Source organism: Nostoc paludosum FACHB-159, from assembly GCF_014698835.1.
In the GTDB taxonomy this organism is placed as follows: Bacteria; Cyanobacteriota; Cyanobacteriia; order Cyanobacteriales; family Nostocaceae; genus Nostoc; species Nostoc paludosum.
Genome location: NZ_JACJTU010000035.1, coordinates 1 through 82527 on the forward strand (window position 1 = coordinate 1; position 82527 = coordinate 82527).

At 41.7% G+C, this 82527-nt stretch carries 58 protein-coding genes; 30 read left to right on the top strand and 28 right to left on the bottom strand.

Translation table 11 applies throughout. The features are described 5' to 3' along the window. The coding region (locus tag H6H03_RS40590) for a hypothetical protein (protein ID WP_242058012.1) at positions 1 to 268 on the top strand (268 nt) is incomplete at its 5' end. Here H6H03_RS40590 and H6H03_RS27340 read toward each other — a convergent pair. The 3 genes from H6H03_RS27340 to H6H03_RS27350 all read right to left on the bottom strand — a co-directional run bounded on the left by H6H03_RS27340 (position 236) and on the right by H6H03_RS27350 (position 3324). Next, entirely contained in the window at positions 236 to 1177 is a 942-nt protein-coding gene (locus tag H6H03_RS27340; RefSeq protein WP_190958201.1) for a tetratricopeptide repeat protein, read from the bottom strand. The genes H6H03_RS40590 and H6H03_RS27340 overlap by 33 nt on opposite strands. A 659-nt stretch (positions 1178 to 1836) precedes the next feature. Beyond that, entirely contained in the window at positions 1837 to 2226 is a 390-nt protein-coding gene (locus H6H03_RS27345; RefSeq protein ID WP_190958202.1) for a hypothetical protein, read from the bottom strand. 573 nt (positions 2227 to 2799) lie between these two features. Continuing rightward, positions 2800 to 3324 (bottom strand): DUF2085 domain-containing protein, encoded by a 525-nt coding sequence (locus tag H6H03_RS27350; protein ID WP_190958203.1) that lies wholly within the window; start codon positions 3322 to 3324, stop codon positions 2800 to 2802. A 514-nt stretch (positions 3325 to 3838) separates the two neighbouring features. On the opposite strand from H6H03_RS27350, the gene H6H03_RS27355 reads away from it, so the two are divergent. The 4 genes from H6H03_RS27355 (at position 3839) to H6H03_RS27370 (ending at position 13663) form a co-directional block, all read left to right on the top strand. Beyond that, positions 3839 to 9184 (top strand): translocation/assembly module TamB domain-containing protein, encoded by a 5346-nt coding sequence (locus H6H03_RS27355; protein WP_190958204.1) that lies wholly within the window; start codon positions 3839 to 3841, stop codon positions 9182 to 9184. A gap of 48 nt (positions 9185 to 9232) precedes the next feature. Further along, entirely contained in the window at positions 9233 to 9523 is a 291-nt protein-coding gene (locus H6H03_RS27360; RefSeq protein WP_313931933.1) for an HNH endonuclease, read from the top strand. A gap of 452 nt (positions 9524 to 9975) precedes the next feature. Continuing rightward, complete coding sequence (locus H6H03_RS27365; RefSeq protein ID WP_190958205.1) at positions 9976 to 11850, top strand: iron uptake porin; 1875 nt, start codon at positions 9976 to 9978, stop codon at positions 11848 to 11850. Positions 11851 to 11986: 136 nt separating this feature from the next. Beyond that, positions 11987 to 13663, top strand: coding sequence for a CocE/NonD family hydrolase (locus tag H6H03_RS27370; protein ID WP_190958206.1), 1677 nt, complete (start codon positions 11987 to 11989; stop codon positions 13661 to 13663). Positions 13664 to 13695: 32 nt separating this feature from the next. Here the strand turns inward: H6H03_RS27370 and H6H03_RS27375 are convergent, their stop codons facing one another. Continuing rightward, positions 13696 to 14604, bottom strand: a complete 909-nt coding sequence (locus H6H03_RS27375; protein WP_190958207.1) for an ATP adenylyltransferase family protein — start codon at positions 14602 to 14604, stop codon at positions 13696 to 13698. A gap of 374 nt (positions 14605 to 14978) precedes the next feature. Here H6H03_RS27375 and H6H03_RS27380 point away from each other — a divergent pair, with 374 nt between their 5' ends. Further along, positions 14979 to 16241 (top strand): HhoA/HhoB/HtrA family serine endopeptidase, encoded by a 1263-nt coding sequence (locus H6H03_RS27380; RefSeq protein WP_190958208.1) that lies wholly within the window; start codon positions 14979 to 14981, stop codon positions 16239 to 16241. 466 nt (positions 16242 to 16707) lie between these two features. Then, positions 16708 to 16953, top strand: a complete 246-nt coding sequence (locus H6H03_RS27385; protein ID WP_190958209.1) for a hypothetical protein — start codon at positions 16708 to 16710, stop codon at positions 16951 to 16953. Here the strand turns inward: H6H03_RS27385 and aroF are convergent. From aroF to rpsO, 3 genes are all read right to left on the bottom strand, one after another. Further along, entirely contained in the window at positions 16894 to 17952 is a 1059-nt protein-coding gene (aroF, locus tag H6H03_RS27390; RefSeq protein ID WP_190958210.1) for a 3-deoxy-7-phosphoheptulonate synthase, read from the bottom strand. The genes H6H03_RS27385 and aroF overlap by 60 nt on opposite strands. 359 nt (positions 17953 to 18311) lie before the next feature. Continuing rightward, entirely contained in the window at positions 18312 to 18782 is a 471-nt protein-coding gene (locus tag H6H03_RS27395) for a PAM68 family protein (RefSeq protein ID WP_190958211.1), read from the bottom strand. A 12-nt stretch (positions 18783 to 18794) separates the two neighbouring features. Continuing rightward, positions 18795 to 19064, bottom strand: a complete 270-nt coding sequence (rpsO, locus tag H6H03_RS27400) for a 30S ribosomal protein S15 (RefSeq protein WP_096537345.1) — start codon at positions 19062 to 19064, stop codon at positions 18795 to 18797. A gap of 528 nt (positions 19065 to 19592) precedes the next feature. Here rpsO and H6H03_RS27405 point away from each other — a divergent pair. Together H6H03_RS27405 and H6H03_RS27410 are read left to right on the top strand one after the other, a co-directional pair. Next, positions 19593 to 21011 carry an AAA-like domain-containing protein gene (locus H6H03_RS27405; RefSeq protein WP_190958212.1) on the top strand — a complete coding sequence of 473 codons (1419 nt, stop codon included), beginning with the start codon at positions 19593 to 19595 and terminating at the stop codon, positions 21009 to 21011. Between the two features lie 553 nt (positions 21012 to 21564). Further along, positions 21565 to 25218, top strand: coding sequence for an AAA-like domain-containing protein (locus H6H03_RS27410; RefSeq protein WP_190958213.1), 3654 nt, complete (start codon positions 21565 to 21567; stop codon positions 25216 to 25218). A 308-nt stretch (positions 25219 to 25526) separates the two neighbouring features. On the opposite strand, the gene hetR is transcribed toward H6H03_RS27410, so the two are convergent. Next, positions 25527 to 26426, bottom strand: coding sequence for a heterocyst differentiation master regulator HetR (gene hetR, locus H6H03_RS27415; RefSeq protein ID WP_096534886.1), 900 nt, complete (start codon positions 26424 to 26426; stop codon positions 25527 to 25529). A 1435-nt stretch (positions 26427 to 27861) separates the two neighbouring features. On the opposite strand from hetR, the gene H6H03_RS27420 reads away from it, so the two are divergent. After that, positions 27862 to 28026 carry a hypothetical protein gene (locus H6H03_RS27420; RefSeq protein WP_190958214.1) on the top strand — a complete coding sequence of 55 codons (165 nt, stop codon included), beginning with the start codon at positions 27862 to 27864 and terminating at the stop codon, positions 28024 to 28026. A 335-nt stretch (positions 28027 to 28361) separates the two neighbouring features. After that, positions 28362 to 28601 carry a hypothetical protein gene (locus H6H03_RS27425; protein WP_190958215.1) on the top strand — a complete coding sequence of 80 codons (240 nt, stop codon included), beginning with the start codon at positions 28362 to 28364 and terminating at the stop codon, positions 28599 to 28601. A gap of 9 nt (positions 28602 to 28610) precedes the next feature. Here the strand turns inward: H6H03_RS27425 and H6H03_RS27430 are convergent, their stop codons facing one another. From H6H03_RS27430 to H6H03_RS27440, 3 genes are all read right to left on the bottom strand, one after another. After that, a complete protein-coding gene (locus H6H03_RS27430; RefSeq protein WP_190958216.1) occupies positions 28611 to 31079 on the bottom strand; it encodes a DMT family transporter in 2469 nt (822 codons plus the stop codon). A gap of 684 nt (positions 31080 to 31763) precedes the next feature. Beyond that, on the bottom strand, positions 31764 to 33065 hold the full coding sequence (locus H6H03_RS27435) for an inorganic phosphate transporter (RefSeq protein ID WP_190958217.1): 1302 nt from the start codon (positions 33063 to 33065) through the stop codon (positions 31764 to 31766). A gap of 534 nt (positions 33066 to 33599) precedes the next feature. Beyond that, positions 33600 to 34646 (bottom strand): zinc-dependent dehydrogenase, encoded by a 1047-nt coding sequence (locus H6H03_RS27440; RefSeq protein ID WP_190958253.1) that lies wholly within the window; start codon positions 34644 to 34646, stop codon positions 33600 to 33602. A gap of 192 nt (positions 34647 to 34838) precedes the next feature. Between H6H03_RS27440 and H6H03_RS27445 the strand changes: the two genes are divergently transcribed. Beyond that, the gene (locus H6H03_RS27445; protein ID WP_190958218.1) at positions 34839 to 36356 is read left to right on the top strand and encodes a serine/threonine-protein kinase; all 1518 of its coding nucleotides are present in this window, start codon (positions 34839 to 34841) and stop codon (positions 36354 to 36356) included. Positions 36357 to 36582: 226 nt separating this feature from the next. On the opposite strand, the gene H6H03_RS27450 is transcribed toward H6H03_RS27445, so the two are convergent. Both H6H03_RS27450 and H6H03_RS27455 read right to left on the bottom strand, forming a co-directional pair. Further along, on the bottom strand, positions 36583 to 38016 hold the full coding sequence (locus tag H6H03_RS27450) for an efflux RND transporter periplasmic adaptor subunit (RefSeq protein WP_190958219.1): 1434 nt from the start codon (positions 38014 to 38016) through the stop codon (positions 36583 to 36585). Positions 38017 to 38118: 102 nt separating this feature from the next. Next, positions 38119 to 41352 (bottom strand): efflux RND transporter permease subunit, encoded by a 3234-nt coding sequence (locus H6H03_RS27455; RefSeq protein WP_190958220.1) that lies wholly within the window; start codon positions 41350 to 41352, stop codon positions 38119 to 38121. A 642-nt stretch (positions 41353 to 41994) separates the two neighbouring features. Here H6H03_RS27455 and H6H03_RS27460 point away from each other — a divergent pair. The 3 genes from H6H03_RS27460 to H6H03_RS27470 all read left to right on the top strand — a co-directional run bounded on the left by H6H03_RS27460 (position 41995) and on the right by H6H03_RS27470 (position 45164). Next, positions 41995 to 43764, top strand: coding sequence for an FAD-dependent oxidoreductase (locus tag H6H03_RS27460; protein WP_190958221.1), 1770 nt, complete (start codon positions 41995 to 41997; stop codon positions 43762 to 43764). A gap of 107 nt (positions 43765 to 43871) precedes the next feature. After that, positions 43872 to 44258 carry a heterocyst-inhibiting protein PatX gene (patX, locus tag H6H03_RS27465; RefSeq protein WP_190958254.1) on the top strand — a complete coding sequence of 129 codons (387 nt, stop codon included), beginning with the start codon at positions 43872 to 43874 and terminating at the stop codon, positions 44256 to 44258. Between the two features lie 456 nt (positions 44259 to 44714). Further along, complete coding sequence (locus tag H6H03_RS27470) at positions 44715 to 45164, top strand: hypothetical protein (protein WP_190958222.1); 450 nt, start codon at positions 44715 to 44717, stop codon at positions 45162 to 45164. A 324-nt stretch (positions 45165 to 45488) separates the two neighbouring features. Here the strand turns inward: H6H03_RS27470 and H6H03_RS27475 are convergent, their stop codons facing one another. Beyond that, positions 45489 to 46388: a ferritin-like domain-containing protein gene (locus tag H6H03_RS27475; protein ID WP_190958223.1), complete on the bottom strand. Its 900-nt coding sequence runs from the start codon at positions 46386 to 46388 to the stop codon at positions 45489 to 45491. Positions 46389 to 46760: 372 nt separating this feature from the next. Here H6H03_RS27475 and H6H03_RS27480 point away from each other — a divergent pair, with 372 nt between their 5' ends. Then, a complete protein-coding gene (locus H6H03_RS27480; RefSeq protein WP_073638537.1) occupies positions 46761 to 46961 on the top strand; it encodes a hypothetical protein in 201 nt (66 codons plus the stop codon). 309 nt (positions 46962 to 47270) lie between these two features. On the opposite strand, the gene glnA is transcribed toward H6H03_RS27480, so the two are convergent. Beyond that, positions 47271 to 48695, bottom strand: a complete 1425-nt coding sequence (glnA, locus tag H6H03_RS27485) for a type I glutamate--ammonia ligase (protein WP_190958224.1) — start codon at positions 48693 to 48695, stop codon at positions 47271 to 47273. A gap of 357 nt (positions 48696 to 49052) precedes the next feature. On the opposite strand from glnA, the gene apcB reads away from it, so the two are divergent. The 3 genes from apcB (at position 49053) to H6H03_RS27500 (ending at position 50482) form a co-directional block, all read left to right on the top strand. Beyond that, entirely contained in the window at positions 49053 to 49562 is a 510-nt protein-coding gene (gene apcB, locus H6H03_RS27490) for an allophycocyanin subunit beta (RefSeq protein ID WP_190958225.1), read from the top strand. A 177-nt stretch (positions 49563 to 49739) separates the two neighbouring features. Beyond that, on the top strand, positions 49740 to 50159 hold the full coding sequence (locus H6H03_RS27495; protein ID WP_190958226.1) for a XisH family protein: 420 nt from the start codon (positions 49740 to 49742) through the stop codon (positions 50157 to 50159). Then, a complete protein-coding gene (locus H6H03_RS27500; protein ID WP_190958227.1) occupies positions 50147 to 50482 on the top strand; it encodes a XisI protein in 336 nt (111 codons plus the stop codon). Before H6H03_RS27495 ends, H6H03_RS27500 begins: the two co-directional genes overlap by 13 nt. Positions 50483 to 50687: 205 nt before the next feature. On the opposite strand, the gene H6H03_RS27505 is transcribed toward H6H03_RS27500, so the two are convergent. Further along, positions 50688 to 50921, bottom strand: coding sequence for a Nif11-like leader peptide family natural product precursor (locus H6H03_RS27505; protein ID WP_190958228.1), 234 nt, complete (start codon positions 50919 to 50921; stop codon positions 50688 to 50690). Between the two features lie 404 nt (positions 50922 to 51325). Here H6H03_RS27505 and H6H03_RS27510 point away from each other — a divergent pair, with 404 nt between their 5' ends. Both H6H03_RS27510 and H6H03_RS27515 read left to right on the top strand, forming a co-directional pair. Next, the gene (locus H6H03_RS27510; RefSeq protein WP_190958229.1) at positions 51326 to 51760 is read left to right on the top strand and encodes a DUF29 family protein; all 435 of its coding nucleotides are present in this window, start codon (positions 51326 to 51328) and stop codon (positions 51758 to 51760) included. After that, positions 51761 to 52579, top strand: a complete 819-nt coding sequence (locus H6H03_RS27515; protein ID WP_190958230.1) for a TlyA family RNA methyltransferase — start codon at positions 51761 to 51763, stop codon at positions 52577 to 52579. It begins immediately after the preceding gene. A gap of 153 nt (positions 52580 to 52732) precedes the next feature. On the opposite strand, the gene H6H03_RS27520 is transcribed toward H6H03_RS27515, so the two are convergent. Then, complete coding sequence (locus H6H03_RS27520; protein WP_190958231.1) at positions 52733 to 52993, bottom strand: Calvin cycle protein CP12; 261 nt, start codon at positions 52991 to 52993, stop codon at positions 52733 to 52735. A 334-nt stretch (positions 52994 to 53327) separates the two neighbouring features. Next, the gene (locus H6H03_RS27525; protein WP_190958232.1) at positions 53328 to 54683 is read right to left on the bottom strand and encodes a GTP-binding protein; all 1356 of its coding nucleotides are present in this window, start codon (positions 54681 to 54683) and stop codon (positions 53328 to 53330) included. Between the two features lie 409 nt (positions 54684 to 55092). Between H6H03_RS27525 and H6H03_RS27530 the strand changes: the two genes are divergently transcribed. Beyond that, positions 55093 to 60993, top strand: coding sequence for a trifunctional serine/threonine-protein kinase/ATP-binding protein/sensor histidine kinase (locus tag H6H03_RS27530; protein ID WP_190958233.1), 5901 nt, complete (start codon positions 55093 to 55095; stop codon positions 60991 to 60993). Positions 60994 to 61092: 99 nt separating this feature from the next. On the opposite strand, the gene H6H03_RS27535 is transcribed toward H6H03_RS27530, so the two are convergent. Beyond that, positions 61093 to 61278, bottom strand: a complete 186-nt coding sequence (locus H6H03_RS27535; protein WP_190958234.1) for a hypothetical protein — start codon at positions 61276 to 61278, stop codon at positions 61093 to 61095. Positions 61279 to 62052: 774 nt separating this feature from the next. On the opposite strand from H6H03_RS27535, the gene H6H03_RS27540 reads away from it, so the two are divergent. Continuing rightward, on the top strand, positions 62053 to 64392 hold the full coding sequence (locus H6H03_RS27540; RefSeq protein WP_190958235.1) for a beta strand repeat-containing protein: 2340 nt from the start codon (positions 62053 to 62055) through the stop codon (positions 64390 to 64392). A 101-nt stretch (positions 64393 to 64493) separates the two neighbouring features. Here H6H03_RS27540 and H6H03_RS27545 read toward each other — a convergent pair whose 3' ends face one another. The 3 genes from H6H03_RS27545 to H6H03_RS27555 form a co-directional block, all read right to left on the bottom strand. After that, positions 64494 to 65231, bottom strand: coding sequence for a hypothetical protein (locus tag H6H03_RS27545; protein WP_190958236.1), 738 nt, complete (start codon positions 65229 to 65231; stop codon positions 64494 to 64496). Positions 65232 to 65426: 195 nt separating this feature from the next. Next, entirely contained in the window at positions 65427 to 65759 is a 333-nt protein-coding gene (locus H6H03_RS27550) for a hypothetical protein (protein WP_190958237.1), read from the bottom strand. Positions 65760 to 65929: 170 nt separating this feature from the next. Beyond that, positions 65930 to 66949: a metal ABC transporter substrate-binding protein gene (locus H6H03_RS27555; protein WP_190958238.1), complete on the bottom strand. Its 1020-nt coding sequence runs from the start codon at positions 66947 to 66949 to the stop codon at positions 65930 to 65932. A gap of 89 nt (positions 66950 to 67038) precedes the next feature. Here H6H03_RS27555 and H6H03_RS27560 point away from each other — a divergent pair, with 89 nt between their 5' ends. Both H6H03_RS27560 and H6H03_RS27565 read left to right on the top strand, forming a co-directional pair. Continuing rightward, positions 67039 to 67866, top strand: coding sequence for a metal ABC transporter ATP-binding protein (locus H6H03_RS27560; RefSeq protein WP_190958239.1), 828 nt, complete (start codon positions 67039 to 67041; stop codon positions 67864 to 67866). Between the two features lie 142 nt (positions 67867 to 68008). Continuing rightward, the gene (locus tag H6H03_RS27565; RefSeq protein WP_190958240.1) at positions 68009 to 68854 is read left to right on the top strand and encodes a metal ABC transporter permease; all 846 of its coding nucleotides are present in this window, start codon (positions 68009 to 68011) and stop codon (positions 68852 to 68854) included. 7 nt (positions 68855 to 68861) lie between these two features. Here the strand turns inward: H6H03_RS27565 and H6H03_RS27570 are convergent, their stop codons facing one another. Beyond that, a complete protein-coding gene (locus H6H03_RS27570; protein ID WP_190958241.1) occupies positions 68862 to 69299 on the bottom strand; it encodes a hypothetical protein in 438 nt (145 codons plus the stop codon). Between the two features lie 580 nt (positions 69300 to 69879). Here H6H03_RS27570 and H6H03_RS27575 point away from each other — a divergent pair. From H6H03_RS27575 to H6H03_RS27585, 3 genes are all read left to right on the top strand, one after another. After that, positions 69880 to 70101 (top strand): hypothetical protein, encoded by a 222-nt coding sequence (locus H6H03_RS27575; RefSeq protein WP_190958242.1) that lies wholly within the window; start codon positions 69880 to 69882, stop codon positions 70099 to 70101. A gap of 378 nt (positions 70102 to 70479) precedes the next feature. Beyond that, positions 70480 to 71760 carry an acetyltransferase gene (locus H6H03_RS27580; RefSeq protein WP_190958243.1) on the top strand — a complete coding sequence of 427 codons (1281 nt, stop codon included), beginning with the start codon at positions 70480 to 70482 and terminating at the stop codon, positions 71758 to 71760. A gap of 21 nt (positions 71761 to 71781) precedes the next feature. After that, positions 71782 to 72318: a hypothetical protein gene (locus tag H6H03_RS27585; protein ID WP_190958244.1), complete on the top strand. Its 537-nt coding sequence runs from the start codon at positions 71782 to 71784 to the stop codon at positions 72316 to 72318. A gap of 77 nt (positions 72319 to 72395) precedes the next feature. Here the strand turns inward: H6H03_RS27585 and H6H03_RS27590 are convergent, their stop codons facing one another. Beyond that, the gene (locus H6H03_RS27590; RefSeq protein ID WP_190958245.1) at positions 72396 to 74084 is read right to left on the bottom strand and encodes a peroxidase family protein; all 1689 of its coding nucleotides are present in this window, start codon (positions 74082 to 74084) and stop codon (positions 72396 to 72398) included. A 732-nt stretch (positions 74085 to 74816) separates the two neighbouring features. After that, positions 74817 to 74975 (bottom strand): hypothetical protein, encoded by a 159-nt coding sequence (locus H6H03_RS27595; RefSeq protein ID WP_190958246.1) that lies wholly within the window; start codon positions 74973 to 74975, stop codon positions 74817 to 74819. A gap of 282 nt (positions 74976 to 75257) precedes the next feature. Between H6H03_RS27595 and H6H03_RS27600 the strand changes: the two genes are divergently transcribed. Beyond that, positions 75258 to 76043 (top strand): HAD family hydrolase, encoded by a 786-nt coding sequence (locus H6H03_RS27600; RefSeq protein ID WP_190958247.1) that lies wholly within the window; start codon positions 75258 to 75260, stop codon positions 76041 to 76043. A gap of 408 nt (positions 76044 to 76451) precedes the next feature. Continuing rightward, on the top strand, positions 76452 to 77627 hold the full coding sequence (locus H6H03_RS27605; protein WP_190958248.1) for a DNA double-strand break repair nuclease NurA: 1176 nt from the start codon (positions 76452 to 76454) through the stop codon (positions 77625 to 77627). A gap of 43 nt (positions 77628 to 77670) precedes the next feature. On the opposite strand, the gene H6H03_RS27610 is transcribed toward H6H03_RS27605, so the two are convergent. From H6H03_RS27610 to H6H03_RS27620, 3 genes are all read right to left on the bottom strand, one after another. Beyond that, positions 77671 to 79887 carry a chemotaxis protein CheW gene (locus H6H03_RS27610; RefSeq protein WP_190958249.1) on the bottom strand — a complete coding sequence of 739 codons (2217 nt, stop codon included), beginning with the start codon at positions 79885 to 79887 and terminating at the stop codon, positions 77671 to 77673. Positions 79888 to 80129: 242 nt separating this feature from the next. Further along, positions 80130 to 81395, bottom strand: a complete 1266-nt coding sequence (locus H6H03_RS27615) for a GAF domain-containing protein (RefSeq protein WP_190958250.1) — start codon at positions 81393 to 81395, stop codon at positions 80130 to 80132. Positions 81396 to 81424: 29 nt separating this feature from the next. Beyond that, positions 81425 to 82527: chemotaxis protein CheW (locus H6H03_RS27620; protein ID WP_242065749.1), on the bottom strand; the 1103-nt coding region annotated here is incomplete at its 5' end.

Below are 82527 nucleotides of genomic sequence, written 5' to 3' on the forward strand. Positions count from 1 at the left end.
GGGAGGTGTGGGAGGTGTGGGAGGTGTGGGAGGTGTGGGAGGTGTGGGAAGAGACGGGGGCATAAATTCTCTTTCTCCCCACACTCCCCCATCTCCCCACACTCCCCACACTCCCCACACTCCCCCATCTCCCCACACTCCCCACACTCCCCCATCTCCCCACACTCCCCACACTCCCCCATCTCCCCACACTCCCCACACTCCCCACACTTCCCCATCTCCCCACACTCCCCAATCACCAGTCCCCAATCACCAAAGCAATTTGTGATATCGATGAGAGTTGCTGTTGTAAATTTTTCAGTAAAGCTAAAGTTAGTTTATAGGTTGTAGTGTCTCCCTGTTGGGCAAAGTATTCTAGCGCCTTTTGTAAGTCTGCAATTGCCGCTGGTTCGCGGCCAAGCTGATGGTAAGCTATACCCCGATTCAGGTAAGCTTGGGCGTTGGTTGGCTTAAGTTTGAGCGATTCAGTAAAATCCCTAACAGCACAAGAGCGATCGCCACTTCTGCTACAAGCACAACCCCGATTATAATAAGCTCTGTAATCATTGGCATTGAGAGCAATTGCCTTTGAAAAGTCGAGCATAGCTGCTTTTAAATCCAATAACTCAAAATGAGCGATTCCGCGATCGTTATAGATATCTGCTTTGAGTACACTAGATATTTGGGGAATATTAGTTAATGCCAGTTCGTAATCTGATATTGCTTGTTGGTGATTACCCAACATAGCATGGGCTACTCCTCGGTTATAGTAAACTCTAAAATCATCAGGTTTGAGTGCGATCGCTTTATTGTAATCTGCGATCGCAGCTTGATAATCCCCTTGTCTGTAGTATGCTAATCCCCGGTTCAGGTGTGCTTCTACATTGTTAGGAGTCAAATTCAGAGCTTGATTGCAATCGGCGATCGCATTTTGATAATCTTTTAATTTTAAATACACAAGACAGCGATGATTGTAAGCCGCAGCAAAATCATTTTTGACCTTAATTGCCTCCGTAAGATTTTCAATAGCTTCTGCATAATTGCCATGCTGTATTTTTTCAATTCCTAACTTGAAAAAATCTCCGGCTGTAATTTCAGTAACGGTAGCGGGTAGCGAGTACCCAGGTGAAGCGATAAAAATACAGACGAGTGCCAAGGCAATACCAAAATTGAGCATGAATCGGTAAAAGCGACTCATAATGATATCTCGCATTGCTAAGAGGATAAAACTAGTAGGTAATATCAAGTTCGTGTGAATACTTGTAATTAGGTTTAATGTACGCAGAGTTTCCAATTATAAGTAATTAAGCGAACTTTATGAGGATGTTTTAAAACCTTTAGATCCTCGGAAATGCTGCTTAAAAATGAAGATTTTCATCAATTATCCGCTTTAACAAGGGCTAATCGCTCCTTATCAATTCCTATTTTCTTACTCTTGGCTGGTGGCGTCAAAAGACAGTCTGTCAAACTGCGGTCTTTTAAATTTTATCAACTTCAATCGAACAAGATAGTTAGGGAAAAGAGAAAAACTTATTTTACGATCATTCACTTTTCCCAATATGAAAAATCAAGTTAACTCATACTAAGTTGCCTTTAAACAGAATATTCTTACTCCTTACTCTCACCGTAAGTTAATATAGGAGTCCGATTTGATTATTGAAAAAATCTAAGTATCTGTAGGGTGCGTTATTGCGAAGCATAACGCACCATTCTTAAGGATTTGGTGCGTTAGCCTTTGGCGTAACGCAACGCCAGTCCGCTCAAGCCGGGAAACCCGCCCATGCGGCTGGCTCCCCTACGTATATTTCAAAAATCAAATATGAGTTCTATATCTTTGATTGCAACTTAGTATAAATTCTAAGGAAGACTATTCCGCAGACGACGCAAACAATTTATCGATGCCGCACAATCACAACCAAACAAAGCTACCGCCGCATCGCTTTCTGCATCTGTCACTCCAAGCAAAGCCTTTTCAAGATTCTCATCAGTGACATCAATCTCTGCTACACCCTTTTGCAAATGAGATAAATCTTTAGTACCAGCGCAGAAAAATTGGCCAAGTTTTGGATGTCTGACACAAGCTTTCTGATCTTCTGCGGATACTGGTGTAGTAGCGGCGTCAGGACGGTCTACTGGTTGGGGATTTATTGGTTCATTAGCGGTGGTGACTTTACTGGTCATTAACATTGAAGCTAAAGACATGAAAGCTGCCGTTTTGGTAGTTAAATTTATTAACAGTTTGTTCATGCAATTTTCCTACAACTAGGTTGGCAATTTAGGTTAATTTTCTCTAAGGCTTAGTAAGGGAATGATGTTTTCCAAGAACCTGGATATTGAAGCAATTTACCTGTAATATACACCATCAAATAAATTGTGACTTTAGACTCACAGATTCTTGAAAAACAAACGGCAAAAAATCAAAGTAAAAGTTTTGAGTTTTTTACCTTGTATCTTTTACATTTATTTATTCCCCAAACAGGAGATTTTTTATTAGAGAGATAGCAATCGATTATACTGCTATTTTCAGAAGCCATCACCCAGTAGCGAACACCACATTCAAGCTCATTCTGGAAGGCAAAGCTAAGGTTAAAGAGCAATGGCAAAGGTTTATCCGCTTGTACTAGTACAATCACGCACTAAACTGTAGAGCAAAAATTACGTAGGCGTAGCCCGTCGTAGACATCGCTTGCATTTCACCTAAGTAATTATACTCAAAATCATAAATGAGAAACAAGCGATCTCAGTAGACATTTCCAGAAATTAATTCTGCCTTACCTGAAACCCCTGTAGAGACGTAGCAATGCTACGTCTCTCCTATGTCTAGTTAGTTTTAGCAGTCTGCCATCCGTGTAAAATCGGCATGGTAAACAACCCCCACGCCAAACCCGTAATCAACCCAAAGGGCGTAACGACGTAATTATTGAAACTCCAAAAACCAAAAACCTCTGCTGCCAATTCCAATGGATAAGCCATCATTAGAACGCTAGCTAAGGCAGCGCCACTCCAGCCATACTGACTTAACCAGTAAAAACCTTTACCATTTGTAACCCCATACAACAGGCGAGTAATTAGCAAACCAGTGACAGTACCGTAGCAACGCATACATACAGCCATAATATACGGAGGTGCTAAATCTAAGCCCATTGTCGGTTGCGGACATACACAATCGCCCATAAAGTAAATGATATTGGCAATTTTGCCAAGCAAAGACACCCCAGACGCAGCCAAAAAAGGAGCAGTTACAGGGCCGACAACCATCCCCGCTAGCATAATGTCAGCAATCAAACTGACCCAATTAAGATTTTTGGCAGATTCTAATTGCCTTGCGGAAACGATTCTTTGCATAAACCTTATTTTGTGTTGTTTTTTTGTCTTTGTTTAATATATTCACATATCTATAGCAATCCGGTTTGATGTAGTAGCGTGACAAGACTAAAAGGTTGCAATAAATTTTCTTGTGGTGTGGCCATCTTGCCCGCACTGGACGGGCGAGACGCCCATTCCACAAGAGTTTATTAATGCACTATTTTAGCCTTGACACGCTAGTAGGGTGCGTTACGCCAAAGGCTAACGCACCAGTTAACGATTTAGGTGCGTTAGGCTACGCCATAACACACCCTACAGATACTTAAAAAGAAGAATTTAGAGATATATAGAACGTTTTGCTATCGAGAAGAGGACTTTTAAAACATCCTCTGACGCTGATTTACTACATAATGCTTTAAAAGCCAAAATGTCAACACTCATCAGAATGAATTATTAATTCTATCTAGAGAAAGTTTTAAGAAATTATTAAAAACATTATGGTATTGTCGGGTAATAAATTTTTTATTACTCTATAGCGGTACTACTCAGGAAAATGACTCGTTCTCCAAATCCAGGAAATGATCGCGAACCAAGAAATCCTCGTCTAAATCTCCTGCTTTTAAAACGTGCCAGTTTGGTTTTAGGCATCATTTTACTTGGAGGAATTGCAGCTGGTGTTTGGTGGACTAGAAACTATGTATATGAAGATCTAGCACCTTTAGTACAGCAAAATCTTGAGCAATTACTTGGGCGTCCAATTAAATTAGGCAGAGTTGAACGTTTTTCACTTTCTAGTTTGAGATTTGCTTCGCTGTCGATACCAGCAACTCCTACCGATCCAGACGAATTGACAGCAAAAGCTGTAGATGTGCAGTTTTCGCCTTTACAAGTTATTTTAACTAGAAAATTACCATTAAATGTCACATTAGTCCAGCCCAATGTCTACATCCAACAGGATCGAGATGGTCGCTGGGTGACGGCACAAGTGAAGAGTGGAGAAGGTGCAGGCCCCATTCAAACTGAGTTGCAAACACTCCAGATTGTTGATGGAAATGTAGAGTTATCGCCAGCCTCTGCACCAAATAAACCTAAAGGTTCTGTAGTTATAAATCAATTCGGTGGTGTTGCAAAGTTTTTACCACGAAACCAAGGCGTTGGTTATGAAATAAATGGTCAACTCACTAGAGGCGGTGCTGTTAAAATCTCTGGTGAAACACAATTTAAAACCGAACAAACTAATCTTAAAGTTGTAGCACAAACTTTACAAGCATCTGATGTCAGTCGTTTAATTGAGTTACCAATTGTTTTGCAAGCTGGGCAAATAGATGCTGATTTAGGAGTTACAATTCCATCAAATGTTTCGCAAATAGCTATTACTGGTACGGCTATTTCTAATCAAGTTACTGCTCAAATTGAAAATCTTCCGCAAAAGTTTGTTAATGCCAATGGCAGATTAATATTTCAAGGTCAAAATATCGCCTTAAATAATTTAACTACAAACTTTGGCAAAGTCCCCATAATCGCAAATGGAGCAGTTAATACTCAAACAGGTTTTAATCTTTCAGCCCAGATAAAACCAGTCAGTGCGAGAAATATCTTAGACACGCTGAAAATAAATTCGCCGGTGGTGGCTATCGGTGAAGTGCAAGCAAATATCAAGTTGCAGGGGCCACTCCAGCAGCCTGTTCTTAGCGGTATTGCTAGCAACACCAAGCCAGTTCAAGTTGACCGCGTTCAATTCAAAAGTGTCAACACTGATTTTAAGTTAAGTGTATCTAAAAAGACATCTACCATCGCCGTCTCAAATCTGAAATTAGTCCCCGCAGCAGGTGGTGAAATTACTGGAAGCGGTCAAGCTACACTTAACGATCGCGTAAAATTTAATATTATAGCTGACGGTGTTTCCGGAGATGTACTGGCACGCAGCTACGGCTTCACTCCCCCAATTAATGTTGGCAATGTCTCAGCAAGGGCAGAAATTACTGGCTCACTGGGCAAACAACCCTTAGCACTGAATGTTTCCAGTCTGCAAATACAGCCACCAGCTGGGGGGCAAATCCTGGGTAATGGTCAAATTCAGCTGACACCACAAGGCAACGTCTTGTTTAACATTCAAGCCCAAAATATACCAGGAGATGTCCTCGCCAATACAAACAATACCTCATCTGCCATCAAAATTGGTACGGTCTCAGCAAATGCCAGAGTTAGCGGCACTCTTGGGAATCTGCGGACAGTGGTGCAACTGCAAGCGCCTACTGCCACCTATCCTACTACGGGACGAGTTGCGATCGCTCAACAAGGGCAGAATATCCTATTCCCAAGTGCTGTTTTTAACGTCGCAGGTGGTAGAATCATTGGCACAGGACGAGTTGCCCAACAACGCTGGCAAGCTTTTGTCAACGCTCAAAGCTTGCAATTAAATCGTTTCCAGCAAATACCACCGCAGTTTCAGGGAGTTCTCAGCAATGCAGCGTTGAATTTATCAGGAAGCACTGCTTCTTTTCAACCCTCAACCATTCAAGCCACAGGACGAGCAAACTTGAATGTGGCGGGAGGTACGCTTAACGTCAGGGATATTAACCTGAATGCCGGTCGTTGGCAAGCAGTTGCTAATGCTTCCCAAATTCAACTAGGTCGTTTCTCACCACAACTGCGAGGACGACTGAGTAGTAACGTCAAGTTGACGGGTACAACAAACTCCTTCCAGCTTGCAGATATTCGCGCAGCAGGACAAATTCGGGCTTCACAATTAGCACAGTTAGGGCAACCGCTGACAGCACAATTTCAGTGGAATGGACAGCAAATTATAGTTGAACGGGCAACCACACCAGGAGTTAGTGCTCGTGGTGCGATCGCTGTACAATTACCTCAAACGGGTACACCCCAAATTGCTGGCATTAATTTGAATGTCCAAGCCCAGAATTTCAACCTCAAAAATACAGGCGCTTTTGTTCCCGGAGATTTAACATTAGCAGGGTTATTAGATTTTAATGGACAAATTACAGGCACTCCTAACACTCCTCAGGCTACTGGTAGTATCCGGCTGCGGAATTTTAATGTCAGTAACTTGGCATTCGACCCAGTTTTAACTGGAAATGTGAATTTTCAAGGCGGACAGGGAGCAAGCTTGCAACTTGCTGGCACGCAAGACAGGATAGCTTTAAACCTGGGTGCAGATTATCGCCCAACGTCGTTTTTAGTCAAGCGGGATGCGGCGGTAACCACAGGGACAAGACAGGGAGATAACTTGATTATCAATGCCCAACAGTTTCCCATAGCGCTGGTTGGCGGCTTTTTACCGGATAATAGATTGAAACCTCTAGCAGGGCAATTATCTGGAAATTTAGTTGTTAATCTTAATAATTATGCCGTGAGTGGAGACGTAGCGATCGCTAACCCACGTGTTGCCAGAGCCTCAGCAGACGAATTTCGCGGTAATATCAACTATGCCGATGGTGCTGCTAGCTTAACTAACGGTTTATTGCGGTTAGGAAGCGGCAATATAGCCTTAAGTGGCAATTTACAAACTGGAAATGACCCGAAATTTCAAGTACAAGCTAACGTAAACCAAATTCAAGTCCAGCAACTCTTACAAGCTTTTAATATCTACGACTTTCAAGACCTTGGTAGCGGGTTAGAGTCTCCGACCTTAGCGGGAGCAGAAGCACTTAACACCACACCCGTTAGTTTACCAAATGCAGATTTAAAAACCCAGTTAGAATATTTCTCCAAGATAGAAACATCGGTAGCACAACAACAACAAACAGATACCCAACAACCAGCACCTTTACCGACCCTTGCACAATTAACAGGTGCATTGAATGGGGGAATTTCAGCTAGTGGTTCCTTAAAATCTGGACTCAATGCCGCCTTTAATATCCAAGGTGATAATTGGCAATGGGGTCAATACTCCATTAATCAAGTTATAGCTAGAGGCAATTTTGCAGATGGTGTAGTCACACTTTCACCATTGAGTGTGGGAATAAATCAAGGATTAATCGCTTTTTCTGGACAGTTGGGAACCGAAAAATTAGCTGGAAATTTGAATATAGCAAGTTTACCTTTATCACTTTTACAGCCGTTTATCGAAAAATATCCTATAGATATTACTGGTCAACTTAATGCTACGGCTAATTTGCAAGGCAGTTTAAAAGATCCTACAGTTAATGGCTCGGCATCGTTGGCTAATGCCACTTTAAATCAGCAACCCATACAAACAGGACAGCTAAAATTTAACTATGACAATGCCCGCGTAAATTTTGATAGTACCTTGCTGTTGACCGGAACACAACCCATTGCAATTACAGGTAGCATACCGGCTCCTTTACCTTTTGTGGCAGTAAAACCGGATAATAATCAAATCAATCTTAACGCCAAGGTGAATAATGAAGGCTTGGCACTGTTAAATGTATTTACCAACAATCAAGTTAGCTGGGTAAATGGTGAAGGTGAAGTGGATGTCAAAGTTCAAGGTACTTTAAGCCAGCCAATTATCAATGGAACTGCCAGAATTAATAATGCTACTTTTACCGCTCAAGCTTTATCCGATCCTCTAACAAATGTTACAGGAACAGTACTATTTAATGGCGATACGCTCAATGTCGAAAAAATTCAAGGCAATTATAATCAAGGGCTAGTAGCTGCATCAGGAATTCTGCCAATTTTTACTCCCCAGCAAGGTGCATCTAATCCTCTGACTGTATCGATAGAAAAACAACTTAATTTTAAAGTTCCGGCATTATATGAAGGCGATGTTAGTGGTAGCGCCGTCATTCGGGGAACAGCACTAAATCCGATAATTGGTGGAGAAATTGAACTGAGTAATGGTCAAGTTATTATCGGAAAATCCGCCACAGAAACTTCAAAACCAGCAACTACATCAGAAACTACTACTATTACTCTCGATACACCAGAAACTAATACTAATACAACTACATCAGAGCCTACTTCTACTGCTTCCAATACACCAGAAACTACCACTACTCCCCCAACTAGACCCAACTTACCTGTAGAGTTTGCAGATTTACGGTTGCTTTTGGGTAACGATGTTCGAGTTACCACTGAGCCTTTACTTAGCTTTGTACCGGGGGGAGCAGCGTTGACTCAACCCATACTCAGCTTTGACGCTGAAGGCGACTTGACCATCAATGGTACCTTAGCCAAGCCCCTCCCTCAAGGACTCATCCGTTTAACAGGAGGACGCCTGAGCTTATTTACAACTGAGTTTACCTTGGCGCGGGGTTACGAACATACTGCGCGATTTACTCCCAGTCAAGGGCTTGACCCTACCTTAGATGTGCGATTGGTGGCAATTGTACCTGAAGCATCGGCAACGAGCAATCGAATTTTGGAATCACCTTTGTCTGCGGAAATCAGTGATGCTTCTGTGAATAACTTTGGAACATTACGTACCGTTCGCGTGCAAGCAAGGGCGACAGGGCCAGCCAGTGAATTAGGAGAAAATCTCGAATTAACGAGCGAACCCGGACGGAGTAGAGGAGAAATCGTGGCTTTGCTGGGTGGTTCGATTTTGAATTCTTTGAGTCAACCAGGAGATTTAGGCCAAGGATTGACTAATTTCGCCAGTTCTACTATTTTAGGTAGTCTGCAAGGAACTATAACTGCGATCGGACAAGCTGTTGGTTTTAATGAGTTTCGCATATTTCCGACCCCTACCACCAATGAAGAATCAAGAAGATCTTCGGTTCTTGATTTGTCAGCGGAAGGTGTTTTTAATGTGAATCGGAATTTCTCTGTTTCTTTATCGCGGGCTTTTTCTACCAACGAGTCTTTCCGTTACAATGTGCTTTACCGCCTCAATGATGAAATTCTGGTACGCGGCTCAACTAATTTGGATAATGACAGTCAATTCTTAGTAGAGTATGAAAATCGATTTTAAAAGAATTCAGAAATTAGAATAAGTTAGATAACATTCTAGCAAAATAAGGTGTCTAAGATTCAACAACAGCAATGCGAACTTTGTCAAAGAGAGATGGAAAATTTAACTATCCATCACTTAGTTCCACGGCAAAATACCAAACGCAAAAAACAAGACCCAGGCCCAACAATAAATATCTGTTCTGCGTGCCATCGTCAGATTCATGCTTTATTCGACAATAAACTGCTTGCCAAAGAACTCAACACAATAGACAAGCTCAGCAATGAGCCGCAAATGCAAAAATTTTTGGCTTGGGTAAAAAAGCAAGACCCAGGTAAGCGAGTTTCAGTCCATCGCTAAACAATAAAGTGCGAGTGGGTGAGGAAGTTTCAAGAATAATTACTAATTGGTAATACCCGCTGCATCAGCAAGCCAGCTATGTAATTCGTAATTAAAAGGGTTGAATTCACCGCTAAATTTTTTGAAAATTAGCGGTCTAGAATTAGTTGGGATCTAAATCCCCTACCTTATTAATTACGAATTATTTTCAATACGATTACCATTGATATTACTCAATATTAATTATAAGATTTATCTATAGTAATTTTTGTAATTTTCTCTCTGAAATAGTATTTACTATTATTTAATGCTTGCGATAAACATTTATGTATCGATAAGTCATATCAGCGAAGTAAATTCCTGATATTTAAAGTTCAAAATATTAGTTTTCTAAAAAACTTTAAATTTACTTATCAATCATGTTAAAATATCGCAATTAAATTTTTCACATTTCATATATTTTGGGAGATTTCATGAGGAAATATCTACTAGCCTCTGCTGGTGGAGCAGGTTTTTTGTGGATAATTGGCGGATTATTACCTGCACAAGCCCTTACTAAATTAAATATTTCGGACGAAAATGCACTAATCGATCGCCATCCGGTCAGCTACAATCAAACTGATTATTTTGTAGCTCAAGAATTGAATCCAAAAGATTTATCCTCAATCAATCAAGAACAAAAAAATGAAAATTTAGGGTTAGATAATACTGCTAACTCTTTGCCAGAAATCACACCAAAACCAGCAAATTCATCTCCATCATCAGAGAAACTTGCACAAGTAACATCTGTAACACAATTATCTGATGTACAACCCACTGATTGGGCTTTTCAAGCACTACAATCTGTGGTGGAGCGCTATGGTTGTATCGCCGGTTATCCCAATCTTACCTATCGCGGCAATCGGGCACTGACTCGCTACGAATTTGCAGCTGGCTTAAATGCTTGCCTAGATAGAGTCAACGAGCTAATTGCTACAGCAACCGGTGATTTGGTCAATAAAGAAGATTTAGCGACCTTGCAAAAATTACAAGAACAATTTGCTGCGGAATTGACAACATTGCGCGGTCGTGTAGATGCAGTAGAAGCGCGGACAGCAGAAATAGAAGCAAATCAGTTTTCTACTACTACTAAACTCAATGGTGAGGCTATTATTGCTGCTATTGGTGCTACCGGTGGCGCTCCTGATACGGACGATCCGAATATCATCCTAGTTAATAGAGTGCGGTTAAATCTGACCACTAGCTTTACAGGTAAAGATTTATTAATTACTGGTTTGCAAGCTTACAACTTTTTAGGCGGAACAGATGGTAGTGGTAGCCTGCAACAAAGTTTAGGATTAGCTTCGCCTTTACTGAGTTCTAGTAGCGCTCGTACCAGTTTTGAACCGCAATTTCCTGGGGTTAACGTCAATACTTTGTCCACCTTCGGGGCAAATAGCGTACAGCTTTACAAATTGCTGTATATTTTTCCCGTTGCTAAAAAATTAACCTTATTTGCGGGAACTGCGGCGGAAACATCAGATGCTTTTCCAGCAATTACACCTTTTTATGGTGAGGGACAAGAATCAATTTCTCGTTTTGCTGGTTTAAATCCTGTGTTACGTGTCTCTGGTGGAACTTCTGGTTCTGGTTTAGCATCGGCGGCAGGATTTATTTATACTGTTTCCCCAAACCTAGATTTCAGAGCTTTATATGGTAGCGTCAATGCTAACCTTCCTCAAAAATCTGCAAATGAAGCATTACCAGGGGTTTCCACTACACCATTAGGAGGAGGTTTTTTCAGTGGTAGTAGTGTTATAGCCGCACAGTTAACCTTCAAGCCCACCCGTGACCTTGATATTGGTCTGAACTATGCTAACAGCTACCACGAAATCAATATTTTAGGTACAGGATTAATTAGCAGTGACATCGGTGCTTTAGGTGGTGTAGCAGCTGGCACACCAGTGAAGCTCAACTCTGTTGGGGGTACTTTGACATGGCGATTTTCTCCCAAGATAGCCTTATCTGGCTACGGTGCAGCACTGTTTGTTGATGATTCTTCTGGAGATGTTGATGCTTCCACTACCTTTACAAGTTGGATGGTGGGAGTCCACTTCAGTGACTTATTCAAATCAGGAAACAATGCGGGAATTATTTTTGGTCAACCGCTTTACCGTAGTGATGCTAGTGGTGCGGCTGTACTTGGTTCAAACCGAGCTACCCCTTATCATTTAGAAGGGTATTATCGCGTCAAGCTCAGTGATAACATTAGCATTACCCCTGGTGCATTTGTTCTGTTTAACCCAGAGGGTGACAGCAGAAACGAAACAACAACGGTAGGTGTCCTGCGGACTACTTTTACGTTTTAAGGAAGTAGGGAGATAACAATTCAAAATTAAAAATTCAAAACTTGTACTGAGCTTGTCGAAGTATTCAAAATTAAAGACATTTTGAGTCGGGGATTTAAACCCCGACTCCGGTTGTAAGTCCGAAATTATCAGATTCATGCTGAAAATTCTCCCCAAACAAACAGCCTCCATGCACACCCGCGACGGTGTTCGCCTGGATGCAGACATCTATCGCCCAGATGCTGATGGTGAATTTCCGGTATTATTAATGCGACAACCCTATGGTAGAGCGATCGCGTCTACTGTTGTCTATGCCCACCCTACTTGGTATGCTGCCCACGGCTACATCGTCGTTATTCAAGATGTCCGAGGACGCGGTACTTCTGAAGGCGAATTTCAATTATTTGCTCACGAAATTTTAGATGGCGAAGATACAGTAAATTGGGCAGCAAATTTACCTGGTAGTAATGGCAAAGTTGGCATGTATGGGTTTTCCTATCAAGGAATGACTCAGCTATGTGCCGCAGTTAATCAACCAAGCGCCCTCCTAACAATTTGCCCTGCCATGATTGGCTATGATTTATATACCGATTGGGCTTATGAAGGAGGCGCATTTTGTTTACAAACTAACCTCGCTTGGGCAATTCAATTAGCTACAGAAACCGCCCGTTTGCGAGGAAATAAAACAGTTTATCAAGCTTTATTTGCCGCTTCTCGTAATTTACCTTTAACTAATCCAGAAATTCTCCAACAACTTGCCCCACATTCCTTTTATCATGAGTGGCTAGCACATTCTCAACCAGATGAATATTGGGAAAAACTTTCACCCAAACACCACTTGCAAGCTGTTGATTTGCCCATGTTCCATATCGGAGGATGGTTTGATACTTATCTACGGGGCACTCTACATTTATATAAAGATATGGCAGCCCGTAGCACTAAACCCCAACATTTGTTAGTCGGGGCTTGGGCGCATTTACCTTGGGGTCGTAAAGTCGGGGAAATTGACTTTGGCGCTAAAGCCGCCAGTCCCGTAGATAAAATGCAAATTCGCTGGTTTGACCAATTTCTCAAAGGTGAAAATACAGGTTTATTGCACGAATCCCCCGTTTGCCTATTTGAAATGGGAACCAATATTTGGCGCACTTTCCCCAAATTTCCCACACCAATACACAAATCCTACTTCTTGTCAACAACCGGACTTGCCAGCATCCGCGAAGACTCCGGAACCCTAACCCCCAACCCCCAGTCCCCAGTCCCCAATACCTTCGATGTATTAGTCCACGACCCTTGGCGCCCAGTTCCGGCCTTAGGCGGTCATGCCGGAATTCCTGCGGGTGTATTTGAGCGATCGCATCTTGATTGCCGTTCCGATGTCTTAACTTACACCAGCGAACCACTAGGAGAAGATTTACATTTAGCAGGGGATGTGGCGGTGGAAATCTACTGTACTGCCGACCAACCGAGTTATGATTTGTCTGCTGTCCTATCAGAAGTACATCCCGATGGACGAGTGTATAATTTGACCCAAGGCTATGTACATTGTCGAGATGTTAACGCCTCTACAAAAATTCAGCTACAAGCGACTTGTGCGCGAATTGCCAAAGGAAACGCCCTGCGTCTGAGTTTAAGCGCAGCGTGTTTTCCAGCCTACGCAATGAATTCTGGAAACGGTACAATTACCAGCAGCGACAGTTTACCAGAAGCTCAGATTATCACGTTAACTGTGAATTGTGGAGGCCAGTTTAATTCTCATCTTTTATTACCTGTAGTCTCAGAGGGGGATGAGAGAGACGTGGGGACGCGGGGACGCAAAGACGCGGAGAACAACTAATGCCCCATGCCCTATGCCCTATGCCCTATGCCCTATGCCCTATGCCCTATGACACCAACACTCTTCAAAATATTCATCGGCCCTTGGTCTTTGAGGAGTTGCATTTCTTCAGCATTCTTTACTAGCAAGGCACCGGCGAATCCTAATGAATTCACCGAGATGGTGTGGAAATGTTCTTGCGATCGCGGTACAATCATCATCCATTCTCGTGTCATCAGCAAATTGTAAGCACCCAATTGCGTTGTATTTAAACCTACAGCCTCTAACAAGGTACGATAAACTGCCAATGTTGCTTCACCCCCAGTGAATGGAGACTCCACCCACTGAGGATTTAAGGGTGCGAAGGCATGTAAAAAAGGAAGTTTTGGTAAAGTTGCGGTAGAGTTTTGAAATTGTGCCTCCCTTAACAGAGGTTCAATAGGTATCTGCAATCCTGAAGGTGCAAGTGGTAGCGGGACTAATTGCAAGTGTTTATGTCGCTGACTAGCACCTGCGAGTTTGCCACTGTTGTAGAATCCTAAACCGTCAAAATCAGCTAGACATGCCCACATGGCAGTAAAATCTTCCAAAGTGAGTAGACTTTCCTGTTCTTCAAAGGCACGGGTGATAATTAGTAGATGATAATCAACAACATTGAATTTATTTAAAATACATACATGAGTATCAGAAATATCCGCCACAAATAAATCTTCTTCATAAGGTAAGAAAGGATTAAATTCTTGACCGGAAGTAGCAGATTGTTTTTCCTGTTTTTCTTTGGCTGCTTTTTTACGATTTAAATTAGACAAAATCCGCACTAAAAAACGCACGTCATCTTGTTCCACAAACTCAAATTCCGTCGGTATTGATAGCAGCGCCCCACATTTCAAAGCATGTTCAGTCCGTTCTTTGACACTTGTCCATAAAGTACCAGGCTGAAGTAATATTTTTCCTTGTCCCATTTTTATTCCTTCAAGTATGGTTAGATATTATATAAGAATTCAGAATTCAAAGTTAAGAAGACTTTGACACCAGAATCAGGGTCTATAAGATTTTCTCTAGGCACAAGGGGTAGGATATGTAGCTTAAGTTGTTGAGTAGCGATATCAAAAAACAATAATATTTAAAATCCAAAATTTCAAATTTACGTCGCGAATTCTGAATATACCCATGACTAAAGTCATGAGTTTCAATGGTGCACAGTTGCCATTATGGCTGCGGAGTTACTTAGTAGTAAAAAACTAAACCTTTCACAATAACGTAATACCTCTGCAACAAAACTGTCATAAATAATATCTACATTAGTAATACATATTCGATATGCTTCCAAACAGCAATGCAAAACCAATCTCGTGATGGAGAACACCCATCAAATAGCATTTTATCCCACACTGCTGACGCCAAATACCATAATCCAGCACCCTGGAAAAAGGCTGCGGCCTCTCTATCGCTGGTGCTACTGGGATCGGGTATGACATTGGCAGGTGGCTATCTGGCTGGACATCAAGAGCAAGTGTCTGAGACTGCATCTAATTTGGCAGTCGGTCGAGTCAATGCTGCTCCTCCATTACCAGCCACCACAGATCCGAATTTTGTGACACAGGTGGTGCAAAAGGTAGGGCCAGCAGTAGTACGAATCAACTCCTCCCGAACCGTAAAAACCCAGTTACCAGATGAATTCAACGATCCGTTTTTTCAGCGCTTTTTTGGTTCCCAACTACCACAATCACAAGAAAGGGTAGAACGGGGTACTGGTTCAGGTTTTGTCATCAGTGCTGATGGTCGTATTCTCACGAACGCCCACGTGGTAGATGGGGCGGATACTGTGACGGTGACACTCAAGGATGGGCGCACCTTGCAAGGTAAGGTGCTAGGAAAAGATGAGTTAACCGATGTGGCTGTGGTCAAGATTCAAGCGGATAATCTACCGACAGTAGCTTTGGGTAACTCAGACCAACTGCAACCAGGAGAATGGGCGATCGCGATCGGTAATCCCCTTGGCCTGGATAATACAGTAACAACCGGAATCATCAGCGCTACTGGACGCAGTAGCAATCTAATCGGCGCTCCCGATAAGCGAGTAGAGTATATTCAAACTGATGCTGCAATTAATCCCGGTAACTCTGGCGGCCCTCTGCTCAATTACCGTGGTGAAGTAATTGGCATGAATACAGCCATTATCCAAGGTGCCCAAGGATTAGGCTTTGCCATTCCCATCAACACAGCACAACGTATTTCTAGTCAATTAATAGCTACAGGTAAAGTTCAACATCCTTATTTAGGAATTCAGATGGTGGGGTTAACGCCTCAGTTAAAACAAAGTATTAACTCAGATCCTAATAGTGGTTTGAGTGTCAATGAAGATAAAGGTGTATTAGTTGTAAAAGTTATGCCGAATTCCCCAGCCGCTAAAGCTGGAATACGCGCTGGTGATGTCATCCAAAAGCTAGGCGGTCAATCAGTTACAGATGCTAGCAGCGTCCAAAAGGCCGTCGAAAATAGCCAAGTCGGTGGAGATTTACGCCTAGAGTTACGCCGCAATGGGCAAAATCTTAACCTAGCTGTGCAGCCTGGTGCCTTCCCTAGTGAAGTACAATAACAGTTTTTGAGTCAAGGTGAAATTTTAAGGATGGGTGTTGCACCCGTCCTTTTTTTTTCAGGCGATGAAGGTGGGTAATAAGTAGAAGGCAGGGGGGCAGGAGGAAAAAGCTAATTTACAATTATCTGAATTCTGAATTATGAATTTTTACAACTAAAGAATCATTTTTAAATTTTTTCTTTATGACATTAGTCACGTTTTAATTAATTACCTTTTTCACTGGTGTATATTTCTCTTCAATTTTAGTATTTACTTGTCCAAGAGATTAAAAAAACAGAATTCAGAAGTCAGGATACAGAATTTTCTTGCTTGTATTCTGGTGTAGCTTGGCGATAAATAAATAGGTTGAAATCCCCACTAAATTTTAAATTTGGTTTAAATTTGGTGGTCTGAAATTATCCAAAAGTCTAAGCTTAGGCTTCCTCACCACAGACAGCAGTTACTTTAAATGGGGTAAGCAGGAAGTGTGGGAGGTGTGGGAGGTGTGGGAGGTGTGGGAGGTGTGGGAGGTGTGGGAGGATGGGGAAGAAATCTTTCCCCCCTCTCTCCCCACACTCCCCACACTCCCCTCTCTCCCCCATCTCCCCCATCTCCCCACACTCCCCACACTTCCCCATCTCCCCAATCACCAGCCCCCAGTCCCCAGTCCCTCTTAAACCAGAGCTACTGCTGGTTGCTGCCAGCGTCCTACTGCCTTACCAATTACCGCTAATTCTTGCATCAATTTATCAAAACGGTCTGGTGTCAGAGATTGGGGGCCATCAGATAAAGCTTTGGCAGGGTTGGGGTGAACCTCAATCATAAGAGAATCAGTACCAGCTGCGATCGCTGCCATTGCCATTGAAGGTACAAACTCAGACCAGCCTACGCCGTGGCTTGGGTCAATCATGATTGGTAGGTGAGTTAACTTACGCAACACTGGCACTACTGATAAATCCAGTGTATTTCGTGTATACTGACGGTCAAAGGTACGTATTCCTCTTTCACACAAAATCACATTGGAATTGCCAGCTGCCAAAATATACTCGGCTGCCATTAACCAATCTTCAATTGTAGCCGCCATTCCCCGCTTCAATAGGACTGGTTTTGGCTGCGCTCCCACTTTTTTGAGCAAGGAGAAATTCTGCATATTCCTTGCCCCTACCTGAATCACATCTGCAATTTCAGCAATTCTATCCAGGTCAACGGCATCCATGACTTCTGTAATAATACCTAGTCCGCTGACTTCCCGCGCCTTTGCCAATAATTCCAAAGCACTGTCGCCGTGTCCTTGGAAAGCGTAAGGTGAAGTCCGGGGTTTGTATGCACCTCCCCGCAAAAACTTTGCTCCTGCGGCTTTGACGCGGCGTGCCGTCTCTACAATCATTTCTTCGTTTTCTACGGAGCAGGGGCCGGCTACCACTATTAAAGGGTGGTGTTCGCCAAATACCACTGTTTCATTCGGTAGATTAACCACCACTTCTGAAGCTTCACCGTGGCGAAACTGGCGACTAGCACGTTTGTAAGGCTGCTCTACCCGTAACACCTGCTCAATCCAAGGACTAAGTTCTTGAATTTGTAGCGGATCTAAGCTGGCAGTTTCACCTACTAGACCAATAACTACTTTGTGTTTACCAACAATTTTTTCTGGAGTTAACCCCCAACTACTTAGTTCCTCATCAATGCGGTTTATTTCCGCCTCTGGGGAACCACTTTTCATTACTATAATCATGTCAATGTTCCTGATTTACTGAGTAAATTCTTCTGTAAATGGACGTAGTTTTATTGTTACGTATTTGCCTAATTAGGAATAGTTCAAACTAAGTTTATTTACAAAATAAATGGACAGAATATACTAGTCAGTAAAATTACTATTATATTAATTAATATTTAGTATAAATTATCTATAGTATTTAAATTGTGAAGCAGAATTCAGGAGTCAGAATTTATACTAAGTTGCGTTCTAACAGAATATTTTTACTAAAGCTGTTGGCGCATCTCTACAACAGGCTACTGACAATTTTTTTGTAAGGGAGTGGCAGTTTCCAATCCCCCACTTCTGGTTCTGAATTCTGAATTCTGAATTCTTCTTCAAGAGTTTTTTTGCCGAGTTTCTCGCCAAACTGCCACCATTCGTCCCCAATTAGTGCCGAATTCACCCAAACCCAGCAGACTTCCGGCTGTTTCTTCATCCCAAGAGGCAGAGAGAACGCCATAAGTTATCCCTAAAACGCCCAAACCAAATAATCCCATGTTTACCAATAACACGGCAATGGGAGCTAGTTTGATGTTGGCGTAGGTGGCAAGCAGATAGCTCGCAATCAAGGTGCTAATGCCCAAAGCTGTTGGTACACCACAAAACACAGCTACCCGTCGAACCATCCGCTGGCTGACTACTTTCGGAATCGCCATTTCTTCTTTGGTGTAAGGCGGCTTCCTATCAGGTTGGTTGCTGGATTTTTGTGGCGTTGCTGCTGGTTTAGCTTGAGCTTTTACGGGTTTTTGGCGCTTTTTGTTTGGTTCAAAAGGCAAGCGATTGCGTTCTGATTCTTCAGCAGACATAAGCGATCGCCTCTAACCCCGAATACCGAGACGAGCAATCAAAGCTAGATACTTTTCCCGATTTTCCTTTTGGATATAAGCTAGAAGACGCTTGCGTTGACCAATTAGCTTCAACAGTCCCCGCCGGGAAGAATGGTCTTTTTTATTTGCCTGGAGATGTTCGCTGAGGCGGTTGATCCGCTCAGTTAGCATGGCAACTTGAACATCGGCTGAACCAGTGTCGGTTTCGTGAACTTGGTAGTTGGAAATTATTTCTTGTTTCCGCAGTTGCGTCAGAGCCATGATCTAATTTTTAGTTTTTCAATAAATGTATGCAGCAGTCTCCCATAATATCACAGCCATTAAGGGGATGTAGAGTCATCTAGGTTGAAAATAGCGTTAACTGTTGACTGATGACTGGGAAAAAATATTTTCATGCCTTGGTTGTGGAATTTTTTGGCGATTGACCGAAGAACAAAAAAATACAATCCCCTGAATTTATTTATACATATCCTTCAGTGCCTGTAAATTAAGTGGTGTTTTAAACTACTTCACGGGTTATCTAATACAAACGTATCTTAAGTAACAGTTTCATCAATGGAGCGGATGGTTGATTAGGGGAGTATAAATAAATTCAAGTTTCTAATTGAGGTTTTAGCTTTTTGGTACTAGTTTTCAAGCACAAAGCCACTTCTGTTTATTTGTACCCACTTAGTTGAAAGCTAAAAAAAAGCTTAAAACATTTCAGTAACACTTAAATAAGCGATTGAAAAAATGAGAAAATTAGGGGATAGTTAAAAAGTTAACAAAAACAGGTTAATAACTAGCGACATGAAACCACAAAAAAGCACGCGCAGCCGGGGTGTTGTGCTGAGTTCTGTCGGGTTAAAGCGTTTACAGGCAGCGATTTTGGCTATGGAGGTAGCAGAAAATTATGGCCAGCGTTTGACTCTAGAGAAGTTGGGCGAACGCATGAATATCTCCACAAAAACACTGAGCAGATTGTTATCCCTGGATACGGGTGTAGACCAAAAGACTTTAAAACTCTGTTTTAGCGCTTTTAATTTAGAATTAAACCCACAAGATTATACAATTCTCAACGAAGCAGATAAGGTTCAAGCTTCGCAATTAATTTCATTGAATTTACATAAACAAAAAACAGATTTATATCAAAGTTTAGTTCTTGATTCTTTTGTTAACGAACAAGCTGACCAATTTGAAAGTTTTTGGCCATATCCAGATGGGCCTGTACCCCTCGATTCACCTCTGTATATTGAACGTCCGCCTCTTGAAGAATTAGTTTATCGGGAGATAATTCAACCAGGCTGCGTGATTCGGATTAAAGCACCCAGACAGATGGGTAAGAGTTCTCTGGTGCTGCGGTTGTTAGCCTTTGCACAAAAGCAAGGGTATCGAACAGCGAATTGGAATTGCTACCAGATCGATTCTGAGTCTTTGACTAATTTAAACAAGTTGTTGCGCGGTTTTTGCTGGCATATTGCTAGAGAATTAGGCATAGATCCCAACTTGAATGAAATGTGGGATGAAGAAATTGGCTGTAAGTTGAGTTCCAGTTTTTATTTGCAAAGCTATTTGCTCAAGCAAATTACCAGTCCAGTAGTTTTAGTTTTAAATGAAGTTGACCGCTTTTTTGAATATCCTCACATTGCTCAAGAATTTTTTGCATTATTGCGTTCGTGGTGTGAGGAAGCACAACAAAATCCAAATTGGCAGAAGTTGAAATTGGTAGTGGTTTATTCTACAGAAGAGTATGCCACCCTAAATATTAACCGCTCTCCCTTCAACATTGGATTACCTATCCGGCTTGGAGAATTTACTCAACAACAGATAGAAGATTTAGCTAGGCGACACGGTTTAAATTGGAATTCTAGCAAAGAATCCAGCCAACTGATGTCATTTGTAGGCGGTCATCCAGCATTAATTCGGATTTCGCTATATTTTCTTTGCTCCCAAGAAATGACTCTCCAAGAAATGATGGAAGAAGCGATCGCCAATGGTGGCATTTACCGCTATCATTTATGGCGACTGTGGTTGCAACTACAAGAAAAACCCACTTTAGCAAAGACTTATGGTCAATTGATAAAATCGCAGCGAAGTACTTATGTGAATCCCATTGAGACCTATAAACTTGATAGTTTAGGTTTGATTCGCTTTGAAGGCGATCGCATTATACCAAGTTGCGAACTCTACCGCGCTTATTTTGGCAAACAGCTATCAACAATTGTTTAAAACCGAAATGGCTGGAAATTCAGAATAACTTTTTGAATTACTTTTAATTTGCTTTATTTAAGGAATTTTCCTCGAATAATTGTCGATATCATCTGACTTTTTTGAGCAAATTCCAAGGACAGTTAAGACACTTAAGCAGACAGTTAATTTTAAGTTTAAATAAATATCAGACAGTTAAGACAGTTAAGACAGTTAAACAAAAAATCAGCGGATTAGATACTTGTAAAGGTGATACAATTCAATTTGAATAAAAGCTGTAAACTTTAACATGTTTACTTCTAAGAAAGTATCTAAGTAGGTCGGTGTTGAAAATTGTCGTTATGACAAGGCAGAAGGCAGAAGGCAGAAGGCAGAAGGGAAGAGCTTTTTGGGCATCTTTACTTTTCGTTACATATTTTGGTTTTTTTACCCTGTTCTACTTATATCAATCCCAAATCATTGGTGATAAACAAGATACCCGATTTATTTAAGAAGTCGGGTATCTTGGATTTGTAACAATGGCAAATCAAATTGAATTGCTAGTTAATCTCTATTTTTGTAGTCGCATTTTGATATGAGATACCAAGTAGGGGGCAGTCTTCGTAGTGACGATCCCACATATGTCATCCGTCAGGCAGACGAGAAACTTTATACCAGCTTGAAAGCTGGCGATTTCTGTTACGTCTTAAACTGTCGGCAGATGGGCAAATCGTCTTTACTACAGCGCACAAGTTATCGCCTCAGACAAGAAGGTTATAGCTGTGTTTACTTGGATATGACTCGCTTGGGTAGTGAAGATACTACACCGGAACAATGGTACAAAGGTGTGACGATCAGCTTGTTCTACAGCTTAAATCTGGGAGAACAGGTGAATTTTAAAGAATGGTGGAACACGCAATCAGGCATTTCTTCGGTGCAAAAATTACACCAATTTGTAGAAGAATTATTACTCCCAACTCTTCAACAAAAATCTCAGAATAATGGGAAAGGTGGAGGAATAATTATCTTTATTGATGAGATTGATAGTTTATTGAGTTTAAATTTTCCCGTCAACGATTTTTTTGCGTGGATTCGTCATTGTTACAATCAACAAGCATTTAATCCGAATTTTCAACGCTTAGGGTTTGCACTATTTGGAGTAGCTAGTCCATCAGATTTAATAGCAGACAAACGCCGAACACCTTTTAATATTGGGACAGCCATCGAGTTACAAGGCTTTAAATTACATGAAGCCACACCATTACTCAAAGGGCTAGAAGAAATCATTAGCCAACCACAAGCAATACTGCGAGAGATTATCCATTGGACGGGAGGACAGCCGTTTTTAACTCAAAAACTCTGCCAACTAGTTGCCCAGACTGCCTTGAAAACATCTTACGGCACAATCTCATTACTTCCCGGAACTGAAGAATTTTGGGTAGAACAACTAGTGCGATCGCAGATTATCGAACATTGGGAAACAAAAGATGAACCAGAACACCTGCGGACAATTCGCGATCGCTTACTTTTCCACGAACACCGAGCCGGAAGATTACTTGGGCTTTATCAAAGAGTGTTGCAAGCAGAAGATGAAGAGGACACGGGGACGCGGGAACGTGGGGACGCGGGGATAAAAGGCACTAATAATTCTGTGCGTCCTCTTGCTCTTGTAACGACGGATGATAGTCTAGAACAGACGGAACTGTTATTATCTGGTTTAGTTGAAAAACGCAACGGCTATCTCAAAATTAAAAATCCCATTTATCGCAATGTTTTCAATACCCAATGGGTACTCAGGCACTTAGACAACCTTCGTCCTTACTCGCAAACATTTAACGCTTGGGTAGCATCGGCTTATAAAGATGAATCGCGTCTGTTGCGAGGACAAGCTCTTAGAGATACTCAAAATTGGCTGCACGGGAAAAGTTTGAGCGATTTGGATTATCAATTTTTAGCCGCTAGTCAAGAATACGAACGCAAAGCAGTACAAACGGCATTAGAAGCAGCACGAGCTAAAGAAGTAGAAGCAAGACTAGCACAAGAGAGAAAAACTGCAAAATTGCAAAGATTTTTCCTAACTACAGTAGCTATTGGGTTATTTGTCTCTACCACGTTAGGAATAGGAAGTTTCATTTTGTACCGCCAAACTCTCAAAAGCGCATATCAAGCAAAAAGCAGCGAAATACGAGCGCTTGTATCTTCTTCTGAAGGATTGTTTGCTTCAAATCGCCGGTTAGATGCCCTCATAGAGGCAATCAAAGCCAAGCGTAGACTAGAAAAACTAGATAAACCAAACGCAAAGATTCAGCGTCAGGTGAATAACGTACTGCAACAAGCAGTTTATGGGGCAGATGAGTACAACCATTTTTCCGGTCACACAGCAGCAGTTTTGGCAGTAGATATCAGTCCTGACAGTTCTTTAATTGCCTCAGTCAGCATAGATCAAACAATCAAGCTTTGGCGACGAGACGGTAAAGAAGTTGCAACTCTCAAAGGCCATAAGGGAGCAGTCAGAGCGATCGATTTTAGCCCTGACGGTCAGATGCTTGCCTCGGCGGGTGAAGATGGCATCATTAAACTCTGGAAGCGAGATGGCACCTTACTCAAAAGTTTCAAAGCTCACACTGCTTCCATCTGGGGAATAGTGTTTAGTCCCGATGGTCAATTCCTGGCTTCTAGCGGTTGGGACAGAACTGTAAAACTTTGGAAGCGAGATGGTACTTTGCTCAACACCTTTCAAGGTTACGAAACGGGGTTTTTCGGAGTCACCTTCAGTCCTGATGGTCAAATCGTTGCAGCTGGCAATGTGGACGGGACTGTAAAACTCTGGGAACGAAAGGCTTCTGGCTGGCAAAACGCCAAACCTCTACAAACTCTTTTAGGTCACACTTCTTGGGTTCTGAAAGTAGCTTTTACCCCTGATGGACAGACGATTGTTTCAGGCAGTGAAGACAAAACAATCAAACTCTGGAAGCGAGACAGTAAAAATGGCAGCTACCGCCAGTATAAAACTCTTAGAGGTCACACTGCGGGAATTTGGGGAGTAGCCTTAAGTGCCGACGGTCAAACTATTGCCTCTGCCAGTCTTGACAAAACAATTAAACTTTGGAACATTGACGGTACAGAACTGAGGACGCTCAGAGGACACAGTGCGTCAGTTTGGGGAGTGAGTTTTAGTCCTGATAACAGCTTTATTGCTTCCGCCGGTACAGAAAACGTTGTCAGGCTGTGGCAGAAGGAGAATCCATTCCAGAAAAGTATGATTGCCCATGAAGCCGGGATTTGGTCAATAGCTATCACCTCCGACAGTTCCACCATCGCCACAGCTAGCCACGAAAACACTGTTAAGTTTTGGAATCGCCAAGGCAAATTACTCAAAACTTTCACTCAACCTGGCGGTGCAATCTTTGAAGTTTCATTCAGTGAAGATGGCAAATTAATTGCCCTTCGCTCCTACGATGATACGGTAAAACTCAAAAAGCCAGACGGCAGTTCAGTGGCGACTTACAAAGCTCCCATTAGCAAACTATTAGCAGGAGTATTAAGTCCCGACGGTCAAACCATCGGAATGGGAAATGTGGAAAAGGTTGTTCAAATCTGGAAACGCGTTCGCGCAGAGACTCCGCAGGAGTCTCGGTCTGCACCGCAGATTATCAAAGGACATGAAGCCGAAGTTTGGGAAGTCGCATTTAGTCCAGATGGTCGTCTCCTTGCCTCAGTCAGTGGTGATGGTACTGCTAAGCTGTGGACGTTGGATGGCAAGTTGTTCCAAACCCTTAGAGGACACACTGCGGCAGTCTGGAGAGTCGCCTTTAGCCAAGACAGTAAAATGGTTGCAACTGGAAGTGGTGATAATACCGTTAAGTTGTGGACTGTTGAAGGCAAGTTGCTGCAAACACTCAAAGGTCACACAGCCGCAGTTTGGGGAGTTGCCTTTAGTCCCAACGGCAAAATAGTTGCTTCTGGCAGTGTAGATACTACAGTCAAACTTTGGCAGGTTGATGGTAAAGAACTGACTACCCTTAGAGGACATACCGCAGGCATTAGGAAAATTGCCATCAGCCGCGATGGGACTTTGCTGGTTTCAGGAGGTGATGACAACACACTGATTCTGTGGAATTTACAACGAATTCTCAACCTAGATGCACCAGCTTATGCTTGCGCTTTGGTGCGGGATTATTTGAAAACAAATATAGCAGTAGAACAGAGCGATCGCTTCCTTTGCGAACCTAGCAGGGAAAGGCAATAGCCTTGAACATCTTCTACGGGGAAATACGGAGTTAGGGAATCCTCGCCGAACACAAACAGCGATCGCTGGCAACCCGCAAGAAAGTCTGCCGGAATATAAGTCAGCCTGGAATGAAATACGCAACTTTCAAGGCAAGCCTAATAAACGATACTTTAAGGATGCACACGTGTGTGCCCCTATCAGTAATCTGATTCAAATAAATGAAAAAACTATAATGCTCCTCTCCAACACAAAGAGGAGTTGGAGAGAGGTTATCGAACTCACGTTACTAGATCGCCTTTGGAAATTTGAACTTTTGCACAGTTGTACTAGTCTTCTCGTTCGCCAAAAGCTGTCTGTAAAATCACTGCAATTCCTCCGTCTTGGTGATATTTATCTGCCCAAGCACGGATAACTTCATCTAATTCTTCCATAGCTTGCTCCATTTTTTCTGGAAGAATATCAAGTTCTTCCAACAAGCGCATGGCGTTTCGTCGCCGTTCTGCCCAATTTTTCATCATGCGGAAATACCGAGCGGTATCTTCTACCATGATGTAAGTGCGTTCTTGGTCGTCTGCTGGGGCATAAAAAGGACGAGTCAGAGCATAGAAGGGCATTCCCCAAGGAGAATCAATGCGGGTTACCGTACCTGAGTAGAGCAGACGGCGCTTGATATGCTCGCCCAAAGCTTCACTCAAAGGCATTTGGTGTTCGGGTGGCAAGTCTTCTTGCGATCGCTTGTGCAAAAATTCGATCAAATCCAAGAACTCAAATGAGCTAACTAACTGGGCATCAGGTAAATTGCTTGGTAGTTTTTGCTCAATTTGTCTTTTTTCTTCACTTGTCAAACTAGTGCCAGGAACGCGCGATCGCCCCGGTTGCCAAGGATATTTTTCTAACCAGACATAAGGCAATTGAATAAGATATCGAGGTTCCTGAGAACCCAGCATCTTCAGTAGTTTCCCTTCAGTTAGCGCTTGTCTAACTTCTTCTACAATAATTTTTACCCGTTTCGGCTCCAAATGATGCAAATGCCCTGTCATTCGCAGGTTTTGTCCCTGCTCTAGATAGGTCATGTAAATTGCACACTTGGCTGCTGTTGCGGCTGCGTCTAAAAATGCCCCATGCCTGTGCCCACTCGTCCGCATGGCACTAAAAGCCAGATAAAGCATGATCTGATCCATCGCACTGGGGTCAAGACGTTTGATCAGATCTATGTCGTTACTCATATTACAGACAATTGAATAGCACGTTTACACAGTTTTTAATCGAGTGAAAATAGGTAGTATACACCTGGCTGAAGGCAATGTCTTTACTTCAGACTATATTAGTATGCGATAACTATGATATCGGTGGTAGCTCAAACTACAATTATCGCATATTTTCTGGTACACACGCAGATCTAGTATTGTTACTATAACTGTGCTTACATCTGTCCAGAAAATCAAAAGACATCACCATGTCTAGCTTCACGCTAGTTTATCTCCTCAAAGTCAACTGTGTCACAAGTAATCTACAAAGCTTTTAACTTCTTTAGGTTTTTCTAGTTTGTTCTCCTTCAAGAGCAACAATGTCAAGCTACTTAGGGCTAATTATGACATGATGCTAGCTAGCTTAAAGTAAAAACTAGTTTACGCGGTTCATCTGGGATATCTATATCGAAAAAGATGGTTTTTATTTCGCTTTGACGAATTATTTGTAGTACACAATCGACTGGAAATAGTCAGGAGCGATCTAGAAGGAAACCGCTTACCAGGTGTGTCAACATTCACAAGCTCAGTCAAATGCCTAGTTGTGAAGTATCATCTTCTTCACAATCTCCAGTGATGTTTCGGCAATATCGCTCGCTGGCTTGAGTAAAAATTGTAGACATCAAGTAGAACAAATAATTTCAATTTCAAAATACCTGTTTGTCTCAAACATCGCTAATGATTGTATCATCCTTTTTCCTTTGGGAACATATTTATATTATTTAAAGTTTATCACTTCTCTGGATTTAAATAGTTTTCATCTCTGAATTATCATGATTTGTTGATAATTCAAAAAAAACTAAAAAATCAACGATGATTTATCTTTATCGTGTTGCTGTACTGACGCTCAGGGCTGCAACACAGACAAAATTTGCGGTGTAGCTATTAGCCATTTGCTTAATCGCAAAAATAGCGATTAAGCAAAAATATGATAAAATATTTTGGACTAAATTAGATATTTTTTGAGATTTTTCTGCTACTTAAATTATATTTTTTTGATGAAAGTATTTTAAATTTTTATAATTTATGGGAGCCAACAAAGGAGAATAAGACTCCAAAAACAGAGGTTAAAGTTCAAGTCAAAAGTCCAAAAAACCGGAATTTTAACTTTTGATTGCGAACAAACTTTAGAAAGACAAATATAACAATTAGCTTTGATTTTTGAAATTATTTATGTGGTACACGAACCGCAGCCCAAGCGCCATAGGCAGCGAGTGGCTACAGAAGCGATTAACCCTTGTTTTTATGGAATTTAGGGAATAAGAAATCAGCTTTTTTAAATTGAAGGCGAGTTTTTCACCCAATCAAATAAAAATCCTATATCAAAATTGTGTAAGTCCTAATAAATGTGGAACAGTTTAGAGGATGTTTTCAAAGGCTGGTGTATTAACAACTTCAAATCGCCTTTACCGCCATGCTTGTTGAAAAGCTAGAACTTTGGGAAGGCCTTTTCCCGCTGAAAAAGCAGAACAGTAGACTTTTCAAACATCTGTTAGTAGCTTTTTGGCAGGCGATCGCTCACTATATTCATGTAGCGACAATAATCTGCCAAGCTGAAAAACAACTCATACCATCTTAGATTTGAGATTTGGAATTTTAGATTGGGAATCGCTTTCGTGTGTCTGGGTTTTGTAAATCTATTTGTCACAAACATTGTTCAAATTGGCATTAGTCTAGACATTGGTGTTAGTATTCCAAAACGTGTTGCAATCGTCTCAACTCCTTGCAAATATTGTCTACATAGGCAAGTAATCATGCTCAATTCCTTGAGTCAGTCCTACTCACACTGCTCATATATACGTGTTTTCCTATCTGCATCAGGCTAAATCTCTAAAAATGCAAAAGGAGTGGGGAAAAGAGGTAGCGGGCAGGGGAGAAAGAGTGTTTCCCCCCAATACAAAAATCAATCTTCTCATGCCCAATACTTCTCTACGAGAGGCTGCGCCAACGACTACGCTCAGGACAAGCTCAGTACAAGTGCCCAATACTTCTCTACGAGAGGCTGCGCCAACGGCTGCGCTCAGTACAAGTGCCCAATGCCCTATTTTCAAGGCAGGTCTAGTCAACCGTCAACGGGCAACATTGTTTGAGTCAGTATGCAAGCGAAAATGTGATGGTAGCTACTTTAGCTACCATCACACCTGGGCTGGTTGAACTAGTCATTTAATTGGCGGGAGTAGAGGGTTTAACTTGGTTTCGCATTGTTTCAAAGCTAAAAGCAGCCGCGCCAAAAGTTACTAACAATACTCCTAGAATTTGTACGATATCTAAATTCTCTTGAATGATTAACCCAGCGAAAATCACAGTTAAAACTGGGATGCTACCACCGATGAGGGCTGAACGTGAGGCACCTAATTTAGTAATTCCGGCATTGTTGAGCAAATAGCCAGAAAGAGTCAACACGCCTAAAATAAATGCGCTTAAAATCAGTTCCAGCATTTTTGTGGGGTCAATTAGCAAGTTCCAATTGCTTGGTAAAGGTAACATTAAGCAAATAAAGCTCAACACCAACATGGTGGCGAAGTTAATTAAAGTAAAAGTTACCGGATGTAGTTTACTAGCACAGACCCGCGTCAGAATTATGTAAGCAGCAAAAGCTACGCCAGAAATAATGGCGGCGCTGCTTCCTAGTGAAGTATTACCAATACCTGTACTAGAAGAAGTTCCTAAAACCAATAATTCACCGCAGCAAATTGCTGCGATCGCTCCTATACGAAAGATGGTGGGCCGATCGCGAAATAGAAACCACGAAAATAAACCCGTAACCATTGGATAGATAAAGAAAAGTGCGATCGCAATTCCCGTAGGAACTTGAGCAATAGCAATATAAATTAGCACTTGAGACAAAAATAAAAAGCACCCACTGACAATTGACAACACCAAAATCTGCTTTGTAGCTGCATTCGTAGGTGTGGGATTCCCTCGCACTGAATTAATCAAGTTTTCCAAATCTTGCCATAGTGTGGGATGCAGTATAGGCGACAACAGTACCATCAGTGGTACTACCACCATAAACCGCATGGTCAAAATTAAGAAAGTATTGCCTAAAGTCGGTGGTAGCAACCGTTCTACCTCTAATACACCGAAAATCTGGGAACCTTCGTGGAAAATCACCTTAATGGCTACGTTGTAAAGCGAAGATATGACTGTGGACAACACAATCAGTAGAAAACCGACTTGGATTGTGGATGAACCTGAGGAACTGCGCGATCGCCTTGTCGAAGTTTTTGCTTCTTTCGGTGGCTCTAGTGCAGTCACAGGTGTGGGTTTAGCTCTCGTCTGTGGCACACTTTTGCGGAGAACAGAAGCTAGTTCGGGAGCATTAATTTTTAGTGACGGTTGTGTTGGTTGCTCCTGTGGAGTTGATGTATCAGCGGGTTCTGATGAAGTTTCGCTTTCGGAGGAGTCGTTGCTGAGAAAAGAAATTGGCTCAGTGGCTTTTTCCTGTGGTGGTGGAACTGGCTGTTCGTTTTGGGAGGAGTCGTTGCTGAGAAAAGAAATTGGCTCAGTGACGTTTTCTTGTGGCGGTGGAACTATAACAGCAGGCTGTGGTGGAGTTTCACTTTGAGACAAATCGTTGCTGATAACAGAAATTGGCTCAGCAGCGTTTTCCTTTGGTGGTGGAACTATAACAGCAGGCTGTAGTTGAGTTTCGTTTGCTGGTGGAACTATAACAGCAGGCTGTAGCCGAGTTTCATTTGGCGGTGGAACTATAGCAGCAGGCTGTGAAGGAGTTTCACTTTGAGAGGAGTCGTTGCTGACAACAAAAATTCGCTCAACGATCTTTTCCTGTGGTGGAGTTTGATTTTCGGAGGAGTCGTTGCTGATGGCTTTTTCTTCAACAGCAGCAGACTGCGATCGCGTTTCGGTTTGGGAAAATTGATTAGCGATGGTAGAAGTTGGCTCAGGGGAGTTTGTGACGACTACTTCCCCAAACTCAGGGGATGTCTCCAAAAAAGCGTTCTTCTCTGGTTCCGTCAGCTGCAAAACAGTGGGTGTACCTGTTGTTGGTGGTTTGCGCGAACTTTCTTCTATAGTTTTTTCTAGTTGTCCGTGCAAGCGATTTACAAATTCTGTCAAAATCGCTTCCCCTTGCTGCTGTTGGCTGTACATCCGTGACAGCTGTTGGGAAAGATTACTTTGATAATTCTTTAATTCTTGTTGCAGCGAATTAAATGTGATAGTAACCGTGTCATCAAGACTGTCAAACATGTGTTCGACTTTTTCATTGATTTCACTCACTACATTGCTGCTCACTTCAGCGGATTTCAGTGCAGCTTGTTCGTAAGATTTACCTTCTATATTTTGCGTAGCTAAATTTGCCAGAGAGGATTGCAGTTGCGAAGATATATGCTTTGCCAGAACTTCTGCCAACTGACGAATTAATACTTGCTGCTCAGTAATTTGCCGTACTTGCTGTAAATGCTCTTTTTCTTCTTGCAAGCTTTGAATATCATCAGATAACCGATTTTTTTCTGCTTGAAGCCGCTTGATGTCTTCTTGCAAGGCTCTGAGGACGTTCTGCTGGAGATTTTCTAAGTCCTCAACTACAGCCCAAAGAGCATTTTCCGCAGCTCTAGAGAGTTCGCCTCTGACTCGCGGGTTTTCTGGTTGCTTCTCGAATCGCCCCATTAGCTTCTAACCTCTAACGCCTTGACAATAAAGCTGCTTCGCGCTGACTTGATTGGCACTCATACTAATTTCCTGTATTTTGTCAGATAAATTAAAAATTTTAACAGCACTTCCGCATTTCGACGTAATTCTGTCACCCTAGACACAGGGTTTGCAAAGCATCAACCCTTGGTGGCAAATTATAAATCACGTCCTGTTGTGATTTGACGAAGCCAGAGATTGAGAAATCTAGCTCACCCCAAGTCAGCGCCACGGTTTTCGCCGGTCTCAGATTTGTCTGGAAATTCAAAATTACGATTTGCGTAAGTCCTATATTTATTGTTTTGGTGGCAATATTATTATCAAAGACTTGCTCTTGAGTGCCTGATCGCCACAAATTTCTCTGACTTGCCAAACTAGCTGTAAATTTGTGTGGAATGTAACTTCAGTGACAGTTTACATCTCTAATGGAGATTTAAAGTATCTTTCTGTGTAAATTCAAGGTTACGCGATTCCCTGCACAACATTCTAATAAATGAGCAGCAATTCTGCAAAAATGCCTTTTTTTGGTATTGTTGCAGTCTAGGTTTCATGCTGCGAGTCTTGTAGAGACATTGCAACGTCTTTACAACGATAAATCAAGGGTTTTAACCTCTAATCCACATAATGCGTAAATTGGTAAAGGTTAGAAAAATATTAATTTTTTTAAAGAAATAAAATCCGGGCGACGCTAAAGATGGCAGCGCTGAGGATTGCACTAACAGGGATTGTAATTAGCCATGCGGCAGCAATACCTTGTAGAGTTTTGAACTTAATCGATTTAATATCTTGCACCAATCCAATACCCACGACACCACCGACAAGGGCATGGGAAGTGGAGACTGGCAAACCTAGCCGGGAGGCAATCAGGATCGTGGTAGCAGTAGCCAATTCTGCACAAAATCCACTGCTAGGTTGCAAAGAAATGATGTTTTCGCCAATGGTGGCGATGACTTTCTTACCCCAGACAGCTAACCCCCCAACAATACCAGCACCGCCAAGAATTAAAATCCAAATAGGGATAGTGATACTATCGGTAGGTACGCTGCCAGTGCGATGGATATAAACGATCGCAGCTAAAGGAGCGATCGCATTTCCAACATCATTAGAACCATGAGCAAAAGCCACAAAGCAAGCACTCAGCACCTGGAATCGGGCGAATAATTTTTCCAGGGGATTGGGGATTGGGGACTGGGGATTGGGGACTGGGGATTGGGGAGTCAAAAGTAGTTTTCCCTCATTTACCGCTTGTTCTAACTGTCGCCAGCTAATAATTGTGAGTCCAACTGCTGCTACAGCACCAGTTAAAATTGGAATGTCGTAAGTGGGTATGTTTAAGCCAACTTGCTCAATTAAAAAAGTTGTCAGAGGTTGAGTTAGGGAAGGTAATACAATCACACCAAATATACCTATCAGTACAGTACTCAACCAGGGAATCCATTCTTGTAACTGCACTAATTGATTGGGTTGCTCTAAAATCCAGTGCTTAATTTGACTGTAGAATAAAGCTGCGATCGCACCACTAATTACAGGCGTTAACACCCAGCCAATAGTAATCATGCCAATTGATGGCCAATCAATTGCATCTACTCCCAAAGCTACCCAACTAAAGCCAGCGATCGCACCAACAACCGCGTGAGAAGATGACACTGGTAAACCGCGCGATGTGGCAATTTGCAACCACACACCACAAGAAACCAGCACCGTAGCCATTCCCACAACAAGTATTTCGGGTGTAGCAGCAAATAAACCAGGATTAGCAATTTTCGTTGCTAGAGTTTCCGTTACTTGATGTCCAAACAAGACAGCACCCGTAAACTCTAATACCCCAGCAATTATTAGTGCCTGTCTGAGAGTCACAGCTTTGGAACCTACAGAAGTTCCCATCGCGTTAGCAACATCATTTGCTCCGAGATTCCAGGCGACGTAGAAGGCTAGTAGGGCGACGAGAATTAGGGTGTAGAGCATATGGGGCAGGGGGGCAGGGGGCAGAAGGCAGGGGGCAGGGGGCAGAAGGCAGAAGGCAGGGGGGCAGGGGGAAATAGAAAAAATCTGAGTAAATTGGATAATTTATTTTCTGGCAGTCGCTAAGAATGAACCTTTTAAATATCTGAGGTTCGTCGTTGAATATCTGAGGTTTGTCGCTGAATATCTGAGGTTCGTCGCTGAATATCTGAGGTTCGTCGCTGAATATCTGAGGTTCGTCGTTGAATATCTGAGGTTCATCGCTGAATGTCTCAGGTTCGTCGCTGAATATCTGAGGTTCGTCGCTGAATGTCTGAGGTTCATCGTTGAATATCTCAGGTTCATCGTTGAATATCTCAGGTTCATCGTTGAATATCTCAGGTTCATCGTTGAATATCTGAGCTTCATCGCCGAATATCTGAGCTTCATCGCTGAATATCTAAACTTTAAACTTTTAGTTGTAACACCTCCCTATCTCCCTCCTGCCCCTCTGCCTCCTGCCTCCTGCCCCCTGCCCCCTGCCTCTCCATCTCGCTTTTAGGGATAAATTAAGATTTTATAAGTTTCCGCCGTGGGTGCGATCGCCGCTTCCACAGCTGCTGATAAATCTTTTAATGGATAGCGATCGCTAATTAATGCTTTCACATCAATTCGCTGATTAAATACAATATCAGCTGACAAATTCTGAAGTCGATAAGATGAACTGTAACTGCCCATTAAATCGATTTCCCGACGGTAGAGGATATTCGGGTTGATGGGAATTTCCAGTTCATCAGGAAATTCAGCGAAAAACAAGATTTTACCGCCTTTGCGGGTACAGTCAAGTGCTTGAAAGAAAGCTTTTTCACTGGGGACAGCAAGCAGGGTAACATCAACGCCTAGTCCACCAGTTAAGGCATGAATTTTGGCGGGTAAATCGGGATCACGAGCATCAAAAGCGGCCTGGGCACCAACATTCAATGCTTTTTCAATTCTAGAAGGCAGTAAATCAGTAGCGATCGCTTTTGCTCCGAAATACTTCACTAACATGATGAACATTAACCCAATTGGCCCTGCACCAGTAACTAACACAGTTTGTCCTGGGGCAATTTGGGCTTTTTTCACTGCTTTCAAGCAACAGTTAGTGGGTTCGACAAAACTTGCTTCTTCAAAACTGATATTGTCAGGGATGGGAATTAACCCACCGTTTTGCACAATATGACCAGGAACTTTAACATAATCAGCGAAACCGCCGCCGCTAGCATTAAAGCCTGCGGTTGTAGAGATGTTTTTGTAGACATCGCACATGGAAAAATTGTCATTTAGACAGTAGGCGCAACGCATACAAGGGATGTGGTGCATGACTGCTACGCGTTGTCCAACTTGCCAACCTTGGACTTGAGATCCTACTGCTGCGATCGTACCAGCCGTTTCATGTCCAAAAATCCGCGGCGGTTCGTATAACGGATACCGAATTTTTTTAATATCTGACTGACATAAACCCACAACCCGCACCTGTACCAGCACTTCATCTGGTTCCAGGGTAGGAACTGGGATCTCTTCGTAAGACAGTTGATTAACGCCTCTAAATACCTGTGCTTTCACGTTGGTTTTTGCCCGCTCAACGATACTAGATGTAACATTAGTCGTCAACGTTAGGCTATCAAGTTTGTAATTTTTGTGTCTTGGCTTGTTTTAAGCTTTATTCAGTAATAAAAATGCTCAACACTTGGCATCTGTAAGAGTGAAGTTAAAATACAGACATTCTTCATGGTAGGCGATCGCCTTTAAGCTTTTATGTTGGGTCAGTTACTGGACGGGCGTTATAAAATTATTCGAGTCTTGGGAGCTGGTGGTTTTGGTCAAACCTATGTTGCCGAAGACACAAAGCTTTATAACAGTCTCTGTGTGGTCAAGCAACTTAAGCCAATGGCTACCGATCCTATGACTTTACAAGTTGCTAGGCGTTTATTTGAATCAGAAGCACAATTGCTGCACAAGCTAGGAACTCACGACCAAATTCCGCAACTGCTGGCACATTTTGAAGCAAATCAAGAATTCTTTCTTGTTCAACAATTTATTGATGGTCATCCTATTAGTGATGAACTCACCCCTGGAAAAAGATTGAGTGAAGCTTACACTATTTCGCTATTAGAAAATATTCTGCAACCATTGGGATTTGTCCATCAAAATAATGTGATTCACCGAGATATTAAACCTCCCAATTTAATTCGACGCAAAAACGACGGTAAAGTAGTGCTGATCGATTTTGGGGCGGTGAAACAGATTGGTACTCAAGTGGTGAATGGTGCAGGTTTGACTAAAATGACTGTGGGCATTGGTACTGCTGGCTATATGCCTAGCGAACAAAGCCGTGGTAGCCCCAGATTAAGCAGTGATATTTATGCTGTGGGCATGATCGGAATTCAAGCATTAACAGGGTTAATGCCGCATCAGCTGGAAGAAGATGTGCAAACTGCTGAAATTGTTTGGCATCACTTGGTACAGGTAAGTCCGGCACTAGCAGATATTCTAGATCGGATGGTACGCTACGACTTTCGCCAACGCTTCCAATCAGCAGCAGAGGCTTTAGCAGCAGTGCAGGAATTAGGAAATGCTTATTTACCGACACAGCCTCTTACCAATTCCTCGCGCCCGCTTTCTTCACCGCCAACAGTTCCCATCCAATATCATCAACAAATTCCCCCAACGATTAACTCCGATCCTCCACTTTCTTCTCCACCACCAGCAGTTCCCATCCAATATCGCCAAGAGATTCCGCAAACTATTAACTCTGAACCTCCAGTTTCTTCGCCTCAGTATCCTCAAGAGATTTCCCAGCCAGTACCAGTATCAGCCAAACTTCCACAAGTGGGACTGGGTTTTTACCTCCAATGGGTATTAGTTAATGTTGTCGGCTTAATTGCAGGTGGTATTGTAGGAGCGATCGCCTACGAAATTTTCAAGCCAATAGGCATATTTATAGCCATGCAAGCTGCTGCCGCTACCATAGGTTCGACAATTGCGTTTATGCAATTATTAGTACTACGGCGGCAACTTCCCGTCTCTGAAAAATGGTGGATTTTAGGAACTACCTTAGGTACTTGCTTCTCTGTTCTTATCTGCGGCAAATATCCTGAATATTCCATGTTATGGGTTGGGCTGATAGTTGGAATTATTCAATTTTTTTTACTAAAACCACTAGTTGAACAATCCGCTTGGTGGATATTAGTTAATAGTCTGTGGGGCTGGTTTGGCGGAATTTTTTCGGGAGCAGTGCTAGTTTTACTGTTAAAAAATCGAAAAAATTTGTAATTTATATAAATTAATTTACTTTGAGGTGACAATTATATTAGCCTTAGTTTGAAAATAGAGACGTTGCACTGCAACGTCTCTACAAATTTTATGGTTGGATAAATTATGCTGCGATCGCTTTGAGAGATGGGATTTTTAACTTTCGGACTCGCTACCCCTGCGCTATCGGCCAGTCATACAGAATACCCAACTCAATTCTGACGGCTGACGCCTTTATTCTTTGTTGTTAATTCTTAGTCTTAGGCTTTGATGCAAGTACCTGAACAGACTTACCTTCTTGCAAAGCATCCGTAGGATTAGTAATTAACCTCGCATTAGGGCTTAAACCAGAAATTACTTCTACTTCAGTACCATAATCTCGTCCCAGTTCTACTTTCTTGTAGTTAACTTTGTTTTCTTTTGTCACAGTAGCTACCTGTATACCATCTGCATTAATTACTAAGGTATTAGCTGGTACTAATAAAGGTGGATTGACACGTTGAGCCTTAAAAGTAACTTCAGCATACATCCCAGGACGCAACACATTTTCTGAATTCCGTACTTCAATTTCAGTTAAAAGAGTATTGGAAGAGGGATCTAAGGCATCAGCAGTACGAATAACTTTACCAGAAAAAGCTTTTTTAGGTAGCTCGCGAACGCGAACAAGCGCAGTTTGTCCGGGTTGAATTGATTGCATAAAAGCCTGAGGAACGTTAATTCGGATACGTAAATTATTTGTCTGAGCAACCTTAAATAGCCAGGAATTTCCACTATTACTATTGCTACCCGCAGAAATTAAAGCTCCTGTGTCTATGTTCCGAGCAGTAATTACGCCCGAAAAAGGAGCAACAATTTGTTTGAATGATTGTAAAACTTTTATCCGTTGCAAATTTGACTGAGCAGCATTTTTACTCGCAACAAAGGCATTAATATTAGCTTTTTGGGAATTAATAGCCGCAAGAGCAGTATTGATACTTTCTTGTTCTGAATTAACGCGAGCAATTAAAGTCTCTACATTAGCTTGACTTGCATAATAAGCACTTTCACGTTCATCAGCAGCTTGTGTAGTCACTGCTCCTTGCTTTTGAAGTAATTGCCAACGTTGCCAAGTTTGACGCGCTAATTCTAAATTAGTACGTGCTTCAATTAATTCGGCCTGTCTAGCTTTGAAGTTGGCTTTTGTTTGCGAAAGATTACTGAGCTTTTGAGCTAAATCTGCCTGGACTTGAGCAATATTGGCCTCAGATTTTGCTAATTCCGCACGAGCTTGCTCTACATCTTGGTCAGTTTCAGGTGCATCAATTACAGCGAGTAACTGTCCTTTATTGACGCGATCGCCAATATCCACTAACTTCTTTTGTAAATAGCCACTGGTACGCGCATAAATTGTGGTTTCTTGACCTGCTTGAATGCTACTAGGTAGGACTAACTCTGTAAAATTAGCCGCCAGCTTGGGCTTAACTACATTAACCGAAGAAACTTTTTTGGATGTAGATTTAGCAAAAGCATTTAATTCTGATTGCTGTTGGATTCGAGGTATAATACCAAGTGCTAAAAGTCCACTGACAACAAAAGTAGTCGTAGCAATAATTGTGATAGAACTGAGACGATTTTTTTGATTTTTTGGCGCAGTTGCTGTGAGATCGGAATCAGCAATTTTGGTATTCTCTTGAGTATCCATATATAGATTTCCTATTGGATTTGTTGACTTATGAAAATCTAAACGGTTCTCAGAACGCCAAATTATTAGAAGATTTGGCGTTCTTAATTGTTCAGGAATAATTTACCGATTGGCTACAGTTAATTTGATAGTAGAAGATAATTCTTCCTCTAAATTTTGGGGTTGTTTGCGGCGCAAAATACTGTAAATTACCGGTACAAAAATTAAAGTTGCCACTGTTGCTGCTAATAATCCACCAATTACAGCACGTCCTAAAGGAGCATTTTGTTCGCCACCTTCTCCTAAACCCAGAGACATTGGTAACATCCCCATAATCATAGCTCCAGCAGTCATTAATACTGGACGCAAACGGGTATAACCAGCTGCTAAAGCCGCAGAAACAGCTTTTTCTCCCATCAAACGTTGCTCGTTAGCAAAGGTAACAAGCAAAATACTATTAGCAGTGGCAACTCCGATACTCATAATTGCACCCATCAAAGACGGCACACTAAAAGTTGTGTTAGTCACAAATAGTATCCAGACAATTCCTGCTAAAGCATTTGGCAGAGCCATCATAATAATCAATGGATCGATCCAAGATTGGAAATTGACTACTATTAGGCAATAAACTAATCCAATAGCAAATATCAATCCCACTTCCAATCCTAGAAAAGATGAGTTCATCGTTTCTACTTGGCCTTTGACTATAATTGATGTTCCACGCGGCAACTTATCTTGAAGTTTGTCAACTATTTTATAAACATCACTAGCTACGCCACCTAAATCGCGACCTTGAACATTAGCGTAAACATCAAAAACAGGCTGTACGTTGTAATGATTAACAACAGCAGGTGCTTTACTACGTTGAACAACAGAAAGATTGCTTAAAAGTTGTGATGAATTGGAACCGTTAGTGATAGGTAGGCTCTGAATTTTGTCCAGTGAGTTAAGTTTATATTGGGGGACTTGTACTGCTACTGGATAACTAACACCTTTGATAGGATCTAACCAAAAATTAGGTGATGTTTGACCGCTAGAACTTAATGAAGTAAGTAGGTTATTGGCAACATCTCGTTGAGTTAAACCGCTACGTTGTGCTTGAGAACGGTCTACATTAATACGTATCTCTGGGGCATCAACAACTTGATGTAAATGAACGTCAACTGCTCCAGGGATTTGAGCTACTTGCTCATTGATTTGTTTAGCAATTTTGTAGTTATCCCGACGATTTTTAGATGGCCCTATCACCTGAATATCAATAGGAGCTGGTAAACCAAAATTGAGAATTTGAGTTACTATATCCGCAGGTTGGAAAAAGAAGGTTAATTCAGGAAATTGCGCGGTTAATTTTTGGCGTAGTTGTTTAACATATTGCCAAGTAGAATGATGTTGACCTTCTTTGAGAGCTACAAGAATTTCTCCATCACCAGGGCCTATGGTTGCTGTGTCACTAAAAGCCAGGTTTACCCCACCTACAGGTACGCCAATATTGTCGAGAATAATTTCTAATTCTTCTTCAGGAATAACTTTGCGAATTTCATTTTCAACTTGAGTAAAAATCTTTTCTGTCCTGTCAAGTCTGGTTCCCGCAGGAGCGCGGACGTGCAAGCGAAACTGACCTGCATCTACTTGAGGAAAAAAGTCTTGACCGACAAAAGGTAGTAAAACTAAAGCACTTACCCAAAAAGCACCAAATATTGCAAAAACTACACGGCGATGATTTAGAGCTTTAGCTAAAGTATTTCGATAGTTTTGACGAAATTTTTCAAATTGACGGTTAAATTGCTCGTGAATACGCCAGAAAATATTTTTTTTGCGAATTGGAGTAGATGCATGACCATTGTCGGCTAAATTTTCATGTTCAGTATAAAGATGTAGTTCCTTACCAAGCAGAAACTTTGCCAACATTGGTACTACTGTACGCGAGAGTAAATAGGAGGCAAGCATAGCAAAAACAACCGCCATTCCTAAAGGCATAAATAGCGATTGTGATACTCCAGTTAAAAAGACAATGGGGATAAAAACAATACAAATTGCTAAGGTGGAAACGAAAGCTGGAACAGCTATTTGTTGTGCGCCATCTAAAATAGCTTGTTCTAGAGGTTTTCCTTGTGCCAAATTACGATGGATATTTTCAATTTCTACTGTGGCATCATCAACTAAAATCCCAACTGCTAGAGATAGACCTCCCAAGGTCATAATATTCAGAGTCTGTCCCATCAATCGCAGGGCAATGATAGAACAAAAAATAGATAAAGGAATGGAAATTGCCACTATTAAAGTGCTACGCCAACTGCCTAAGAATAATAAAATCATGGTGGCAGTTAAACAAGCAGCAATCAATCCTTCGGTTAATACTCCGTGGATAGAAGCTTTAACAAAAATGGATTGGTCAAATAGGATATCTAAATCTAATTCTTTGGGTAATGTAGCTTGAATTTTTGGTAGTCTTTCTTTGACTCTAGCTACAACATCTAAAGTTGAAGCGCCACCATTTTTGAGGATAGTTAATAAGCTAGAACGCCTCCCATCTCGACGAACAATATTGTTCTGGACAGCAAAGCCATCATGAACTTGGGCGACATCACGTATATAAATGATAGTGCCGTTGATCTGTTTAATTGGTAAATTGTTTAAGGCTTCTAGGACTTGGGGACTGCTATTGAGGCGAACACTGTACTCGCGATCGCCTAATTTTGCATTTCCGGCAGGTAAAATAAGATTCTGGGCAGTAATAGCACTAGTGACATCTGTAGCTGAAAGACCTTTGGCAAATAGCGCCTGCGGGTCAATATCCACCATAATTTGCCGAGGTTTACCGCCATAAGGTAACGGTACTGATGCACCTTGAACAGTCGCTAACTGAGTCCGCAGAAAATTATTGCCGTTATCGTAAAGTTCTTGCTCTGATAGTGATGTGCTGCTAACACTTAGCTGAAGAATTGGCACATTAGAAGCATTGTAGCGAACTATCAAAGGAGGTGTAATTCCTGGAGGTAAACCCCGGAGAATTGTTTGAGTAATAGAGGTAAGTTGAGCTACTGCTGCTTCAATTTTTGCTCCTGGTTGGAAGAAAACTTTAATGACGCTAACACCATTGAGTGATTGTGATTCGATGTGTTCAATATCATTAACCGTGGTTGTAATAGAGCGTTCGCTGCTTGTAACAATCCGCTGTTCCATTTCTTCTGGTGAAACACCACCATAAGACCAAATCACACTGACAACCGGAATATTAATTTCTGGAAAAATGTCCGTTGCCATGCGCGTAATAGTAACTACCCCTAAGACAATAATTAGTATGGCAGTGATTACGAAGGTGTAAGGGCGACGAAGAGCAAGTTTAACAATCCACATTGTTTTTTAGTTTAAATTATTCTTTCTTCTTCAGTCTGTCAGCGTAATTTACACTCAAGTAAATTTGAATTTTGATTTTAGTTAGGGACTAAGAAATAATAAATATTCAATTGTAATTTTTCGTTACTAAATGTTGACAGTTAACTGTTAGCTCTCAACAAATTTAAGCCGGATAATTTTTTTCTTGCAGTTCCTTTATTCATTGCCAAATCAAAATTCGCTGAACGCTTTCATTTGCGATCGGCTAAATTTAAAATTAAACAGCATTTAATACGGTAATTCGATAGACTTTTAGTATTTTATGTGGATTTATCTTTGCATACAGCTGTGTAAAATGCAATATTCCGTACTTTATCAAAAATATTACGTAATATTTAATACTTTATTATAGTAGTACTTTTGAGGTTTATAGTAAGCACTTTTTTCTAGACTCAGATGCCTACGGCAAGCTGCTGTGCGTCTACGATTTTCCTAGAAAACAAGGATTAAAGTCTTGACTACGAACTTGTTTACCCATCAATTTAAACTTGACAAAAGCTGATTTCTAGAGGTAAGTGACAAACTCATAGCTTAAAAGCACAGCTAGAAATCAGCTAGATAGCAAACAAAGTTCGCAGGCTAACTGTGGTGGAGGATTTGGATATGGTTCATCAGACATATACAGCTGATGTCTTGGTTGTTGGAGGGGGAACTGGGGGGACTGCGGCTGCTATCCAAGCGGCACGACGGGGAGCGAAAACCATTCTCGTAAGTGAATTTTCTTGGTTAGGGGGAATGCTGACTTGTGCGGGAGTGCCTGCACCCGATGGCAATGAATTAGAAGCTTTTCAAACTGGCTTATGGGGTGCGTTTTTGCGAGAATTACGCCATCGACAACCAGGAGGATTAGATAACTGTTGGGTAAGCTTTTTTAGTTACGATCCCCGCATTGGAGCAGAGATTTTTGCTGATTGGGTGGGGGAATTGCCAAATCTGCACTGGATTTCTGGACAAGTACCTTTAGAAGTTTATCGGCAAGGTGATTCTATTACTGGTGTGCGCTTTGCTGATTTTGCTGTCACAGCCAAGATTATTCTCGATGGTACAGAATTAGGAGATTTATTAGCTTTAGCTGACATACCTTATCGCTGGGGCTGGGAATTGCAATCTGAGTGGGGAGAACCCAGCGCCCCAGTAAGCTTTAACTCTTTAACCGAAAGATATCCCGTGCAAGCGCCAACTTATGTGGTGATTATGCAAGATTTTGGTGAAGCCATTGCCCCAGAAATTCCAGCTGCTCCTCACGAAAACCCGTCGCTGTTTGCAGGTGCTTGGGATGGCTATGGAGCAGAGACATTTTTAAATTATGGACGTTTGCCTGGCGATCGCTTCATGATAAATTGGCCAATCTGTGGCAATGACTACGGCCAAGGGGTAGAGCGGCTGATAAAGTCAGAGGTGTCCAGAGGTGAATTTATCCAAGAATCACGCTGGCACAGTCAAAATTTTGCCCGTTTTATTCAAAATCAACTTGGCCGTCGCTATGGTTTAGCACAACAACTATTTCCTCACACTCAAAAAGCTTTTGCGCTGCATCCCTATTACCGAGAAAGTCGGCGCTTAGTAGGGCTAACTACCGTCCGAGAACAGGATATTTTGCCAATTGCTGGGGGTAGAGTTGCATCTATATTTAATGATGCAATCGCTGTTGGTAATTACGCCAACGACCATCATTATCCTGGCGTTCAATTTCCACTCCAACCAAAATCTATCCAATGGGGGGGACGCTGGACTGGGACTCCCTTTACAATTCCCTACAGTTGCCTAATTCCAGCCACAACAGATGGTTTCTTGGTTTGTGAAAAGAATATTTCTGTCTCTCACATTGCCAATGGTGCAACCAGATTACAACCTGTGGTTATGGGCATTGGTCAAGCAGCGGGGATGGCAGCGGCGATGTGTGTTGAGTTAAACTGCCAGCCAAGGGATCTACCTATCAGGGATTTACAAGCTGCTTTACTACAAGATGACCGCTCAAGGGCAATAATAATACCTTTTTTTAATCTGTCGCCTAATCGTTCGGATTGGCTGCATCACCAACTGTATTACTTAAATAATCCACTAGCCTATCCAACTAGTGGCAATTGCCATCGGTCATCTACGGATCGGTATTCTGAATCGACTTTTGACAAGGTATTAATCCCAGAAAACAAGTGTTTTCAAGGTATTTTCTACCGCTTGAGTCATCAAGAATACAGATTCACAGTCACTGCACCAGCCGCATATCAAAGGCAAAATTGGCAGCTTGTGACTTTGCGATCGCATATCAACGAACAGTTACACTCTTATCCCGACCAACAATTAATTACAGTGTGGGGCCGTCAGAATCACTTTAGTAATTGGTTATTAGTCGAACATTTAAACGAAGGATAAGAGGAGTTTATTTTCAGTAAAACACAATACTTTTTGACGAATTGTCCGGATATTCCTAGAAAAGCTAAGTATCAGTGAAGTGGAGAGTTCCAAAATAGACATCTGCTATGCGTGCTGCCATTTCACTTTTAGTTTCGAGTCTGGTGTTCGGCCCCTTAGCTTCTAACTGCCAAGCAATGGACAATCACTTACAAAGCAGAAAGTCTGTAGACGATTCTGCGACTTTTCTCAAGCTACGCCGGCTTTCGGCAATATCAAGGGCAAACAGACCCCACTTGCTACCCTACGGGAACGCTAAGAGCGAACAAGCCGGGAGACCCGTCCAACGCAGTGGCTCAACTTTCCAAGACAATCGGCTGTTTTCGATGCCTGCTTGGCAACAGTTGCTCTCGGCACAATCTGACCAAAATCCAGATGATGCGCCACGTCATCGCGGTAGTGGGCGCAGAGAAGTGATGCAAAAATTCGTCAAAAATTTCTATGCTATTGTTTAATTATCGTGGGATAATGGCTGTTTTTGCAAAACTAATTACCAGAAAACAAGATGTTGTGCTAACATCTTTTTTCACAGTTTTTCTGGCAGAGATATGTACAGTTAAGATCCGAAAATCTTCAGCGATCGCTTAGTATTTCAACTGCAATTTGCTGTATATAATAGTTGGCATAAAAGCTGGAAATCAAAAGACAAATCAAGTCAAATGCTTCGATCTACAGCATCACCAACTGATTAAAAGTCACACAACTGTTACTCGTATTTCTGGGAAGCTCTGCGTCTGAATCCTCAACTGCTTTAGAAACAGATGTTACTTAGGTTATCAATTAATTTAAAACACATCTAATTCCGATATTTTGCTAATTGGGGAACAACCTTAAGGCAACTTCTCTTTATTCCCAAATAAGTTTTTTCACAGATTGAGTACCTGGTTAACTACATCAATACATAATTGGGCATGGGGCATTGGGGAGGCAGTGACGGGTACGCAGGGGTTTCCCCAAGTGGAGGAGGCAGTGACGGATATGCAGGGGATTACCACGCCAGTTGCTTCAAGTCGGCACAGCCGGACACTAGTAGTACGCCAAGAAAACTTTGCATGGTGGCTAGCTCCAAGGGCAGAGGGGCGGAGGAGCAGAGGGGCAGAGGGGAAAGAACAAGGCACATTGAACTCTCCTCTGCACCCCTGCACCCCTGCTCCTCTGCCTGCCCCCACCTAACATTTTTGGGTTGGCAGACTACTAGTCGCTCATGGGGAAACCCCCTGCGTACCCGTCGCTGGCTCTCCATGAGCAACTGCCGTGATTGGGCACTTGTACTGACTTGTGCTGAGCGCAGTCGAAGTAGCGTTCGCGTAGCGTCTCCTAGAGAAGTCGAGGTCAGCCAAAATACGTATGGAAAGTGTTGACTGTTAACTGATGACTGTTGGCAGTTGAGCAAAGTCAGAAATTCCGAAGCTCCGGTTAGGAGTTAATGTTATTCTCCCCATACCTCTGACACCCCCCACACTCCCTATCTCCCGATCTCCTCACTCCATACAGACAAGGGATAATGAGCCAGCGCGTTGCTGGGGTTCCCACGGCAGTCGCACCCCTGCTCTTAAGCAAGCTACATGGGGGGAACCAAGTTACTCATTTTGGAAACCAAAAAGACCGCACTGGCTCCCCAAGGCCTCGCTGCTTCAGCGTTGTAGCGACTAGCGTCGCGTCTACCCACTCCCTATTCCTTCTCTTCAGACGGTTGTCTTCTGACGATTATCTTCTATTCGCTGGATGCCGTTAAGGAACATGGGCACAAACTTCTCGAAAAATGCTTGTGGATCGCTCTGCCAAGCTTTTTGTGCAACTTGAATCCTAGTAAACTGCAACTCAGGTGCTAGCAAAGTCTGGGGTAAGCGTTCCATCAGGTACTGAGGACGTTCCCAAAGCGGCATGGTATTTGCTACTTCCAGCAAGTTGGCAACTCGCCGCAGTTCGGCTCCCAAGGTGATATCCATTCCGGATTCAAAGGCCGCCTGTTCAATTGCAGTATATTTTCGCTTCGCTTGCTCTATTTTTTGCCGATGTTCTGGACTTTTACGCGCGAGTTCTGCTAACCAACGGGTACCCCAGCGCACATGTCCTGCTTCCTCCGGCAAAATTTTTTCAATTGTTTGCCGGATTTTGATGTTTTCTTCTGTTTGTGGCGCTTGCTTGAGGGCGTAAATGTGGGCGGAAAAATACTCACAGCCACGTTTTTCGGTAATGTTAATTGCTGTCAGAGCAGCAATCATCCAGTCGTCTAAGTTGCGCTTAGGATCGTAAGCGTCTTTGTCAAGCAGGCGATCGAATTCATCAATATAAGAAGTTCCGGGGGGAGTTCCAACATCGCTTCCTAGTTCGACGAGTAAATCAGTCAACCACATGGCATGACGGGCTTCATCACTAATGTGACGAGACAAATCCCGCACTAGTTCTGGTGGCTGTCCGTTGAGCTGTTCGATTAAGTCAGTCAGGTCTTTACAACTGCGTTGTTCGCTGTAGCGGTAGCGATTCAGGGTAATTAAATGGATCTGGCGATCGCATACCACCTGTTTCAAGATTTCCCTCGCACCCAAAGCATTCTGAAATTTACGTGGGTAGGTAACTGTCATAAAGTTATATAAAGTTTTATAAACTCACATTCGATCCTAACTTAGTTTTTTGTAACTGCCGTATTTCTACTGGATTAGGGAAAAAGGTGAAAGTTAAAAAAACCAATTACTCAATTTGCGCTTAAGTATCAGACCTGAAAATATAAACTTTTGTAAATGATGTTATTGCTTTTGGATAATAATTTTGAAAAATAAAATCGCTAAAAGCCTTTGCAGTAAAGCTTTTTATTTGATAAACACTCGCATTCCAGACACAGAATTCCAAAAATTAATCTAAAACGGTAGCTTATGTTACAGTTTTTTCTGTTATATTAGATTTAAGAAAGAACCCAAAAATATATATTCACTACAGAAGCAGAGAGGACTATGGTTATGTCTATCGCAGAAAAATCTCGTGCGTTAATGGTTCGCGAACATCAGCAAGTCAAGAATCGCCAACAATCAATGCTGATGCGTGCTGCACAAGAACTTGGTCTTCCTGAAGAAGCATCTCATTACTGGAACCCTATTCAAGGGAAGATAGATGCGACGACTCGGATGATTTATGGACGCAGCAATGCCACTATGAGTTAGTAGGGAGTGGGGCAGAGGAGCAGGGAGCAGGGAGCAGGGGGAAAAGAAGAAGTTTTTTATTCTTGCCTTTGCCTTTTGCTTATGCCCAATGCCCAATGCCCAACAGTAAAAAATAGCTGTTCAGCTCAGAAAAAAAGCCACCCTTCAAGGTGGCAAAATTGAAACTTTTAGCTAGATACGGTACTTAAGGGATTACCAAGAAAAATTATCCAATCTTATGGGGTGGGCGTCTTGCCTGCCCTTTGCTATGAACGGACAAGATGTCCATCCCACAAAAAAATTGAATGTTTTTTATTTGGAAGCCCCCAATTAAGCATCGTAATAGAGGTAAAACTCGTAGGGATGAGGACGCAGCTGCAACTGCTTGACTTCGTTAGCCAGCTTGTAGTCAATCCAATTTTGGATAAAGTCTTCTGTGAAGACGCCTGATTCTGTCAAGAAAGCGTGGTCGTTTTCTAGTGCTTCTAAGGCCAATTCCAAAGAACCTGGAGTTGAAGGAACCTTCGCCAGTTCTTCTGGAGAGAGTTCATAGATATTTTTATCTAAGGGAGAACCAGGATCTATTTTGTTTTTGATGCCATCAAGACCAGCACAAAGCATGGCAGCGAACGCCAAGTAGGGGTTAGAAGTAGCATCTGGACAACGGAATTCTAACCGCTTGGCTTTGGGGTTATTGCCAGACAGAGGAATACGGATAGAAGCAGAACGGTTACCTTGGGAGTAAGCCAAGTTAACTGGTGCTTCATAACCAGGTACTAGTCGCTTGTAAGAGTTGGTACTAGGGTTGGTAATTGCCAATAGTGCTGGTGCGTGTTTGAGAAGACCGCCAATGTAATACAGTGCTGTTTCACTCAAACCAGCATACTTATCACCTGCAAACAGAGGTTGACCATCTTTCCAGATGGACTGGTGACAGTGCATTCCCGAACCGTTGTCGCCGAAAATGGGTTTTGGCATAAAGGTGACGGTTTTGCCATGTTTTTTGGCAACGTTCTTGATGACATATTTGTAAATCATCAACCAGTCAGCAGCTTCGATCAACTTCCCAAAGCGGAAACCTAGTTCGCACTGACCACCTGTAGCAACTTCGTGGTGATGCTTTTCAATGGGTACACCTAAGTCGGCCATTGTCAACAGCATTTCTGTACGGATATCTTGGAAAGAATCCGTCGGCGAAACTGGGAAGTAACCTTCTTTGAAGCGTGGTTTGTAACCCAAGTTGGGTTTTTCAGCTGTACCGGCTTTACCAGAATTCCAAGCACCTTCTTCGGAGTCTAAGAAGTAGTAGCCTTCGTTGGCGGTTTGAGCAAACCTAGCATTGTCAAAGATAAAGAACTCAGCTTCAGGGCCAAAGTAGACTGTATCACCAATACCAGTGGAAACCAGGTAGTCTACTGCTTTTTGAGCAATTACCCGCGGACAACGGTTATACCATTCACCCGTGCGGGGTTCCTTAATACTACAAACTATACTTAGCGTTGGTACTTCCATGAATGGGTCGATCCAAGCAGTGTTGGGATCGAGTACCATCGTCATGTCCGATTCGTTGATCGCTTTCCAACCCCGGATGCTGGAACCGTCAAAAGGTACGCCATCAGTGAATGAACTTTCATCGATTTGGTTGTAGTACACAGTGAGGTGCTGCCAAGTCCCTACTGTATCAATGAATTTGAGATCAATCAGCTGAATTTTTTGGTCTTGGATTAATTTCAAGACTTCTTGTGGGGTTGTCATTGTTACTCCTTCTGTACCAATTTCCTAAAGTAAAACCAGAATCTTCCAAAGCATCCTAGCCCTGCTGATCTCAATCAAGCCGTGACACACCTGAAATATCTTAAATTCTAGATATTAGGGTATTTTGTAGTTTGTGTTACAGATATCTGGATTACAGGTTATATTAACCTTTCGCGGATCATCTGTACAAAACTGGAAAGTTCATCACATAGGGGTCAACTTTGGCATAGAATCCTTATGTAGTGGATAGATTGTTTTTGTGCCGAATCTATTTTTAATAGCACAAAAATTTACTGTTGCATAAGTGCAGCCAAATAAATATCAAACCATAGATAGCAACGATTGGGAGAAAAAGGAATGCGCGATGCGGTAACAAGTTTAATTAAGAATTATGACGTGGCTGGTCGGTATTTTGACCGGAATGCACTTGATAGTCTAAAGTCTTACTTTGATAGTGGTACAGCACGAGTACAAGCAGCTGCGGCGATCAATTCTAATGCTGCTGGGCTTGTCAAGCAGGCTGGTTTAAAGTTATACGAAGAACTGCCGGAACTGATTCGTCCCGGTGGAAATTCCTATACAACCCGTCGTTATGCGGCTTGTTTACGGGATTTAGATTATTACTTGCGCTACGCCACTTATGCGCTGGTTGCTGGCAACACAAATGTGTTAGATGAGCGAGTGCTACAAGGTCTGCGGGAAACTTACAACTCTTTAGGAGTACCTATCGGGCCGACGGTTCGCGGTGTGCAGATACTCAAGGATTTAGCTAAGGAACAAGTGGCAGCAGCAGGTGTGGCTGATACTGCTTTTGTAGATGAACCATTCGATCACATCACACGCGAGTTGAGCGAGATCGATATTTAGATTTTAGGGCGGACAATATACCTACCCTACAAGAATTATAAATAGCGATCGCTCTGGAAAATTAAAGTGCGATCGCTTTTTTATCAAACCTCAATTTGCTGTTTCAAATTGGCGATCGCACCTTTGTAAAATAATTTTGCTACATTAAAGCTGTGTTTTTGGAGTTGTTTTCGACTAATGCCTGCTAGAGATATTTACCATGATGCAGTCATTAAAGCGCTTACAGCAGATGGTTGGACAATAACTAACGATCCTTTGTATCTTGCTTATGGAGGTAGAGAACTTTACGTAGATATTGGAGCAGAAAGAGTTACTATTGCTGCCCAGAGGGATAATGAAAAAATAGCTGTTGAAATCAAAAGTTTTTTGAGTTTATCTCCAGTGAGTGACCTGCAAGAAGCAGTCGGACAGTATGAAATATATCGCACTGTGCTTAAAGAATTAGAGCCAAAACGCCAGCTTTATTTAGCAGTTCCCAAACGAGTTTACGAAGGTATCTTTTCCGAACGCTTTGGTCAGCTAATTCTTAATACCATAGGAATCAAACTAATTGTCTTTGACGAGCAACTAGAGAGGATTATCAAATGGATAAGCTAACTCACTATCGTGAAATTCTTCGTCAGTTGATATTTGAATATGCTAGTCACAAACCTGCTAATGGTCAAATAGAGACGGAAGCTGTCATTGACTCACAACGAGACCATTACGAAGTGTTACATATCGGTTGGGATGGTGTGCGGCGCGTACATGGTTCGGTGGTACATGTAGATATTATTAACAATAAAGTTTGGATTCAATATGATGGAACTTCCCAGCCAGTAGCGGAGGCATTATTGGAAGCTGGTATCCCGCGCGAAGATATTGTTTTGGGTTTCCATCCAGCCGAACTACGGCAATACACTGATTTTGCTGTATCTTAATTATTTTCAGTTGTGTATTCTCGAAGAAGCAAGAAGTTAGAGCGATGCCTGCTGCGAGCTACGCCTACGCAAGTTGCGAATTGTCAAAACCCAAGCAATAAAAATAGCATGGTTCTTGAGTATCAACAACCATGCTATTGTTTTGATTTATAACTTGCTTAGAAAATTCAGTTGTTCCCATACTTGAAGTTTTCTAAAGTAGCAATCATCTAGGATTAAGGTGGCGTCTAGTTCCCCATCCTGGGTTGACAATGGCTGCTAAATCTTCTTCTGACAATTTGTCGATTTCTCTGTCTAATTCTTCAAGGGTGAATTCATAGCCACGCTCGCGAGCAATCTTGATAAAAGCTTCGGGATTAGCTGTTGCTTTCAGCTTCTCTTGTAATGCTTGATCTCGCTTGACGGCTTCAAAAAGTCGGGCAGCATTTTGCTGTGTCATCTTAGCCCATCTCCTGTTTTAAATATTAGGTTTGAATGCAGAAATTTCACTCCTGCACCTTCACCAAATTTTGTCAAGAATTTTTGATTTGCTATATAGGCCTGATTTTAAAGCAAAATAAAAAAATGTGTTGATTTTGACAAGAAAATATAACTTTAAAGCCTCAAATATAGAAATTTTTAAAATTCAGCCTTCAGATAGTTGCAGTATTTACAAAATTTATCCACTGAAAGTTAGAGACGTTCCATTGCAACGTTTCTACAATCTGTTTCAATAGTGAAAAATCGTGGTAGTGGAATATGCTCCCTGATTTGCCAAAAGTATCCTCAACTAAGTTGGCGATCTAAGTTTTCACCAATGATTTAAGATTGCTATGGAAGTTGCCGATGTTTGAGGCGGTGATTATGGAAGAATTATTAACTTTGAAAGACTTGCTTCTTCAAGGCGATATTCAAGCAGCTTTGATTATAGTGGAAGAATTAGAGGAAATGAGCCGGAATGACATAATCAAGACGATTCGTAGCTATGCAGTGATTCTCTTGTTACATCTAATTAAACAACAAGCTGAAAATCGCACGACTCGCTCTTGGGAAGTCTCGATTCGGAATTCGGTTCTGGAAATTCAGCGGGAAAATAAGCGGCGTCAAGCTGGAGGCTATTATCTGGTGCCAGAAGAATTGTTAGAAATCTTAGCAGAAGCCTATTTAAATGCCAGTAATGAGGCTTCTCTAGAAGTAGAAGAAGGTCGTTATGAAGTGGAAGAATTAGAAAAGCTGGTTAACCGAGAAGAAATTATTAATCGTGCTTTGGCTTTAATCTTACCAGGAGAGTCTAGTTAATTGGTTAAACAACGACTCGATACATTATTAGTAGATTTAAATTTATGTTCTTCTCGCGCTTTGGCACAGAGGTTAATTCAGGCGGGAGAAGTTACTGTTAATCAGCAGGTAGTTGATAAACCTGGTACAGAAGTTGATATTACAGCTCAAATAAATATTAAAGAGCGATCGCCTTTTGTGTCTAGAGGTGGTGAAAAACTCTCCAAAGCTTTAACAGCGTTCGCCATTCCCGTTGCTGGTCGCGTTTGTTTAGATGGTGGAATTTCTACGGGTGGCTTTACTGATTGTTTGTTAAAAGCTGGGGCGAAACTAGTTTATGGTATTGATGTTGGCTACGGACAAGTTGACTGGCTCTTAAGAAATGATTCGCGGGTAATTTTGCGCGAACGCACCAATTTACGACAGCTACGACCAAATGATTTGTATGGCGAAAATGACGCGATTCCTGATTTAGCTGTAGTGGATGTATCGTTTATTTCCTTAACAAAAATTCTGCCTGCTTTATGGGAACTAACTCAACCTAGCCGGGAAGCTGTATTGTTAGTTAAGCCACAGTTTGAAGTCGGTAAATCCCGTGTGGGAAAAAAAGGAGTTGTGCGCGATCCTAACGACCAAGCTGACGCTATTTTCCAAGTTTTGCAAGCGGCTCAAAAATTAGGATGGAAATACAAAGGCTTAACTTGGTCGCCGATTACTGGCCCGGCTGGAAATATCGAATTTCTCCTATGGGTGGCGATGGAAAGTGAAATATCAACGCCTGATTTAGAGGCGATTAAGAACGTTGTGCAATCAGCAACAGTTGATTTGCGGAAATCTTAAAGAAGAAGTCAGAAGTCAGAATAAATTGAAAACCACTAAATCTTGACTGCGGAATGCGGCGCGAAAGATTTAGTGGGGACTAAAACTTACATATTTATCAGTCATACAGAATTCATACTGAATTCTGACTCCTGAATTCTGAATTCTATCTTACTAAACGTCGTATATTAGACACTCTACGGAATCAGGATGGCGATCGCAATAGTTTTCCAAAGAGGTTTTGTTTTGTTTTGCTTGATTTTGATGAGATTTTTCCGCTTGCAATTCTTCGACGATATCCCAAGCTACGGCACAATTAGCAGAATCACTGCCATTTAACTCACAGGCTGTACGAGCTTCACTAATGGCTTCTAAAATCGTTTGCTCAAGAGTTGTAGCCACAGTAGCTTGATTTACGTTTAAGGTTGTTGTCATGTCGCTTTCACCTTATATTTTCAAGGATATAAATCAACGGCAGAGATTCTAATGACCTTAGAAAGCTCAATATTTACAGTTTAGATACGCTTGCCAAAATTAAGTGGTGTAAACACCGTCATTTTTTGAGCAAACTTGAGTGGGGTTTACCCTCTGGCGATCTTTGCTAGAAAAAGCTATGGCATTTTCTGTTACTTGCAACAACTAGCAAAGATGGTCATGTTCTAAATCTTGCATGGGGATCGGAAATTGAGTATCGATTGTCAGAAGAGTTTGATAGAAGTTGATAAACGCTTATAAAGGGCAACAAATGAGAAACAATTATTATTTATTCTCAATACTTCATACCCAATTCTTGTTGCAAACGATACAGAATTGTGTTTTGGTCAACTTGAGAGAGAATTTCTTGAATGACGCTGCTAGCGCCTAACTGTCCCCAGGTGCAGCCTTTTTCGAGATAGATTTGAGCCGCTTTGCCAACGGAGTATGCGCCATAACCGGCGACACCAGCTTGGGCGATCGCACTACCGGCAAAAGCTGTAATATTTGTCGGATTGTCACCACTGGCGATGGCCGCTGTACTCTTGCCCAAACCCAACAGCAAGCTACTACCTAATTCTCCCAAAAGTAAGCCACCAGAACTCAACAAAATCGTTTTGAGAATTTTCCCTGCTTCATAACTAGTCATTGGTAAGCCATACAAACGCGCCAAAGCGCGGATTAAAGCCAAATCGGCAACAGTTCCGCCAAGGATATCTAAAAAGGCAATCGGATTTAAGGCTACTGCCAAAGCTTTGTATTTGGTAAATTGCCAGATGATGTCTTCGGCTTCTTGTTGGCGTAGGTCGATGGTTTTTTGGGCGATGGCCTCTTCTGCGTCTCGTGCTTGGATGAGTGCATTTAAAGCTAAAAGCGATCGCCCTTCGCGATTGAGAATGTTCAAAATTGTCTGCTTGAGTTCGTCCACTTGGGGTGGTGGTGTTTCCCATTCATAGGTGACGCGACCATCAGGCCATTCAACCCGCACTTCCATTGGTGCTGGTTCAGCCGCCACCATGACAATTTCATCAGGTAGTAGAGGTTTTGCTGGGGAATGTCCTGCACCTAGTTGCTGCAAATTTTCGTAAATTGCGGCCTTGTCTGTATCTGGATACAGGTCTATTTTGTTAAACACCAAAATTAAGGGTTTTTGCGATCGCCTTAATTCCAGCAATGCTTGATACTCAGTGCGCGTAATATCACCAGAGACAACAAACAAAATCAAATCGGCTTGACGCACTACTTCTCGTGCCATGTCTGCCCGTGATTCACCCTCAATTTCATCTAATCCAGGTGTATCAATTAACTCCACTAATACTTTATTTCCTGGTTGCCAGCGTACCGAACGAGGCCATTGGGTGACACCATTCAAGGGGCCAGTTTGGAGAATCTTGTCTCCCAGTAAAGCATTTAAAACTGCTGACTTACCACGACTCACCAAACCAAAGGCGGCAATTCTAATCACGTTAGAGTCTAGTTTGTTGAGTGTGGAGTTAAGAGTTTCTAATTCTGGTTTCAGCAAACCTGCCAATTCTGGGTTAGATGAAAGCTGTCCTGATTTACGAAGATATCCATACCAAGATAGCGCCTGTCTGAGACTAGCGCGGGCACGGTTTAAGTGAGTTTCTTGCAGGTTACGCGAACTCGACATATTATCAATACTTCAGCCTTCACTCTCTAATGCTCTTTTAATGCTCAATTACTCTACTCTCACCCTTTGAGCATGGTTTTTTGATATATTTTCATACTCAGCATTCATACTCAACTGATACTCGCCCTCTAATGAAGGAAGAGAGTAAAAGGCTATATCTATCCTAATATCTTTAAAGTTCTTAGAGTAACACTCCAATAGATACAGATTAGTTAGTTTTTACAAAAATAACTAGGTAGACATAATTAAATGTAAAAGACAAAAGTTTAAAATCCCGATAAAAACTGGCTTTTTCCTTCTGCCTCCTGCCTTCTACTTACTACTAAGTTTTTTGCACAAGCAATCTAGCCATTCCGAAATCGAGATTTGATTTGGGAATACTAAATCTGGTGTTAAATATTTGGCATTTATGATTAACGTTCCCGGATATCACCTGAGCGAAAAACTTTATGATGGTTCCAGAACCCTAGTTTATCGAGGGTATCGAGAGATTAATTCATTACCAGTAGTCATCAAGCTACTAAAAAATTCTTATCCCAGTTTTAGCGAACTAGTACAATTTCGCAATCAATATACCATCGCCAAAAATCTCAACTATCCTGAAATCATCCAAACCTATAGTCTAGAACCTTACCAAAATGGCTATACGTTAGTGATGGAAGACTTTGGAGGAATTTCCCTTAAAGATTATTTTGCCAACAATAATGTTGTATCTCTAGATGAATTTTTAGAAATTGCGATCTCTCTGTGCAATACCTTAGATATACTCTATCGCGAACGGATTATTCATAAAGATATTAAACCCAGCAATATATTAATTAATCCCCAAACTAAACAAGTTAAATTAATTGACTTTAGCATTGCATCACTACTGCCAAGAGAAACTCAAGCTTTCGTCAATGCCAATGTGTTAGAAGGGACACTAGCTTATATATCTCCAGAACAGACAGGTAGAATGAATCGGGGGATTGATTACCGGACTGATTTTTATAGTAGTGGTGTAACTTTTTACGAATTGCTTACAGGAGAATTACCATTTCCTGCGAACGATGCAATGGAATTGTTGCATTGTCATATTGCCAAAATGCCGATTGCATTAGCGAACAAGAAAGAGATTCCGCTGGTAATTTCAGATATCGTCATGAAATTGATGGCGAAGAATGCTGAAGACAGATATCAAAGTGCTTTGGGATTGAAATTTGATTTAGAAAATTGTTTACATCAGCTAAGAGAAACGGGTTCCATTGAGAGTTTTGAAATTGGACGCAGGGATGTGTGCGATCGCTTCATTATTCCTGATAAACTCTATGGCAGAGAAAGCCAAGTATCAACCCTCCTCCAAGCATTTGAGCGAGTCAGCCTTGGTGCAACAGAAATGATGCTGGTAGCTGGCTTTTCCGGCATAGGAAAAACTGCCATTGTCAACGAAGTCCATAAACCAATTGTTCGCCAACGCGGTTATTTCATCAAAGGCAAATTCGATCAATTTCAAAGGAATATTCCCTTTAGTGCATTTGTGCAAGCATTTCGCGATTTAATGGGACAATTGTTAACAGAAAGTGATGCCCAAATTCAGCAATGGAAAAACAAAATATTAGATGCTGTTGGCGAAAATGGACAGGTAATCATTGAAGTCATACCAGAACTAGAAATAATTATTGGTCAACAACCACCTGCCATAGAACTATCAGGAACGGCAGGACAAAATCGATTTAATTTATTATTTCAAAAATTTACTCAAGTTTTTGCCAGTGCTGAACATCCGTTAGTAATTTTTTTAGATGATTTGCAATGGGCAGATTCGGCATCACTAAATTTAATGCAGCTATTAATGGTTGATGCAGGTCATCTTTTCATTATTGGTGCATATCGTGATAACGAAGTCCACACAGCACATCCATTAATATTGACTTTAGATGAAATTACCAAATCACAAGCAACGATTAATACCATTACTTTAGCACCATTGAGTCAAGTGCAAGTAAATAATTTAGTTGCCGATACCCTAAAATGTACAGAAGATTTGGCATGGAATCTTTCCGTATTGATTTATCAGAAAACCAAAGGTAATCCGTTTTTTGCAACTCAGTTTCTCAAAGCATTGCATCAAGAAAATCTTATTCAATTCACCCCCCCAACCCTGCCTTACCAAGGGGGGGCTATGGGGGGGTGGCAATTTGACATTGCACAAGTGACTACTCAAGCAGTTACAGATGATGTTGTTGCTTTTATGGCATTGCAATTAGGAAAATTACCGCCATCAACTCAACAGGTATTGCAGTTAGGTGCTTGTATTGGCAATCAGTTTGATTTAGAAACTTTGGCTATTGTTTCGGAATACTCACAAATTGAAACGGCTGCTAGTTTGTGGAAAGCATTACAAGAAGGGTTGATTTTACCAATTAATGATGTTTATAAGTTTTATGTCGGGCAAGAAACTCAAACAGTTAGTCAAGAAAATCAACAGACTGTTACATACAAATTTATACATGACCGAGTACAGCAAGCGGCTTATTCTCTGATTCCCGATGAGCAAAAACAGGCAACTCATCTCAAAATTGGGCAACTGCTACTGAAAAATTCACCAGTTAGAGAACAGAATGAAAACCTGTTTGAAATTGTCAATCAACTTAATATTGGAAAATCGCTGATTATTGAACCAGAAAAGCAAATAGAACTGGCTCAACTCAATTTGAATGCTGGGCAAAAAGCTAGAGCTGCAACAGCTTATACTGCTGCATTGGAGTATGCTAACACAGGCATTGGTTTACTAAACTCTCTTAAGTGGCAAACACACTACAACCTCACCTTGGAACTGCATGAACTAGCAACAGAAACTGCCTACTTGAGTGGAAATTTTGAGCAGATGGAGCAATGGGCCGATGTTGTTTTGCAGCAGGCAAAAACCGCTATTGACAAAATGAAAACCTATACTGTCAAAGTCCACGGTTATATGGCGCAAGCCAAAAAACTAGAAGCGGTCAAAATTGGATTAGAGGCTCTGGAATTAGTCGGGGTAAGTTTACCTAAATCACCTGAACCCTCAGACATCCAGCAAGCACTTACTCAAACTGTAAGCAATCTTCAAGGCAAGAAAATAGAAGATTTAATTAACTTGCCCTTAATGACAAATCTTGAGAAGTTAGCAGCTACCAAGATGTTAGCAACCATGTTCACTCCTACTTACCAAGCTGCACCTGCACTTTTGCCTTTAGTGACATGTGAATTGATGAATTTATCACTTAAATATGGTAATTCACCATTTTCTACTCCTGGTTACGCTTTTTATGGAATGTTGCTTAACTCAGTATTTCAGGACATTGAATCGGGTTATGAATTTGGCAAGTTAGCTATCAGTCTAGCAGAACAATTTAATGCTCTAGAGATCAAAGCCCAGATATTCCATTTAGTAGGAGCGTTTTCAATCCATATCAAAGTTCACGCCAAAGAAGCATTACCCATTATGTGGAATGGCTATGAAATTGGACTGGAATGCGGAAGTTTTGAATATGCTAGCATCTCGGCCATGATGAAATATGAATACTCCTATTTTATGGGTAAAGAACTAACAGTAATGGCACAGGAAATGGCTGTTGTTAGTGATGCCCTGGCTCGGCTCAAGCAAGAAAATGCTCTACGTTGGCATCAAATTTCTCAACAGTCAGTATTGAACTTGTTAAATCCATTAGAAAGTTCGTGTAGTTTACGGGGTGAAGCTTATAACGAAGAAATATTTTTGCCATTAATGAAAGATATTAATGATAGAAGTGGACTTAACTACTTGTATCTTAATAAATTAATTCTTTGTTACTTGTTTGGAGAATACCAAGAAGCACAGGAAAATGCACTGCAAGCTGAACAATATTTAGATGGGGTACAAGGAATTATGTCAGTTTCAGTATTCCATTTTTATGATTCTTTAACGCAGCTAGCTCTCTACCCATCGATATCCCACTCGCAACAAGAACATCTTTTCAGTCGAGTAATTAACAACCAAGAAAAGATGAAACTATGGGCAGACTACGCGCCGATGAATTTTCAGCATAAATTTGATTTAGTTGCAGCCGAACAGTGTCGTATTCTCGGTAAAAAAGCCGACGCAATGGACTATTACGATCGCGCCATTGCTCTTGCTCAAGAACACGGTTATATCCAAGAAGAAGCCTTAGCCAATGAACTCGCCGCTAAATTTTGCCTCGACTGGGGCAAACAGCGCATTGCTCAAAACTATATGATTGAAGCCTACTACGGCTATGCTCGCTGGGGTGCTAAAGCCAAAGTCGCCGACTTGGAAAGACGCTATCCGCAACTTCTCGCCCCCATCTTGAAGCAAACACGTTCTCTCCTCTCCACTAACGAAACTATCTTCTCCTTGGGAACTGTTAGCCCCACTAGTTCCGCCACATCTAGCAGTAGCAGCGTCTCTGTGGCTTTAGATTTAGTGGCAATTCTCAAAGCTTCTCAAACTATCTCTGGCGAAATCGAATTTGAAAAACTCCTGTCATCATTGCTTTCTATCGCCATTGAAAATGCCGGAGCTGATAAGTGCGTGTTAATGCTGATGGAGTCAGATAAATTACTGATTCGGGCATTAGCGCAGTTGTACTTAGAGAAAAATGGAAATACCAAAGTTGATTGTTCTGCCAGGTTGCTTAAATCAGAGCCTGTTGAAGAATCTATCGATGTGCCAATTGGTTTAGTTAATACTGTCAAACGCAGTTTACAACCAGTAGTGGTTATTGATGCTAGGGCATATCCGCAATTAATTCATGACTCCTACATTCAGCAACAGCAGCCCAAGAGTATTTTGTGTAGCCCGATTTTACATCAAGGCAAGTTGCTGGGGGTGTTGTACTTAGAAAACAATTTAGCGACGGGGGCGTTCACAAACGATCGCGTTGAACTACTAAATTTCCTCTGCACTCAAGCTGCCATTTCTATAGAAAATGCTCGACTGTATGAGCGATCGCTACAATATTCTCAACAACTACAGCGATCGCTCGATGAGTTGAACACCGCACAGTCTCGCTTGCAAACATCCCAGCAACGCCTTCAGTTATTGGTTCAGCAAACCCCACTAGCAGTGATAGAGTGGGATAATAATTATCAAGTTACTGACTGGAACCCAGCAGCAGAAAGAATCTTTGGCTACAGCAAACAAGAGGCTTTGGGTTGTGAATTCAAATTCATTATTCCTCAAAAGATTCAAGCAGAAATGGAGCGAGTCAGCGTCAAGATTATATCGCACCAGGGCGGCAATTACAGTATCAATGAAAATATCACAAAGGATGGCAAAATTATTATTTGTGCTTGGTATAACAATCCGCTTGTGAGTGCGGATGGTGAGTTAGTTGGAGTTGCTTCCCTGGCAGATGATATTACCGAACAGCAAGTTGCGCTACACGAACAGAAAGTTGCTAAATTGCAACTTCAACAAAAAGCCCAAGAGCTAGAAACTGCTTTACAAAACCTGCAACAAGCACAATTACAAATGATCCAAAGTGAAAAAATGTCTGCTTTGGGCAACTTAGTTGCTGGTGTGGCTCACGAAATGAATAATCCTTTGGGTTTTATTGCTGCCAGTATTAAACAAGCTAAACCCACTGTTGCTGATATTGTTGAACACCTGAAAATCTATCAAGAAAGTTTCCCCAACAAAAGCGACGAAATTCTGGATCATGCCGAAGAAATTGACTTGGAATATAGTTTAGAAGACTTACCAAAAATTCTTGATTCCATGACAATAGCTTGCGAGAGATTAAAAAGTATTAGTACCAGTCTCCGCACTTTCTCTCGTGCTGATAAAGATTACAAAGTGACATTTAATATTCACGAAGGCATCGATAGCACAATTTTAATTTTGAAGCATCGCCTCAAAGCTAACGAACAACGTCCAGCAATTGAAGTGACAACTCAATATGGCAATTTACCTCAAATTGAGTGCTTCCCTGGACAATTAAATCAAGTATTTATGAATATTTTAGCTAATGCTATTGATGCTTTAGAAGAATCAAATAACGGGCAGAGTTTTGAAGAGATTAAAGCAAATCCCAACAGAATTAAAATTACTACCTCCCTCGAAGACAACCAAGTAAAAATTTCAATTTTTGATAATGGTATTGGCATGAGCGAATCAGTCAAACAAAAAATATTTGACCATTTATTTACTACGAAATCTGTAGGAAAAGGGACAGGGTTAGGATTGGCGATCGCCCACCAAATTATAGTAGAAAAACACGGCGGTTCCCTCGAATGCAACTCTTCTCCCGGACAAGGTACAGAATTTGCGATCTTAATTCCAATTCGATAGTAAGTAGAGGGCAGAAAGCAGGTGGTCACTGAGCGTAGTCGAAGTGAGGCAAAAGGCAGAAGGAAAATTATTTATCCTATCTAGTTTTTGTAAATTGACTTAAAACATGGGGCTGTGTTCGTTATCCCAACACTTGCGATCGCGCCAGTCTCTGCCAGTATGTTCGCATTCAGATGCATCATCTATCCAAGGAATTGATGTAGAGTGATGAAAGTTTCCTGCGGAAGTGGATAAATTAGTAGTAAATACAGACAATAATGGTAATAAAAAAGATAAAGTTATCAAAGTAAAAATTGGTAGAGTAATTAAATATCCAATGAGTATTATGTTATTTTTACTTGTCAAAAAACTGTAATTTTGATTTTTTGAACTAATTTTTAAGCTTGGTTTTGAATTTGAGAAAAGCATAATACAACCCTGCGAACACCAGCTTATATAGGAATCAATTTGATTTTTCCCAAGCCAAGCTGACTCAGAGCTAGCCGTAACAGATTTTAGCTCTCAGTATACTTAGCAAGATGCAAATCAGATTTCTATATAATTCCGAATTTTTACGTAATAAGATTATTGGAGTTATATACTTGAATGTCAAAGGTGTAGATCGGGACTTCTTAGAAATTTTAATCTTTGGGCGCTAAAAAATATTTTTGATGAAAATATGCTGAAGTCGTGGCTCTCGTTCCTGGGTAAATACTGAACAATTAAGGGGAAGGCGTTTCGCGTGTAGAATTTTCCGTTACCTGTGCCTAATACCAAATCAATGCTAATCTCTATGGACAAGGCAATGCAGGAAATGTAAATATCAATGCTCAAGGTGCTGTTACTATTACAGGTCAAAAAAATGATTTAGTTAGTAGAATTAGTAACCTTGTATTTTCAGGAGCAACAGGTAATGGTGGTAATATCAACATCAAATCTAGCTCTTTTGCACTAAGTAATGATGCTAGCCTCAGTACTAGTATTTTTGGACAGGGGAATGGTGGTAATATATCGATTCAAACATCAGATGCGGTTGAACTTACCCGTAGCTTCATATTTAACAATATTGAAACTGGGGGTGTGGGTAATGGTGGTGAAATTAACATTGCTGCGAGTTCACTTTCTTTGATAGATGGTTCGCAGATTCAATCAGAGGTTAAAGGTGCTGATAATCAGCTACCAGGAGGACGTGGAAATGCAGGAAATATAAATATCAACGTCCAAGGTGATATCAGTTTTCGTAATTCAATCCCAGGGCAATATAGCGGGATTGTTTCCGAGGTAGTTGAGGGTGCAATAGGTAATGGTGCGAACGTTACTATCAACACTGGTTCTTTGGAAATAAATGATGGTTCGGTAATTCAAGGTAGCACTAGAGGAAAAGGTAATTCTGGTAATATCATCATTAATGCTCGTAATAATATTTTGTTAGATGGTAGGAACGGTAATATTTTTAGCCTGATTATTAATGATGTGCAATCCAATGCTGAAGGTAACGCAGGTAATATTCAAATTACAACAGGTACATTAAAAGCTACCAATGGAGCCTTTATTAGTAGCAGCAGTATTGGGAAAGGAAATGCTGGGAATATTAGTATTAATGCCCTAGATAATATAGATTTTGATAATGATAGTTTTGCTAATACTAGTGTGGAAAATGAGGGAGTAAGTGACGGAGAAAATATTTATTTTAATAAAGGAGGTGACATTGAAATTACAACAGGTTCACTTTCTGTTACTAATAGTGCCCGAATATCTAGCGCTACTACTGGAGACAAAAATGCAGGAAATATCACTATTAATGCCCGCGATAGAGTAATTGTTGATGGTGGAGAAAATGGTTTATTTACTACCATAGGCAATCCTGGGCTAACCAATAGCACAGGTAATGGTGGAAATATCAGCATCAAAGCTGGAGAATTATTTATCAAAAATGGTGCTACAATTAGCGCTTTTAGTGGTGGTCAAGGTAATGCTGGTAATATCTTTATCGATGCCCGCGATACCGTTATCTTTGACGGAACCAATAGTAAAAATTCTTTAACTGGGGCAATTACCTCTGCTATTGAAAGCGGGAATGGTGCAAATATTCAAGTGAAAACAGGGACGCTGAGGTTAACAAATGGTGGTGTAATTCTCACCTCTGCAAAGCAGAATGCTGGAAATATAAATATCGATACCCGCGATGCTGTCATTATCGATGGTATTAGTGGCGCTTTTAGTTATTTGTCTGCTGGAGGTGTTGGTAAAGGTGGAGATATCCAAATAACAACCAACTCTTTAAAACTAAGCAATGGTGGACAACTTAGTGCTACCAGTTTCGGTAAGGGTAATGCAGGTGAAATTATAGTTAATGCTGGCGATGCAATTGGCATTGATGGTGTTGGTAGCAATGGAAGTTCAAGCGGTATTTTTACTAGCTTGCAAGGTGGATCTGAAGGTAGAGGAGGTAATATTAACCTGAAAACAGGTTCTTTGTTTTTAACCAATGGTGGAATAGTTAATGCTAGTACTTCTTCTACAGGTAATGCAGGTAATATTACCATTGATGCAAGCGATCGCATTTTAATTGACGGTGTTGGCAGTACTGGTTTTTCTAGTGGCATTTTTAGTCAAGCCAATTCAACAGCGGTGGGCAATGGAGGTAATATTAACCTAACAACAAGTTCTTTATTTTTAAATCGCGGGTTAATCAGTTCAAGCAGTGTAGGGCAAGGAAAAGCTGGAGATATTAATATTAATTCTGATTCCGCAACTGTTGAGAATCAAGGATTTATTGCAGCAATAACCAACTCTGGTAATGGTGGAAATATTAATTTAACTATCGACGATCTTTTACTATTGCGCGGCGGTAGCGAAATTTCCACCACCGCAGGTACAGCCCAATCAGGTGGCGATGGCGGTAACATCGATATCAATTCCAGATTTATCATTGCTATTCCTGAAGAAAACAGCGACATTACAGCCAATGCTTTTACAGGAACAGGCGGAAACGTCGAAATTAACTCACAAGGTATCTTCGGTATTGAGTCGCGTCCAAAACCAACCGAAAAAAGTGATATTACCGCCAGTTCGGAACAAGGGGTTGCAGGTGTGATTAACATTAACATACCTGATACCAGTTCTATTCAAAACACCTTCACCGAATTATTGCCATTCATCGACACCAACGCACTTATCGCCAATAGTTGCATTTCACGCGGTATGAAGCGACAGGAAAACTCCTTTACCGTCATAGGTTCTGGTGGTTTGTCCAATAGCCGTCCTAGTGTTTCCGTTTCTACCTATACAACTGGAGAAGTGAGAGGTGTCGAAACTACATCCCGTTTTTGGAAGAAAGGCGACCAAATTATCGAACCGCAAGGATTATATCGAACCAAAAATGGGCAATTGTTATTGAGTCGGGAATGTTCTAAATGAAGGTTGTCTATGATATCAAAATTTATGTAGAAACGTTGCATTGCAACGTCTCTACATCTGGATTCATACCGCAATTCAGTAATGCTGAAAATTTTGTTAGTTCATTCTCTGCGAACAGCAATTGTATAACTCGATCGCTGCGTAACTTCTCGCTTACTCTTAACCAAGCGAAAGTCATTATCTATATATAAATGTTCTAGAAAAGAAGTAGCTAGGTAGGCTTTTTCAAACTTTTTGACAGTATTTCTGTCCATATCTTCTAAGTCGAGTTCTTGCTGTAAATCTATCTTTGAGGATGCTTTTCTCAATTTAGATTCGACATTCTTTGTAAACCACTTGTCTGCATCCTCAATTGTTAACGGAATTTCTCGATTTGCTAATACCTGAAATATGCCAACATTTTTGATATTCCATTGTTCATTTTCAACTGAATACTGTTGCAATATCATTAAGTTATAAGCTGGTAGTTTTGATGCAAACTTTCGCCAAAAACCAGATTGATGTCCTAGCGCATAACGGGCGATATTTGCATAGTATCCATCATTATGAAAAATTTGGTAAGACTGCTCGTGTATCCTACCAGGTAAAATATCTTGAAAAGGAATAGTAGACCATATCGGCACCCAAGCTCCGATGGCGATCGCCACTTGTTCTGCAACTTTTGGAAATGGGTTACGCTGACTCAATTCTGTACAATATGGCGCTAATTCATTTTTATAAAATTCTACTTTAGCTTTTAATGGATCTAAATCACGGCCTTTAACAATTTCTATAATATGATTTTTAATTTCTGCCGTACTCCAAGATGTTAATTCTTCAGTACTTATGACATTTGCCATTACCTTGCATTCTGGAAAAATTCCAATTTAACTATAATTACCTGATGAGAAATCTAAGTTCACCCAAAAATATGCCGTAAGAGTGAAAAGGGGGGATAAGGAAATAATTTTTAACTTTCACTTCTAACGGGCTAAACGCCACGTTTCCCCTAACAAAACTTCCAATCCCTTATCCCCTGATTTTGCGATCGCCAACTACCACCAAATTCTATTTCCATTTTCGTCAACTCGCGCTTGACGAATCACGTCGGAAATTTCTTCAGCATCTTTAACGTGGTGAAGTGCTTTCTTTTCGCCGTTGGGTTCATCGACAACGAAGTAAGTCGGAACTGTAATATGATCTCCTGTAATGTCTGGTGAATCTACAGCAATCTGTTGAGCCTTTTCTTCAACTGATTGAGACTCATCAATTTTATCTCCCGGATTTGCAGTTAAGTTTCTTTCTTTTGCAGTCGGCTCTTTGCGAGAATGCCAATCTTCGCTCACTGGTTGATTAATTTGATTTTCTTCTTGTTTATTATCAGTCATGGCTTTTTCAGTTACTAATAAATGTGCTACTAACAACACTTTAGGAAATCAAAGCCATAAAGAGTTCTTTCTCTGGAAAGAGTTTAAGAATAGATTTAAAAAGTACATGTCTTAAGTTAGATATTAATTCAGAGGTTATTTAGAAACCTCTGACTTTAGAAATAACTAATTTACTTCTGAGGTTTAAAGGGCGTATATTTTCCCCCTAATGCTTCTACGATGGTACGGGTATTTGCCTGCATCATCTTGATGTAGGAATCTCCATCACTTCCTTTGGCACCAATTGAATCTGAATAAAGTTGATTTGGTGCTAATTTCACTCCTGCTTCTTGGGCAACAGTTTTAATTAAAGCTGGGTTAATTGTAGTTTCAGCGAAAATTGCGGGAACGCCTATTTTTTTAACTGACTCTACCAAGCGCTTGACTGTTTGTGCGCTTGGTTGTTCTTCAGTACTAATGCCTATTAAAGTACCTGCGATCGCAATTCCATAAGCACGTCCATAATATTGGAATGCATCGTGAGTTGTGATCAGTCTACGCTTATCTTCTGGGATAGTTTGAATCTGTTGATTAATCCAGCTATGCAACTGTTTTAATTCATTAGTCAATTGCAATGCATTTTTAGTCAATTCTTCTTTATCTTCAGGTGATAATTCAATCAAAGCATCTCGAATGGCATTCGTCATAGCGATCGCATTTTCCGCACTCCCCCAAACATGAGGATCTGGCACGACTTCGCCTTTGCCTTTGTCTAACTGCAAAGATTTAACAGCTTCTCCCACCGGTAACTTCCGCGCCTTTTCACCAGAAGCATTCATTAACTTAATCAATCCTGGTTCTAGGTTATAGCCGTTATATAAAATTAAATCCGCTTGTTCCAAAACCCTCGTGTCTGCCGGTACTGGTTCGTAAACATGCGGATCGGCACCCGGTTTGAGGATTCCACTTACTTGAATTTCATCTCCTCCAACCTCTTGTGCCAAATTAGCAATGATAGTGCTAGTTGCAACCACTCGTGGCTGACTCTCTCCCTTGGCAGTGTTGCGTTTAGGCTCTTTCTCGGTACAACTAAATAGAGCCAAAGACACAAGCATTCCCAAACAAATCCGCAAAAGAGTTTTTTTCTTGTTCGTGTTGCTAATCACCTTGCTGTCAAGGTTACTGCCTTCTATCTGTGGTATTAGTTTCATTTATCTTGGATATTACATCTATTTATAGATTTTTTCATATTTCTCTCATTTTTATAGTAAGCTCAAGAAATGAATATTTAAAAAGAATTATGAAAAACGTTCCTTTTATAGCTAAATTTCCTTTCTCTCCAGTAAATACACGAGAATTATCGCCAAAAACTATCAAGGCTTCTGATATGAGTTCCACAGCAGCAATTAACATCGCCCATCTAGGGGTACATTACCGCACACAAGAAGCCTTAAGGGACGTGAACTGTATTGTCAAACCGGGAAAACTAACGGGTATTTTTGGCCCCAACGGTGCAGGCAAAAGTACGTTGATGAAGTCAATGTTGGGCTTAGTTCCAGTAACTAGTGGCACAGTAGTATATCAGGGTAAACCCTTAATGCAACAATTAGATCGAGTTGCATACGTACCACAGCGTAGCCAAATTGACTGGACTTATCCCGCTACCGTTTGGGATGTAGTGATGATGGGAAGGGTGAAGAAAACAGGATGGTTGCGTAGCTTCTCATCAGTTAGTCGCCAGGTAGCCAAAAATGCCTTGCAAAGAGTTGGAATGATTGAATATTGCGATCGCCCCATCGGACAATTATCAGGAGGACAGCAACAGCGCGTATTTTTAGCCCGTGCTTTAACCCAGCAAGCAGAAATTTTCTGTTTTGATGAACCATTGGTAGGTATCGATCAAAAAACCCAATCAGTTATTTTTGAAGTTTTTCATGAACTCGCTGCTGATAACAAAATCGTGCTAGTAGTTAACCACGATTTAGGAGAATCAATCGCCCATTTTGATGATTTAATATTATTAAATCGTGAACTAGTCGCCACAGGTTCGCGCCAACAAGTACTCACAGAACAAAATCTCAATCTTGCTTATGGTGGAAAAGTTATGTACTTTTCTGATGCAGCATAAATGTAATGGGGCATAGGGCATGGGGCATGGGGATAAGGGAGATTGGGGCGGAATAACTCTTAACTCTTAAATTCTGACTTACAATGCCCAATGCCCGATGCCCGATGCCCGATGACCAATGACTAATGACTAGTGACAAAATATGTTAGAAGCGTTAATTGAGCCGTTAAGCTCCGGCTTTATGCAGCGGGCGCTGGCGATCGCGATTTTAGTTGGTTTGTTGTGTGCGGTGGTTGGTAGTTACTTGATGGTGCAGCGATTGGCATTGCTGGGTGATGCAATCAGTCATTCGGTTTTGCCAGGGTTAGCGATCGCTTTTATGTTGGGAGCGAATATATATATCGGGGCGTTTATTGCCGGAGTTGTGAGTACAATGGCCATCGCCTGGATTAGAGTGCGATCGCCAATCAAAGAAGATGCGGCAATGGGCATAGTTTTTTCGGCGTTCTTTGCCCTTGGTATCACATTAATTACTGTTATTCAAAAAGATAACAAAATCGATTTGAATCACTTTTTATTCGGCAATATTCTCAGCGTTACTGTTGATGAAGTGCGCCACACTGCTATTATCGCAGCTATTGTTCTCACAGTAGTTTTTTTAATATACAAAGAGCTTTTATTTTACACCTTTGACCCATTAGGCGCTCAAGCCGCAGGTTTGCCAGTCAATTTGCTTAACTTTGGATTGATGATATTGATTGCTTTAACAATTGTCGCTAGCATGACAACTGTAGGCGTAATTTTAGTACTTTCACTTTTGATTACACCAGGAGCCACCGCTTATTTACTAGTGAAACGTCTCAACCAAGTAATGATTTTGGGTGCGGTAATTGGCGTAATTTCTAGTATTAGTGGGATGTACCTTAGCTACTATTATAATTTGCCTTCTGGCCCAGCAATTGTTTTAGTAGTTTCGGGATTATTTTTATTAGCGTTATTATTTAGTCCCAAACACGGGGTTTTGATACCAAGCGGAAATAAAAAATAGATTTTTCCTATTGGTTGTACAGCCCATAAGATGATTTAACTGCCCATTGTTCGCCAGTTCTTTCCAAATACAGTAAATTTCCACACTGGGGTGGCCCCGCTGGACAATGGGCAGTTATCTGAATTAATGCTTGTGAAAAATCTAAAGATAATCCTGGTCTACTCAAAGTATGTATGATACACCATCTATAATTATAGTCATTTGAAATTTTATCAGACTCTTCCTTGGAAATCAGAGTAGTTTGAGGATTTGTCAGAAATGGAGTTAATAAGCAAGGTTGATTGTTGATTGAAATCCAATCGTCGTAAGTCTCTTTTTGAAGATTGGGGAAACCTACAATCCTCATTCCATAAATTAACATTTCTGGAATCCGCAGAAATTCCCAGGAAATATCGGGCTTCAGAGAAGTACTAGTTATCAGATAACTATTGGACGTTTCAACCAAGAAATCTTCTTTCCTCATTGAATGATTGATGACAGCGGACAAAACTTGTGATTCGTATGGCGATCGCATATAGCCCTAAATGAAAGTTTTCCAATAATAAACAATATTTATTGCTGAAATTTATGCAAGCTATTGTCAAGTAAAAAGGCTATGTTGTAGGAGTTTAGCAATGCGCTTTAGTTCTACAACATATCAAGCTCAAGTAAGCTGCATTCTAACTTAGCTCTATGCACTACTTTAGCCTTGACACGACAGAGCGATTATCTTTTACAAACAGCTATTTTAAGTAAAGTACGAAGAAACATCCACCCTAAGATAGATAATTTATTTAAAGTTAATTTTAAGTTTGCCAACATTTCTATCACCACCATAGTTTTTCTCAATATCAAAAGGTCTAGTATAAAGCAGCAGATAAGAATAAAATAAGATGTTAATTAGCGACTGTAGCAATAGTGCTTCATTAGCTTAAATTTGTCAGTTATTAGGTCAGATAAACCGAAAAGTTAAAGGAAACAAAGCCTAAACTTTTCAGTTTAGTCTGCCACACAATGTTGGCTAACTATTTAGATATTGGGAAAGAATGCTTAAACGTCGCACAATACTAGCTGGTCTAACTGTGCTTGGCTTAACATTGGCCGTGAGTACAAAAGTCTATGGCCAATCCACTAGCGGCCCAGAAGCTTGGGAGACTGTCTATAATGATGCAGTTGCCGGAGCAACAACGACAATTACAGTTTCGATTTTTACCATATTATTTAGCCTGCTAAAATTCTTCAACTTGGCAGGTTTTTGGGGCGGTTAACCTTCTGCCCATACGCAAACACAGCAAAAGCCTAAATCAGCTATTACGCTTTTAAATTGTACGGTCATTCGTGTTATTGACTGTTGAAGCTTGACAGCTAACCTTCAACAGCCAACACGAAAAAATGTACTGCTTTAAATGTGCGACAGCTGATGGAGTTGTGCATACCATCGCCTTTGGCTCATCGTCGGCGATCGCTTGACTATATCTATATACTCTAGGACTTACGCAAAAACTCTCTGAAACTCTTATTTCTTTGTGTACTTTGCGTCCTTTGCGGTTAGTTTTTCATTATTTTGCGTAAGTCCTGTACTCGTTAAGGCACTTAACGCAGATTTTCTCATAGCCAAATACCATAACCCGTGAGGAGTTTTTTCTATGTTCAAACCTCGCGCAATTTTGAGCGCCTCAATCGCAATTATCCTAGCCCTTGTCATCGGTACACAGATATATAAACAACCCGCCGTTGCTTCTGGAAGTGGGTGTAATCCAACCTCGAATAACCTACCCATCTGCCCAAGTACAGCACCGTCAGACTCAGCTAGTTTCATTGACCCAACTGCGACAATCACCAATCCCACAAATATTAGTTTGGGCGAAAGAGTCTACGTTGCGCCATTTGCCCAGTTAGACGCCACTACTGCCCCCATTAGCATCGCTGAAGATTCTAACGTCCAAGACCAAGTGAGAATTATAGCTTCGGGAACGGGAGTGGAGATTGGGCCGCGAGTCATTATGGCACACATGGCCACCATCAAAGGTGCAGCTAAAATCGGTACTCAAGGCTCAACCGGGCCTTTTACTGACCCAGCTACAAATACTCAGTTCAGCAACACTACTCCAGAGACATTTCTCGCCTTCAACTGTGAAATAGATGGTGCAACCATAGAAGGAAACACAGTAGTCAACTTTCTCTCGCGGGTTGGCCCTGGTGTGACTTTACCAGCAGGTAAAGTCGTCCTGCCAGGTAAAAACGTTACAACTAACCTCCAAGCTAGTAGTGGTAGCTTGGGCAAGGTGGCAAACCTCACACAAGCTGACGTTGCATTAATGGAAGCCATCATTGAAGTCAATGAAGCATTTGCCAAAGGTTACACAGAATTAGCCAGAGCAGATTCGTCAAACGTAACAGGAATAAATTACGCTCCAGTCACAGCTTTTAACCCTGGAGGTCTGCCCCAGATAGGTGGGAATGTCACTCGCAATCCAAACTTCCGTAACCGCATCATCGGCAATGTCGTTCTGGAAGATTCTTTAACCAGCCTCAACTACAAAATAGGTAATAGAATTTCGCTGCGTGCCGATGAGGGTCAACCTTTTAATGTTGGGCAAATTTTTGGTATGGCAAACGATGTTGTCTTTCATGCTTTAGAAACAACTAGTTTGACTTTAGGTGATTTTGTTGGCTACGGGCCTCGCGCTCTAGTTCATGGGGGTAGGCAGGTTGTCAATGGTGTTGCTAATGGCCCGGAAACCAGGATAGGCGATCTTGTAGGGCTAGCACCGGACTCCGTTATATTCCGTTCAGTTATTGGCAGTAAATCGGCAGTTGGGCTAAAAAGTGCAGTATTCAATTCTACAGTACCTTCCAGAACGTATATCCGTTCTCGAACAATCTATGCCGACAACGGCAGCATCATTACACCTGTAGAGTGGTAAGCCAATAACTTTTGCGTAATTATGAATCGGAAAATCTTGTGGCTGCCATTACAATGCCTACGATTGATTGTGCTGTTCGCTGTGATATTCGGACTGATACTAAGTGTTGATGAGAGTTCATCTATAGCCGCACAACAGGTCACCAAACCTACATCTATTGACATTACCTCCAATCAGCCTGAGCTAGTACAACCTCCAGTCACCGGACTTGTTTCTACATTGTCAGATGAAGTCGAGGAATTACCAGCAGAGTTAATTCGTTGGTCAACCTACTGGCAACTTTGTTGGGAACCATATCCCGAAGCTCAAGAATACGAGCTGCAAGCGGTGTTGATGGAAGGCAAATCTCCAAAATTGCAACGTCAAAGCGATCGCTGTTTTCGCATACAAGCCGCATCTAATGAAAACCAAAAATCACAAGGATTGCTCAACCGCGAACTAATTTTGTTGATGCATAAGATTCAGCTTGGTTATCGAGTGCGAGCTGTCTTAGATGACAACCGCGTCAGTGAATGGTCTCAAGTAATGGCAGTTGGCGCAACTACTGTGTCTCAATAGAATGATTTGATTGTTACCTTGAAAGGAATTTTCTGGCGTGTAGAGACGTTGCACTGCAACGTCTCTACACGCGTCTGCTATGCTGGCAGCACTCCGGCAAACTTCAGAAAATCACTAATTGTGCGAATTTGGTCTCCATTTGGCAGTTTGACGCCTAAGGAAGGGTTCCAAACTTCAAAGAAAAAATGGCGCTTGTTGATGTACGAGGATGAGTCATTCTTAATTAGACCGATGATGGTTTCAGCAACAATACGGCTACCAACTTCGCCCAAAGAGTCCCCATTAGCACGAACCTCGGATTCCTTGAGGACGTAATACCACGCTGGAGTCTTTTCTAAGAAAGGTTCGAGGGCTTTATTCAATTCTTCTGAATTCCCTTTTTTCAGTTCCTCCACTGTCAGTGGTTTGACACCTATCTTCTTAGCTAAACTCTGTCCGGTGGGAATGCTCAGGAAATATCCACGCAGTAGGTTGCGTTTTGCCAGGTGCTTGAGAAGTTCTCGAATAGGAGGTTGTTCTTCGTTGCCTTCATTAATTAGATCTGATAAAGGAAATGCAAGATGCGTGTCAATTTTTCGTGCAGAATTTCTTTGCCTTTTGGCAGCCTTTTGCTTGTCAACAAACCTGTCCCACTCAATAATCCAGTTAAAAGGAAGAGTGTTTGACGGGCCAGGGCCTGGGGGTCGGCCGCCAATATCGCCTTTTCCTGTAAAGGAAAACAATAACCCGAATGTTGCGTCTGTCAGCGCTCCCGGTTGGTCTGTAAAATTGCGGTTGTAGTCATAAGCAGCCCTGATCATACTGTGTCCAAAACGGTAAGCTGCAACGGAGAATTCTAGAGGCATGAAAACATTTCCATTGCGGGGATAGTAGAATCTCGGCCCGTAGCGGAGGATGCTATCTACTGTTCCAGGTGTAGTTACTGTTTTGAGGAAATCATTGATCGCAAGCCATTGGTAGTGCCAACGAACCAGATTTTGCGATCGCACAAATAGTTTTTTATTGTTTTTGGCATTGTAGGGTTCATTCTTCCGCACCCAGTCTACCACTGCGTTGTGGAAACGCAAAAAGGCTGTGTGGAACTGTGCCACGATTAGATTTTCGTCGTTGCGACTGTCGGCGATCGCAGCTATTCTGTTATTGCGTGGCAAGTCCCGCGATAAATCGTTTTCTGGCGGAATTTTAGCTCCGGGGATTGGGTCGCCGCTAGCATTCTGTTCGGCGTTTTGCCCAACTTTCAGCTTTACTGGGTCGTTCTGTTGGTAAAAGTCCTTTGCTTCGGTGGGATTTTTCGGGTCTAGAGTTGGCCCGTCACCATAAACACTGTCAAGATCGAAGGTGGGACAACGCAGATTCTTGAGCTTATCAATTACGAAGTCTGGTGATAGAGGCGTGAAATCGTCTTTGGTAATATCAGTTTGCAGGTCTGTAACAGCGCGGTCAGTATTGGCAGTAATATCATGGTCGATAAACTGTCCCCAGTAAGTATAAACCGGAGGTATGTTTGAGTTAGTGACCTCAGGCTCAGGCTGGTTTGCATCAATTATTTTCTCGCCTAAATCTTTAAGTTTGGCGATAATATCTTGGTTGTTGTCTGCCGGAAGCAGACTGTTAGGGTTTCTAGCAAGATCTGGGAAGAGGTAATCGAAATCTGTCTCTACATCAATTCCTGCCTCAGTCGTTCGCGGACGTAAAGCAATTCTCTTTCGCAGACTCTCTTCCTTGATATATCCGCCGTGGGTAAATTCAAAAGGGAGATTTTGCATAGTTTTTTCCTTTGGTTAAATTCTTTCTTGTCTTGAAGACTGACGCGGTGTACATCCCTAGAGCCGATTGGTTATGTTGCAAGGATTTTGGGATATGGTAGGTTGGAGATTTTTGTGTTGACTGTTGAGGTTAACCGTCAGCGGTCAACAGCATCAGTAACTCTGCAATTTAAAAGCGTAATGGCTTATACTTCCATTAGAGTACGTAGGGAAACAATGCACTTACCCTACTTTCTTAGCAGTCAGTAGATTTACACCGAGGAATTTATATTCAAATGATGACATTTTGCTTGTCAAAGTCATAGTACCCCTGTGGGTAATATCCACAAGCAAAAAGTCGAGCCGCTTTACAGTTATCAAAAGTTACTTGTTATTGATATTAGTTGCATCGACCTGCACCTTAGAGGATGTTTGAAAAGTCCTTAGTGATGTAGCAAATACTTTTAGATCCCCCTAAATCCCCCTTAAAAAGGGGGACTTTGTTTGATTCTATTTCCCCCCTTAAAAAGCTACCGTCTACACACATCTCTGTAGGAAACCAAAATCCTTGTAGATCCTTCATTATCCTCCTTAAAAAGGAGGACTTTGAGAGATTTTTGCCCCCCTTAAAAAGGGGGGTTGGGGGGATCTAAAGTCTGCGGCTCAACTCTAGAAGACTTATGTGTACACCGTAGCCTTAAAAAGGGGGGTTAGGGGGGATCAATAAGTGCCTAAAGTCACAGCCAACAACTTTTAAAACAACCTCTTAGTTGCATCGACCTGCACCTTAGTTGCATCGACCTGCACCTTAGTTGCATCGACCTGCACCTTAGTTGCATCGACCTGCACCTTAGTTGCATCGACCTGCACCTTAGTTGCATCGACCTGCACTTTAGTTGCATCGACCTGCACCTTAGTTGCATCGACCTACGTTAGGCAGTAATATCATGTCCGGTTAATTATTTACTAAACGCGAAGAACCCCACCCCGCCAAAACACCGCTTTGCCGGGGTGAGGTCTAATGATTACCAAAATCATAACTAATTACCCGAACACGATATCACTCTAAAAGATTTGTGTGTAAGCAGCAGCGTTTTAAGACTGGGATGAGTTAATTTTTTATGCTAAAGTCCTGATACAAAAATTATTGCTAGTTCAGTTAAGCTGACAACAGCAGTTTTCATCCTCAAAACAATGACAGTAAGTAGTCCCACGATTTTAGCCCTAGACTTTGATGGAGTGATTTGCGACGGACTAATTGAATATTTTGAGGTAGCATGGCGCACCTATTGTGAAATTTGGTCTCCCGCTAACGACACACCGCCAGATGATTTAGCTTTGAGATTCTATCGCCTACGCCCTGTGATTGAAACAGGTTGGGAAATGCCTATTCTAATCAAAGCCTTGATGAATGGAATTTCTGATGAAAAGATTCTTCATGAGTGGGTAACTATTACTCCACAAATATTGTTAGATGATAAACTACAAGCAAAAGAAATTGGTGCAAAACTAGACAACCTACGAGATGAATGGATTGCTACAGATTTAGATGGCTGGCTAAGTCTGCATAGATTTTATCCGGGTGTAGTCGAAAAAATTAAATTAACTGTTGCTGATGGAGTTAAGCTATATATTGTGACAACTAAAGAAGGGCGTTTTGTACAGCAGTTGTTACAAAAAGAAGGAGTGACTTTACCAGCATCAGCAATTTTTGGCAAAGAAGTAAAGCGTCCTAAATACGAAATTTTACGAGAATTAAAGCAGTCGGAACTGGATAAATCAGTTAGTCTCTGGTTTGTAGAAGATAGGCTCAAGACTTTGCAGTTAGTTCAACAGCAAACAGACCTTGAAGATGTGAAACTTATACTTGCAGATTGGGGCTATAACACTCAAGCAGAAAGGGAATCTGCTCAACAAAATTCACGCATTCATCTGTTATCACTTTCTCAGTTTGCTAAAGATTTCTCTGCTTGGGGTTAACTAGGAGGTAATAGGCAAAAAGGCAATAGGCAATAGGTTTGAAATTAACTATGCTTCAATTGCTATAAATTCTGGCTCTTACCAATATCACGCCAGGAACTTAAGTTCCTGGCTCATAGCCTAAGCCCACTAAAATGCAATACGGTTCAGTTAAGGTTAAAACTTTTGGTCAAATTCAATTTTTTTAACCAACCGCCTTTGCGTTGGCGAAGCCTCTCGTTAGAGAAGGACGCCAAGAGAAGAAAGAAATGCTTAACTGAACTGTATTGCACTAAAATGGACTAAAATCATTTACTTACTCACTTCGGATATTTATCAAAATGTAGGTAAATATTAAATAATTAAGTAAACTTCTAACTCCTAATTCCTAACTCCCAACTGTTAACTCCTAACTCCCCACTTACGTTTATGCTTGACCTTACAAAACTAGCGCGACAAATGCAGGGTTTAAGTCAGCATCTTTCTTTAGAAGCTACTGCTAGCCGCCAGCGTTTAGAATTGGCGCAACAACATTTAAATAATGCTTATGAGTGTCAAGAAGATTTAATCGATCGCCAGGAAAAATGGCGCGATCGCATTCTCTTTGCTAATGCTACACCAGTTGAGCCGTTAGAAACTTGCATTGATATCCCAGTTCCGCCAAAAATTCATACTGTCATCGCTACCGATGGTTCCCAAATTGCTCCTAATCACCACGAAATTGCTTATTGTTATCTGTTAAATATCGGTAGAGTCGTCTTGCACTACGGACAAAATCGCCATCCCCTACTCGATAGTTTGCCAGAGGTATTTTATCGCCCAGAAGATTTATACATGTCTCGACAATGGGGAATCCGTACTGAGGAATGGATGAGTTTTCGCCGCACCGCTTCGGAAACAACGGTTTTAGCAGAATTAGCCTGTGCAGCCAAAGCAGAAGCACCGACGCTGGCAATGGTAGATGGTTCTTTAATATACTGGTTTTTGGAACAGCTACCGATGGATGCACGCGATCGCATTTTACCCCCAATTCTGCAAGCTTGGGAGCAAATGCGTGATGCTGAAATTCCCTTGATGGGCTATCTTAGCGCCTCCCGCAACATCGAAGGTACGAATTTTTTACGGTTGTTGGCTTGTCCCCACAAAGTGCCTGACTGTAAAACTTATTGCCCAAATCAACTAGAAAAAGTACCTTGTAAGAAGTTTGATGATTTACGAGATACTACCCTTTGGGCAACGCAACTCAAACCAGGACAACGCAGTGCCTTATGGCGCAGTAATAATCAGATTCTTGAACTCTACGGCGACCAAAGTATTTACTTTTGTTATGTCCACGTTGGCACCGAAATTGCCCGGATTGAAATTCCGGCATGGGTAGCGCAAAATACTGCTATGTTAAACCAAGCGCTGGGATTGATGTTAGCGCAAGTACAAAAAGGATACGGTTACCCAGTGGCGATCGCTGAAGCTCATAATCAAGCAGTGGTAAAAGGTGGAGATAAAGCGCGTTTTTTTGCTCTCCTCGAACAACAGATGATTAAAGCTGGTTTAAAAAATGTTGGAACTTCCTACAAAGAAGCCAGAAAGCGAGGAAGTATTGCCTGAAAGCCTTGCAAGTTTTTCATTTTAAAGACCAGTGCAATTTAGCTCAAGTTAGAGATTTTGTCAGAAGATGACCATCTAAAACCAGGCTAAGTTGCCCATTGGCAAGAATGCTAGTTCCTTGGATATAAGTAGGAACTGGGATTGCTTCCCCCAGAGAATCGATTGCAGAGAATTGCTTGCCGATGATGCAATCTACTTCTAAAGCACATCGTTTGTCTAAGTAACGAAATACTAATAAAGGCTTATCCTGCTTGAAAGCATTTACTGTATCTGTGCTGTAAGTAGTAACTGGGCTGGGAATGTCGTTAGGACAAATCAGCACATCATTCAATAAGTGGATAGGGACGAGCATTTCTGTTGTTAGCTCACCATCATAACTAAGGAAGCCACTAGATCTACTAGAAGGCTGCAATAATAACATGCGTCCCGCTTGAGTTTGCAGAATTTGTTCAGACTCGGATAGACAAATCTGCTCTACGGAATCGGCAATAAACGCATAGGCTCTGGAGTTAGCTTGACAGACTATAAGTTGAGCAATTTTGCGATCGAGGGGAATTTGGAGCGAGAAAGCTGTACCATGTCCAGCTTTAGAATTCAATACTATTGTTCCCTGAATAGCTGTTAATTGCTTGCAAACTTCAGTTAATTCTACTCCTAAATCTAAGGCAGCACGATCGCATAAAACAGATGAAACCTCTGGTTCAATTACCAGTTCTTGTAAGATATCCCCTGGTTTTGTCAGGGCGAGTCCTTGGGCTAAAGCCTGTTGATAAATTTGAGATAAGTTAAGTCCTGCGCCATCATCACAGCCATCAATAATTAGTTGATTTCCCTGCTGGTAAATTTGAAATTCAATAATACCGTTGCTATTTTTACCTAGTTGTTGGCGTGTTTGGCAAGACTCTATACTTTGCTCTAATAAATAGCAACTTATATGCAACAGGAGGGTACGGAGGCGATCGCTAAATGCCCGATCGACTTGGATATCGCTAATTTGTAAATGTAGTCTAGCAGACTTATCTTGTAGAGCTTGTAACTGAGGCCAAAGCCGATTCAAGGATTCTAAGGCTACTTTTAAAGGAATAGTTGTAACTGTTTTGACTAAATTGGAAGAATGGTTCAGTAACTTTTCCTGCTGTATGAGTTCTTGTTTGAGTTGGTAATGATTGTTATTGAGCGAATCAACAGTTGATGTTATCTGAGACGCTTGGACTAAAACAGATTGTAGAGTACTGTACAATTGCTGAGAGCGAGAAGCAGCTAGGGGAGAAAGGGTATCTGAAATTGCTGCTAAACGTCCTGACCATTCCTGTAGATTATCGAGCAGGTGTTTTAATCGTTTAACTTGTCGGAGGAGCTGCCCGATGGTATGTTGCTGTTGTTCTTGCTGACAAGCTTGCCGATCGCACGTAGTTAACAATGTTGCAATTAGCGCGTTTAGTTGTTCTAGATGCTTAATATTGATGGGTGTGGCGGTTGGAATACTTGCTGCAACAATGGTAGAAATGGATTCTTGCAAAGAGAGTGTATGGTGATGAGGAAAAGATTTAACTAGTGATGCTTCAGATGTTTCAGTAGGCAGGAAAAAATCCCCCAACCAAGCATGAAAATCTTCTTCCCCATATTCCTCCAGGTTTGCTAGTTCCCCTACCTTGGCGGGAAACTGCTCGGTATCTACGTGATGTAGGTTACCAAGCTGGGAGTTAGTTTCACTTGTTAGTTCCTTGTCTTTAACCATAACTTGCTCTGGTAAAGCCGCAGAAGATTCTACCTCGGCCAAGCGATCGCCAAACTGAATAACTGGTTGATGTTCCTGCGGTTGCTCTATCAATGTCTCAAGGTTTGTTTCCTGGGAATTGCCAAACTCTGCTTGTAAACGAGCAACAATGGCAGACATCCGCTCCAGAATTTCTACTTCGTCAATTTGCGAGGCTGTTAAAAATGCCATCAACAGCATCTGTAGGCAATCTAATCCTTCCGACAACAACGAGGCGATTGGGGCTTTGACAGTTGCCCGATACTGAAAAAGAAGCTGAAAAATCTCTTCTAGTGCAGCCGCAACTATGGCAATGGTATCTAGCTCGGCTGCTATGGCAATTGAATGCAGAGAGCGAGCAGCTTCCATGAGAGCCAAAGCTGTACCAGGGTTACTGTCTTTTGTATAGTTAGGCAACTCCTGTTCCAAGAACAGTAACAAATCGATCGCTTCTTCTAGAAAGCGATCGTAGTTCTGCGGTTGGGGGACAAAATCGGTACTCATGAAAACAACTCTCGATTTCTATGGGGTTTGTGACAATTCTATAGACTTCTTGCAGAAGTCGGGAAAAGGGTAAGGGGTATGGTTCGACAAGCTCACCAACCAGGGGAAAGGGCTAATAAAAACCCTTTTCCCTTTAACCGCTTCGGGGTGACGCTCGCAAGCTCGCTAACGCCAGTCGCTCATGGGGGAAACCCCCAAGACCACGCTGGCTCACCTTTTCCCTTTCCCCCCTCTTGCAAAAGTTACTTTTGCAAGAGGTCTATTGATTTGAGGGTACAAGCAGCGATGTCAGCGATCGCTCTAAATTGCTCTTGGATTTGCGCGATTGACTCCAGCCCCGCACTGATTTGGCGATCGCACGGTTCGATAGCAGAAACAACATCTGCTGTTGCCATTTGGAGTTCTTGAAACCATTCCTCTATATTTAGCGTGCTTTCGCGGGTTTGACGGGCGAGAGTTTCCACCTGTTCGGCAGCAGCTAGCAAACCTCGTTCCTGGTCGCTAGCTTTTGTTGCTTCAATAGCTGTATTCAAAGACAAAATCTGAATTTTGCTACTCAAGCCTTCCACAAGGTGAACAAAGCCAGAAGCTTGCTGGCAAAATTCATCAAGGTATTGCAGCTGTTTATTAGTAATAGCAACAGTATCTTGAATAGACATTAAATGCTCGCTGGCAAGCTCGGCAATTCTTACTCCTTCTTGTACGGACTGGCTCACCTGCTGCAATGGCACTAGTAACTGTGAGCGATCGCAGGATTCAGCCTTTTGGGGAGGCGGTGACAGCTGTTGAGCAGGTGGAGCTACTATTTCAGCCGAGTGCAAGTTAATTGTCAACATCATTCTTACTTGTTGCAGCAAACTGCGCTCTGCTTCCTGCCATTGTCGGGGTTGAAGGCAATGATGAATAACTAACAAACCCCAAGGCTGTTGTTTGACAATCAAGGGCAAACACAGGCTAGCTTGTACCTGAAAACGTTGCCAAAATTGCTGTTGGCGGGGAGTTAGTTCTAATACTTCAGTCAGGTTGTTAAGCGAGTTTTGTCCGTGGCCAACATTGGTAGTAACAAACAAATTTATCGGTAGGGATTGGTTGAGCAAGGATATCAAACCCGCTTGTATAGCTTCAGCCATCGCCCGAATGCGATTATCTTCCTCAAAACGAAAAATCAGGACGCGATCGGCGTTAAGGACATCTCGCAGGGCGGTGACTGTAGCCTCCAAAAGTGCAGTTTGGTCGTTTGCCTGCTGCATTTGCCGTTCGATCGCCGCAAGTTGTTCTCGCTGGAATTGAAAAGCCCCTCGAACATTTTCATTATTGTCACTGGGCGAATCCTTAGCTAAAGCTTGGATAAAAGCTTCGATTTGACTCACCTTCTGCTGCAATTGAGCGACCTTTGGCCCCTTAGCAGATTGAAAGACTGCTTTGATTACAGCCACATTAGCCAAAATTTCTTCTATCTGGATTTGATTGTCAGCAGGCTGGGTTTGGTCTAAGGTTGCGATCGTCACAGAAAACTCCTTGGCAGCATCAAGTTAAATCAGTGGGTTTGCCATTGCAATGTCTGGGCGATGGCTTTGGTGTCTAAAATCCAGCGATCGCCTGGCAGAATACCTCGAACAAAATTTAGCAGTTTGTTTGGGGAAAAGTCGGTTGGTGCCGATTGTACTTGCTGTAAATCCTGCCACTCTACATCTAAGACATGAGCCACCAAAAACCCGACTACCTGATTTTGCAATTCGAGAACCAGAACCATTGGCTTTTCTGGTCGTGACTGCCGCTTCAAAAGCGGCGCATAACCAAACAAATGTTCTAAGTCAACCAGCCGCAGCATTTGTCCTTGCCAATTATAGAAACCTAAAATCCAACTTGGTAAGGCCGGGGCTGGGGAAATTTCTTGGCTAGCTAGATGAATAATGTCCAGTAATGAGTGAAATGGTAGCAATCCACTTCCTTGATTCCCCAAGGAAAAACGGAGAAATCTTTGCCGTTGTTCGCCTGATATCAGCCCAGAAGCCAAGTTTGGGGTTGTTCCGGGCAACCCCAACTTATCAGCCAATATCTGGCTCATGCCTAGAAGAAGTACTTTGAGTGGTTCCTCGTTTGGTGCTACAGATAAAACAGCCATGTGGCTAACAAAGTTTAACTCCGCCACTTGCCGATAAGACCACGGCACCGGACGCACAGTTTCCAAAGGAATATCGATTAAGGCAGGGGGTTTATCCACAGGAATGCCACAAATTTCTCCAGTCCGCGTTTGAGTCAGAAGTAAGAAGCGCCCCGAAGTATCAACCGCAGAGAGAACTTGATGCGCCTGTTGGGGTTGTACTTTCTGGCGCAAATCTACAATCGTAATGGTTTGCGCTCCCAAATCGACCATCCCGATCCCACTTTCAACCGTACTGCTAATAGGGGGACAAGCAATCACCTTGAGAACTGCACCAACTGGCAGGGCAAATAAATAGTCTGCGATCGCAAAAACAACGACTCGTAATGAGTCGGTCTCGCTCACAGCGCCAGATAATCGCTTAAACGGAAAGGGAGTGTTAAGCATAAGTCGGTCGGTGTTGAAAACTGTGGTTAGGGGGCAGGGGAGCGGGGGAGCAGGGGGGCAGGGGGGCAGGGGAGCAGGGGAGAAGTTAG

Bases quoted from the DNA above. Each gene is read 5' to 3' on its own strand.
- H6H03_RS27340 (WP_190958201.1), bottom strand. From the start codon at position 1,177: ATGAGTCGCTTTTACCGATTCATGCTCAATTTTGGTATTGCCTTGGCA.
- H6H03_RS27345 (WP_190958202.1), bottom strand. From the start codon at position 2,226: ATGAACAAACTGTTAATAAATTTAACTACCAAAACGGCAGCTTTCATG.
- H6H03_RS27350 (WP_190958203.1), bottom strand. From the start codon at position 3,324: ATGCAAAGAATCGTTTCCGCAAGGCAATTAGAATCTGCCAAAAATCTT.
- H6H03_RS27355 (WP_190958204.1), top strand. From the start codon at position 3,839: ATGACTCGTTCTCCAAATCCAGGAAATGATCGCGAACCAAGAAATCCT.
- H6H03_RS27365 (WP_190958205.1), top strand. From the start codon at position 9,976: ATGAGGAAATATCTACTAGCCTCTGCTGGTGGAGCAGGTTTTTTGTGG.
- H6H03_RS27370 (WP_190958206.1), top strand. From the start codon at position 11,987: ATGCTGAAAATTCTCCCCAAACAAACAGCCTCCATGCACACCCGCGAC.
- H6H03_RS27375 (WP_190958207.1), bottom strand. From the start codon at position 14,604: ATGGGACAAGGAAAAATATTACTTCAGCCTGGTACTTTATGGACAAGT.
- H6H03_RS27380 (WP_190958208.1), top strand. From the start codon at position 14,979: ATGCAAAACCAATCTCGTGATGGAGAACACCCATCAAATAGCATTTTA.
- aroF (WP_190958210.1), bottom strand. From the start codon at position 17,952: ATGATTATAGTAATGAAAAGTGGTTCCCCAGAGGCGGAAATAAACCGC.
- H6H03_RS27395 (WP_190958211.1), bottom strand. From the start codon at position 18,782: ATGTCTGCTGAAGAATCAGAACGCAATCGCTTGCCTTTTGAACCAAAC.
- rpsO (WP_096537345.1), bottom strand. From the start codon at position 19,064: ATGGCTCTGACGCAACTGCGGAAACAAGAAATAATTTCCAACTACCAA.
- H6H03_RS27405 (WP_190958212.1), top strand. From the start codon at position 19,593: ATGAAACCACAAAAAAGCACGCGCAGCCGGGGTGTTGTGCTGAGTTCT.
- H6H03_RS27410 (WP_190958213.1), top strand. From the start codon at position 21,565: ATGAGATACCAAGTAGGGGGCAGTCTTCGTAGTGACGATCCCACATAT.
- hetR (WP_096534886.1), bottom strand. From the start codon at position 26,426: ATGAGTAACGACATAGATCTGATCAAACGTCTTGACCCCAGTGCGATG.
- H6H03_RS27420 (WP_190958214.1), top strand. From the start codon at position 27,862: ATGCTTGTTGAAAAGCTAGAACTTTGGGAAGGCCTTTTCCCGCTGAAA.
- H6H03_RS27425 (WP_190958215.1), top strand. From the start codon at position 28,362: ATGCCCAATACTTCTCTACGAGAGGCTGCGCCAACGACTACGCTCAGG.
- H6H03_RS27430 (WP_190958216.1), bottom strand. From the start codon at position 31,079: ATGGGGCGATTCGAGAAGCAACCAGAAAACCCGCGAGTCAGAGGCGAA.
- H6H03_RS27435 (WP_190958217.1), bottom strand. From the start codon at position 33,065: ATGCTCTACACCCTAATTCTCGTCGCCCTACTAGCCTTCTACGTCGCC.
- H6H03_RS27445 (WP_190958218.1), top strand. From the start codon at position 34,839: ATGTTGGGTCAGTTACTGGACGGGCGTTATAAAATTATTCGAGTCTTG.
- H6H03_RS27450 (WP_190958219.1), bottom strand. From the start codon at position 38,016: ATGGATACTCAAGAGAATACCAAAATTGCTGATTCCGATCTCACAGCA.
- H6H03_RS27455 (WP_190958220.1), bottom strand. From the start codon at position 41,352: ATGTGGATTGTTAAACTTGCTCTTCGTCGCCCTTACACCTTCGTAATC.
- H6H03_RS27460 (WP_190958221.1), top strand. From the start codon at position 41,995: ATGGTTCATCAGACATATACAGCTGATGTCTTGGTTGTTGGAGGGGGA.
- patX (WP_190958254.1), top strand. From the start codon at position 43,872: ATGCGTGCTGCCATTTCACTTTTAGTTTCGAGTCTGGTGTTCGGCCCC.
- H6H03_RS27470 (WP_190958222.1), top strand. From the start codon at position 44,715: ATGGGGCATTGGGGAGGCAGTGACGGGTACGCAGGGGTTTCCCCAAGT.
- H6H03_RS27475 (WP_190958223.1), bottom strand. From the start codon at position 46,388: ATGACAGTTACCTACCCACGTAAATTTCAGAATGCTTTGGGTGCGAGG.
- H6H03_RS27480 (WP_073638537.1), top strand. From the start codon at position 46,761: ATGTCTATCGCAGAAAAATCTCGTGCGTTAATGGTTCGCGAACATCAG.
- glnA (WP_190958224.1), bottom strand. From the start codon at position 48,695: ATGACAACCCCACAAGAAGTCTTGAAATTAATCCAAGACCAAAAAATT.
- apcB (WP_190958225.1), top strand. From the start codon at position 49,053: ATGCGCGATGCGGTAACAAGTTTAATTAAGAATTATGACGTGGCTGGT.
- H6H03_RS27495 (WP_190958226.1), top strand. From the start codon at position 49,740: ATGCCTGCTAGAGATATTTACCATGATGCAGTCATTAAAGCGCTTACA.
- H6H03_RS27500 (WP_190958227.1), top strand. From the start codon at position 50,147: ATGGATAAGCTAACTCACTATCGTGAAATTCTTCGTCAGTTGATATTT.
- H6H03_RS27505 (WP_190958228.1), bottom strand. From the start codon at position 50,921: ATGACACAGCAAAATGCTGCCCGACTTTTTGAAGCCGTCAAGCGAGAT.
- H6H03_RS27510 (WP_190958229.1), top strand. From the start codon at position 51,326: ATGGAAGAATTATTAACTTTGAAAGACTTGCTTCTTCAAGGCGATATT.
- H6H03_RS27520 (WP_190958231.1), bottom strand. From the start codon at position 52,993: ATGACAACAACCTTAAACGTAAATCAAGCTACTGTGGCTACAACTCTT.
- H6H03_RS27525 (WP_190958232.1), bottom strand. From the start codon at position 54,683: ATGTCGAGTTCGCGTAACCTGCAAGAAACTCACTTAAACCGTGCCCGC.
- H6H03_RS27530 (WP_190958233.1), top strand. From the start codon at position 55,093: ATGATTAACGTTCCCGGATATCACCTGAGCGAAAAACTTTATGATGGT.
- H6H03_RS27545 (WP_190958236.1), bottom strand. From the start codon at position 65,231: ATGGCAAATGTCATAAGTACTGAAGAATTAACATCTTGGAGTACGGCA.
- H6H03_RS27550 (WP_190958237.1), bottom strand. From the start codon at position 65,759: ATGACTGATAATAAACAAGAAGAAAATCAAATTAATCAACCAGTGAGC.
- H6H03_RS27555 (WP_190958238.1), bottom strand. From the start codon at position 66,949: ATGAAACTAATACCACAGATAGAAGGCAGTAACCTTGACAGCAAGGTG.
- H6H03_RS27560 (WP_190958239.1), top strand. From the start codon at position 67,039: ATGAAAAACGTTCCTTTTATAGCTAAATTTCCTTTCTCTCCAGTAAAT.
- H6H03_RS27565 (WP_190958240.1), top strand. From the start codon at position 68,009: ATGTTAGAAGCGTTAATTGAGCCGTTAAGCTCCGGCTTTATGCAGCGG.
- H6H03_RS27575 (WP_190958242.1), top strand. From the start codon at position 69,880: ATGCTTAAACGTCGCACAATACTAGCTGGTCTAACTGTGCTTGGCTTA.
- H6H03_RS27580 (WP_190958243.1), top strand. From the start codon at position 70,480: ATGTTCAAACCTCGCGCAATTTTGAGCGCCTCAATCGCAATTATCCTA.
- H6H03_RS27585 (WP_190958244.1), top strand. From the start codon at position 71,782: ATGAATCGGAAAATCTTGTGGCTGCCATTACAATGCCTACGATTGATT.
- H6H03_RS27590 (WP_190958245.1), bottom strand. From the start codon at position 74,084: ATGCAAAATCTCCCTTTTGAATTTACCCACGGCGGATATATCAAGGAA.
- H6H03_RS27600 (WP_190958247.1), top strand. From the start codon at position 75,258: ATGACAGTAAGTAGTCCCACGATTTTAGCCCTAGACTTTGATGGAGTG.
- H6H03_RS27605 (WP_190958248.1), top strand. From the start codon at position 76,452: ATGCTTGACCTTACAAAACTAGCGCGACAAATGCAGGGTTTAAGTCAG.
- H6H03_RS27610 (WP_190958249.1), bottom strand. From the start codon at position 79,887: ATGAGTACCGATTTTGTCCCCCAACCGCAGAACTACGATCGCTTTCTA.